88 protein-coding genes and 2 riboswitches are annotated in these 91,517 nt (G+C 47.9%); of the genes, 47 read left to right on the top strand and 41 right to left on the bottom strand.

Translation table 11 applies throughout. From position 1 onward, the window contains the following. Positions 1-48: 48 nt before the first annotated feature. From UF06_RS28175 to UF06_RS08620, 4 genes are all read right to left on the bottom strand, one after another. The gene (locus UF06_RS28175) at positions 49-177 is read right to left on the bottom strand and encodes a hypothetical protein (protein WP_264299421.1); all 129 of its coding nucleotides are present in this window, start codon (positions 175-177) and stop codon (positions 49-51) included. A 95-nt stretch (positions 178-272) separates the two neighbouring features. Then, positions 273-800, bottom strand: a complete 528-nt coding sequence (locus UF06_RS08610; protein ID WP_045570080.1) for a hypothetical protein — start codon at positions 798-800, stop codon at positions 273-275. Positions 801-1,148: 348 nt separating this feature from the next. Beyond that, positions 1,149-1,784: a hypothetical protein gene (locus UF06_RS08615; RefSeq protein ID WP_045570081.1), complete on the bottom strand. Its 636-nt coding sequence runs from the start codon at positions 1,782-1,784 to the stop codon at positions 1,149-1,151. 177 nt (positions 1,785-1,961) lie between these two features. Next, positions 1,962-2,879 carry an alpha/beta hydrolase gene (locus tag UF06_RS08620; protein ID WP_045570082.1) on the bottom strand — a complete coding sequence of 306 codons (918 nt, stop codon included), beginning with the start codon at positions 2,877-2,879 and terminating at the stop codon, positions 1,962-1,964. Between the two features lie 295 nt (positions 2,880-3,174). Here UF06_RS08620 and UF06_RS24080 point away from each other — a divergent pair, with 295 nt between their 5' ends. The 4 genes from UF06_RS24080 (at position 3,175) to UF06_RS08640 (ending at position 5,202) form a co-directional block, all read left to right on the top strand. Beyond that, complete coding sequence (locus UF06_RS24080; RefSeq protein ID WP_082069634.1) at positions 3,175-3,954, top strand: transporter substrate-binding domain-containing protein; 780 nt, start codon at positions 3,175-3,177, stop codon at positions 3,952-3,954. A gap of 287 nt (positions 3,955-4,241) precedes the next feature. After that, entirely contained in the window at positions 4,242-4,454 is a 213-nt protein-coding gene (locus UF06_RS08635) for a cold-shock protein (RefSeq protein WP_039427009.1), read from the top strand. Positions 4,455-4,834: 380 nt separating this feature from the next. Beyond that, positions 4,835-4,984 carry a hypothetical protein gene (locus tag UF06_RS26815; RefSeq protein WP_171816715.1) on the top strand — a complete coding sequence of 50 codons (150 nt, stop codon included), beginning with the start codon at positions 4,835-4,837 and terminating at the stop codon, positions 4,982-4,984. Between the two features lie 14 nt (positions 4,985-4,998). After that, a complete protein-coding gene (locus UF06_RS08640) occupies positions 4,999-5,202 on the top strand; it encodes a hypothetical protein (RefSeq protein ID WP_045570084.1) in 204 nt (67 codons plus the stop codon). Positions 5,203-5,268: 66 nt separating this feature from the next. On the opposite strand, the gene UF06_RS08645 is transcribed toward UF06_RS08640, so the two are convergent. Next, on the bottom strand, positions 5,269-5,982 hold the full coding sequence (locus UF06_RS08645; protein WP_045570085.1) for a helix-turn-helix domain-containing protein: 714 nt from the start codon (positions 5,980-5,982) through the stop codon (positions 5,269-5,271). Positions 5,983-6,031: 49 nt separating this feature from the next. Then, complete coding sequence (locus UF06_RS08650) at positions 6,032-6,493, bottom strand: carboxymuconolactone decarboxylase family protein (protein WP_045570086.1); 462 nt, start codon at positions 6,491-6,493, stop codon at positions 6,032-6,034. A 386-nt stretch (positions 6,494-6,879) separates the two neighbouring features. On the opposite strand from UF06_RS08650, the gene UF06_RS08655 reads away from it, so the two are divergent. Beyond that, positions 6,880-8,448, top strand: coding sequence for a methyl-accepting chemotaxis protein (locus UF06_RS08655; protein ID WP_045570087.1), 1,569 nt, complete (start codon positions 6,880-6,882; stop codon positions 8,446-8,448). Positions 8,449-8,551: 103 nt separating this feature from the next. On the opposite strand, the gene UF06_RS08660 is transcribed toward UF06_RS08655, so the two are convergent. From UF06_RS08660 to UF06_RS08675, 4 genes are all read right to left on the bottom strand, one after another. Continuing rightward, positions 8,552-9,994, bottom strand: a complete 1,443-nt coding sequence (locus UF06_RS08660) for a catalase (protein WP_045570088.1) — start codon at positions 9,992-9,994, stop codon at positions 8,552-8,554. Between the two features lie 100 nt (positions 9,995-10,094). After that, complete coding sequence (locus UF06_RS08665) at positions 10,095-10,337, bottom strand: thioredoxin family protein (RefSeq protein WP_045570089.1); 243 nt, start codon at positions 10,335-10,337, stop codon at positions 10,095-10,097. 310 nt (positions 10,338-10,647) lie between these two features. Next, entirely contained in the window at positions 10,648-11,271 is a 624-nt protein-coding gene (locus tag UF06_RS08670; RefSeq protein ID WP_045570155.1) for a MarR family transcriptional regulator, read from the bottom strand. Positions 11,272-11,279: 8 nt separating this feature from the next. Then, on the bottom strand, positions 11,280-11,687 hold the full coding sequence (locus UF06_RS08675) for a helix-turn-helix domain-containing protein (RefSeq protein WP_045570090.1): 408 nt from the start codon (positions 11,685-11,687) through the stop codon (positions 11,280-11,282). A 92-nt stretch (positions 11,688-11,779) separates the two neighbouring features. Between UF06_RS08675 and UF06_RS08680 the strand changes: the two genes are divergently transcribed. The 5 genes from UF06_RS08680 to UF06_RS08700 all read left to right on the top strand — a co-directional run bounded on the left by UF06_RS08680 (position 11,780) and on the right by UF06_RS08700 (position 15,928). After that, the gene (locus tag UF06_RS08680) at positions 11,780-12,274 is read left to right on the top strand and encodes a DUF2938 domain-containing protein (protein ID WP_045570091.1); all 495 of its coding nucleotides are present in this window, start codon (positions 11,780-11,782) and stop codon (positions 12,272-12,274) included. Between the two features lie 190 nt (positions 12,275-12,464). Beyond that, positions 12,465-13,487 (top strand): tryptophan--tRNA ligase, encoded by a 1,023-nt coding sequence (gene trpS, locus UF06_RS08685; RefSeq protein ID WP_045570092.1) that lies wholly within the window; start codon positions 12,465-12,467, stop codon positions 13,485-13,487. Between the two features lie 259 nt (positions 13,488-13,746). Beyond that, positions 13,747-14,037, top strand: a complete 291-nt coding sequence (locus UF06_RS08690; protein ID WP_045570093.1) for a co-chaperone GroES — start codon at positions 13,747-13,749, stop codon at positions 14,035-14,037. 31 nt (positions 14,038-14,068) lie between these two features. Further along, positions 14,069-15,664 carry a chaperonin GroEL gene (groL, locus tag UF06_RS08695; protein ID WP_045570094.1) on the top strand — a complete coding sequence of 532 codons (1,596 nt, stop codon included), beginning with the start codon at positions 14,069-14,071 and terminating at the stop codon, positions 15,662-15,664. A 72-nt stretch (positions 15,665-15,736) separates the two neighbouring features. After that, a complete protein-coding gene (locus tag UF06_RS08700) occupies positions 15,737-15,928 on the top strand; it encodes a hypothetical protein (protein WP_045570095.1) in 192 nt (63 codons plus the stop codon). A gap of 50 nt (positions 15,929-15,978) precedes the next feature. Here the strand turns inward: UF06_RS08700 and UF06_RS08705 are convergent, their stop codons facing one another. Further along, positions 15,979-16,827, bottom strand: coding sequence for an SIS domain-containing protein (locus UF06_RS08705; protein ID WP_045570096.1), 849 nt, complete (start codon positions 16,825-16,827; stop codon positions 15,979-15,981). Between the two features lie 245 nt (positions 16,828-17,072). Here UF06_RS08705 and murQ point away from each other — a divergent pair, with 245 nt between their 5' ends. The 5 genes from murQ to alr all read left to right on the top strand — a co-directional run bounded on the left by murQ (position 17,073) and on the right by alr (position 24,927). Then, positions 17,073-17,975 (top strand): N-acetylmuramic acid 6-phosphate etherase, encoded by a 903-nt coding sequence (murQ, locus tag UF06_RS08710; RefSeq protein ID WP_045570156.1) that lies wholly within the window; start codon positions 17,073-17,075, stop codon positions 17,973-17,975. A gap of 25 nt (positions 17,976-18,000) precedes the next feature. Then, a complete protein-coding gene (locus tag UF06_RS08715; RefSeq protein ID WP_045570097.1) occupies positions 18,001-18,570 on the top strand; it encodes a PTS transporter subunit EIIB in 570 nt (189 codons plus the stop codon). Between the two features lie 350 nt (positions 18,571-18,920). Beyond that, positions 18,921-21,344 (top strand): M9 family metallopeptidase, encoded by a 2,424-nt coding sequence (locus UF06_RS08720; RefSeq protein WP_045570098.1) that lies wholly within the window; start codon positions 18,921-18,923, stop codon positions 21,342-21,344. A gap of 677 nt (positions 21,345-22,021) precedes the next feature. Then, positions 22,022-23,653, top strand: coding sequence for a methyl-accepting chemotaxis protein (locus tag UF06_RS08725; RefSeq protein ID WP_045570099.1), 1,632 nt, complete (start codon positions 22,022-22,024; stop codon positions 23,651-23,653). Positions 23,654-23,700: 47 nt separating this feature from the next. Next, complete coding sequence (gene alr / locus UF06_RS08730) at positions 23,701-24,927, top strand: alanine racemase (protein ID WP_045570100.1); 1,227 nt, start codon at positions 23,701-23,703, stop codon at positions 24,925-24,927. Positions 24,928-25,013: 86 nt separating this feature from the next. On the opposite strand, the gene UF06_RS08735 is transcribed toward alr, so the two are convergent. Next, on the bottom strand, positions 25,014-25,811 hold the full coding sequence (locus tag UF06_RS08735) for a helix-turn-helix transcriptional regulator (protein ID WP_045570101.1): 798 nt from the start codon (positions 25,809-25,811) through the stop codon (positions 25,014-25,016). Positions 25,812-25,996: 185 nt separating this feature from the next. Next, a complete protein-coding gene (locus UF06_RS08740) occupies positions 25,997-26,470 on the bottom strand; it encodes a Dps family protein (protein ID WP_039442185.1) in 474 nt (157 codons plus the stop codon). A 347-nt stretch (positions 26,471-26,817) separates the two neighbouring features. Here UF06_RS08740 and UF06_RS08745 point away from each other — a divergent pair, with 347 nt between their 5' ends. The 6 genes from UF06_RS08745 to arsB all read left to right on the top strand — a co-directional run bounded on the left by UF06_RS08745 (position 26,818) and on the right by arsB (position 34,585). After that, entirely contained in the window at positions 26,818-27,798 is a 981-nt protein-coding gene (locus UF06_RS08745; RefSeq protein ID WP_045570102.1) for an SLAC1 anion channel family protein, read from the top strand. 32 nt (positions 27,799-27,830) lie between these two features. Then, positions 27,831-28,172 carry a carboxymuconolactone decarboxylase family protein gene (locus tag UF06_RS08750; RefSeq protein ID WP_039442181.1) on the top strand — a complete coding sequence of 114 codons (342 nt, stop codon included), beginning with the start codon at positions 27,831-27,833 and terminating at the stop codon, positions 28,170-28,172. A gap of 284 nt (positions 28,173-28,456) precedes the next feature. After that, positions 28,457-29,713, top strand: coding sequence for an MFP transporter (locus tag UF06_RS08755; RefSeq protein WP_226972796.1), 1,257 nt, complete (start codon positions 28,457-28,459; stop codon positions 29,711-29,713). Further along, positions 29,710-32,820: an efflux RND transporter permease subunit gene (locus tag UF06_RS08760; protein ID WP_045570104.1), complete on the top strand. Its 3,111-nt coding sequence runs from the start codon at positions 29,710-29,712 to the stop codon at positions 32,818-32,820. Before UF06_RS08755 ends, UF06_RS08760 begins: the two co-directional genes overlap by 4 nt. Positions 32,821-33,107: 287 nt before the next feature. Next, complete coding sequence (locus UF06_RS08765) at positions 33,108-33,446, top strand: metalloregulator ArsR/SmtB family transcription factor (RefSeq protein ID WP_045570105.1); 339 nt, start codon at positions 33,108-33,110, stop codon at positions 33,444-33,446. A gap of 44 nt (positions 33,447-33,490) precedes the next feature. Further along, positions 33,491-34,585, top strand: a complete 1,095-nt coding sequence (arsB, locus tag UF06_RS08770; RefSeq protein ID WP_045570106.1) for an ACR3 family arsenite efflux transporter — start codon at positions 33,491-33,493, stop codon at positions 34,583-34,585. 97 nt (positions 34,586-34,682) lie between these two features. Here the strand turns inward: arsB and phoU are convergent, their stop codons facing one another. From phoU to UF06_RS08795, 5 genes are all read right to left on the bottom strand, one after another. Continuing rightward, positions 34,683-35,435 (bottom strand): phosphate signaling complex protein PhoU, encoded by a 753-nt coding sequence (phoU, locus tag UF06_RS08775; RefSeq protein ID WP_045570107.1) that lies wholly within the window; start codon positions 35,433-35,435, stop codon positions 34,683-34,685. 23 nt (positions 35,436-35,458) lie between these two features. Next, complete coding sequence (gene pstB, locus UF06_RS08780) at positions 35,459-36,298, bottom strand: phosphate ABC transporter ATP-binding protein PstB (protein ID WP_045570108.1); 840 nt, start codon at positions 36,296-36,298, stop codon at positions 35,459-35,461. A gap of 5 nt (positions 36,299-36,303) precedes the next feature. Then, the gene (gene pstA, locus UF06_RS08785; protein ID WP_082069642.1) at positions 36,304-37,674 is read right to left on the bottom strand and encodes a phosphate ABC transporter permease PstA; all 1,371 of its coding nucleotides are present in this window, start codon (positions 37,672-37,674) and stop codon (positions 36,304-36,306) included. A gap of 16 nt (positions 37,675-37,690) precedes the next feature. Beyond that, the gene (gene pstC / locus UF06_RS08790; protein WP_045570109.1) at positions 37,691-39,073 is read right to left on the bottom strand and encodes a phosphate ABC transporter permease subunit PstC; all 1,383 of its coding nucleotides are present in this window, start codon (positions 39,071-39,073) and stop codon (positions 37,691-37,693) included. Positions 39,074-39,141: 68 nt separating this feature from the next. Beyond that, on the bottom strand, positions 39,142-40,164 hold the full coding sequence (locus tag UF06_RS08795; RefSeq protein ID WP_045570110.1) for a substrate-binding domain-containing protein: 1,023 nt from the start codon (positions 40,162-40,164) through the stop codon (positions 39,142-39,144). A 326-nt stretch (positions 40,165-40,490) separates the two neighbouring features. Between UF06_RS08795 and UF06_RS08800 the strand changes: the two genes are divergently transcribed. The 5 genes from UF06_RS08800 to arsJ all read left to right on the top strand — a co-directional run bounded on the left by UF06_RS08800 (position 40,491) and on the right by arsJ (position 44,104). Next, positions 40,491-40,868, top strand: coding sequence for a hypothetical protein (locus UF06_RS08800; RefSeq protein WP_045570111.1), 378 nt, complete (start codon positions 40,491-40,493; stop codon positions 40,866-40,868). Between the two features lie 87 nt (positions 40,869-40,955). Then, the gene (locus tag UF06_RS08805) at positions 40,956-41,297 is read left to right on the top strand and encodes a metalloregulator ArsR/SmtB family transcription factor (RefSeq protein WP_045570112.1); all 342 of its coding nucleotides are present in this window, start codon (positions 40,956-40,958) and stop codon (positions 41,295-41,297) included. A 12-nt stretch (positions 41,298-41,309) separates the two neighbouring features. Beyond that, entirely contained in the window at positions 41,310-42,311 is a 1,002-nt protein-coding gene (locus tag UF06_RS08810) for an ArsJ-associated glyceraldehyde-3-phosphate dehydrogenase (protein WP_045570113.1), read from the top strand. Between the two features lie 12 nt (positions 42,312-42,323). Beyond that, positions 42,324-42,830, top strand: coding sequence for a cyclin-dependent kinase inhibitor 3 family protein (locus UF06_RS08815; protein ID WP_045570114.1), 507 nt, complete (start codon positions 42,324-42,326; stop codon positions 42,828-42,830). A gap of 47 nt (positions 42,831-42,877) precedes the next feature. Then, positions 42,878-44,104, top strand: a complete 1,227-nt coding sequence (arsJ, locus tag UF06_RS08820) for an organoarsenical effux MFS transporter ArsJ (protein WP_171816716.1) — start codon at positions 42,878-42,880, stop codon at positions 44,102-44,104. A gap of 227 nt (positions 44,105-44,331) precedes the next feature. On the opposite strand, the gene UF06_RS08825 is transcribed toward arsJ, so the two are convergent. Then, positions 44,332-44,709 carry a hypothetical protein gene (locus UF06_RS08825; RefSeq protein ID WP_226972158.1) on the bottom strand — a complete coding sequence of 126 codons (378 nt, stop codon included), beginning with the start codon at positions 44,707-44,709 and terminating at the stop codon, positions 44,332-44,334. A 455-nt stretch (positions 44,710-45,164) separates the two neighbouring features. On the opposite strand from UF06_RS08825, the gene UF06_RS08830 reads away from it, so the two are divergent. Then, positions 45,165-45,542: a SirB2 family protein gene (locus UF06_RS08830; protein ID WP_226972156.1), complete on the top strand. Its 378-nt coding sequence runs from the start codon at positions 45,165-45,167 to the stop codon at positions 45,540-45,542. A gap of 8 nt (positions 45,543-45,550) precedes the next feature. On the opposite strand, the gene UF06_RS08835 is transcribed toward UF06_RS08830, so the two are convergent. Further along, positions 45,551-46,762: an MFS transporter gene (locus UF06_RS08835; protein ID WP_045570116.1), complete on the bottom strand. Its 1,212-nt coding sequence runs from the start codon at positions 46,760-46,762 to the stop codon at positions 45,551-45,553. Between the two features lie 90 nt (positions 46,763-46,852). Between UF06_RS08835 and UF06_RS08840 the strand changes: the two genes are divergently transcribed. The 6 genes from UF06_RS08840 to UF06_RS08865 all read left to right on the top strand — a co-directional run bounded on the left by UF06_RS08840 (position 46,853) and on the right by UF06_RS08865 (position 53,343). After that, positions 46,853-48,586 (top strand): ABC transporter substrate-binding protein, encoded by a 1,734-nt coding sequence (locus UF06_RS08840; RefSeq protein ID WP_045570117.1) that lies wholly within the window; start codon positions 46,853-46,855, stop codon positions 48,584-48,586. A 113-nt stretch (positions 48,587-48,699) separates the two neighbouring features. Further along, positions 48,700-49,446, top strand: a complete 747-nt coding sequence (gene pnuC / locus UF06_RS08845) for a nicotinamide riboside transporter PnuC (RefSeq protein ID WP_045570118.1) — start codon at positions 48,700-48,702, stop codon at positions 49,444-49,446. Continuing rightward, positions 49,443-50,171, top strand: coding sequence for a nucleoside phosphorylase (locus tag UF06_RS08850; RefSeq protein WP_045570119.1), 729 nt, complete (start codon positions 49,443-49,445; stop codon positions 50,169-50,171). Before pnuC ends, UF06_RS08850 begins: the two co-directional genes overlap by 4 nt. A gap of 155 nt (positions 50,172-50,326) precedes the next feature. Continuing rightward, entirely contained in the window at positions 50,327-51,007 is a 681-nt protein-coding gene (locus UF06_RS08855; RefSeq protein WP_045570120.1) for a Crp/Fnr family transcriptional regulator, read from the top strand. A gap of 300 nt (positions 51,008-51,307) precedes the next feature. Beyond that, positions 51,308-52,270, top strand: a complete 963-nt coding sequence (locus UF06_RS08860; RefSeq protein ID WP_045570121.1) for a DUF1852 domain-containing protein — start codon at positions 51,308-51,310, stop codon at positions 52,268-52,270. A 29-nt stretch (positions 52,271-52,299) separates the two neighbouring features. Beyond that, positions 52,300-53,343, top strand: a complete 1,044-nt coding sequence (locus tag UF06_RS08865; RefSeq protein ID WP_045570122.1) for a methionine synthase — start codon at positions 52,300-52,302, stop codon at positions 53,341-53,343. A gap of 46 nt (positions 53,344-53,389) precedes the next feature. Here the strand turns inward: UF06_RS08865 and UF06_RS08870 are convergent, their stop codons facing one another. Further along, positions 53,390-54,304: a helix-turn-helix domain-containing protein gene (locus UF06_RS08870; RefSeq protein WP_045570123.1), complete on the bottom strand. Its 915-nt coding sequence runs from the start codon at positions 54,302-54,304 to the stop codon at positions 53,390-53,392. Between the two features lie 121 nt (positions 54,305-54,425). Here UF06_RS08870 and UF06_RS08875 point away from each other — a divergent pair, with 121 nt between their 5' ends. Further along, entirely contained in the window at positions 54,426-54,950 is a 525-nt protein-coding gene (locus UF06_RS08875; protein ID WP_045570158.1) for a cysteine hydrolase family protein, read from the top strand. Between the two features lie 127 nt (positions 54,951-55,077). Here the strand turns inward: UF06_RS08875 and UF06_RS08880 are convergent, their stop codons facing one another. Next, positions 55,078-55,983, bottom strand: a complete 906-nt coding sequence (locus tag UF06_RS08880) for a DMT family transporter (protein WP_045570124.1) — start codon at positions 55,981-55,983, stop codon at positions 55,078-55,080. 87 nt (positions 55,984-56,070) lie between these two features. On the opposite strand from UF06_RS08880, the gene UF06_RS08885 reads away from it, so the two are divergent. After that, complete coding sequence (locus UF06_RS08885) at positions 56,071-56,979, top strand: LysR family transcriptional regulator (RefSeq protein WP_045570125.1); 909 nt, start codon at positions 56,071-56,073, stop codon at positions 56,977-56,979. Between the two features lie 63 nt (positions 56,980-57,042). Here the strand turns inward: UF06_RS08885 and UF06_RS08890 are convergent, their stop codons facing one another. Beyond that, positions 57,043-58,347: a dicarboxylate/amino acid:cation symporter gene (locus tag UF06_RS08890; RefSeq protein ID WP_045570126.1), complete on the bottom strand. Its 1,305-nt coding sequence runs from the start codon at positions 58,345-58,347 to the stop codon at positions 57,043-57,045. Between the two features lie 435 nt (positions 58,348-58,782). Continuing rightward, entirely contained in the window at positions 58,783-59,505 is a 723-nt protein-coding gene (nfsA, locus tag UF06_RS08895; protein ID WP_045570127.1) for an oxygen-insensitive NADPH nitroreductase, read from the bottom strand. A 164-nt stretch (positions 59,506-59,669) separates the two neighbouring features. On the opposite strand from nfsA, the gene rlmC reads away from it, so the two are divergent. Together rlmC and UF06_RS08905 are read left to right on the top strand one after the other, a co-directional pair. Beyond that, complete coding sequence (gene rlmC, locus UF06_RS08900; RefSeq protein WP_045570159.1) at positions 59,670-60,803, top strand: 23S rRNA (uracil(747)-C(5))-methyltransferase RlmC; 1,134 nt, start codon at positions 59,670-59,672, stop codon at positions 60,801-60,803. 145 nt (positions 60,804-60,948) lie between these two features. Further along, positions 60,949-61,158: a hypothetical protein gene (locus UF06_RS08905; RefSeq protein WP_039427058.1), complete on the top strand. Its 210-nt coding sequence runs from the start codon at positions 60,949-60,951 to the stop codon at positions 61,156-61,158. Positions 61,159-61,261: 103 nt separating this feature from the next. Here the strand turns inward: UF06_RS08905 and UF06_RS08910 are convergent, their stop codons facing one another. The 3 genes from UF06_RS08910 to UF06_RS08920 form a co-directional block, all read right to left on the bottom strand. Next, a complete protein-coding gene (locus UF06_RS08910; RefSeq protein ID WP_045570128.1) occupies positions 61,262-63,004 on the bottom strand; it encodes a hypothetical protein in 1,743 nt (580 codons plus the stop codon). Positions 63,005-63,329: 325 nt separating this feature from the next. Then, entirely contained in the window at positions 63,330-65,177 is a 1,848-nt protein-coding gene (locus UF06_RS08915; RefSeq protein ID WP_045570129.1) for a M3 family metallopeptidase, read from the bottom strand. Between the two features lie 119 nt (positions 65,178-65,296). Next, positions 65,297-66,748, bottom strand: coding sequence for a PLP-dependent aminotransferase family protein (locus tag UF06_RS08920; protein ID WP_045570130.1), 1,452 nt, complete (start codon positions 66,746-66,748; stop codon positions 65,297-65,299). Between the two features lie 87 nt (positions 66,749-66,835). Here UF06_RS08920 and UF06_RS08925 point away from each other — a divergent pair, with 87 nt between their 5' ends. Both UF06_RS08925 and UF06_RS08930 read left to right on the top strand, forming a co-directional pair. Further along, positions 66,836-67,750, top strand: coding sequence for a DMT family transporter (locus UF06_RS08925; RefSeq protein ID WP_045570131.1), 915 nt, complete (start codon positions 66,836-66,838; stop codon positions 67,748-67,750). A 102-nt stretch (positions 67,751-67,852) separates the two neighbouring features. Next, positions 67,853-68,635: a transporter substrate-binding domain-containing protein gene (locus UF06_RS08930; protein ID WP_045570132.1), complete on the top strand. Its 783-nt coding sequence runs from the start codon at positions 67,853-67,855 to the stop codon at positions 68,633-68,635. 44 nt (positions 68,636-68,679) lie between these two features. Here UF06_RS08930 and UF06_RS08935 read toward each other — a convergent pair whose 3' ends face one another. The 8 genes from UF06_RS08935 to UF06_RS08970 all read right to left on the bottom strand — a co-directional run bounded on the left by UF06_RS08935 (position 68,680) and on the right by UF06_RS08970 (position 80,009). Further along, positions 68,680-70,320: an endonuclease gene (locus UF06_RS08935; protein WP_045570133.1), complete on the bottom strand. Its 1,641-nt coding sequence runs from the start codon at positions 70,318-70,320 to the stop codon at positions 68,680-68,682. Positions 70,321-70,577: 257 nt separating this feature from the next. Then, on the bottom strand, positions 70,578-72,599 hold the full coding sequence (locus tag UF06_RS08940; RefSeq protein WP_045570134.1) for an alpha-amylase family glycosyl hydrolase: 2,022 nt from the start codon (positions 72,597-72,599) through the stop codon (positions 70,578-70,580). A gap of 258 nt (positions 72,600-72,857) precedes the next feature. Further along, on the bottom strand, positions 72,858-74,795 hold the full coding sequence (locus UF06_RS08945) for an LTA synthase family protein (RefSeq protein ID WP_045570135.1): 1,938 nt from the start codon (positions 74,793-74,795) through the stop codon (positions 72,858-72,860). Positions 74,796-74,806: 11 nt separating this feature from the next. Then, positions 74,807-76,456 (bottom strand): phosphoethanolamine--lipid A transferase, encoded by a 1,650-nt coding sequence (locus tag UF06_RS08950; RefSeq protein WP_171816719.1) that lies wholly within the window; start codon positions 76,454-76,456, stop codon positions 74,807-74,809. Between the two features lie 2 nt (positions 76,457-76,458). Beyond that, positions 76,459-76,818, bottom strand: a complete 360-nt coding sequence (locus UF06_RS08955) for a diacylglycerol kinase (RefSeq protein WP_045570136.1) — start codon at positions 76,816-76,818, stop codon at positions 76,459-76,461. 292 nt (positions 76,819-77,110) lie between these two features. After that, the gene (locus UF06_RS08960; protein WP_045570137.1) at positions 77,111-78,418 is read right to left on the bottom strand and encodes an ATP-binding protein; all 1,308 of its coding nucleotides are present in this window, start codon (positions 78,416-78,418) and stop codon (positions 77,111-77,113) included. Between the two features lie 9 nt (positions 78,419-78,427). After that, the gene (locus UF06_RS08965; RefSeq protein WP_045570138.1) at positions 78,428-79,126 is read right to left on the bottom strand and encodes a response regulator; all 699 of its coding nucleotides are present in this window, start codon (positions 79,124-79,126) and stop codon (positions 78,428-78,430) included. A 247-nt stretch (positions 79,127-79,373) separates the two neighbouring features. Next, positions 79,374-80,009 (bottom strand): NAD(P)-dependent oxidoreductase, encoded by a 636-nt coding sequence (locus UF06_RS08970; protein WP_045570139.1) that lies wholly within the window; start codon positions 80,007-80,009, stop codon positions 79,374-79,376. Positions 80,010-80,133: 124 nt separating this feature from the next. Between UF06_RS08970 and UF06_RS08975 the strand changes: the two genes are divergently transcribed. Continuing rightward, a complete protein-coding gene (locus UF06_RS08975) occupies positions 80,134-81,042 on the top strand; it encodes a LysR family transcriptional regulator (RefSeq protein ID WP_045570140.1) in 909 nt (302 codons plus the stop codon). Positions 81,043-81,113: 71 nt separating this feature from the next. On the opposite strand, the gene UF06_RS08980 is transcribed toward UF06_RS08975, so the two are convergent. The 3 genes from UF06_RS08980 to UF06_RS28180 all read right to left on the bottom strand — a co-directional run bounded on the left by UF06_RS08980 (position 81,114) and on the right by UF06_RS28180 (position 82,784). After that, complete coding sequence (locus UF06_RS08980; RefSeq protein WP_039432709.1) at positions 81,114-81,410, bottom strand: isoamylase early set domain-containing protein; 297 nt, start codon at positions 81,408-81,410, stop codon at positions 81,114-81,116. 156 nt (positions 81,411-81,566) lie between these two features. Next, positions 81,567-82,223, bottom strand: coding sequence for a 3,4-dihydroxy-2-butanone-4-phosphate synthase (gene ribB / locus UF06_RS08985; RefSeq protein ID WP_045570141.1), 657 nt, complete (start codon positions 82,221-82,223; stop codon positions 81,567-81,569). Positions 82,224-82,325: 102 nt separating this feature from the next. Continuing rightward, positions 82,326-82,465: riboswitch (FMN riboswitch) on the bottom strand. A gap of 196 nt (positions 82,466-82,661) precedes the next feature. After that, positions 82,662-82,784: a hypothetical protein gene (locus UF06_RS28180; RefSeq protein WP_264299430.1), complete on the bottom strand. Its 123-nt coding sequence runs from the start codon at positions 82,782-82,784 to the stop codon at positions 82,662-82,664. Between the two features lie 30 nt (positions 82,785-82,814). Here UF06_RS28180 and UF06_RS26820 point away from each other — a divergent pair, with 30 nt between their 5' ends. From UF06_RS26820 to UF06_RS09010, 6 genes are all read left to right on the top strand, one after another. After that, complete coding sequence (locus UF06_RS26820; protein WP_171816718.1) at positions 82,815-82,973, top strand: hypothetical protein; 159 nt, start codon at positions 82,815-82,817, stop codon at positions 82,971-82,973. A 57-nt stretch (positions 82,974-83,030) separates the two neighbouring features. Next, entirely contained in the window at positions 83,031-84,779 is a 1,749-nt protein-coding gene (locus UF06_RS08990) for an SgrR family transcriptional regulator (RefSeq protein WP_045570142.1), read from the top strand. Positions 84,780-84,824: 45 nt separating this feature from the next. Further along, the gene (locus tag UF06_RS08995; RefSeq protein ID WP_045570143.1) at positions 84,825-85,364 is read left to right on the top strand and encodes an isochorismatase family protein; all 540 of its coding nucleotides are present in this window, start codon (positions 84,825-84,827) and stop codon (positions 85,362-85,364) included. A gap of 114 nt (positions 85,365-85,478) precedes the next feature. Then, a complete protein-coding gene (locus tag UF06_RS09000) occupies positions 85,479-86,279 on the top strand; it encodes a Cof-type HAD-IIB family hydrolase (protein ID WP_045570144.1) in 801 nt (266 codons plus the stop codon). 222 nt (positions 86,280-86,501) lie between these two features. Next, on the top strand, positions 86,502-86,792 hold the full coding sequence (locus tag UF06_RS09005; RefSeq protein WP_045570145.1) for a hypothetical protein: 291 nt from the start codon (positions 86,502-86,504) through the stop codon (positions 86,790-86,792). Between the two features lie 281 nt (positions 86,793-87,073). Beyond that, entirely contained in the window at positions 87,074-87,517 is a 444-nt protein-coding gene (locus tag UF06_RS09010) for a helix-turn-helix domain-containing protein (RefSeq protein ID WP_039427081.1), read from the top strand. A gap of 363 nt (positions 87,518-87,880) precedes the next feature. Here the strand turns inward: UF06_RS09010 and UF06_RS09015 are convergent, their stop codons facing one another. The 3 genes from UF06_RS09015 to trmY all read right to left on the bottom strand — a co-directional run bounded on the left by UF06_RS09015 (position 87,881) and on the right by trmY (position 90,405). Continuing rightward, the gene (locus UF06_RS09015; protein ID WP_319024120.1) at positions 87,881-88,534 is read right to left on the bottom strand and encodes a phosphatase PAP2 family protein; all 654 of its coding nucleotides are present in this window, start codon (positions 88,532-88,534) and stop codon (positions 87,881-87,883) included. Positions 88,535-88,728: 194 nt separating this feature from the next. Next, positions 88,729-89,568: a bifunctional hydroxymethylpyrimidine kinase/phosphomethylpyrimidine kinase gene (thiD, locus tag UF06_RS09020; RefSeq protein ID WP_045570147.1), complete on the bottom strand. Its 840-nt coding sequence runs from the start codon at positions 89,566-89,568 to the stop codon at positions 88,729-88,731. Positions 89,569-89,663: 95 nt separating this feature from the next. Next, positions 89,664-89,765: riboswitch (TPP riboswitch) on the bottom strand. Positions 89,766-89,802: 37 nt separating this feature from the next. Next, the gene (gene trmY, locus UF06_RS09025; protein WP_045570148.1) at positions 89,803-90,405 is read right to left on the bottom strand and encodes a tRNA (pseudouridine(54)-N(1))-methyltransferase TrmY; all 603 of its coding nucleotides are present in this window, start codon (positions 90,403-90,405) and stop codon (positions 89,803-89,805) included. A gap of 198 nt (positions 90,406-90,603) precedes the next feature. Here trmY and UF06_RS09030 point away from each other — a divergent pair, with 198 nt between their 5' ends. Next, positions 90,604-91,128: a DUF3087 family protein gene (locus UF06_RS09030; RefSeq protein WP_045570149.1), complete on the top strand. Its 525-nt coding sequence runs from the start codon at positions 90,604-90,606 to the stop codon at positions 91,126-91,128. The last annotated feature ends 389 nt before the right edge of the window (positions 91,129-91,517 follow it).

Genomic DNA, 91,517 nt, shown 5'->3' on the forward strand with positions numbered 1-91,517 from the left:
AAGTTTTGGAGCAGAATAAAGGCCGCTGAAAAGGCGGCCTGAATGCGTTTATCGGTGCTTGTTAACTTGCTTGCATAGCCTTTCACTGACAACGCGTGAGAGTTCGGCGAGTTGTTCTAGATCGCTAAAGCCGACATCAGGCTCCTTGAAATAGTTGATGTACTGGTAGCGGTTCATGATCATTTCATCGGCGCCGCGTGTCCATGATTCAACCTATTGTAAGCCGCAAATGCAACGCATCCCGAATCGATTTGCTCCGTTTGCTCGGCATATTACCGATTGCTGCAAGAGAAGAAGCGATCCTCAAACTGATGATTCGCTTCTCGCGTTTTAATCTCGTCTATTGTGCGCAGCACTGGATTGTCACAAACGGCCGATTTGACGAAGCTTTCACATTTTAAGCTTGAGCTACCGCCCACAGGCAAACAGTGCTCGTCGTAATACCAGTTGGTGACGATGCCAGTTGCATCCATCACGGAAGCCGAGGCGAGCTTGGTATCCACGCCAGTGTGCCTGTCGAAACCGTAGAAGGGCGTTGAGCTGTTGAACGATGCCTCAATGCATTGATAGACGTCGGTCACATCCTGATCGAGTTCAGACACACCACAATCGTGATACGAATCCCCGCTTGCCAATGAGTCCAATACGCTTGCTTGAAACGTTTCAAAGGTGATTTTTTTCTCTTCACCGGTGTTTTGATTGGCCTCTTTCTCCTCATTTGAGTTCGCGACACTGCTGTCATTGCAACCCGCTACCACGGCAAAAAGCAGTAGCATCCAACACTTCGTCTTGCTGTTCATCAAATCTCCTTATTTGTCTAACATGCAGTAGCCGCATACCAACGCGGTAACTGTTATTCCAGGCGATGCATAATGTACAATGACTTGCGTAAAATGTTGAGCAACTTATGTCACATAAACTTATGGATTGAGTGCCAATTTGTTTATTCTGCTCACACTATGCAAAGCAAAAGAGGCAAGGGTTTTGTTTTAGTTCTGGCAGGCTTGAGACGGAAAAGCAGGCCGTTAGAAACGTAGCCTGCTGAGATTAACGGTGCTTGTTGACTTACTCATTTACGGCAGTGGATTAAGTAAATCGCATCGCTAGTTTGTCGGTGTAATCAATAGTAGAAAATGGAAGCGAAAATACTATTTAGCGCACTCCGTTTTTTCTATTTCTTCATCGTTGGCTACGTTACATAACATTAACTTGTCACTACTCATCGCTTTAGTAAAATCACTTTTTGTTGGATTACCTTGCAGGACAATACTGGTTAATTTAGCGACTTCGGATTTTGTCAATGTTTCATAATCGATATTATATTGTGCAATAATAGGCTGCTCATTGTTCTTTTGATAACAGAGCTTGTTAATATAATGGTCACCAATATCAACACGGGTCTCATCGTAAAAACCCTCTACTGAGATATCGATAGTACAGACTAATGCACCTTGGGATTTTTCATCATTATCTGGCAAGCGGGGAAGGCTGACAGAAAGATTAAAACTGTTATCCGTACGCTTTAATTGATACGTTTGCATGTTGTGCGACCAGTATCCGGTATACGGCAGATTTGTCTTGTAGCCCCAAATGTCCTCCGAATTAAAGTTGCCAGTGTACGTTAGGTCATTGCATGTATTACGGAAAAAGTGGTAACTGTCGCGATTAACAGAACTATTTTTAACGTGTACTACCTTGGTATCTGCCGCGCAATCCCCACTATTATCACCACCACACCCAGACAATACCGCCAAGGTAGTAAGAATTAACAAGCCATTTTTCATTATTTTTCCTCATTCTGAGATTATAATTTTTTTAAGACTTGCTGATTATTCAAAGTTTATAAAATCATTCTAGGTAAAAAAAGATATTATTGATCTTCGGTCACACTCGGTAGGGGTAATAAATGCAGTTCCGAATTTTACTTACAGAAAAATAACATATTTTAATATCTTGAGTGTTCAATTTTTGATCATGTTGGCAATGCTTCTAATACAACGTTTCGCAGATTCACAGACTCCAGATAACTGATAAAAGCCATGAATGACGCCTAAATAACGTTCACAGTAAGCTTCCACACCTTGCGAAATCAGGGAGCGATACAACTGTTCACCTTCATCTCGCAGAGGATCAAACTCAGCGGTAATAATTAACGTTGGCGGCAATCCGTGAAAATCATTTCTCGCCAGCACATTGAGTTCTGGCTCATTCATGAGTTGTTGAGAATTTTCTGCATAAAGCTGAAAACCAGAAAGCAGCATTGGCGCGGTAATCACAAAATCGGTTCCGTTTTGCAGGTAGCTCTCCGATTTTCCCAAAGGGTCGACCATCGGATAGATCAATATCTGTTTTTTAGGTAGCCACAAATTCTTATTCTTTAAGCGCAGCGTCGTTGTCAATGCCAACTGTCCACCCGCACTGTCGCCGACAAAAACGATCTTATCCGTATTAGCGCCGTATTGATGGCCGTGATCTTTGATGGCTAATGTGGCTTGAAATACGTCGTCGTGAGCGCTCGGATAGGTGTACTCAGGCGCTAATCGGTACTGAATACAAATGACTATCGTGTTGGATAAATAGGCCAACTGCCTTAATTGCGCGTCATGCGTTGCAAAACCGCCACTAATAAAGCAGCCGCCATGAAAATAGATCGTGATTGGCATATCGTTCTGTAGCGTGGGTTTATAAACTTTAATCGGAATGCCACCTAACTCATCAATAAACTCTTCCTCCATTTCAGGGCTGTCACCCGCTAATACTGTGCTGGCTAAATAACCCGAACGGCGTTGTGAAATAGTCTGTTTTGATGGGCAAGGCTTACCGTTAGAAATGAATTCTTCGACGATTTCTCGAATGCCTTTTTCTAAAGTGATATTCATTGTTAGATCTTCAAATTGCGTTTTAAGCCAGAGATAATACGCAAAACCAAAGAGCTGTACATAAAAACAGTATGATTTTGTGATAGCTGTTAGCTACAACGAAAGCTTATTGATTCAGCTATGTTTTAACCCTTTCAAAATCCGCCATATACGGTGCAGCCACTCCTATCGCATGGTCAAAGAACGTTTTTAAAGGTAGGAAAGTGAGCGGCTTGTAGCAAGAGAGTGGATGGCTTATGGATATTCGTACTTTCACCTCCTATGCTTTCTTTACATCAGTGAAGGGGGAGCGCACATGGTTCACTTTATTCGTCGGTTATGCACTTTTGCTTTGATTGTCTTCGTGACCTTGCCTGTTTCAGCTACGACGACTATTCGGTTAACCTATTCAGATCTTGAGGCTTACCCGTTTCTGATGGGCAATGTCTCTGAAGTGGCGAATCCTCCCGGATTGGCTTTGGATGTGCTTGACCATGTTGCATCAAAACTTGATCTGAAAATTGAATATGTTCGACTGCCGGGCAAACGTGCTTTACAAAACATAGATTCTGGTCACGTCGATGGCGGATTTATTTTTTCCTACAACGCGCAGCGTGCACAATATGCGCGTTATCCGATGAACGGCGATCTGCCCGATGGCACAAAGCGCATCGCCACCATTGGGTACTATTTCTACACGCTGGCAGATAAAACGTTGGACTGGGATGGAGAAAAACTTGCCGATACTGAACAACAGATAGGCGCTCACTTGGGGTTTTCTATTGTCAATGAGTTGAAGAAAATGCAGCTCAAAGTACAGGAGGTCAAAACCACAGAACAGCTGTTCCAAATGTTGGAGCTTAAACGCATTTCTGCCATGGCGATTCAAGATACGATGGCCCAGCAGTATATTGCCATTCACAACCTATCAAACGTAAAGCAGGTGGAGCCAGCCATCACGACGAAAGATTACTACTTGGTATTTAGCCACCAGTTTATGGAAGCCAATGCTGAGCTCGCTGAAAAGATATGGCAAGAGATTGAACAAGTCAGAGATGACGTCTACTCAAAGCAGAAAGATAAATATCTTGAATGAGTCAGTCAGCCATAAGGTAGCTGTTCAATGTTTGATTGTGCCATAGGGAATAATCTTAAATCATTGATTGTGTTAACTTTTTAAAATAAATTAAGAAATAGATATCTATTGTACGTACTTAGTGTATAGTAGCGGCAGCTCAAGTAGCGAGCTATTAAAAAGAATATTTAGTTCAAGATCTCCCAGTTTTATTGATTTGATTTGTCATATTCATCCTGCGATACCTTTTTCTTCATTCCTCACTTAGTAGCTTCATTTTTTAAATTCATTAATTTATCGAGATTTATATGTCAAATAATACAACTGGCCTAGTTAAATGGTTTAACGAAACTAAAGGTTTTGGCTTTATCACTCCAGATAACGGCGGTGCTGATCTTTTTGTTCACTTCCGTTCTATCACAAGCAACGGTTTCAAAACTCTAGCTGAAGGTCAAAAAGTATCTTTCAGTATCGAACAAGGCAACAAAGGCCCACAAGCGGCTAACGTTACTGTTCTGTAAGCGCTTTTCGTGAGATCTCGCCTATGCCTAGTTAAGGCGAGATCTTGTTTTCTCATGTGCAGTAAGGAGTTAAATGACTCGAAGAGCTAATCGTAAAACATATTGGTATTACGTTTTGCGTGAGCAACAAATACCAAAAGGACAACAATTCATTGTTCAAAATCAATTATTGCCTACACCACAATAAGACCTCTTGGTCATCCACCATCAATCAGCTAAATAGTGATGCATTAAAGCGTCATATTTTACCCAAAGTCACAACAGATTTTTTTGACTTAGATTTTTCATATTGCGAGTTAACTCATTCAGGCGAAATTAGAGATTCACAGGGCTTGGTCTTGGGAAGCTTTTATATCTCTGACAACCAAGGAGATTGAACGTTGAAGAGTAAAGTAGATCGCTGTAACGCTAAGGCGGATAAAAGTAGAATCAGCATTAAAGATGAAAAGCCTGACAATCTTCATAAAGTAAGAAAAAAAATCGAAGAGATTCTGTTGGAACGCGAAAACAAAAAACTTTGGGAACTATAATTAGGGGAATAGATATGAAAAAACCAGTGAAGAAAACAGCAAAGAAAATGCGTAAAGCGGATTTTGAAGTTCGATTCGCGGTGATGGTTGGAGAATATAACAGTGCGAAAGAAGTACTCGATGCTCTCCCAGAAGGTTCACCTGATTATGTAAAGCAGAAAAAAAAGTGTGACAGTTTGTTTGCCACCGCAGAACGTTTTATCAATACAAATCAATAACCTAGAATTCCCTCTATCAAGCAAGTTCTACCCGATGATTCACCAATGAAGCAAATCGCGCAGCGCTCATAGTTTTCCGGGCGTTATCCGTGCGATTGCGCGAAACTCGCGGGTCATATGAGCTTGATCACTAAAGCCAAACTGTTGTGAAACCTCCACGAGACGGGCGCACTTGTACTGGCGTAAATAGTCGATGGCTTTTTTCACTCTCAAAATGCGCTGATACTGCTTGGGTGTCATGTCCATCCAGTGTTTAAACAGGCGCTCGATTTGCCGCTGACTTAGGGCAATTTGTTCATCTAATTCTCCTAGCGTGATATCGAGCTGAATGCATTCGAGAGCCTGCTCAAGTGAGCTTGGTATGAGATCAGTTCGCTGAACATTGTCGTTAAGCCATGTGTAAAGCGTGTCAATCCGGCTTGCGTTGTCGCTGTGTGATTGCAGTGTGTCGTACAAGTCATACAGTCGAAAGCGCTGATCCTCTGGCCTCTCGAGTAAGGTGAGACGGTCAAAATGCTGACCTAACACGCCATAGCCGATGGCGGGATGAAAGCGGATACCGGCCAGTGTCGCGCCGGGAAAGAGCGTGATCTGCTGTGATTGCTTTTCTACGGGCGAAACGAGCACGCCGTGAGTGAGCGGCTTTTCTCCCAGTGTTACTTCGCCGCCGAGATGGAACACAATGCCGCTGCCTGCATCGGTGTACAGAGGTTTTATGACAGGTTCGCTGTGCAGTTCGCAGACAGAAGCCGACCAAATGCCTTGCACCAATACAGACAACTGCCCCGAGGGTTGGGACAGTTGAAAGTTGAACGCGGACTGGTGAGATTTACTGTGGTTTATAGCTGCCTACCTCGGGTTTAAACACTTTCACAATGCGATTCCAACTATTGATAGCGTTGATGGCGATGGTCAAATCAACCAACGTTTTTTCACCGAACGCGCTGACCACTTTATCATAACACTCAGCGTCGACCTTTTTTCCCGCCGTTAAATGTTCAGCCCACTCTAGTGCGGCGATTTCGCTATCTGTATACAAAGGCATGTCACGCCAAGCGTTTAACCCTAATATACGTTCGACACTTTCGCCAGCCGCCATCGCATCTTTGCTGTGCATATCAATACAGAAAGCGCACTGGTTGATCTGCGATACGCGCAGTTTGACCAGTTCCCAAATTTCTACCGTCACGGTTTCGGAAGCACGAAACTGCTCTCGCAAATAGTTTTCCTGTTCCAGCAGAATCTGCATTCCTTTGGCCGCAAGCCCGAAGTAGTTGGCACGTAAAGTCATTGTATTTCTCCTCTGTGGTTGTGAAATACACAATAAACTTTTCGTGCCGAGCCAGTATTGAATAATTTCGACATGCGACCGATCTTAATTACTCAAAATGCGGCGTTTAGTTGGCAGCCTAGATGCCCCCATTCGGCTTATTGACATTGTTTTATAACAATGAGATCCAAGTCCCTCATTCCACAAGATTGATGTCTAATTTGTAAGGATTTATATGTTAAAATTTAGTGCTTTAACTCAGTTTCTATCAACAATTTGCTGCCGATAGTCGGGATGACTACTTTGCTCTGTTGGTACTGAATTTATCGTCAAGCACGCAATTCTTTTAAATAATGTTGTTTGCCTTGCTATCTCTGCACAGTGAAGTGAGTGAGGCAGGAGGAAATATGAAAAGACTCATCTTAGCGGTTGTGGTGGCCATGTTCGCCTTGGCTGCGATTGCCAGTGCCATCTCGACGTCTTACGTCTCGTATCAAGAGATCAATAACGTCATTTTGATTAACTCGAAAGCGAAAGGGTCACAAATGGCTCTGCACGCTGAGTACATTTTAGAAAACTCCAAGCAGCCGATTGACGATCTGCAAGAGATGGTGACGACGCTCAGCCATCGTGCGGACATCGCTTACGCGATAGTGATCGACAAAAACGTGGCGGCGGTCGCGCACAGTGACAAGCAAAAAATCAATAAAGTCTACAAGGATGAGTACACGGTGCTTGGCGCGACACAAGGTGTGGTGCAGCACTCGAAATGGTATGCCGATGTACAGAAAGTGTGGACCTACGACATCATGTCGCCGATTTATGTTAACGGCAAACTCTATGGAACATTAGACATCGGCGTGCCGATCACCGAAGTCGACTCGGCGGCGATGGGCATCATCGTTACCCAATTGGCGACTACTTGCGGTATGTTCGTGCTGTGTATTGTGGTGTTGGCGGGCTTGATGACCAAACTGTTCCAGCCTCTGACTCGTTTGCAAAGTGCGCTTGAAGATATTTCTCAAGGCGATGGCGACTTAACCATGCGCTTGCCCGTTAAGGGCAATGACGAAATCGCTCATATCTCAACCGCATTCAACACGTTTGTCTCGAAAATCAATGACATTATTCAGCAGGTCGTGCGTACTGGCAGCGAACTCAATCAGTCGGCCAATGTGGTGCGTGAGCAGTCGGTGCGAGCGCTGACTCGCGGCGATCTGCAGAACGAACAGTCCACACTGGTGGTGACATCGATGAATGAGATGGTATCGACCATCAATGAAATTTCCACCAATGCCGCAGGGGCGGCGCAGGCGGCGGGTAATGTAAATAAAGAGACCGCCAACAGCAGTGCGGTTTTGCAGTTTGCCACCGAAACCATCAGCAACTTAACTGATGAAATGAACAACACTGCTAATGTGGTGGTGGCGCTGGCGGATAGAACACAATCTATTGAGTCGATTTTGGATGTGATTCGCGGTATTTCCGAACAAACTAACCTTCTGGCACTTAACGCGGCGATTGAAGCCGCAAGGGCTGGTGAAGCTGGGCGCGGTTTTGCTGTGGTGGCCGATGAAGTGAGAAATCTGGCAACCAAAACAGCGCAATCGACCGGTGAAATCCAGACCATGATTGACCATTTACAAGCCGAAGCGAAAAGTGCGGTGACGGCGATGAACGCCAGCCGTGAACTGACCATCAAAGGTGCAGAAGCCACGCTCGAAGCGCAGCAAGCGATCAGAACCATCGCGTCTCAAGTCTCTTCGATTTTAGATCTCAATACCCAAGTGGCAACCGCCACCGAGCAGCAATCGAGCGTAACGAAAGAGATCAACTTGAATATGGACTCGCTCAATGAGTCAGTGAGAGAGGGGCTGAGCGCTAGCCAACAACTGGAAGACACCAGTAAAACCTTGACTGCGCTTTCGCAAACACTGGATAAGTATGCGGGTTCGTTTAAAGTCGGCAAGGCGTAAGTTGCTCTTTTTGTGGTTGAACTGACCAAAATAAAGCCCTGAGGCGTGAAGTTCAGGGCTTTTTGTTTCATGCCACTTAGCGTTATCACAGCGAGCAGTAAAGTTAAAGTGTCAACCCAAGAGCGTTGGCGACCCCTTCACCATAGCGCAAATCGGCTTGCAGGCAGTTGGCGATGTGCCTACGTTTTATCTCCTCTGGCGCATTGCCCATTGCATCGGCGGTGTTTTGGAACAGTCTTTGTTGCTCATCTTTCTTCATTAAGCGGAACAGATTTCCCACTTGGGAGAAGTAATCGGTGTCCTCTCTGTGATTCCAGTGATCGGCGGCCCCTTCAATCGATAAAGGCGGCTCGCGGAAGTCCGGTTGTTCTTGCCATTGGCCATAACTGTTGGGCTCATAACCAATGGTGGAACCGAAGTTGCCATCAACACGCATTGGTCCATCACGGTGATATCCATGCACCGGACATCGCGGCGCATTGACTGGGATTTGGTGATGATTCACACCGATCCGATAGCGCTGGGTGTCGCCGTAAGAAAAAAGTCGGGCTTGCAGCATACGATCGGGTGAAAAGCTGATGCCCGGTACGACGTTGGCAGGATTCATGGCGGCTTGCTCAACCTCGGCAAAGTAGTTATCTGGGTTGCGGTTGAGTTCCAAAACGCCCACTTCGATCAGTGGGTAGTCTTTGTGCGGCCAGACTTTGGTCAGATCAAACGGGTTGTACGGGACTTGTGCAGCCTCTTTCTCTGGCATGACCTGAATGTATACGGTCCATTTGGGAAAATCGCCATTTTCAATTGATTCATACAGGTCGCGTTGATGGCTTTCGCGATCTTTACTGATGATCGCCTCCGCTTCTTCGTTGGTCAGGTTTTTGATGCCCTGATGGGTACGAAAGTGAAATTTGACCCAAAAACGTTCCATTTGCGCATTGATGAAACTGAAGGTGTGCGATCCAAAACCATGCATATGGCGGTAACTGGCTGGGATGCCTCGGTCAGACATAATGATGGTTACCTGATGCAAGGATTCAGGAAGCAGAGTCCAAAAATCCCAATTGTTCTTTTCCGATCGCATATTGGTTCGCGGATCGCGTTTTACTGCATGATTCAAATCGGGAAACTTCAGTGGATCACGCATGAAAAAGATCGGCGTGTTGTTTCCCACCAAGTCCCAGTTACCTTCCTCGGTGTAGAACTTCACTGCGAAACCGCGAATGTCGCGCTCTGCGTCCGCCGCGCCTCGCTCTCCTGCAACGGTCGAAAAACGCAAAAAGAGGTCGGTTTTTTTACCTACTTGGCTAAATAACTTAGCACGAGTGTAGCGGGTAATGTCTTGGGTGACGGTAAACGTACCATAGGCCCCCGAACCTTTAGCATGCATGCGTCGCTCGGGAATCACTTCTCGGTCAAAGTGAGCGAGTTTTTCAATAAGCCAAATGTCCTGAAGAAGTGCGGGGCCACGGGGGCCAGCGGTCATAATATTCTGGTTGTCTACAACGGGCGCACCCGCAGCTGTAGTGAGTTTGGGGTTCTTTTTCATAATCTACCTTCTCAATTTGATTGAATGAACAAGTGTCTTATTGCTGACTGGTATCGTGGACAATTCGGTGGACCTTTTTCATGCCCACCGATTTTGCTTATTAACCGTTTTTCACTTGTTCAAGTGATGCACCGTAATTGATGTGGAAGACGTTACCGTCGATCACTAAGGCTGGGACCGATTTCACACCCAGTCGTTCGGCTTCGCTAATGCGCCCACTCTCTTTGCCAAAATGAACCACTTCGACGTCGAATTGTTTTGGGTCAAGGGCACTGGCTAACTGCTCTTCAGCGGTGACACAAACAGGGCAGCCTGCGTGGTAAAAAGTTGCTTTTATTGTCATAATTCAGGTCTCTCTACTTTTTGCTTGAGGGATGGGAGTCAGGACGGTCGGCAAACTCACTTGATTCCCACTTTTTTAGCCGTCAGCGAGTTCAGGTCACTGACGACAGAGAAATATCCCGCTAATGTGAGCTGGCTGCTTGTTTGACATTGTCTCTTCAAACGGCCAAGGTCTCTTCAAACGACCGTCTTTTCAAATCAAACGACCATAGAACTTGCGGTGCATCCCTAAGGCAAAACGTTAGGACTCCTAAGCATGTACGTCAAGACAGATGTCTGTCATGAAAACATCAGGGGTGAGTAAACTGCGGCTACGTCTTAAGCTGCTCTGCGAGCTGTGCCTCTTCGTGTTCAGGGCAGTCAAGCCGCAAATGTTGGTCGCCAAAGGGGGCATTGACTAGGTGGCAATAGTGCGGTTGAGAAACACTGTGTTCCTGGTTTTTACCAAAATACTGGCAAGTGACGCACATGCGATTCAACGCAATATCGCCTTGATCTTGGAGCTGTCTGACCATCTTGATGATAAGCCTTAACAGCATCACTTTTTCATTTTCGCTCAGCATTTGGGTGGCACTGCCAAGAAATAGGCTCAGGTTTGCCGACGCGGCCATGGAGCTTCCTGCTTCAGTTAAGGTGATCGATAGGGCGCGTTTATCATCGATTGCAGGCCCTTTTGCTATCAAACCTTTTGTCACTAATGCTGCAACGGCATCGCTCGCCGTCGCTGGGGTAATGGCAAGTTGCTGAGCAATCGCAGACAGACGCAGTGGCACGCTGCGTACCGCAAGCAGCGAGAGAATTTCGGTCTGCGTTGGGGTCAGACCATTGGCCGCAGCATGTTCCCAAGCTTTGCTACGCATTGCGGTGTTGATCTTGGCAAAACCCGTCGAGATACGAGCTTCGATTGGTGAGCTAATTTTGTCGAAGTCATTCATGGCGTTGATCACTTTTTCAGTTCGGGTAAATGACGTTTTACCGATTTCATCAGTTTTTGGAATGAAGGGCAGGTCAAATGAGAAGAGTGAGGGCAGTTTGCGACATGATTTAAACTGTCTCGCACCGCTTTAAGCCGTTTGATCTGTGCATCGATCTCTTGGGCCTGGTTGCTTAGCATTTCGCGATCAATGACCAGCATATCTTGCGATGATGTCGCTAGCATGGCGGCAATGTCGTTGAGTGATAATCCGGCCAACCTTCCCAGAGAAATCAGGTTCAGTTTCTCCAGCACATTGGGAGCGTATTGGCGCCTTAGCCCACTTCGTCCAATCGAAGTAATCAGCCCCAATTGTTCGTAGTAGCGCAGTGTCGAGGCGGGAAGACCAGATAGCTTAGTAACCTCGGCAATATCCATAAAATTGTCCATTGACTTAAAGTGAGCTTCAAGTCGTACCATGCAAGTTGATAAACAACAAGCCAATTTTTAGCCTAAAGAAGGAGAATGGAATGGATACGATGATCGGGCTGCAAGCGATTTTTATTGGTCTTGGAGCAACATTGCTAATGGACGGCTGGTCGTGGATTCAACGCAACGTATTTGGCATCGCCTCGCTCAATTATGCCTTAGTTGCACGCTGGATTCTGTGGATCCCAGAGGGAAAATGGATGCATGACACCATTTTACAAACGCCCAAAGTGGCGGGTGAACAACTACTCGGATGGTTACTGCATTACGCGATTGGCATCGCCTTCGCCTTTCTTCTCATTTGGTGGGCGGGTGAACACTGGCTTGCTGAGCCGTCTTTGGACGAAGCCGTTGTCATTGGCATGGCCACCTTGTGTGTGCCATTTTTGTTGATTCAGCCCTGCTTGGGATTTGGCGTGGCCGCCAGTAAAACGCCAATGCCTTGGCAAGCACGCGTTTTAAGCTTTATCACCCATCTGGTTTATGGCACTGGGCTGTTCATCAGTGCCGAATTACTGCGCTGGATAACGGCGTGACTTGCTGCATCAGCCGATTCTTGTTAGTGTCGTTGGCTATGAATATGATCAATAGCTTAACGTCCGTTTTCTTCTGGTGGCGCTCTCTCTAGAGCGGCGCGGAATGCTTACATTCTTTAGCTGCTGGAAGGTAGCTAAAGATCACTCTCTTTTTATCTCCAGTAGCGTCCTTTTAACTTGGAGATAACCCATGCAATCAACAAAAACTGAAACTCAAAGCGAAATCATTTTAACTGGCGATAGAGCCACTGGGCCGTTGCACCTCGGTCATTATGTCGGCTCGTTGCAACAGCGCGTTGCGCTGCAAAGCATCCATCAGCAGACCATTTTAGTGGCCGATATGCAGGGGCTGACCGATAACGCCCATCAACCGGAGAAGGTGTCGAGCAATATTTTGAATGTGGTCGCCGACTACTTGGCGGTGGGCATTGATCCTCTGCAAACCACCATCTGTTTGCAGTCGCAATTGCCCGCGTTGGCAGAGCTTACCATGTATTACAGCAATCTCGTTTCCATCGCCCGCTTGGAAAGAAACCCGACAGTGAAGAATGAGATCCATAGCAAAGGCTTTGGCCGTTCCATTCCAGCGGGCTTTCTGACCTATCCAATTTCACAGGCGGCTGACATCAGCGCGTTTCGCGCTACGCTGGTTCCAGTGGGAGATGATCAACTGCCCATGCTGGAACAAACCAATGAAATTGTACGCAAGATCAACAGTCTGGCAGGAAGCGACGTGCTGCTTGAGTGTCGTGCGCTGCTGAGCAATGCACCGCGTTTACCCAGCACCGATGGCAAAAACAAGATGTCTAAATCCATGGGTAACGCCATCAATCTTGGCGCCAGTGAGCAAGAGATCCGCGCGGCGGTCAAATCGATGTACACCGATCCTAACCACTTACGCGTTGACGATCCGGGGCAAATCGAAGGCAACGTGGTGTTTACTTATCTGGATGCTTTTCATCCCGATCATGCCTATGTGGCTCAGTTGAAAGAGCAGTATCAGCGCGGTGGTCTGGGCGATGGCACGACCAAGAAAATACTGGAAGAGTGTTTACAAGAGTTGCTCAAACCGATCCGCGAGCGCCGCCAGCGTTACTTGGATGACAAAGCGCAATTGATTGAGATACTGCGCTTGGGCAGCCAGATTGCGCAAGGCAAAACTCAGCAGGTGCTTATCGATGTCCGCGGTGTGTTTGGTTTGAATCTGTTCTGAACTTACGCAAGGCAGAATGACAAACAGTCGCTGATGAATCGTGGCTGTTTTAGCCAAAATCTGCTGAAAATCGGTTTGATCACGCGCTCTTTGGCAAAGATGTTTTATGAATCCGACAAAATTTTTTTATTAAAAAATGGTCTTGAAAGCGATTTTTCCGGCCCTATTTATTGCACTGAAGCGAGATAGCAATGGCTTGCTTCATCAATCTAATCAACTCTGTCTTTTATTTTTTATGCTAAGTAGGAGGCACTAGCAAATGAATATTCGTCCTTTAAATGACAAGCTGATTGTTGAGAGACAAGAGGTGGAAAACAAATCTGAAGGGGGAATCGTTCTCACTGCTCAATCGGTGAAAAAATCAAACCGCGGCAAGGTGATTGCGGTGGGCGCTGGTAAACGTCTGGACAATGGTGAGCGCGCGGCGATGGATGTCAAAGTGGGTGAGAAAATTATTTTCAACGACGGTTATGGCGTGAAAAGCGAAAAAATTGACGGCACAGAGTATCTGATTCTCTCTGAATCAGATGTGTTGGCAATTGTTGAGTAATCATTTTTGAGTCGTTTTTGAGGAGATTACTATGGCTGCAAAAGAGGTTTTATTTGCCAATGATGCGCGTCAAAAAATGCTGAAAGGGGTGAACTTGCTGGCGGACGCTGTCAAGGTAACGCTCGGGCCAAAAGGGCGCAATGTGGTGCTGGATAAATCTTACGGCGCACCCACCATCACCAAAGATGGTGTTTCTGTGGCAAAAGCGATTGAGCTAAAAGACAAATTTGAAAACATGGGCGCGCAGATGGTGAAACAAGTAGCGTCCAAAGCGAACGACGAAGCGGGTGATGGTACTACCACCGCAACGGTGCTGGCACAATCTTTCATCAATGAAGGGCTTAAAGCGGTCGCTTCTGGCATGAACCCGATGGATCTGAAACGCGGTATCGACAAAGCCACCGAGGCAGCGGTAGCGAAATTACGTGAAATGTCGAAACCTTGCAGCGATAAAGAGTCGATCACCCAAGTAGGTAGCATTTCCGCCAACAGCGATCGTGCGATTGGTGAAATCATTGCCGAAGCGATGGAGAAAGTGGGTCGCAACGGTGTGATAAGCGTGGAGGAGGGCCAAGGGCTGGCTAACGAGCTGTCTGTCGTTGAAGGCATGCAGTTTGATCGCGGCTACCTGTCGCCGTACTTCATTACCAACCAAGAAAAAGGCTGTGTTGAGCTCGACAACCCTTACATTCTGCTGGTGGACAAAAAAATCAGCACCATCCGTGAGCTCTTGCCAGTACTGGAAGCCATTGCGCAATCTTCCCGCTCGCTGTTGATCATTGCCGAAGATATCGAAGGCGAAGCGTTGGCGACGCTGGTGGTGAACAATATGCGTGGCATCGTACGTGCGACAGCGGTGAAAGCGCCGGGCTTTGGCGACAATCGCAAAGCGATGATGGAAGACATTGCGGTGCTGACCGCAGGTACACTCATCTCGGAAGAGATTGGTCTAGAGCTTGAAAAAGTGACGCTAGAGCAGTTGGGTAGCGCGAAGAAGGTGACCATCACCAAAGACACCACCACCATTGTGGGCGGTAGTGCGCAGGCGCATGCGATCGAAGATCGCGTGGCGACGCTGCAAAAACAGATCGAGACCACCACGTCATCATACGACAAAGAGAAGCTGCAACAACGTATCGCTAAGCTCTCTGGCGGTATTGCGCTGATCAAGATCGGCGCGGCCACCGAAGTGGAGATGAAAGAGAAGAAAGACAGGGTAGATGACGCGCTGCATGCTACTCGCGCGGCAGTGGAAGAGGGCATTGTTGCTGGTGGTGGCGTGGCGCTGACCAAGATCGCTAAAGAACTGGCGGATCTCAAAGGTGACAACGACGATCAAAACGTCGGTATTCGTGTTGCGCTGCGTGCGATGGAAGAGCCGCTACGTCAAATTGCAATCAACGCGGGTGACGAAGGTTCCGTGGTGGCGAACGCGGTTAAATCGGGCGACGCCGACTACGGTTACAACGCGGCGACGGGAGAATTTGGCAACATGATCGAGATGGGCATTCTGGATCCGGCCAAAGTGACCCGTTCGGCGTTGCAGTTCGCTGCCTCCATCGCCGGGTTGATGATCACGACCGAAGCGATGGTAAGCGATCACGTCGAAGTGGAGAGCGAAAAATAATCGCTTGAGCTCAACATGAAAACCAGACGGGCTCGCGTGAGCCCGTCTGACTAACGATGTGAGGTGAATGTGATGACTCGTTTACCAGCCTTTTCTTTCTCGGTGAGTGAATCTGGCCTGCGTGGCGGCGACAGCCATTGGCCCGATACGCTGAATTTTCCTCAAGTGACGGCCCATCCGATCTTCTCTATCGCCAGCTACCTGCCAAGAGTTTGGCCACGGTTGGTATTTGTGCTGGAACTGCCTGCGACTTCGCAAAAGTAGCCCCCAGTGGTGCACTAAGCCGCATGCGCTTGAAGCCGTTCATGCGGCTATTACCATATCTGGCGAATATCGGAGGAGATGTCGCTGATCATCTGCCTTGCGCTCTCATCGAGAAATTGCACCAGCGAGATAAACAGCAGGTCAGTAATCACGTTTTGCGCGCTGCGTGAGGCAATCGCCGAGCTGCGATGCTCGGTTTCATCGGCGATGGTGTCGAAGGTCATGTCTGCGATTTGGCGCAGTCGGCTTTTTTTCGGTGAGCTGAGCGCGATCACTTTCGCTCCCTGTTCTCTGGCCGCTTCGGCCGCCACCAAGATCTCTTTGCGCTCTCCAGAGAACGAGATGGCAATTTGCACATCTTGTTCGCTCAAGGTGCGCGCCACCGCGATCTGCACATGGCTGTCTTGCTCGGCCAAGGTGGTGATGCCGAGTTTAAGCAGCTTATAACTGAGGTCTTTCGCCGTTAACGCAGAACCCCCAATGCCGACAATCTGCACGCGCCTTGCCTCACTTAACCACTGCACCGCCTGATGGCACGCGTCATAAGAAAGCGCATTAGTGGTTTGGAACATCGCGTCAGTTTTGGCTTTAATCAGCTTTTGCGCAATCACCGCCAGCGGATCATCGGCCAGAATATCGCTGTGCAACGGCGTGGCCTGCATTGCTTGCTTGCGGCCAATTTCTTCCGTCAGAGCGAGCTTAAATGCGCTGTAACCTTTAAAGCCGAGTCGCTGAGTAAACTTGACGATGCTCGATTGGCTCACTTGTGCCTGCTCTGCCAGCTCTTGGCTGGTTAATTGCGCCGCTTTTTCTGCATTTTCTACAATCCAATCGCCAATCAATCGGCCACTTTGTGACAGCTGAGTTCGTCTTGCGACGATTTTATTGATAACAGACATCACTAAACCTCAAAAAGATTAAATAAATTATTCCAAACAAAAAATAAAAACAGAAATCAGCAAACCACTAATTAAAAGCGACTTTTCTTCAAATAACGGTCATTATCACCCTTGAATTAGTCCCATTATTCCAGAGTTCATCTGCCTAAAGAATAACCTTAAGTGTGATTTTTATCACCAAAACCGAATATTTTATTCCATAGAATCGCCCTCAGTTCAAAACCTATTATCGAGAAATGTCCACCATGAAAATTGATTTAAGCCGTTTGGTTACAGAAAGCCGCAACCCAGCCAGTGCAGAGATTGATACCCTGTCCACCGTCGAGATGCTCAGAGTCATCAATCAAGAAGATCAGAAAGTCGCACTGGCGGTGGAAGCGGTTTTGCCGCACATCGCCCAAGCGGTGGATGCCATCACGCATGCGTTTGCCCACGGTGGCCGTTTAATTTACATGGGCGCAGGTACCTCGGGTCGCTTAGGCATTCTTGATGCCAGTGAGTGCCCACCAACTTACGGCACACCGGCAGAGCTCGTGGTTGGCCTGATTGCGGGTGGCCACACCGCCATTCTAAAAGCGGTGGAAAATGCCGAAGACAACCGAGAGCTGGCACAAAACGATCTCAAATCACTCAACCTAACGGCCAACGATGTGGTGGTCGGCATTGCCGCAAGCGGACGCACACCTTATGTCTTGGGCGGTTTGGAATACGCCACCTTGATTGGCGCAACGACGGTGTCGATCGCCTGCAATCCGGTTTGCCCAATGGCCGATGCGGCGCAAATCGCCATTTTGCCCGTGGTGGGCCCAGAAGTGGTAACAGGCTCTTCTCGCATGAAAGCGGGCACGGCGCAAAAACTGGTGCTCAATATGCTGACCTCTGGCGCGATGATCCGCAGTGGCAAAGTTTTTGGTAATTTGATGGTGGATGTGGAAGCAACCAACGCCAAGCTGATCCAACGCCAAACCAACATCGTTGTAGAGGTCACTGGCGTGTGCGCAGAAGAAGCAGAAGAAGCGCTAAAGGCGTGCAATCGCCACTGCAAAACCGCGATTTTAATGATTCTTTCTGGCCTAGACGCCGAGCAAGCCAAAGCCAAATTACAACAGCACAACGGTTTTATCCGCGCTGCGCTAAACGACAAGTAACCGTTGAGGTTTCAAGGAGACCGTTATGGCAAAGATAACCCAAACAATGATCTCGCAGCTGCTGGCTGCGGTGGGTGGCAGCAGTAATGTCAGCAAATGTGGCAACTGCATGACCCGACTTCGCTTAACGCTGGCCAACAATGGCGTAGCGGATCAAGCTGTGATTAAGCAGATCCCCGGCGTCATGGGCGTGGTGGAAAGCGATGAGCAATTTCAGATCATCCTTGGCCCCGGCAAAGCGAAGAAAGACGCGGTGCTGCGCACGCAAGTAAAAGGGGCGATCATCCCGGGCATTCTCGGCATCGGTGAGCCACTGATTTACGGCGTCACCCTGCCACGCGTCAAGCCGTTTGTGACGGCCTGTATTGGTGGCGCGGCGGGCTTCTTCTTCATCGGCTTGGTTTCCTACCTTGGCTTACCTGTCGGCTTGAATACCGTGTTTGGCCCGTCTGGTATCGTGGCGATCCCACTGATGACATCGCACAGCGGCATCTTCGCAGGCATGGCGGTATTTCTGGTTGGCCTGCTCATCTCCTACGTGGTTGGCTTCCTCGCCACTTACTTCTTTGGCAGCAAAGACGTCGATTTAAGCTGATTTATTCTTCCCCATATAGGAATGAACTGGCTGCGCCTTTGAGCACTCAAGGGCGCGCTCCTTATCTCTAAAAACACAAGGTTCAAAACACGTTACCTCAAACTTTTTCCTGCCGAAAAAGCGTGTTGTTGAACCAGGTTTGACTCTGTATATAGGTTATTTCATCCCATTTATTGAAATTTTTATTAACGTTTTCAAAGATTAAATCCATGCCGTTCAATTCTATAAATTAGAAAAATGGATCTATTTTCTGAACTAGCCTCATAAAGTTTATGCGATGAGTTTCATTTTGTGGCGCGCAAGGCCTATAACACGCCCCTCAAATTATTTTCTAATCAATGAGTGTTGTTATGTCTCAGCTTGTTCCGTTCCCTCATCGCCGTTTGGCTCTCGCTTGTTTACTGGCATCGGTCTCTGGTGCTTCTTTTGCGCAAAACTCATGCGATGTTGCCCAATTGCAGCAATCGCCCGATCTTGCCGCCGCCATCTCCAGTGCCGATTACGCCTGTTACAGCGGTTGGTTTTATGCCTCGTCCGACACGTTGGACAACATCTACAGCGAAGCAAGCTTAAGCCGCGTTCAGGTAGCACTACACCAAGCGGTACAAACGTATCAAGGCGAAGCCGAGCAAGCGCGCGCCATTGAAAACTTGGGTGAGTACGTTCGCGCCGCCTACTACGTTCGTTATAACGCAGGGAACGTGGTTGCTTTTTCTGATGCCCTTGGCCAACGATTCGCTCACACAATCAACGCATTTTTAGCCAACCCTCATGCCCTTGAGCAAGGGCGCGAGCAAGTGGGGGCGATGAAAAGTCTCACGCTGATGGTGGACAACATTAAGCAACTGCCGCTGACCATGGACGCCATGATGCTGGCACTGCAACAGTTCAACCCTGAAACAGCAAAAAATACTCAGTGGGTTGATGGCCTCAACAACCTGTTCCGCTCAATGGCGGGCCATATCGCCAACGATGCGTTTTATCGCTACCTTGCCAGCCACACCCAACACATCGATACGTTGGAAAAATTCGCCAATGAAAACGCATGGGCGCAGGGTACCGATGCCGATTTTTTGGTGTTTAACGCACTGCGCGAAACGGGCCGTTTGATCGCCAGCCCAGACAAAGCCACTAAACAAAAAGCCGTACAAGTAATGCAACGAGTGATGGCTCGTTATCCATTAGGTAGCGAACACGATAAGTTGTGGCTCGCAGCGGTGGAAATGCTCAGCTACTTTGCACCAGAAGCTCTAAATGGTTTGGATTTGCCGCAAGCGAAGCGCGATCTCGCCGCTCGTGTATTGCCTAACCGCCACGAATGCCAAGGCCCAGCGATCATCCGTTCACAAGATCTCACTCCAGAGCAAGCCGCCAAAGCGTGTGATGTGTTGGCCGCTAAAGAAGCCGATTTCCACCAAGTGGCGAATACTGGTATGCAGCCGGTGGCGGACGATCACAACCAACGTGTGGAAGTGGCGGTGTTCGCCAGCAAAGACAGCTATGTCGATTACTCCGCGTTTCTGTTTGGCAACACCACTGACAACGGCGGCCAGTACCTTGAAGGCAACCCGGCCGATGAGCACAACACCGCTCGTTTTGTCGCCTATCGCTACGCTAATGGCGAAGAACTCTCGATTCTGAACCTAGAGCACGAATACACCCACTACTTGGACGCGCGCTTTAACCAATATGGCTCGTTTAGCGACAACCTCGCTCACGGCTATGTGGTTTGGTGGCTAGAGGGTTTTGCTGAGTACATGCATTACAAACAGGGCTATCAAGCGGCCATCGAACTGATTGCACAAGGCAAAATGAGCCTCTCGCAAGTGTTTGCCACCAGCTACTCGCACGATACCAATCGCATTTATCGCTGGGGTTATTTGGCGGTGCGCTTCATGTTGGAAAACCACCCGCAAGAGGTTGAGGGGCTATTGGCTCTGTCGCGCTCTGGCCAGTTCAAGCAGTGGGCGCAGCAAGTACAAACCCTTGGCCAACAATACGACGGCGAATTTGCTCGCTGGTTAGATGGCTTAGAGTTGACGCCAGAAAACCCAGACACCGACCCAGATACGCCAACGGAGCCCAACGATGGTGTGACGCAATTGCTGGCCAATCAAATCATTACCCTCAGCGGCGAAGCCTACAGTGAGAAGTTGTTCTACGTGGATGTGCCCGCCAACACCACCCACTTTAGCGTAGCCATTGAGGGCGATGGCGATGCGGATCTCTACATGAGTTACAACCAAGTGGCCCACTATTACGATTTTGAAGTGAGTGAATTTGTCGATGGCAGCAATGAAGAAATTCAGTTTGCCGCCGACGCTTCTGGCTACGTGAAACCGGGCCGCTACTATCTGAGCGTCACTGGTCGTGGTAGCTACCAAGCCGTGAACCTAACCACAACACTGGACACCGCGGCACCCACACCACCAACCCAAGAGCAAGATGACCTTGCGCCAGTGGTGTTGCAATCGGGCCAAGCACAGCATTTGACCGTTCACCAGCAGCGCTACGCCGCGGTGTATGTCCCAGAGGGCGTGAGCGAAGTGCGCATTTGGCTTAGCGATCTCACCCCTTCAGACAACCAAGGCAACGTAAACCTATACGCTAGCCGTGAACATTGGCCAACCCCAGAGCAGCACCAGTTTGCATCTCGCTACGCTGGCAACAACCAATACCTCGCGATTCCTGTTGAGCAAGCGGGCTACCTGCATTTCTCACTCAACGCGCCACAACAAGGCGATGATGTCGAGATGGTGGTTTACTTCCACTGATCATTAGTTGGAAAGACAAATGAAAAACAAACGCCACCGCAAGGTGGCGTTTGAGGTTTTAACTTTGCTGTCAACTCAATCTCTGCCTGAGTTTCTCAATTAGTGAGAGTTGTTCAGTGAGTCCGACGTCAAGATAACTGTCGCTTTTATAATTATTTCAATGTGCTCGTCAAAACGTGTAAGTTTCTTCTTCCTCTCACGTATCTCTCTGGGCCAGCTGCAAATAGGGTAGAGCGGCTCAGCATTGCTTGGGTGAGTGCATCGTTGCCCCTCCCATTGTTTGCCCCAAATCGGTCCTTATTTACACATTAATGCAGCCAACTGTTTACACTGTAAAATCGGTGAGATCAACGATCTGGCACGGAACATCAAGCGGATACAGTTTGAAGGTGATGGCGAAGCGAACTGCCCAAATTAAACGCGCTTCGGTTGGATGAAGTGCACTTTGCTTTCTATGCTTATGTCAATACGTCGAGTTGAAGCGATAGCTGTACGAGAAATCATTCCAATATTAAGTGATAAACACCAAGTTTTATTTAGAGCTCAAAATAAATATCGCCAAATAATAATAAAGATGATAAATTGCGCAAAATTTTGGTAGGAAGTCACACTTTTTAATATATGGATGTAGGTTGCAATAGCAGTCATTGATACCAAGCAAAGAGGGTAACTCATTCATGTTTATTAAAAATCTATCCATCGGCAAGAAAATCGCAGCCGCTTTTTCAATTATAGCCATCATCAATATCGCATTCGGGATATTTTTGTCTACAGAGCTCAAAACGGTTAAGTCTGAGCTATTAAACTACACCGATGACACCCTGCCCGCGATGGAAAAAGTGGATGCGGTACGAGATAAAATCTCTTATTGGCGTCGTACTCAATTTGCTGTGTTAGCGATGCACGACGAAAACCAAATCAAACAGACCATCACACGTAATGAAGGCATCCGTCGAGAGATCGAAACGGAACTCGCCGCGTATGGCAAAAGCGTCTGGCCGGGTGAAGAAGAGCAAACCTACAACCGTTTAATGTCACTTTGGAGTGGTTACCTCAGCACCATGGATAAGTTTAACGACGCATTGCTTGCAGGCGACAAAGAACTCGCTTATCCAATCCTCATCAACTCACTGTCGACCTTTGAATCGATTGAAGCGGAAGTGAACAAGCTGGTCGCGATTCTCAAAGGTGCAATGGACAGCAACAAGACGAAAATTTTGTTGTCTGTTAACGGCCTGAACACCACTGCCGTTATCAGCAATATCGCTATCTTCGCTGTTATGGTGATCATGACACTGCTATTAACTCGTATCATTTGTGGGCCACTGAATATTGTTGTTCGTCAGGCGAACGCTATTGCACGTGGTGACCTGTCGCAAGAGCTCGACCGTAAGGCGATCGGTAACGATGAGTTGGGCGAGCTGGCGGACGCAACTATCAAGATGCAAGACGATCTACGCCAAGTGATCGATAATGTGATTGCCGCTGTAACCCAATTAAGCAGTGCAGTAGAAGAGATGACACAGATTTCTGAAATCTCAGCTTCTGGCATGAAGGATCAACAAACGCAGGTGACATTGGTTGCAACCGCAATGACTGAAATGAAAGCCGCAGTGGCAGACGTTGCACGCAATACCGAAGACTCTGCATCGCAAGCGTACGACGCAAATCGCCGTACGCAAGAAGGCGCGAAAGAGACGCATCAAATGGTGGTGTCAATCGAAGAAGTAGCCGACATCATTGGCAAAGCGGGCGACACGGTGGCCGAGCTTGAAGCGCAATCGAACCAGATCAACGTGGTGGTGGATGTGATTCGTGGTATTGCCGACCAAACCAACCTCTTGGCACTGAACGCAGCGATTGAGGCGGCTCGCGCTGGCGAATCTGGCCGTGGCTTTGCGGTGGTTGCCGATGAAGTGAGAACCTTGGCAGGCCGCACTCAAGATTCAACTGGTGAAATCACCGCAATCATCGAGAAACTGCAGGAATTGGCAAAACAAGCAAAACACGCGACCGAGGAATCAAGATCCAGCATTGATGCTTGTGTTGAGCAAGGCAACAACGCACAAAAGTTAATCGGCTCGATTGAAAAGTCCATCGCCAACATTGCGGACATGGGGGCGCAAATTGCCACCGCATGTGGACAACAAGATTCCGTTGCCGAAGAACTCAGCCGCAATATAGAAAACATCCACATGGCCTCGCAAGAAGTCGCGCAAGGGTCGCAGCAAACCGCGCAAGCGTGCCGTGAATTGACTCAACTTTCCGTCTCGCTGCAAGATGTCATGAGTCGCTTTAAATTGAATTAATACAACCGCCCCAGCCTGAGTGCTGGGGTATTTCTTAGGGAAATAACATGAACTTTAAAAAGACCCTTCTGTCTATTGCCATCGCCAGCGCAAGTCTCACTCCGGCTTTCTCTTACAGCGCACCTCTCTTACTCGATAGTACGGTTCACCAAACCAGCCAAATAGCCGGGGCCAATGCTTGGCTCGAAATCAGCCTCGGCCAATTCAAAAGCAACATTGAACAATTTAAATCGCACATAGCCCCAAAAACTAAAATTTGTGCGGTGATGAAAGCCGACGCTTATGGCAACGGAATTCGTGGTTTGATGCCAACCATTCTTGAACAACAGATTCCCTGCGTGGCGATCGCCAGTAATGCGGAGGCTAAATTAGTTCGAGAAAGTGGCTTCACCGGACAACTGATGCGTGTTCGCTCAGCAAGTTACAGTGAAATTGAGCAAGGTCTGGATCTTCAAATCGAGGAGTTGATCGGCAGCGAGCAACAAGCGCGTGACTTATCGGCGCTGGCCGAAAAGCACAAGCAAACCATCAAGGTTCACCTTGCTCTTAACGACGGTGGCATGGGCCGTAATGGCATTGATATGAGCACCGAACGTGGACAAAAAGAAGCAGTTGCCATTGCAACACACCCTTCGGTTGCCGTGGTCGGTATCATGACCCATTTTCCGAATTACAATGCAGAAGAGGTACGAACAAAGCTAAAAAGCTTTAACCAACATGCACAATGGTTAATGGAAAGTGCAGGGCTAAAACGTGAAGCGATCACCCTACATGTGGCCAATTCCTACACGGCGTTGAATGTCCCTGAAGCCCAGTTGGATATGGTTCGTCCGGGTGGTGTGCTCTATGGCGATCTCCCTACCAACCCTGAGTACCCTTCTATTTTGGCGTTTAAAACCCGCGTTGTTTCACTTCATTCGCTTCCGGCAGGCAGCACGGTGGGTTACGACAGCACGTTTACCACGGAAGATGACGCAGTGATGGCAAACCTCACGGTCGGCTATTCCGATGGCTACCCACGGAAAATGGGCAACAAAGCGCAAGTGCTGATCAACGGCCAACGCGCCAATGTGGTGGGCGTTGCTTCAATGAATACTACGATGGTGGATGTGTCCAAGATCAAAGGCGTGTTGCCCGGCGATGAGGTGACGCTCTTTGGCGCTGAAAAAAACCAGCACATCTCTGTAGGTGAAATGGAAGAAAACGCCGAGGTGATTTTCCCAGAGCTTTATACCATTTGGGGCACCAGCAACCCGCGTTTCTACGTTAAATAGTCAATTCTGTCATTTACGTTTAGCTATCTTTTGTTGCTCGACTTGTCGTCAGTTAAATAACCCACAGCAACGACAGAATAACCACGTTACTTTTGAGCATACTCTTGAGGTGTACAACCAAACATCTCTTTAAAAGAAGAGATAAAACTGCTCACGCTGCTATAGCCTAATTCATGCGCAACCAGTGTTGTCTTAGCACCCTGAGTAATTTTCTCCAGAGAATTCATCAAACGAAAGCGGCTGCGCCATTGACGAAATGTTAGCCCCGTTTCTGCTTTAAACAATCGTTCAATAGTACGAACACTGGCTCCAACCTCTGTTGCTAATTGCTCAAGCAGCAGTGATTGCTCTGGCTGATTCACAATAAGGCTGATCAGGCGTTGCAGACGAGGATCATGCCCGGATGGAATATACAGTTCTAATGCTGGTAAAGATTCAAGCTCATCAAGGGCGACTAAGCCTAGGTGATGGGCTCTTTTTTGGGTGAGCTCCCCGGCATTTTCTGTCAGCCTGAGTATCACTTCTCTCATTAACGAGCTCATTTTTAACATGACGACTTTATCGGAGTTTTGACGTACACAAAACGAGGGGTCAATGTATAAATTACGAGTTTGTGTCGCGGTTTCATTACTTACTTGATGGTAATGACCGCCCGGAATCCATACCGCATGGGTTGTCGGGACCACCCAAACCGCCTTTTCGCTGGTCACTCGTAATATTCCTTTCGCACTCCATAGCAGCTGTCCTCGCGGATGGGCGTGGGGCTCGATAGCTGACTCGGCGACCATGCTGCGGCAATGAGTAAGCACTGGCCGTGTTGGATCCAAAATAAAGGCAACATCGCTGGGTGATAACATTGCTGTGTGAGGAGTTTGTTTTGACATCCGGTCTCATTAAAACGTATCAAAATAGGTATTTTAGGAATGACTCATGAACATTGCTAGAGTCCTGAAGCGTACTCTTTAGCAGTGAACTCTTACGGTGGAAGATAGGTGCTGAAGGCTTTCACTACTACTGCCTATAAAACGGGGCTAACGGCTCGTAAACCCCGTCAGGCGATAAACGTGATCTAGGCAACCAACATCGCTCTTAACATCCATGCTGTTTTTTCGTGAACACGCATACGATCGGAAATCAGTGCTGCTGACGATTCATCATTGGCGTCTTGAGCAATGGTGAGTATCTCACGGCAAGTTCTAATCACCTGTTCGTGGCTTTGCGTAAGAATTTTAACCATCTCCATGGCGGGCGGGATATCTTCCACTTCTTTGATCGAAGTGAGTGCGGCTAGAGATTTATAAGTGCCTGGTGCGACAATATTCAATGAACGAATACGCTCAGCGATGTCATCCACGGCGGTTGCAAGCTCGGTGTAATGTTCTTCAAACATCAGGTGCAGATCGCGGAACTGTCGACCGGTTACGTTCCAGTGAAAGTTGTGAGTTTGCAGATAAAGTGTGTAAGAGTCGGCCAATAAGCGTTTCAAACCTTCAGCAATGGCAATGCGGTCAGCTTCATTAATTCCAATATTGATAGTATCCATATTGACTCCTTGATTTATTAATAACATTCAGTCTCGGCACACAAGTATAGAAAAATCGATCGAGCATCCTTTTTGAATCTACTTATGCAGCAAAGTCCATAGGTAATGACTCTATAATAGTTCATTTGGTAAAAAAACCACTTGTCGTAATAGGAATGTGTTTTGTCATATTTCTGGATAAAAACGTCAGTCGGATAGGCGTATATTAGATTCAACGATAGATCATCGCTGCCACATTCTTCATTGAGAGCAACAAAGCCGGGGTATTCATGTGGTGGTGAATAGATCTTCATCACAATTGGTGTTAGTGCGATATTGCGACAACCTACCGACTGAAAAGGCTTGATATGAAAGACGTCTCTACTAAACAGATATCCTCAATGGAGGAAGAAAGCCGATTGGTACATTTCCCTATCTCCATGTTTTCCATCGTTATGGGGTTGAGCGGCTTATCAATTGCATGGCAAAAAGCGCTTGGGACATCCTTTCCTGTGATAACCACCTTTAGCAGTATTTTGGCAACTACTGTCATGCTGCTGGTGAGCGCACTCTATTTACTAAAAATCACGCGTTATCCAAATGCAGTGATAGCAGAAACAAAGCATCCAATAAAAATTAATTTTTTTGCTGCTTTTTCTATTAGCCTTTTACTTCTCTCAGTCGTTTGGCACAGATTCGAATCGCTCTCCTATGTTTTGTGGGGGCTCGGCGCGGTGGTTCAGTTATCGCTAACCTTGCTGGTTATGCATAGCTGGATACACCATGATCACTATCGGCTAGAGCACGCAAACCCGAGTTGGTTCATCCCTGTTGTTGGCAATATTATTGCTCCAATCACCGGGGCTAAGCTGGGTTTTATCGAAATAAGCTGGTTCTTTTTCGGCGTTGGTATCGTCTTCTGGTTGGTATTATTAACCATCATCATTAACCGTTTAATTTTTCATGAGGCTCTGCCAGCGCGTTTCAAACCTATGCTGTTTATCTTGTTAGCGCCTCCATCGATTGGTTTTGTGTCTTATAGCTCATTGGTTCCAGAGTTGACCGATTTTTCAAGAATACTCATCTCTGTTGCACTATTCACCGCTATTTTGCTGGCGCTCAACATTAATCAGTTTCGAAAAAGTGGCTTTTTTCTCTCTTCATGGGCGTACTCATTTCCGGTGGCGGCTTTTAATGTAGCTCTATTTCGATATGCAGAGTTAACGCTGTCACCCATAGGCTTTTACATTGGCGTTGCCTTATTGGGGGGCCTGACGCTACTCGTTTTGTGGCTGTCGTTTAATACACTCAAAGCAATAAAGGCTGGTGAAATATGCAAGCCGGAATAAACGAAATTTAGGTATATCAGTGAGGAAGAATCATGAACAAAAGTTATAAAGAGATTAATCAGCAACAACGCAAATTAGGGTCGGCTTTTCGGAAAGAGAGCCCTGACACGCTTAATGCTTTCCTAAGCCTTCATAAAGCGGCATTTGCATCAGGTGCAATGGAAACAAAATATAAAGAACTGATTGCGGTGGCTATTGCTATCAATGTCCGTTGTGACGGTTGTATTGGTTCTCACGTTGAAGCCGCTGTTAAAGCAGGCGCTTGCAGAGAGGAGTTGGTTGAGACGATTAATGTGGCTATTTTGATGGGAGGTGGCCCTGCTGTGATTTATGGAACACAAGCGCTGGCTGCGGTGGATGAGTTTTGTGAATAATCCAAAGCAATGGAGTAGATGAATGATAGGAGAAAGGAGAAGATGATCTATCGCCGTTCAATGTAAATATACTGCTTGCAATATCAGAAGAGTCATTAATCGGCGTGGTGAGCTCCCAACTCCATCAAAAATCAAGCCTCTTCAATGATCATGCGCATGGTTGTGTGCTATCTTTTTTAGCAATCTCTAATATAGATAAGATGATTCATACGGAGCATGGCATGGCAAGATTTAAATGGACGCAAAGATCTTTATTTATACCACCGGTCCTTCTCGGTGTTGCAATGCTCCTATTAGCTCCAGCAATGAAAGCAGAACCACCCAAAGCCATTGATAATACGGGGAAAAAGGTGGTTCGGGTACTTAAAGTCACCCCACGAAAGATCCAACCTTCTGCCGTAGGCTATGGCCACACCCAACCCGCCAGAGACTGGCAAGCCCAAGCGGAGTTGGAAGGTGTGGTCGTCTGGGTTGCGGATAACTATCATGATGGCAGCCTTATCAAGCAAGGTAGTGAAATTCTCAGGCTGGATCCCTCATCTTATGAACTCGCTATTGCCCGTTTGCAAGCCGAACTTGAAGTGGCAAAACTGACCGCTCAAACTATTTTGGAAACATTGAATATTGCCGAAAGAGAGTATCAGCTTCAGCAATCAGACTATGATCGTACGGTTCGCCTGAGTAAAACGGGCCATATATCCGAAACAGAGAGAGATAAAGCGGCCAAAGATCTTCTCAACAGCCAGCAACAGTTTCAGGCGCAAAAAAATAATCTGGCGATTAACAAAGCGACACAAAAGGTACTTCTGACGGAACTGGCGATAGCTAAGCGCGATCTTGAACACACCATTATCAAAGCCCCTTTCGATATAAGAGTCACAGACAAAGTAATTGGTCTGGCGGAATACGTTAATAAAGGCGAGCTCATGCTAAAAGCCGATGGGATTGATGCGGTTGAGATCCGTGCCCAGTTCCCACTTGGCAAAATGCGTCCTCTGAGAAGAGCGCAAATGCTAAGTAAAACAAACAGTAATGGCTTTACGGATCTTGAGGCAAGGGTAGAACTGAACGCAGGGGACCACCTTATTTCTTGGGATGCGAACGTCAGCCGTTCCGGCGGACAGGTGGATGCGCAGACACAAAGCCAGAGTATTGTGGTGCAAATTGACAACCCGCTCAAGCAGGCGTCTCCGGGCAAAAGGCCACCACTGATTAGAGACACCTTTGTCAAAGTGACCCTGAAAGCACCAGTGATGAGCGAGCAGATCCTACTGCCCCTAAACGCCATTCATAACGACAAGGTCTACTTGGTGGAAGAGGAGAAACTGAAAATTCAGCCTGTAGAAGTGGATTTTGTTCAGGGTCAGGTTGCCGTTATCAAATCGGGCATCCAGAAGGACGATATTGTTGTTTTAAGCAAGCTTTTCCCAGCCGTTGAAGGAATGTTACTCAAACCGCAACCCGATAAAAATATCGACCCATGGTTGGATAAAGAAAGCGGGTTTAAGTTAGGTAAAGCAAAGAGTGAGGTCAAATTATGATCTCATTTTTTACTCGTCACCCCACTGGCGCGAATGTGCTGATGGTTGCGATATTGTTGCTCGGGGCTTTTGCATTACCTAAATTGCAAAAAGACACCTTCCCTGTCACTCAAACCAAAAACATCGAAATTCGCATTAGTTACCCGGGCGCTTCCCCAGCCGAAGTGGTTGAAGAGATTTGCACCCCGCTGGAGGAGGCTATCGATCTGATCAACGGTGTCAAAGAGTTCACCTGTGATGCCAGAGAGAACATGGCTATTGGTAATGTGGAAATCGATGAGGGTGAAAATACTGACGCGCTCACCTCGGACATTCAGCAGCAAGTCAACGCCATTAGTGACTTCCCCGACAGAGTTGAGCAGATCACGGTCAATAAACTTGATAGGGTAGCGACAGTCGCCAGTGTCGCTATCAGCGGAAATATGTCAGCGAAAGATCTCTACCTCTATGCCCAAGAGGTGAAACGCCGGATGAAATCACACCCTCTCATCGCTCAGGTTTCAGTTGGTGGCTTTTCCGATCAGGAGATTGAAATTCGTGTATCTCAGTGGAAGCTTAAGCAATACGGGCTGAGCATCTCTGACTTATCCAACCTTGTGCAGCAGCAAAGTGTCAGTACCCCTGCCGGCGTATTTACTAACGATCTCGAAGATCTGAGTGTGCGCTTTGATCAAATGAGTAATGACGTCGACGATCTGAAAAAAATCGTCGTGAAATCGAGTGAACATGGTACTCAAGTTCGGCTGGGTGATATTGCTGACATTGAGCAAAAGTTTGCTAATGAAGAGGATAAAATTCTCTTCCAAGGCCAGCGAGCTGCGCTGTTGCAAATATCCAAAAGCGATTCTCAGGACACTCTGAAAGTCAAAGAGGCGATTGTTCATTTGATCGAAAAAGAGCAGATGAGTGCGCCGCAAGGTGTCGAATTGACCATTACTCAGGATGTCAGCGTGAATATTGATGAGAGGCTGAGAATTCTGACCAGCAACGGAGTACAAGGGCTGGCACTGGCATTTCTCATGCTTTGGGCATTCTTTAATATTCGTTTTAGTTTTTGGGTCGCGTTGGGGTTGCCGGTCTCCTTCCTAGGCGCAATCTTTGCCATGTATGTGTTGGGTTATACCCTGAATATGATGACCATGGTGGGGCTTATCGTTGCCATCGGCCTGTTAATGGACGATTCGCTGATCATCGCAGAAAACATCGCCGCCAAAAGGCAAGCGGGTATGCCTGCATTTGCTGCTGCAGTTCAAGGCACCGCACAAGTGTTTCCAGGCGTCATCGCATCCTTTGCCACCACCGTAATGGCCATTGGCCCGCTGATGTTTTTGAGCGGAACCATGGGAGAGGTTCTACGCTACATTCCGATCATCTTGCTAATTACTTTGCTGGTAAGCCTGATTGAAGCTTTTTTCATTCTTCCTGCGCACCTTGCGCACAGCCATCTTGAGTCAAGTTCAAACCCGGTGCGAGAGAGGTTTATCGCCAGTTTTGAAAGGGTAAGAGATAAGTTTTTTGTTCCTCTGTCGCTAAAAGCGATGAATGCACCATACTTGACGCTGGGCGTTCTTACTATGGTCGTGCTGCTCTCAACCGCCACTTTCTCCGCAGGGCTTCTTAAGTTTAAAGCGATGCCATCACTGGAAAGCGATACGCTTCAGGCGCGTGTTCTGCTGCCACAGGGCAGCTTGCTTTCTCAAACCGAAGAGGTGGTTGCTAAGTTATCCCAAGCTCTGGACAAAGTGAATCAAGAATATTCAGGAAAATTCCCCGATTCAGAGCCATTGATGAGAAGCAAAACAATCATGTACAACACCAATATCGATGCTAACGAATCTGGGCCTCATATGGCGACAGTGAGTGCGGATTTACTTCCGGCGCAATTTCGTCAAGAGAGCATCAAATATCTGGTGCAACGCTGGAAGGAGAAAACAGGCCCCACGGCAGATGTTGTGTCACTTAAGTTTACCGATAAGGAAAGGGGCATCGCTGGCAATGGTATTGATATCCGTGTGCAGGGTAGCTCTCTTGAAGAGCTGGACAAGGTCAGTCGTTCTCTTATCAAGTGGCTGAAAGGCTTTGATGGCGTTTTTAATCTTTCCAGTGATCTGCGTTACGGGCGATCTGAAATTCATGTAAAACTCAAAGAGGAAGCTGGCGTGATGGGCGTTAACGCTGCACAGCTCGCCCAGACACTTCGCAGTGCGGTAAAAGGCAGTACCGATCTGACGGTGTTTCAGGGCAGTGAGATTCTGGATATCACGGTGCGCCTTGAGGAGTTTACTCACCAAGCCAGTTTGCAAGAACTCAAGGATCTGATGGTGACCGCGGCAAACGGGACGCTCGTGCCACTGTCTGCTGTTGCTGACTTTGAAGAACAACAAACCTTCTCCAGAATTAACCGAATAAACGGCATCAATACGGTCACGGTACAAGGAAATATCGACACCCGAGTTGCCAACGCCAGGGAAATTATGCAGCAGTTCTATGCGACGTTTGTCCCTAATGCGAAAAGGAATTTTCCGGACGTGAGCTTTGTTTCTCAAGGGCAAGACAAAGAAAGCGCCGATACTGGCGCCTCGTTGCAAACTTTCTTTGCTCTGGGGGTTATCGGGATTTATCTGATCCTGACTTTTCTATTCCAAAGTTACAGCCAACCGATCGCGGTATTGCTCGCCATTCCTATGGGGTGGATAGGTGTTGTTTGGGGCCACTTAGCGATGGGGCTCGATTTGACGATTCCGAGCCTTGTGGGGTTTGCTACCCTTGCTGGTATTGTGGTGAACGACAATATTTTGCTGGTCAACTTTATTAAAGAGAACATCGCCAAAGGTGTCGATTTGCTGGATGCTTGTCGTGACGCTGTTCATGACCGATTCCGCGCTATTTTTATCACTTCGCTCACCACCTTTGCAGGGCTGCTACCCCTGTTAACCGAGAGCAGTACTCAGGCGCAGTTTTTGATCCCGTTGATTGCCAGTATCGCCTTTGGCTTAATATCGGCAACGCTGCTGGCCTCGATTATTGTCCCTTGTGTGTTACTCATTCTCGATGACTTGGGTTTAAGTAAATTGTCAGAACCCAACCTACGGAACGATGCGCTATGAGGTTATTAGGTGGAACAGGCTACGAGCTCTTTTGTGTGATTCATTCAGCAGCAAATAAGGTGGGTGAATCGATACTCGGCCAAAGGTTCTGCTCCATCGGGCACTGTAACAAGCTTTTGCCCCATTCCAATGTTGTATCAATATTAAGCCGCTAATTTCTTATAGGTATCGACTTACTTTTACTAATCTAACTTATCTCTCAGAAGCACAGCTTAATTGAAAAATTGACATATACGGGAAATGAGATATATGATATTTCATATGTTTTATTGCGTTGAATAGTTCCTATGTTTGATCCAATCCTTCTTTACAAAGCACTTTCTGAAGAAACTCGGCTTAAGTCTCTGCTTTTAATGCAGAAGCAAGGAGAGTTGTGTGTCTGCGATCTCATGGAGTCGCTGAATCTCAGTCAACCCAAAGTCTCTCGGCATCTTGCCGAATTACGAAAGCACAGGGTTGTTCTGGATGAACGACGTGGTAAGTGGGTTTACTACCGTATCAACCCCGCGCTAGCTCCTTGGGTCAAGCAAGTGCTGGAGATCACCCTTAAGCATAATTTGACATTTATCGAGCCAGAGTTGCAGTTCATCCAAGGCAAGTCATGTTCGAATGGTGTGAACGAATGATGTTTTATTTCGTGGGTTTATCAATTTAAACTTAAAGAGGCTGTATGAGTAATATCTCAAGCTGTGTCGAAACCAGCGCATCTGAAAAAATGAGTTTTCTTGATCGATACTTAACCGTATGGATTTTTCTTGCAATGGCAGTTGGTGTCGGGATTGGCGTGTTATTTCCTCAAGTCGCTCAGTGGAACGAAAGCCTATCTGTTGGTTCAACCAATATCCCACTTGCGATTGGCTTAATCTTAATGATGTACCCGCCATTGGCGAAAGTGAACTATAGCCTTTTAGGTGAGGTAACTCGTGATAAACGCGCGATAACGCTTTCTTTAGTGATGAACTGGTTCGTGGGACCGATTTTGATGTTCACATTAGCCATCATTTTCTTACGCGATCAACCTGGTTATATGGTAGGACTCATCCTGATCGGCCTTGCTCGATGCATCGCTATGGTGTTGGTTTGGAATGATATCAGCGGCGGAAACAAAGAGTACGGAGCAACCTTAGTTGCCTTAAATAGCGCGTTTCAGATTGTCACGTACAGTTTTATGGCGTGGCTATTTATTACTGTTTTGCCGCCATATTTTGGGCTAGAGAGTTTTGTAGTTGATATTACCATTCTCGATATCGCCGAAAGTGTACTGATTTATTTAGGCATCCCATTTTTAGCTGGCTTTTTGAGCCGCAAATGGTTGGTGGCTGCTAAAGGTGAGCAATGGTACAACGAGGAGTTTATTCCGCGTATTTCACCGATTACGCTGGTGGCACTACTAGCGACGATAGTTTTGATGTTTAGCCTGAAAGGCGAGATGATCATTGAACTGCCGATGGACGTGATACGCGTTGCCATCCCTTTAGTGATTTACTTCTTAGTGATGTTTTTTGTCAGTTTTTTCATTGGTAAAAAACTGGGCATTCCTTACGATCAAAATGCTTCAATTGCCTTCACTTCATCTGGTAACAACTTCGAGCTGGCTATCGCCGTATCAATCGCTGTATTTGGGTTAAATTCTGACCAAGCGTTTGCTGGTGTGATTGGACCTTTGGTAGAAGTGCCTGTCTTAATCGCTTTGGTTAACGTCGCGCTGCGAATGAAAAAGAAATACTATGCCATTCATCCTAGTGATAAACCGCATAATGCTTAAGGTGGAATGGGGGCGTAACGGATTTAAACTCCGGATTGGTTTTCCTAAAAAATCAAAGGCTGCGAATTTGCAGCCTTTTTACCAATGAGCAATATCACTACGAACGGGTTTTCTGACTCGCTAAAAGATCGGCAATCGCTTGATCTTTTTGGTGGCGTACGTCTAAGCCAGTGACAAAATAAATCGTGTACTCACAAACGTTGCGCGCGTGATCACCAATCCGTTCGACCGCTCGACCTATCCACGTGATCTCTAAAATGGTTTGATAGTGAGTGCCTTGCACCAGCATATCTTTATCATTTTGACGCAAAATATCGCCGTAGCTGTTGTCGATTTGTTTATCTAACATTGCTGCTTCTAGCGCATCGTGTGCATTGAGATCGTGAAAAGCGTTCATCGATTTTTGCAGCATATTGATCACGTTCGCGTTAATTGTTTCAAACGCATCTTCTTGTAATTCAATACCATCAAAATAGTCTTTGTCACCCGGATGGTGCTCCTTTAAACGCAACACCGCATGGGCGATCCGTTTAGATTGATCGCCAATTCGTTCAAGATCCATGATCGCTTTCATGATCGAAAACACCGCACGTAAATCGCGGGCTGCGGGTTGGCGTTTGACTAAAATATCAATGCAGCGCTGATCAATGGCCAGTTCTAACAAATTGATATTATGATCGTGTTCAATGACTTGCTTGGCCAGTTCGGTATTGCCTGTCATAAACGCATCAAGTGCGTCCCGCACCTGTGCGATGACTAAATCACCCATATTCACCACGCTATCCACAATAGAACGCATTTCGCTATTGTAGCTATGGGAGGTGTGCCCATCGACACCATGAGTTGTCATAAAGTTCTCCTAAAATACAATCGTTAACCGAAACGGCCAGTAATGTAATCTTCAGTGCGGCTATCACGTGGGTTGGTGAACAACTCACGTGTTTCGCTCAGTTCAACCAAGTTGCCTAAGTGGAAGAAAGCGGTTTTATCGGAAACGCGCGCCGCTTGTTGCATGTTGTGTGTCACCATCGCAATGGTGTAGCTGCCTTTGAGCTCATCAATCAGATCTTCAATGATCGAGGTCGCGATAGGGTCAAGCGCCGAACAAGGTTCATCCATCAAAATCACTTCAGGGTTAACCGCAATCGCACGAGCAATACACAAACGCTGTTGCTGACCACCTGATAAACCGGTGCCTGGTGCTGATAAGCGATCTTTAACTTCTTTCCACAAGCCCGCACGACGTAAACTGGTTTCAACGATTTCGTCTAAATCAGTTTTATTATCCACCAGGCCATGTAATTTAGGGCCATAGGCGATATTGTCATAAATCGATTTTGGAAAAGGATTAGGCTTTTGGAACACCATGCCGACTTGGGCACGTAGCTGCACCACATCCAAACTTGGGTGATAGATGTCTTGCCCATCTAAGGTCACTGAACCTTCAACACGAGCCGTGTCAATGGTGTCATTCATGCGATTTAAACAGCGTAAAAAGGTCGATTTGCCGCAACCAGAAGGGCCAATAAAGGCAACCACTTCATGCTCAATGATATCCATATTGATGCCGTGTAGCGCCTCAGTTTCACCATAAAAAACTTTCACATCACGAGCGGCCATTTTAATCTGTGTGGCTTGAACCGCTTCTTTGGCTGTGCTTTTTACCTGTGGTGTCACAAGCGCGTGTTTGTTCATAATAGCTTCACTTATCATCTTTATTACCACCGAGTTTCAAAGCGTCGACGCAACCAAATCGCCAGCGCATTTAAGCTAATCATTAATGCCAACAATACGGTGATTGCAGCAGAGGTTCTTGCTTCAAAAAAGTTTCGCAGTTCGTTGCCTTGCCAGAGGAATATCTGCACAGGAAGTGCAGTCGATTGATCGAGCGGCGTCGCTGGCACACTCGCGACAAACGAGCTCATGCCGATCAAGAGTAGCGGTGCCGTCTCACCTAATGCTTGCGCGATACCTAAAATGGCCCCAGTCAGGATACCCGGTAGTGCCAAAGGCAATACGTGATGAAATACCGCTTGCGTTTTTGACGCACCGATACCCAGTGCCGCTTGGCGAATCGATGGCGGAATGGCTTTCAACGTTGAACGCGTGGCGATGATGACCGTTGGCAACGTCATAAGCGTTAGCACCAAACCACCGACAAGTGGCGCAGAGAGCGGCAGCTTAAACCACAAGATAAATACTGAAGCGCCTAGTAAACCAAAGACAATCGAAGGAACCGCCGCCAAGTTGTTGATGTTCACTTCAATCAAATCGGTGAACTTATTTTTGGGGGCAAATTCTTCTAGGTAAATCGCGGAAGCGACGCCAATCGGTACAGCCAACACCATAACGATGAGCATCATAAATACCGATCCCATAAACGCCCCAGCAAGGCCAGCAGAAGCCAATGAGCTGCGAGAATCGACGTTCATAAACAACGCAGTGCTGAACTTGTTTTGGATAACGCCACGCTCTGCCAATTCATCAGCCCAAGCGCGAGTACGTGCACTTAACTGCTGACGAGAGTCGGGTAAATCGCGGTCAATGTTGCCTTTTAACCACACATCAACGTTGGCTTCTGCCAGTAAGTCAAGACGCAAGGTTTGGCCGACCAGTGAAGGGTCATTAACGATCATATCGCGTAAAGCAAAGCGTTCACCGCTAGTGATCAGTTTAAGGGCGTCGCGCTGATAACGCGTTACTTCTGGAATTTCATTAGCCAAGCTGTTGACAATAATGCGGTTGAAATTAACCATGCCAACGCTGCTTTGCCATGTCAGCATGCGTTGCTTGAACTGTGCCGGGCTCTCATCAGTTTGTTGGATAGGTTTAGGATCTATTTTCACCACATCCGGGTCAAAATAGACATCCAAGGTCACTGTCGCTTGCCAAAAGGCTGGAATACCTTTGGAAAGGATTGACGTAAATAATATCGCCACAAAACTTAGAGCTAAAACAACCGCACTAATCCCGAAAACTTTAAAGCGTCGTTCACTGTTGTGACGTTTTTTCAGCGAGCGAGCAATGCGCTGCTTGGTTTCGTCACGCCGCGCTAAGATGTCATCCTTTGCAAGGTTAGAAGTACTCATGGTGTTGTCCATAGTGTTAATCATACTGTTCACGGTACTTACGCACGATAGCGAGTGCGATCACATTAAGGCTTAAAGTGATCACAAACAGGGTTAAACCAAGCGCAAACGCCACTAAGGATTGTGGGCTAGCAAAATCGGTATCACCGGTAAGTTGGTTGACGATGGTGACCGTCATGGTTGAGACGGCCTCAAAAGGGTTAGCGGTCAACACTGGGCTATTGCCTGCAGCAAGGACCACAATCATGGTTTCACCTATTGCGCGGCTCGCCGCAAGCAACACTGCGCCTGTGATTCCCGGTAGCGCTGCTGGCAGCACCACTTTACGGATGGTCTCTGATTTCGTTGCACCAAGGCCAAGAGAACCATCTCTCAGTGTTTTGGGCACCTGCGTAAGAATGTCGTCGGATAGCGAGGAAATAAAGGGAATCACCATTAAGCCCATCACAATCCCTGCTGTTAGAGCAGAAGTGGCGCGAATGTCGACATGGAGCCACTGTCCCAATTCATTCAAAAATGGGCCGACGGTGATTAAAGCAAAAAATCCGTAGACGATGGTAGGAATACCCGCGAGCACTTCAATAATCGGTTTGGCTATCGAGCGAACACGACTTGGCGCATATTCAGCCAGATAAATGGCGCACATCAGACCAATAGGAATCGCGACGATTAACGCAATCAAGGCGATTAAAAAGGTGCCTGCCAGTAACGACAACATACCAAAGCCGGTTTGGTTTTCTGTTCCAACGGTTGAAAAACGAGGGTTCCATGTGGTGCCGAAGAAAAATTCACTCGGGCTAACAAAACTAAAGAAGCGTAACGCTTCACCGACCATAGAAAGAACAATGCCGACTGTGGTTAAAATTGCCACGGCAGAACATAGAATCAGCAGTATATGCAGTGCACGCTCGACGGTGTTGCGTGCGCGAAGATCAGGGCGAATTTGTCGAGTGCTAAAAACTAATCCTGCTGCGGCCACCGTTGCCATCAAACCAGTGAGTAATAAATCGCTGCGTTGTTGTAACTGCTTGAAGTAATCTGCGGCGGTAATTTCTTGAGGAGAAAAGCTATCGAGCACAGCGAAGCCGCTGGCGATATTGTGCAGTTTGTTCATCAGTACCTGAGCACTTTCTGCAGCCGTTGGCTGAAGATCCGCAGGAAGGCTATCAATGACCATTTGCTGAATCAAAACGGGCGAAGATAGGCTCCACACAATCCAGATGAGCAATGCAGGAAGCACAGACCACAACAGAGTTAGCATGCCATGATAAACAGGACGAGAGTGTAAACGCTGAGTTCCCGTATTGGTTGATGCTACTTTTTTACTGCGCGTCAGACCCAATTGGTAAGCCAGTGTCATTACCGCCAGTAGCACAACCATCAGCATCAGATTATTCATTATTATTCTTACCTTATTAAAGCGTTAACTTGGGCCGACAAATGCCAACCCAAGCTAATCAGAGAGCCTTAAAGGACTTTACGACTTTTAATATTATTTGATACTTGAGCACGCTCTTTATCATCCATCGGGATAAGGCCAGCCGCTTCAAGTGGGCTGCCTGTTGCTCCCATTTGTTCGCTGACAAAGAATTGTGCGTATTCTAGGATTCCAGGTACGACACCAACATGTGCATTTTTGATGTAGAAAAATAGTGGACGAGAAACTGGATATTGTCCGCTGCCAATCGTTTCTAGGCTTGGGGTTACGCCGTTAACGGTTGCCACTTTCAAGCGGTCACGGTTTTGATCGTAGAAGCTTAGGCCAAATACACCAAGTGCATTTTTCTGAGCATCAAGACGAGCGAGGGTTTCGGTATAGTCGCCAGCGACTTCAACTACGCGGCCATCGGTGCGAATCGCATTACAGAAGTTGCCTTTGGCTTTTTTGTCCATCGCTTTGACTTCGGCAAATTTTTCACAACCTGGGTGAACCACTTTCTCTTCATACACTTCGCGCGTACCGTGGTTAGAGCCTGGGATCACAAGCAGAATTTCTTGATCAGGCAGAGAGGCGTCAATTTGCTTCCAGTTGGTGTAAGGGTTTGACACCATTTTGCCGTTCTGTGGAATTTGTGCTGCACCCGCTTTAAACACATGCTCTGGCTTAAGGGCAAAAGTGCCACTGTCGGTACGAGATGCGAACACGATGCCGTCATAGCCAACTTTAACTTCAATGATTTCTGTCACGCCATTAGCGCGGCAGCTTTCCACTTCAGAAGATTTAATCGCGCGTGATGCGTTTGCGATGTCAATGGTATTGACACCAACACCTTGGCAGAACTGGCGCAGACCGCCACTGGAGCCACCTGAACCGACCACTGGCGTGTTAAATTGTGGGAAGGTTTGGCCGAACTCTTCTGCAACGATAGAAGAAAATGGCAAAACGGTTGAAGAGCCTGCGATTTGAATTGTATCACGTGCCATTGCTGGGGCAGAGATGGCAGTTGCGATGGTTGAAGCAAGCAAAAGCGCATTGCGTCCGAACTTCATAATATTTCCCTCATTAAATTCCATAGACGTAGATTGTTTTGAAGAGCCTTGCGTAAGCGGCTTTGTATTGTTTAACTGAGGTGAAGTTTGAGCAGGTAATGTGACAGTAAAATAGCTTTTATGTTTCAAATTTATGAATGCCAGTTTTGTTTTGCTTTAGTGGGTTTATTTAATTCATATAAATCAATTACTTTAATAGAAAACTCAATGGCTACTGTGCGATTGAACATTCATCGGCGTGAAATGTTTGTGAACTTCGAGGTTTTTTCGATATTTTGCTTCGCGCATTCACTGGATAGAGTCTGTCAGTAAAGGAGGCTAACGATATGATAGATAAAAGAACGGTTCATCTGATCAGCTTTCCTAACTCTGACCTTGCTTGTATCGCCGCTCAGTTGTTACACATACATGCTGGAAGTTTCTATGAAATCACGTTTGAAGCGGTCAACGGCATAGATTGTCCCGAACAGGGCGACCTGGAAAAATTGGGGTATTTTGGCTACCTCTTTATCGATCCGACACAAAAGTTAGAGCCCGCTTACGATTACGTTATCGATATTAACTATGCGATGTACCAGCACAATCGCCGCAGAGAGGCGTATCAAAAACAGGTCTATTGGGAGATTGACTGTAATCAAAATGCCACAAAAGCCATTCAGAATGCGGTCAGCTATTTTACTTCTCGCTTTAACATTGACCTTTAAAGCTGTTGGCTGGTTTGATTCTGATGTTGACAAGAGCCCCGTTTTATACAATATATATGCTTATTCACATATGCAGAGATAAGTGGAATGTTACCTCATCAGTTTTTTAAATTACTTTCAGATGAAACTCGGGTTCGCTGCTTGTTGATGATTGCCCGTGAAGAAAAGCTCTGTGTCGGAGAACTGACAGAATCCCTCAACGAGAGCCAGCCTAAAGTGTCTCGCCATCTTGCATTACTCCGTTCCAGTGGTGTGGTGGTGGATACCCGTCAAGGTCAGTGGGTTTTTTACCGCTTATCGGATCAGCTTCCTGGTTGGATGAAAAAACAGATCCAAGGGTTAGTTGACTCTAACTGCCTAAAAGCAGAGTACCAGCAAGATATTCAACGCTTATCCGAGATGAAATCTCGCCCAGAATGTTGTGTTTAAAGGAAATTAAAGATGTCTATTAAAGTAGGAATTAATGGTTTTGGTCGTATAGGACGTTTAGCGCTGAGAGCGTCGTTTGATTGGCCAGAAATCGAGTTTGTTCAAATTAACGATGTGGCAGGTGATGCGGCAACCTTAGCGCATCTGCTTGAGTTTGACTCAGTGCAAGGTCGCTGGCAGCATGAAGTGAAGAGTGAAAGTAACGCAATTGTCATCAATGGCAAAACCATTGCAACCTCACAAGAAAAAGCCATCGATGCGGTAGATTGGTCAGGCTGTGACGTGGTGATCGAGGCAACGGGCAAACACCGTAAATCCGAGTTCCTGAATCTGTATCTGGAACAAGGCGTTAAGCGTGTTGTGGTTTCCGCGCCAGTGAAAGAAGATGGGATTGCGAACATTGTGGTTGGCGTGAACGATCACATTTTTGACCCAGAAAAACACCAGATTGTGACCGCTGCGTCTTGTACCACCAACTGCATTGCCCCTGTGGTGAAAGTGATCCATGAGAAGTTGGGCATTGAGAAGTCGTCATTTACCACTATCCACGACCTCACTAACACCCAAACGATTTTAGATGCTCCGCATAAAGACCTTCGTCGTGCGCGTGCTTGTGGGATGAGCTTGATCCCAACCACCACAGGCTCTGCGAAAGCGATCATCGAGATTTTCCCAGATCTTAAAGGAAAAATTGATGGCCACGCTGTGCGCGTACCGCTAGCCAATGCCTCATTGACCGATATTATTTTTGATGTTCAACGTGATACCTCAGTAGAAGAAGTCAATGCACTTCTGAAAGAGGCATCAGAAAATGAGCTGAAAGGCATTCTTGGCTTTGAAGAACGCCCGCTTGTTTCTATTGATTACAAAGGCGACCAACGTTCAACGATTGTAGATGCGCTTTCGACCATGGTGGTCGGTAAACGCATGGTGAAAATTTACGCTTGGTATGACAATGAAATGGGCTACGCCACTCGTACCGCAGAGCTGGTTCGTAAAGTCGGCCTAGCATAAGGAAGCAAACAAATGACACATCCTACCTGGGAACTGCCTGTTGAAGACAATGAAGACAATAACGCAGCGTTAGTACTGACGCCTTGTCCTGGCACCAAAGAAGCCTCGCTTACTGACAGCATTGAGCAGCTCAAGTCTCAAGGCGTAACCGTCGTTGTTACCGCACTAAGCACTCACGAAATGCAAGAAAAAGGCGTTGGTGACTTGCCAGACCTTGTTGAGAAAGCAGGCCTGCAATGGTTCCATACACCAATAGAAGATGACTGCGCACCCGATGAATCTTTCCAAGAACGCTGGAAAAAAATCTCCCCTTCTCTACACAAAGCGATAGAAAATGGCGAAAAGATTGCCATGCATTGCATGGGAGGTTCAGGGCGTACTGGTTTACTGGCTGCACATTTACTGCTCGAAAAGGGTTGGGAATTGCAAGAGGTCATCACCCATGTCCAATCACTGCGACCTGGGGCATTTACCAAGGATGTACAAGTCGAGTACATCCATCAATTTGTTAATCAGTAAACACCACAAAGAGCCGCCTTCAGCGGCTCTTTTTTAAGAGAGTGAATATGTTGTCTCAGCTCAACCAAAATGTCCGCCAGTACATGTTGGTCACATTTAACTATTGGAATTTCACCGTCACCGATGGTGCATTACGCATGCTGGTGGTGCTCTATTTCTATGATTTGGGGTATTCAAGCTTAGAGATTGCCTCCCTTTTTCTTTTCTATGAATTTTTTGGCGTTGTCACTAACCTGATTGGTGGCTGGCTTGGCGCTCGGCTTGGCTTAAATCGAACCATGAATATCGGTTTGGCTATGCAAATCATCGCCCTCTCAATGCTGGCCGTTCCCGCAAGTTGGCTCTCTATTCCATGGGTTATGGCGGCGCAAGCCTTGTCAGGTATTGCCAAAGACCTCAACAAGATGAGTGCCAAAAGTTCTATCAAAACGTTAGTCCCAGAGAATGCGCAAGGTGCATTGTATAAGTGGATAGCCATACTCACCGGCTCTAAAAATGCGTTAAAAGGGGCGGGATTCTTTTTAGGCGGTGCACTGCTTTCTCTGATTGGCTTTCAATACGCTGTCGCATCGATGGCAGGTGTGCTTCTGTTGGTCTTTATCGGCAGTGTCATTAGCCTTAAATCGGATTTGGGCAAAGCGAAAAATAAACCTAAGTTCTCTGAGATTTTCTCCAAGTCTAGCAGCGTGAACATTCTATCTGCTGCCCGTATGTTTTTGTTTGGTGCGCGTGACGTTTGGTTTGTGATTGCCCTGCCTATTTATCTCGGGTCTGTGTTTGGGTGGGATCACAGTGCAGTAGGTGGCTTCTTGGCTATTTGGGTTATCGGTTACGGAGTGATTCAAGGAATTGCGCCAAAGATAACCGGCAGTAAATCGGGGCATGCTCCAGATGGTAAAGCCGCCATCGCTTGGGCGTTGTTCCTGTCTGTCGTGACTGGCGTGATTGCTTATAGTGTGCAGCAGCAATGGCACCCAGAGGTGGTTATTGTGGTTGGACTAATGATTTTTGGTGCTGTGTTTGCGGTTAACTCATCACTACACTCGTACTTGATCGTCAGCTATGCCAAAGGCGATGGGGTTTCGTTGGATGTCGGCTTCTACTACATGGCAAACGCAATGGGACGCTTGATCGGCACGGTGCTCTCTGGGTGGGTGTTCCAAATGTGGGGATTCGCCGCCTGTCTATGGGTCTCCTTTGCCTTTTTGACATTAACCACCATCATTTCGTTTTGGTTGCCCATAGGTACAAATCAAAAACTGGCTCAGCAATAAATAAAACTAAGCAGATTTGTTCACCAATGCCAGCAATCGTAGCTGGCATTATTTTTTAACCTTAAGTCATGGAATAAGCGAGATCTGTAAAAAATCTTTAATGAAGTAGTATCAGTTCGTTACGCATACACTTATCTACATTGATTTTAGATCGAGCACATGCTGTTTTATTTCTTCAGAATCGAGATTTTGAAAATCGATGTTTGCAAGAGCTTCAATTCTTCGTTTTAGAGAGGAGTATACTTTATCGCACTGCTTGTTAAATTCGGAGACTGAAGTTTCATCATTAGGCAATGGCTCAAGATCCCAAGCAACCGAATACCTGCTGATAACCAGTTTGGGCAAGTTTCATTATGCATTGTGTCACACACAGTAATTATTAGATCTGGATGGAAGCTCAGCCTTTCTTCCCATGAAGTGCTGTGAAACTCAGAGGCATCAAAACCATGCATATCAAGGTATTGTGCAATACGAGGATTGATCTGACCCTTAGGGTGGCTACCACCACTTGCGATTTGGAAATTTTCAGGCAGGTATTTTTTTGTAATTGCTTCAGCCAAAATGCTTCTGCTTGCATTATGTTTGCACACAAATAATATTTTCATCAATTGCCCTGTGGATGTTTAGGATTACTAAATTCGACATTTATCATGCTTTCATTACAGTTTGTTGACTATTGAAAATAGGCATGAATTAACTCATAGAAATACGCAGAGAAAGCTAGTTGTCTGCACTATCAATCAATATTGCACTCTAAATTTTGCCATACTTTAGGTAATTGATGATTTGCTAAATTAGAACGCCATATAAAACAGTTCTGTCCAAAAACGAGTGAGATCCCGCTCTTCTTACTCGGTCACATCCCTCCACGAGCAACCTAAAACTGCACTCGAGATCGATTGAATCTCACCATGATCTCTGTGGCTAATTTGTAATCAAATTGGCTTTTGGTAAACATCAATAAGTCATTTTAATAACACTTGATTTACATCAAGGTGGCTGACAGAAAGAGTAATTACTTTAAACAACCGTTTAAATGTGCTTCATGTTAAGGATGACTATGTACTTACTACTGCTAAAAGCCCATGTGGGCTTGATTTTACTCAGTTTTTTCAGTTTTGCTCTGCGCACCTACTGGGGATACCGTGGCTCGGCATGGCTGGAGAGTGAGCTGGCATTCAAAGCGCACAAAGTAATTACTCTAACCATGCTGCTGTCGGCGCTAGTGTTGTGTGTAACCATCAATCAGTATCCGTTTACCGATGCGTGGCTGACAGAAAAGTTGTTGCTGTTGGTTGCGTATGTGGCATGTGCCATGTTGGCGTTTAAGCCGAAACTCAACCGCCAACTGCGAACTGTGTTTACCTCCGTCACTTGCATACTGTTCGTGATGATTTTCTACATCGCGAAAACGCATGCGCCGATTGCGTTAAGCTGAGTGCGCCGCTACGCGAGGCTTCTCACTCGGCTCAAGCCAAGAACTAGCGCAGTGAGAAGCTGAACGCAGCAGCACGCAATAAACAGGGCATTCATGCCAACGCTTGCCACTAAGTAACCCGATGCGGCTAGGCCAATTGGCATGAGTAGCTTAAACAGCGAACCAGTAATTCCGGCGACACGGCCTAAATGCGCTTCGGCAAACGCTTCTTGACGATAACTCCAAATGCAAATGCTGCTGTACAAGCCAATGGCGGAGACCCAAGCAAAAGCGATGGCGAGAGAAACGACTCCCGGTGCGATGAGCGGAATAAGAAAACCAAACGACTCGAGACAAATGGAAAGCAGCAGCAATTTTCCCAGCCCGATGCGGCGGCGCACTTTATCGGCACTGAACGAACCTAGTAGACCACCCAAACCAGACGCGGCAATCAGGTAGCTCACTTCTACGGAGTTGAGTGCCAACTGCGCTTTGGCAAAATAGAGCGCTTGGATCCAAAACACCGAGCCTGTGGTGTTGATCACCATCACGGCCAAGGTGATGTACCACATCGCGGTTTCTGCGCGCAGGATCTGCCAGCCCTGGTAAAGTGAACGCCAAACACTTGGGTGTGATTTTACAGGGCTAGAGGTTAATTCGAGTCTTTGCAACTGCCAAAACGCCAATCCCAGCAACAGTGCCACCGCGAGAAATACGTGATGAATGGCGGAAAGCAACATCAATGCGCCCGAAAGCACTGGCCCGACGGTTTCCATAAAACTGTTGAGTGCGCTCATTCTAGCGGTCGCGGTATTTTGCCTCTCCTGCGCCAGCGCATTTTTCATCATCGCAATGCGCGCATTGTGATAGCCGTAGTTACACGCCATCATCACAAACGCGGCGGGAAAAAGCACCCACAGCGGCTCTTCAAGAGTTTCGACCGCCCAGTAAGACGCCAGCACGACGCCTACTTGACCAAGCAACATCGCCTGCGACCAGCGTTTTTTATCTACCCGGTCAACCCAAACGCCAATAAACAGCGCCAGCAGTAAATTGGGTAAGAACTCCACCGCGCGCATCCAGCCCATCATCTGGGAGGATTGGGTTAACTCATAGACCAGCAGCGGCAGGGCCAAATTGTAAATCTGACCGCCGAAAGCGACAAAAAAAGCGCTGGAAAAGAGGATAACAAACGGGCGACTGCGCCAAATAGAAATGTGTGTCTCGGCTAACGTATTCATCAATCTGTCCTTTCTTCCTGAAATGATGGGGTTATTATCGTGAGGAAAAGATGAAGAAAAATAGAAATACAAAAATAGGATTTCACCTTTATGCGTTATTGGCAGGCACTCGCGTTTTGTCGCGATCAATTGGTGCAAGATGAGTGGAGAGCGGTCTCATTAGATCGTTTTAGTGAAGCGTTGGGATGCACTCGGCGCAATGCGCAGTTGGTGATTAAACGGCTGGTGAAAGAGCAGATCCTCGATTGGCAAGCCGGTGTTGGGCGAGGCAATCTGCCGCAAGCTAAGTTGCTGAAAAGGGTCGATGCGCGCCTTAAGCGCCAAGCCGAAAACTACCTAAAAGTGGGGCAGATTGAACCCGCGATTTCGCTGCTGCCTGAGCAAGAGCGTTCGTCGTTTTTAGGTGGCTATCTGGCTCAGTATCAGTCCAAGCCAAGTGACAGCGATATTTTGCAGATCCCCTTTTATCGTGCGACACACGGGCTTGACCCTATTTCTATCAGCCGCCGCACAGAGCATCATATTGCCAGCTATCTCTATGCGAGATTAATCCACTTTGAGCACAAAAGCGCTGAGTTTCGCTGCGATCTCGCCCAGCTTTACCAGCTACGTGGCGATACACTGACGGTGGTGCTGCGCAAACATCTCTATTTTCATGATGGCAGTGAGCTTACCGCGCACAGCGTGAAAGCGCACTTTGAACGTTTAATCGGTTCGCATTCTGGCAGTCGGCCGCTGTTTGATTTTATTGACGAGGTGATCGTCGATGGTGAGCGGCAATTGCGTTTTATCAGTCATCAGATGCCTCGGCTGTTGCCCAAGCTCTTAGCGCACACGGCAATGGGCATAAGCAAGGAGTCGGGGCAAAAACGGTTCGGCGCAGGGCCATTTATGTTAGTTGAACAAAATGAGTGGCGAACTTTGCTCAGTGTGTTTCCGCGCTACCATGGCTATCGCCCGTGGATTGATGGCATTGAAATATGGAATCTTGGCGCCAATGCCAAAGAGTTTACCTTGCACAGCGATGTGGCACATGGGCGTGAGGTGAGGAAATACGGCAGCGAAGGGTTTGTGGCTAAGCGCCAGTGGGAACCGGGTTGTGTTTATGCCATGTTGAATCCTCAGCGCCACTCTTGGATGGCCGTCACTGAACATCGCGCTTGGCTACAAGGGTTGCTGTCAACCATGTTGCCGCCTTCTGATTTGGAGGGGGAAGTTCTCGCCAAAGCCCAAGGAATGATGGGTCAACCAGACCTTTCTCCAGCGAGTGTGGAGCAGCCTCATCCCCTTCTGGCTGGCCTCAATTTAAGCCTGCCTCGGTCACCATTAAATATACTGACCTATCAACTGAGCACTCACATTGCGGTGGCGGAGCAGGTGGCGAGCCAGCTAAGTTCGGTTGGTATTGGTTGCAATATTGAGGTTTTGCCATTTCCCGAGTTCGACAATGAAAAACGACTTGCAGAAGCCGATATCATCATCTCGGGTGAAGTTTTTAGTGATGACAGTGACATGTCGTGGCTTGGCTGGCTGCTCTGTACTTCCTCAGTTAATGCATGCTTAAGCGCTGACAACAAACATTGGTTGAAGCAGCAAGCCGTGGAGATAATGAAGCAAGAAATAGCAGAATGTCGCTTAGCGCGCTTTGATAGTTTAGAGCGCGAGCTGGTGGAACGGGGTTTGTACCAACCGCTCTACCACACCCAGCAGGATCTTAATCTCTCTGAGCATATTGCAGCGCCAGATCTGCTTGCCAATGGTTGGATCGATTTTAGCCAAGTGGTGATCATGCCAAAGCCAGATCATGGAGTGGCCCGTCAGTAATTTAGCCGGAAGTATGATCGCTAACGCCTCAAGGGGGACAAATGTCCTCTCTCAATGATGCCGACAGCCACTAACATCAGCTTATCCAATACGTTTTAACAAAAGGAGCTCATATGGAGCTGTTCTCCCTATTCGATATCAATAATACACTGGTGAATATCCCGATTGGCGACGGTTACGCCATGAGCTGGATTGAAGCCATTGGCACTGTCTTTGGTTTGCTGTGTATCTGGTTTGCTAGTCAAGAAAAAACCATCAATTACCTGTTTGGTTTGATAAACGTGACACTATTTGCAGTGATCTTCTTTCAAATCCAACTCTACGGATTGCTTTTGCTACAACTGTTTTTCTTCTGTGCCAATGTGTATGGCTGGTATGCGTGGACACGACCGAATGCCGAAGGCGATTTGCTGGAAGTCCGTTGGCTCAGCCAGAAAAAAATGATGATCACGGGCGCCATCTGCGTCTGTGCGATTGCGCTTTTGACGGTTTATATTGATCCATTCTTCTACGCCTTGGCCAACATCGCAGTGGATGCTCTGAATCTCTTTGGGGCTGGGTTATCAGAGCCAGCTTTAGAGCCGGATGCGTTTCCGTTCTGGGATTCCACTATGACTGTGCTGTCGATTGTGGCGCAAATCCTTATGACCCGGAAATACGTGGAAAACTGGATTTTGTGGGTCGTGATCAACATCATCAGCGTAGGCATCTATGCCATGCAAGGGGTATACGCGATGTCACTTCAATACGCGATTCTTATGTTTATTGCCGCGAATGGTACGCGGGAATGGGCGCGCACGGCAAAGCGAAATCAAGCTCAACAGCCATCTGACAAACCCGTTGATGAGGCGGTCGCATGAATAAACAGCCCCATCTGTGTGTCGATGAAAGCCAAGTGGCAGCACGCGTGATTGTCTGCGGTGAGCCGAATCGAGCCAATCGTATTGCTGGCTTACTCGATAACGCCGAACTGATAGCGGAAAATCGTGAATACCGCTTATTCAACGGTAAGTACCAAGGACAAGCCATTACCGTGTGCAGCACGGGTATTGGTGCGCCTTCGATGATCATCGCGGTGGAAGAGCTTAAGCAGTGCGGCGCGAAATACATCATTCGTGTTGGTTCGGCAGGTGCGATGCAGCCCAATATTGCTTTAGGTGAGGTGATTGTTGCCGAAGGGGCGGTTCGCGATGAAGGCGGCTCAAAAGCTTATATCCGTGCGGCTTACCCAGCGTATGCGAGTTTTTCGTTACTAAAGGGGCTTGATGGTTATCTGCAAACGCAAGCGGTGCCTTACCATATGGGCGTTGTGCGCTCTCATGACAGTTTCTATACCGATGACGAAGACGCCCTATGCCAATACTGGAATCAGAAGGGTATCTTAGGTGCGGATATGGAAACGTCGGCCTTGTTTACCGTTGGGCGTCTGCGCGGGTTACAGGTTGCTTCGGTACTCAACAACGTGGTTCGATACCAACAAGATGTCAAAGAAGGGGTAAACCAGTACGTGAATGATGATGACGCCATGATGGTAGGTGAAAAGCGCGCATCCCTAGCGGCATTAGAAGCGCTGCTTGCGGTTTAGTGTAGGTAGCCAATCACCCTAAACGACAAAACGGTGTCTTCGGATGCCGTTTTGTCGTTTAGGCTTGTTGTCAGCTCTCATTCTCGTAGACAGATGAGTGACATCATAAGGCTGGAAACGTAGTCTCTTCCACCAGTGCAACACAGAGGTACAAGATGAGAATCAACCCCTACCCAACAGGCCGCTTTGCTGCTTATTTGACAGAGCAAAGCAAAGCGTTTCGCGAGCTGATCTACCGTTGCCAAGTGAGTAGCCACTATGTGGATGCAGGGACGGAAATTCTCCGTCAGGGGGAGAAGCTGGAACAGCTTTTTGTGGTGCCAGTGGGGCGTGTTTCCATGAATATTATCGCGGCAAACGGCCGACGTTTTCAGCTTGGTGAAGCCAATTGCGATGACCATATTTTTGGTGAGATGGAATTTTTTACCCAAACCCCGTGCCAGTGGACGGTGACCGCCGATGAACATTTGCAAGTGGATCTTATATGCATTCACCGCTTGACTCAGGCTCTTGAGCAATACCCTGAAATGATGGTGTTTTTTGCTTCAGCACTGGCAGAAGATTATCAAGATTCAATGGAGATCTACACCAGCCGATTACTGCATCCTATCGCTTACAATATCGCCTTTGACTTACTGCAACAAAAAGAGCGCCCCGTGATGTTGGGTGGGTTTGATAAAGTGAACCAAGAAGCGGAACGATTTGGCACCTCAAGCCGTGTTTATCGCCGAGCGGTAAAAGAGCTAATAGAGAAAGGCCTTGTTCGCAAAGGTGATCATGGCTTAGAGATTATTGACGAAGGGCAGCTCAGGCGTTTTCTTGAGAGCAGTGAATAGGAGGCATCCCAACGAGTAAGTTCACAGACAGCTCTTCACTATCCCCCAGCGGTGTTCATTGCGGCCGATTCTTTGCTCATTCCAATAGACATGAATATTTCTCATGTTCAGCATGAAGTAAAACCATTTCTTTTATTCTGCTTTCACCAGTATAAAAATAGTTAGAGCACAACCTGTAACGATATAAAAAATAGAACGTCATCTCTTTGTTCGAAAAGAAAAAGGACTGTGCAGGTTTGAAAATAAAAAAGGCCACATCGGGAATAAGCCTATTTATACTTTGGAATTGGATAACAGAACATGATTTTTAATATTAAAAGTATCGGGTTTAATGAGAACTATCATCCCGCAGACAATACACGTGTTACGACCAACTTTGCCAATTTAGCACGAGGAGAGTACCGCCAAGAAAATCTGCGTAATGCACTACAAATGATTGACAGTCGATTTAATTCGTTAGCCCATTGGGATAACCCCAAAGGCGATCGCTATTCGGTTGAGTTAGAAATTATTTCTGTTGATCTTGATATTGAAAGTAAAGGTGACAGTTTTCCATCGATTGAAATTCTAAAGACCAATATTGTTGATCATAAAACCAATCAACGTATTGAAGGTATCGTCGGAAATAATTTCTCATCTTACGTGCGAGACTATGATTTTAGTGTGTTGTTATTGGATCATAACAAGCAACAGACTAAGTTTAGTATTCCAGAAAACTTTGGCGACTTGCACGGCAAGCTCTTTAAGTGCTTTGTCCACTCCGATGCTTATAAAAACCGCTTTAAAAAGCGTCCGGTCATCTGCTTAAGTGTATCGGATAATAAAATCTATCACCGCATTGAAAATCAACACCCGGTGTTGGGATATGAATATCAGCCCAATGAATCTTCGTTGACGGAGCAATATTTCAGAAAGATGAGCCTACAAGTGCGTTATTTTATGCCGCCGAATAGTGTTGCACCGTTTGCTTTCTATTTCTTTGGTGATTTGCTCAATGACTACACCAATCTTGAGTTGATTAGCACCATCAGTACTATGGAAACGTTCCAAAAAATCTACCGACCAGAAATTTATAATGCCAACGCGGTAGCAGGAAAAATCTATCAACCCAATTTGAAAAACACCGACCACTCATTAACTCAAATTGTCTATGACCGAGAAGAGCGCAGCCGATTAGCGATTGAACAAGGCAAATTTGCCCAAGAGTATTTCATCAAACCTTACCAAGCTCTCCTAGAGCAGTGGTCTGCGCAATACGCATAATAAATAACAAAATATAAGTGGCCTTTGATATGAAAACATTATTACCAACGTCAACTGCGGGCAGTTTGCCGAAACCTTCTTGGCTAGCAGAACCGGAAAAATTATGGTCTCCATGGAAACTGCAAGGAGAAGAACTCGCCAATGGTAAGCAGGATGCGCTGCGCATTGCACTGCAAGAGCAACAACACGCTGGAATCGATATCGTTAGCGATGGCGAGCAAACTCGACAGCATTTTGTTACAACCTTCATTGAGCACCTGAGCGGCGTTGATTTTGAGAATCGCAAAACGGTGAGGATCCGCAATCGCTATGACGCCAGCGTACCGACAGTATTCGGACCTGTGGCACGTCTCAAACCGGTGTTTGTCGAAGATGCGAAGTTCTTACGCCAGCAAACCACTCAGCCGATTAAATGGGCTTTGCCCGGCCCGATGACCATGATCGATACGCTGTATGATGACTACTATCAAAGCCGGGAAAAACTGGCTTGGGAGTTTGCTAAAATCCTCAATCAAGAAGCGAAAGAGTTAGAAGCGGCAGGGGTGGACATTATCCAGTTTGATGAACCAGCATTTAATGTGTTTTTTGATGAGGTTAACGATTGGGGAATTGCCTGTTTAGAGCGGGCGATTGAGGGGCTGAAATGCGAAACGGCCGTGCATATTTGCTATGGCTATGGAATCAAAGCCAATACCGATTGGAAAAAGACGCTGGGTACAGAGTGGCGACAGTATGAAGAAGTTTTCCCTAAGTTGCAGAAATCGAACATCGATATCATTTCACTCGAATGCCACAACTCGCGTGTGCCGATTGAACTGCTTGAACTGGTGCGCGGGAAAAAAGTGATGGTTGGGGCGATCGATGTGGCAACCGATACGATTGAAAGTGCTGAAGAGGTCGCGCAGACGCTACGCCAAGCGTTGCAGTTTGTCGATGCCGACAAACTGTACCCATGTACTAACTGTGGTATGGCGCCTTTGTCTCGCGAGGTTGCCAGAGGCAAGCTCAATGCGTTACGCGCCGGTGCTGAAATTGTGCGACAAGAGCTGCTGAAAGAGCATCCTTGCTTGTAGTTGACAACAACATTTCCCCCTAAAAAGCGGCATCACGCCGCTTTCACTACATAAATCGGTGACGAAACGCCTTTGGGGTGAGGCCCATGGTTTTGATAAACACCTTGCGGCATGCACTGGTGTCTTCGTAGCCGACTTGTCGAGCAATGACCTCAAACGAGAGTTGTGAGCTTTCCAGCAGATCGCACGCTTTTTGTATTCTCAGGCGCTGCAAATAGTGGTTTGGATTGTAACCTGTCGCCTTGAGAAACCGCCTTTGCATGGTTCGCTCAGTGAGATGAAATTGCGCGGCGATGGCTTGAATGCTCAAAGGTTGGCCGTATTCCAGATTCATCATCTGCTGAATCGCCACGACAACCTGATCACCATGCAGGAGAGACGGAGTAAACTGCTGATAATAGCGCTGTTCCCTTAGCGCAGTGTCAACCACCAACTGTTTTCCAAGCTGACGCATCACCTTCACGGAAGTGTATTTGGTTACTAGCTCAAAACCGAGATCCAGCCAAGACATCATGCCGCCAGCGGTTATTACATCACCATGATCGACCAATATTTGGCTGATATCTAAAGGAATATCAGGGTATTTCAATTGGAAGAGATCCGACAGACCCCAGTGCGTGGTCACCGTTCTGCCAGCCAAAATCTGGGTTGCCGCCAGTACGAAGGAGCCAGCACAAGCTGATGCCAATACCGCTCCTTGGTTATGCTGTGCTTTGAGCCAATCAATCAGCGTCGTTTCTGGGTTGAGATAGAAATCACTTTGTGTGCTTGGTGGCAGCAGGACGACATTAAAACGACTTGGTTGCTGAGTGGTTCCATCCACAATGACAGGAAGAAACTCGACTTCAATCCCCGATTGGTCGCAAATTCGGTTGGCCATGAGAAACAGCTCTTGCAAGCCATAAATGGCGGATTTTAAAGCATGCGGATAGTGGCAGATGGCGATGGCAATTTGTTTCATTGTGTTTATCAGAGAATTGTCGTTTTTAACCCTTTTTATGTCATTAAAGACGCTGATGCAAGGGCGAAGAATCGACGACAATGTGTATCTCATTGCCACAACGCATCATTTGGAGACGCTAATGACCAAGAAAGCACTGCTTGTCATCGACCTACAGAATGACTATTTCCCTCACGGAAAGTACCCACTTTGGAACACTGAGCAGACGTTAAATCAGGTGAAAACAGCGATAGCAAGGGCGAAAGCGCAGAACATCGAGGTGATTCATGTTCAGCATATTGCTGACCCGGAGAAAGGGATCGCGCCGTTTTTTAATCAAGGTACGCAAGGAAGTGATATTCATGCTGAGATCCTCGCCGCCGCGCCAGAAGCAGCAGTGGTAACTAAACGCTTTGCTGACAGTTTCGAACAAACGAATCTCGATGAACTGCTGAAAAAGCAGGGTATTAGTGAGCTTTTGCTTTGCGGAATGATGACGCAAAACTGCGTCACCCACACTGCCATATCGAAAGCGGCGGAGAAATACAACGTTGCCATTTTGGCGGACTGCTGCACCACGGTGGACGAAATGATCCACAACATCGCGCTCAACGCCGTTTCGCTGCGCGTGCCTCTGGTGACGATGGCTCAAGTGTTGCCTGCATGATTGTTGCTCTAAGTCGTCTGTTGCTGCTTTTTGCTATCAGATGAGCTTCGACATGTGACCATTTAAAAAGCGAGTAGCCACTCGCTTTTTACCTTCCAGCTGCTTCTTTAAACCAAAGGACAACTCATTAATTTTCCCGCATCGATGTTGTTATCACACTCAGCAAAATCAATCCGCCACCGAGAAATTGCAGCGCGGTGAGAGATTCTTGTAACCACACCATGGCGAAGAGAGCGCCAAACAGCGGTTCACTCCCCATCAAAAGGGCGACGCGAGTGGGAGAAGTTTTGCGCACCGCGTAGTTTTGTACAAAAAAGGCAAACAAAGTACAAAACAGCACTAAATAGCTAAGGGTGAGCCAGAATTCCAATTCGGTCGGTAAGGTTATCGCCGAGGTCGGCAGATAGAAAATGGCGGCGAGTATGGCGCAGATCGCGACAACTAAGGATTGCAACGCGGTGAGTGTGGTGGTGGTGAGCTGCTTGCCTTCTGTAAAGCGTTTGGTACTGGTCACCATCAAGGCGCGCAGGGAAGCCGCAGCGAGAATCAAGTAGTCTCCAGTGTTTAACGTAAGGTTAAGCTCTCTATTGCTGGTCAGTAATAGCACCCCCACAACACTGCACAAGGTCAACCCGAGCAGAGTCGAACTAATGCGCTTGTTGTTGATGGTGAGTTCGGCAAAGGCGGTCATAATGACGCTCAAACTGATCAAAAAGGCCGCGTTAGAAGCAGAGGTTTGTGATACGCCAAGGACTTCACAAAGAAAAATGGCCGCAAGAATGAACCCTGTTGGCAAGGCGCTCAACCAATCTTGATTCAGCCCGCGGCGGAAATCTCGTATCGCTAAGGGGAGCAAGCAGAGAAAAGTCATTGAGAAGCGAATCGCGATAAACAGCAGTACGCTGGTAAAAACAAGCGCGCTTTTGGTCAACCCATAACTGGTTCCCCAAAACAATGCGACCAGCAGTAGCAGGCATTCGGTAAGAGGAAGTTTGGTCGATGGTTTAGGTAGCGAACTCGCGGCACTGGTCATGGTTTTCTCCTGATAAATTGACCCGTTCAGTATCCATAAGTAACTTATGTGAAACAATGCACTGCCAATGCAAAGGATAATTGCGTAATGGATACAAATAGACTGATTTCACTGCTGTCTGAAATGGCAGTATTCGCCAGTGTGGTTGAAGCGGGCGGTTTCTCCGCCGCAGCGCAGAAACTCGGTGTGGCGCCTTCATCGATTAGTCGTTCGGTGACGCGTTTGGAAAACGCATTGCAAGAGAAGTTACTTGAGCGAACCACGCGGCAAATGCGTTTGACTGCCTGTGGTCAGCAAGTCTATCTGCTCTGCAGCGACATGATGAGCGCCGCCAAACTGGCGGTGTCAGCGGCACAAAGCGAGAAAGATCAAGTGTCGGGCATGTTGCGTATCGCCGCGCCGAAAGCCTTGTCGCGTCAAGTGTTAACGCCAGTATTACTGAACTTCATTGAGGACTATCCAAAAGTTTCACTGCAATTGAAAGTCGCCGATCACTATATCGATCCAATCGGCGATGAAGTGGATGTGATCATCCACATCACCGAGCAACCAGTCCAAGGGTTGGTGGCACGTTCGCTAGGGCAGTGCCGTTTGCTGCTTTGCGCTAGCCCGGAATATCTGCAGCGCCATGGTACAGTCACCACGCCGCAAGAACTGAGCGAGCGTAACTGTCTCTGTTTGGGGGAGAATCCGCGAGATCGAGTGTGGGATTTTTATCAAGCAGAACAAAAAGTATCGGTGAATGTGCGAGGATCACTGACAGTGAATCACAGTGAAATTCGCCGTGAAGCGGTGCTGAGTGGATTTGGAATTTCGCTGTTTCCGCAGTTTGTGGTTCGTGAGGATCTGGCCTCAGGACAACTGGTGCCGGTGCTGGCGGATTGGCAGCTTGGCGGAAGATACCAAGGGACGATTTGGGCGCAATACGCGCAATCAAAGTACATTCCAAACCAGATCAAAGCCTTGGTTGACTATTTACAGCAACGTCTGAAGTGAGTGCCTAGAGAGGAAAAAAAGAAACCTCCGCCAAGGGCAGAGGTTTCGATGCAAAGAGAGAAATTATGCGTCAGCGCGTTTTAAATGCACTTCTTCTTCTTTCTCGCCCGCTTTGGGATCGGCAAAACGTTCAATGTCCAGCGCACCTTCTGATTTCGCCACAATCACTGAGACACACGCGTCACCGGTGATGTTTACGGCGGTGCGGATCATATCCAGCAGACGGTCGACACCCATGATCAGCGCGATGCCTTCCAGCGGCAAGCCAACTTGGTTCAACACCATCGCCAGCATCACAAGACCAACACCCGGAACGCCAGCGGTACCGATAGAGGCCAAAGTGGCGGTCAGGATAACCATCAGATAGTCACCCATGCTGAGATCGATGTTAAACGCCTGAGCAATAAACGCGGTCGCCACACCTTGCATGATCGCAGTACCGTCCATGTTGACTGTTGCGCCAAGCGGAACCGTGAATGAGGCAATTTTATTGTCCACGCCAAGACGGTTTTTCACTGTTTCCATGGTGGCAGGGATGGTGGCGTTAGACGATGCGGTTGAAAACGCAAACATGATGGCATCTTCCATTTTCTTTAAGAAAGTCAATGGGCTTAGTCCGGTAAAGCCTTTGAGCATCAAGCTGTAAGTGACCAAACCGTGGATGAGCAGCGTTGCGGTCAAGACTAGGAAGTATTCTCCTAGATTTATGATTGCGCCCAAACCTAGACCAGTGAAGAGTTTCGCCATCAGGAAGAACACGCCGTATGGAGCTAGGTTCATCAGCAGCGCGACCAGCTTCATGATCACTTCGTTTAAATCAGAGAAGATTGCCGCAATGCGCTCACCCGGTTTACCCGCAGCACTGATGGCAATACCAAACAGCAGCGCAAAGACGATGACCTGAAGCGTTTTGCCTTCGGCCATGGCACTGATTGGGTTGGTTGGGAACATATCAATGATCACTTGACCCAATGACGGTGCTTCAGCCGATTTAAACGAGCTGGCTGCCGTTAGATCGGCACCTGCACCAGGTTGGAACAAGTTGCCCATGGTCAAGGCGAGTGTGATCGCGACGGCCGTGGTGGTGATGTAAAACGCGAGGGTTTTTCCGCCCATACGACCTAATGTTGAAAGGTCTTTCAATGAGCTGGTACCACAAACGAGAGAAACAAAAATGAGTGGTACAACGAGCATTTTCAGGCTGGCAATAAAGATCTTGCCGCCCACTTCAAATAGTCCATTAACTATATATGCATCGACAAATCCATTGTCAGCAAATAGCGCGCGAATCGCGAATCCAGTCAAGATACCCGCAATCATGCCAAGAATTACACGGCCGGTTAGCGACATCGGTTTCTTGGTATTCATATGAACACTCCTTATAGTTATGCACCTTGAGTTCATTTCAAGGTGAGCAGCAGGGTAGCAGCGTCCGTTAAAAATAAAAAAGTAAATTGACCAATTGGATTAATAGATGTGATCCATCTCACCAAGGTTTTATAGGCATTCACAATGTGATAACAAAGATTGTCAGAATATTTATCTGCTAAATCATAGGATTTATCTTTTTTATCGCTCGATATACAAATGGTGAAATTCTTACCAGATGATAATCACTATGCATATCAGGCTTGCTTTTGCATAACTAATCGAAGTTTATGCACTATCAGAGAGGGGAGAGTAGCCCAGAGCCGTAGTCAGGTAACCAGTGACAAGCGGGTTATAGCGAGAGAATGCAAAATAAACGGCAGAGGGGGGGCGCTCTGCCGTGAAGAAAACGTCTTAATGCGATTGGCGACAGGACTAGCGCTTTGTCAGCCCCTTGCTGTGTAGGTAAGGCAAAATATGTGAGCGTGATTCGCCAGCCAATTTGCTGGTCACTTGCTCAGACCACGTCACCTGTTTCTGGTTGGATGAGCGTTTGCCGTAGTACTCCAGCATGGTTTGATCGTACTGCTCAACTTGTGCGCGATCCAATGGTTGATAGTGATTTTCATGCAACACCACCGACAGAGGCAAGCGCGGCTTAATTTCAGGCGTTTGATCGGGATGGCCCAAGCACATACCAAACAACACAGCGCAATGCTGAGGAAGCTGCAACAACTGGTCAACTTCTGCCGCGCGGTTACGCAGTCCACCGATATATACCCCGCCAAGCCCCATCGACTCGGCCGCGAGCAGACAGTTTTGCGCCATGATCCCCGCGTCGATGGCCCCAATTAGTGTCAGTTCTGTGAAGTCGGCTTGCACCTCTGGGTTGAGCTCGGCATGGCGTTGATAGTCGATACAGAACACCAAAAACTCGGCGGCACTTTGCACGTAGGCTTGCTGCCCGGCCAGCTCGGCCAAGGTGGCTCGTTTGTCGTTGTCAGTCACGCGGATCACCGACACCACTTGCAATAAGCTGGAAGAAGAAGCAGCAAGCCCTGCGCGCAGAATCGCCTCGAGCTGCTCTGAGCTGATCGGCTGTTGGGTAAATTTACGGATGGAACGATGCGCGAGCATGGTTTCGATAACGTTATTCATAGCAGAGTCCTTCGCGTCAAACATTGGCAGACTTTATCCCGATTTTCCGGGGATGTCGAACTGCTATCGATAAGCATAATTTGTCGTTAAGAGTAGTAATCGGAATGGTAAAGTGTGCTGGGCAGACTAGACTTGCGTTTTCTTTTTTCCAGTTCTCTATTGCCATGCCGTGTGAATTTTTCCAGCAGAAGCGCTGCACTTCCTGCACGTACATCGAGATGCCTTATCTGGCACAAATCGAAATGAAAGAAGCCCATTTGCGCCAGCTCTTTCCTCAGGTGTCCACTTCGGCGTGGCTTGCGCCTGTGCAAAGCCAGCCCACCCAATGCCGCAACAAAGCGAAAATGGTCGTGCTGGGCGCTGCGCATCAGCCGATTTTGGGCATCGAGAGCGTGCAAGATGGTTCGCCAGTGTCTCTCACCACTTGTCCACTTTATCAGGACGTGATGCGCGATCTGCTGAGCTATTTGCAGAACTGGATCCGTATCGCGGGTATTCCTCCCTACAATAAAGTGAAGAAAAAAGGCGAACTGAAGTTTATTTTGCTCACGCAAAGCCAAAAACGTGGCGAGTTCATGTTGCGTTTCGTGCTGCGTAGCGAAAATGCGCTGCAACGCATTCGAGACAATTTGCCCCGCTTACAGCAAGACTTTCCAGCGATTCGCGTGATTACCGCCAACATCCAACCGGTACACATGGCGCGGCTAGAGGGAGAGCAAGAGATTTTCCTCTCAGACGCGCAATATCTGTTGGAGGAGTTTAACGGCGTGCCAATGGTGATTAAGCCCAAAAGTTTTTTTCAAACCAACCCCGATGTCGCGGCAAAACTGTATGCGACGGCGCGAGACTGGGTCGCAGAGATCCAACCGCAAACCATGTGGGATCTGTTTTGTGGCGTAGGCGGTTTTGCCCTGCACTGCGCTCAACATGCGCAAGCGGTCGTGGGTATTGAAATAGAAGAAGAGGCGATCAACAGCGCCAAACTGTCCGCCAGCCAGCTAGGTATTGAGAACTTGAGCTTTGCAGCATTAGATTCTGGCGAATACTCGCGCTCGCAAACGCAATCACCGGATCTGATCTTGGTCAACCCGCCTAGGCGCGGGCTTGGCAAAGCACTGACTGATCAGTTGGAATGCTTGGCAGCTAAGCACCTCATTTATTCGAGTTGTAACCCGAATACTCTGCAAGCAGATTTAGCACACTTGGCCAGCTATCAAGTGGTTCGCGCCCAATGGTTTGATATGTTCCCTCATACCGATCACGCTGAAGTGATGATGTTACTTAAGCGCAACGACTGAGATTGGTGTTGAGCGCATTGAGCGCCTCTGTTTTTATTCCTCAATAGAGTTGTAAAGGAACGGTTTGTTATAACAGCTTGGTATTATCACTCTTTTTAATGGCAAAACTATAATTAACAGCGAAAGTGAGGAAGAGGAGAGAGCCATGAAAGTGGTTGTTGAGTTCCTGGAATCAGGACGCTTTAGAGATAACTTTTGGGACGGAGAATTCAGAGTGGAGAGAGGCGAACACCGTGCAGTTAGCCCTTCTCTCGCGGCTCAGTTGATCCACAACAGACAAGCATCCTTGTATCGATTTGACGATTCGGACCATGCTGCCGACATCAACCCGGCAGATGGAGCGCCGATGAAATAGGGAAAGTAAGCCAGACTGTGAGCGACCGATTCAGGTCGCTTTTCTTTTGCAAGACCATAAAAAATGGGCACTTTCGTGCCCAGCAAAAAGTATCCTGCAGAGATTATTGGCTCGCTTGCTCTTTGGCCACTTTCATCTCGTTGAGATCATTGTGATAACCAAAACCGAAGACCACACCGTGTTGATCCACATCCAGCGTCACCGTGGTAGCGGACTCGCTATAAAAAGCGTCTACCACCTCTTGAGGCAGTTCTTCGCCGCTCATTTGCATGCCGAGATCAATCAGCTCTAACAAGCGAGGTGAATCCATGAAAAACTTCATCAAGCCGTTGGCATTGAGTGCTTGTGGCATAATCTCTCCACTGGCCGAGGTTGCTTTTTCACCGGAATACAGTGTGAAGTGTTTGTCGTTAAGACGCGCAAACAGCGGATTCTCTAACCCTGTTTGATCTTGCAGCAGTTCAGTGAGATCCACAGGCTGATCATTGGCAGGAATGTCAATGCCTGCAAGCTCAGGGATGAACATTTGCGCGCTTTGTACCAGCATCTTCGGATCGCTGGCCGACATACTGAGGATGAAGTCCAGTTTATCGAGCGTCGGGCCATACTCACCTTCAAAGTTTGCCTTGAGGTCGTACAGACTAAAGCTCACCCCTTTTAGACCATTGACCATGCCCGACGCCATGCTCATCATCGCTGCTGGATTTTGTGTACCGAGCCCGTTTTGGAATTCACTCAGTAGCTCACAAGAGTACGTTGGTGTGCGTAGATCTTGCCAGATTTCTCCCACAGCAGGAGCCAGTTTCGCCATTTCCAGACCAAAACCTAAACTGAAGATGCTGGCATCGTCCGCTTTGAGGCTCGGTAGGAAACCACGAATGGTGTTCAATGCATTCAAAATGGTCTTGTTGTTGCTTTCGACGATCACGTCGCCATTTAAGACTGCTTTACCTTCTTGGTACTTAAACTGACCCGTCGCGACGGTACGTGGCCAGTTGCTGCCGATGGTGGCGAGCTCTTGCTGACATGCAGGCGTTTGTAGCAAGGCAAACACTTCTTCATCTTGAGGCTGTTTGATGACATTCAGTTGCTTAGCGATGCGATTGCCCTCTTTCGTGGTCAACCCTTTGATCAACGCTTGATGATCAAAGTACGCGTAGCTATTGTTCTCTTTGCCATATTTGGCCTGAAGCGCGCTGAGTATATCCGTGTCAGCTAAGGAGCGCGTTGGTTTCTCTTGACCTAGTGCCATTTTCAGCGGGCTTTCGTTGCCCAACTCAGGACTATCGAGCGTAATCGTCAGCACGTTGCTTTCAGTGGCGATAATCAAATCGAGACCAATGCCAAACTCTTGTTTGTCAGCGACGGCATATCGACGGAAATCGACGCTCCCCAGTTTTTCTGCTTTGTGTGTCGCGCCCGTTTCCTGCTCTTTTTGGTCGATGGTGTGCCAAAATGCAGCCGGATCTTGCAGCGTGAGCTTGTACACAGGGATTAAACCTATGGTGTAAAACAAGGGGTTAATTTTTTCTGCTGTACCAAGGTACTTTTTGAGCGCTTCAGGGGAAGAGGCGCTTTGCGCATAACCATCAAATAAAGCAATGAGAAAATGTTGCTCTGGGGTGAGGTCGCCATCAAACTCATCGGCCAGTTGCTGTTGACCGAAGCTGGCCGATTTTAGATAAGCATAGTGGTCAAACGCTTCGGTTTGCACCGAAACGATGGCTGATTCTGCTGGAATTAAAGAGAGCAAATCATTGGTTTCTTGGGTCAGAACGCCGCTTTGGTAAACATAAGCGCCAATCGCTGCAGCCGATACCGCTGAAGCAAGTAGTAGTTTTTTCACAGCCAACTCCGTTGTTTATAGAAGCTTCTTCCACTGATGTTGTGTGATTCGAAAAGAAGAAGACAAAGTAGTAAAAAGTGCACATCATGCCGCATGTTATGCGACAAAACTAAGCCGCATTATACTAAATAATGACGCCTGTAGCATATAGAAATAGCTTTCTTTATCAATCAGTTATTTATAAGTATTTGTTATGTATTTCAATTTTGCAGCGAGTTTTATTGGGTACGAAATGAGGTAAAAGTGAAGCGCAGAGAGCGAAGAGAAAACAACAAAAAAGGGCTGGAGTGATCCAGCCCTTGAGCAATATGCCTTGACGGCAAGATTAACGGCCGTAAGTGGTTTCGATGTAGCGCTCAAATTGCTCGCACATATCGACATCACTTAACTCGTTGCTCGCCAGAACCTTCGCGCCATCGACCACAGTGATGCGGGCATTGAGAGACGCTGGCTGTGGACGTGTGCGCTCACCCAGCGCCGCAATTTTCTTCAGCTGCTGTTGCCACGCTTGTTCACTGGAAAGGTTGCATGCATCGGCGAGGTACTTGGCGTTAAAGCCCTCGCCAGTGAGGCTTTTGATCGAATCCGAGTGAGAAACGCTGTTGCCTGCATGCCAGTAATGTTTTGCCAACAAGGGACCGATCTCTGGGTTGTCAGTCAAGTAACCAAACTTTTCGGTGAAGTAAGCGCGAGTTTGATATACCGCCATGTGCGCTAACAGATAACCTTGATAAGCGCAGGACGCTTCATCCGACAGCAGGTGAGGGATCGCCATCAGCGGCCTTGGGCTGCACGCCAGCCCTAAAATCTTCTGCTCGGTATCGCGCGCCAACTGAGTGACCACTTCTGGCGTCAGTTGGGTTTCCTCCAGTTCATACAAGGCACGTTCAAAGTACGGCACAACTAAGATGCTGCGCTCTTCGTAGGCTTTAAATGGCTGACGGCTGTTGATCATCGCTTGAATCACTTCATCCGGTACCGGATTGCCATTGGCATCGAGCGCGTACAATTTTAGCCAATCGGCATCGTTGAGTAAGCTGTCGCAGAACATGGATTGTGTTTCTGCATACGCCATTGAGGTTGGCGCGAACTCTTGCGAGAAGCATGGCGCGTTCATCTTCACGTTGGCAAAGTGTGCGGCGTGGCCACCCTCATGGAATAAGGTGTTAATGCCATCGTAACCACTGCCGACTTGATCCGGTTTGGCATTCGAAGTGAAGTTGACTTTAGCCGCGATCCATTCGCCTTGATCGTAAAATGACGGGATTGGCCCGTGGCAGAAACCATTCGGGTATTTGCCTTTGCGATCCAACAAATCGAGAGTTAACTCGGCCGCGGAGTAGTCGATGTTCAATCGGCCAAACGATTCGACCCAGCGGCGCAGCGATTTAGAAAAAGGCACGTACGGATCGAGATCGCGCATCGCATCGCCTGCAAATGAGAAGATGAAGTTGTGCCCGTGTAGAGCTGCTGATCCTTTTTCTTGCGCCAGTTGCTGCAAACTATTTTGATGCGATTGGCGAGTACGTTGCTCGAAATCATCCAAAATGGCGAACAGTGCTTGTGTGGTCATGTGCTCGGTTTTAACCACCGAATAGTCAAAGAAATTTCGGTAGCCCATCGAACGAGCAAAGGCATTGCGTTTTTTGACCAGCTCTAAGAAACCCTTTTGTAGCAGCCACTGTTCGAGATTGAGCAGGGCTTGGTGGGCCGATTGACGCACCGTTTCCTGATCGCTATTGCGAATCGCTGCGCCAAGTACCGGCAGACTGCCTTCGACTTCTTGACCCTGCTCGTTGGTGTAGGTCATGACGTGGTTCTGTTTTTTCTCAAACAGCTCTGCTTCGAAACGGATCAGCTCGGCTTTTTGCTCGCGAGCGGTGTCAGCTTCAATTGCATGCGATTCAAACATGTTCAGCCAGCCTTGTAGCCCCTGTTTGGTCGCACTTTTTTCTTGTTGGTCAGTGATCTGCTCAGCCGCTTGAAGTTGTTGTTTGATCTCAGTGATCTTGTCGGCTTGGGCTAAAAAGTTGGTCCATTGTGTCTGTGCTTGGGTTGATCCTTGGTGATCATCGCTGATGCCCATGTAGGTTTCCCAGAAGAAATCTTCTTTGCTGCGATGAATGGTCAGATATTGGTGATTGAGTTGATTTAGGTAGGAAGTCGCAGTCATTTTTGTCCTTGAAAATGGTTGCTTTGAAGAAGCGCCATTATGACATGGCGCACGAATCGGCCCTAAAGTGCCACAAGTTTCATTTTGCCGCAATTTGTAAACTGCAATGTACCCTTAGTTTACAGCGGGTCTTTGGGGATCTGTTTAGCAATCAGCTTGGCGAGTAAATCGATCGCCGCTTGCCAATTTTTATCTTGATTAAAGGTCGCGACACAAAAGCGCACACAGTGCCGGTATTGCTGCTGGGTGCCAAACACCGTGCCGGGCAGCAAGCTGATGCCCTGTTGTTTGCATTGTTGATAAAGCTGATAGCTGTCAGACCCTTGCGGTAGGATCAACCACAGCAGAAAGGAACCTTGCGCTGGGTGAAGAGTAAACCGGCCCAGCATGCTGGGACACTGGTTTAAGGCCTTGCTAAGCATCTGGCAGAACAGTTTGCTGTTGTGTTGATAGATCCGCCGCATGCGCGCGGTGTGCGAGCGATAACGGCCAGAAGTAAGAAAGCTCGCCACGGCGGTTTGCATCAGATTCAGGCTGCCCATGCTATCGCACAGCAGATGTTTTTCAATCGCTTGGCGATAGCGCCCAGACAATACCCAGCCAATACGCAAACGTGAGTCCAAGGTTTTCGACAGCGAGTTGACGTAAATCACCCGATCTTGGCTATCCAGTGACTTGAGCGTTGGCTGCGGGGCTTCGAAGCTCAGCGCGCCGAACACGTCGTCTTCAATAATGGGTATGTCGGCTGAAATCGTCAGCAATTGCTGCCTTTTCTCCAGCGTCATGGTTGCGCCAGTCGGATTGGTGAAATTGGGCGTGACTAAAATCACCTTGATCGGCCATTGGCTCAGTGCCAGAGCGAGCGCATCAATCTCCATTCCGCTTCTCGGACAACTGGGGATTTCAAGCACTTTGAGACCTAACGATTCCAGCAGCAGCAAGGTGCCGAAATAACAAGGCGATTCCACGGCGACGATATCGCCGGGCTTGGTGGTGGCACGCAGTGCGAGACTGATGGCTTGTTGTGCGCCATGGGTGACAATTAGATCATCGACGGAGGCGGGCACGCCCAGATCCGCCGTTAACTTTGCCAGTTGTTTAATCAGCAGTTTATCGCCTGGCGGCAATTGGTAGTGGCTGGGGAAGTGGTTTTGCATCCGGCTATGGCGTCCGATTTCGGCGTAGAGGCTTTTGATCGCGGGCGCTTCGATATTGGGGTGCGCGGAGCCTGTCGGCAGCCGCTCCCGTTGTTCGGGGTAGCTGAGGATCTCTCGGCACACCGAAAGCAGATCCACGTCGGCAGGAGCGCAGCATGTTTGTGTTCGCTCATTTTGTTGCTCTTTGACGCGAAACCCGGAGCGATGTTGCGCATAGACCAGCCCTTGTGCTTCCAGCTCCTGATAGGCGCGGATCACGGTATTCTTACTTACACCAAGCGTTTGTTGCAGCTCGCGTATCGACGGAAGTCGGTCTTCTGCTTGATACTGCCCGGTGGCGATTCGCTGCTTAAGATGCTGCTCGACCTGCAAATATTTATTTTCGTTCATACTGCTTTGAGAAACTGTACCCATAAAAATGGCCTTGTCTGTCTCTTATCTCTTTATCTGTACCCGACTAAAGTAACCCAAAATAGTAAAACAAGACGAGAGAAAGTAACCATGTTGCTGAGATTGATCCCATTTATGTTTGTGGTGTTGTGGGCCTCTGGCTTTGTTGGCGCGAGATTGGGCTTGCAGTACGCAGAGCCAGCAACGCTACTGTCGATTCGTATGGCGGCCAACGTCGTGCTGTTTTTGCTGCTGGTGGCACTGCTTCGGCGCAGAATGCCCACCGGAGCGGGGCTTTGGCATTCTTGTGTGGTTGGCATCTTGATCCACGGTTTCTATCTTGGTGGCACCTATCTGGCGATTTCGTTGGGTATGCCAGCTGGGTTGAGTTCGCTTTTGGTGGGCATTCAGCCGATTTTGACGGCGGTAATACTGCTGTTAACCCTGCAAGAGCGCTTTCGCAGCTCTCAATGGTTGGGGTTAGTACTCGGCTTTATGGCTATCAGTTTGGTGTTGTCGGGCAAAATGGACTGGCAATCGGAGCAATATAAATGGCAAGCGGTGACGCTGTGTTTGATGTCATTGGTGGGCATTACCCTCGGCACCTTATACCAAAAGCGCTTTTGCCATGGGGTGGATATGATTGGCGGTGCGACGGTGCAGTATATGGCGGCGATGCTGCTATTTTTGCCTTACGCGCTGCGTTTTGAAACGATGCAGGTGCAGTGGACTGGCGAGTTTATTTTCGCCCTCATTTGGCTGGTGGTGGTGCTCTCTTGCGTGGCGATTTTGCTTTTACTTTATATGGTGAGAAATGGTGCGGCGTCGAGTGTGGCGTCGGTGTTTTACCTTGTGCCACCGATGACGGCGTTGCAAGCGTGGCTGATGTTCGGTGAATCGTTTGATATCAATGGTGTCGCTGGTTTTGTTTTGGCCGCAGTGGCGGTGTTCTTGGTGGTACGCAAGCCTAAAATAGCGCCGTTAGACGAAACCGCCCTCGTGGCTGCCTCTACCGTGAAATCGTGACGGCAAACTGAGGCGTTATTGATTTAGCGAATGCCGCTGATAGACGTTGCTGGGATCTTAACCTATTTTTTAGGTAGCTTTCGGCAAAAAAACAGGTGGAATATGGGCGTCTTACATCGCGGCTTTTGTCTTTTAGGAATTGTCCTCACGGCATTCGCCTCCGCATCTTCTTTTGCTCAGGTCACCTCGCTTGAGGATCTTGCTTTCTATTCAGAAGTCTACCCGCCGGCGAACTTCATTAAAGATGATGTTCCTGCTGGCTACTCGGTCGACATTCTTATTGAAGCGGCAAAATTACAAGGTGTGCAGATCACCCCTCAGCAGATAGTCATTCAGCCTTGGGCTCGCTCTTATCGAGCGACCTTGACCAACAATGATGCGGTGCTATTTTCTACCACGCGCACCGAGCATCGTGAGTCGCTTTTTAAGTGGGTAGGGCCAATTAGCGATATTAAAGCGGTGGTGTTGGCTCGAGTCGATTCCGGTATTGTCATCAAGGACCCGATTGACATGGCGAACTATCGCATCGGCGTGATTCGAGACGATGTCGGGGAACAAATGTTGCTGGAGCTGGGCGTGCCGCGTGAAGCGATGCAAGAAGCAAATTACGTCACCCAATTGGCTGAGCAATTGATGAAAAAGCGCATTGATCTGCTTGCTTACGATGAAAATGCGGCACTCTGGTGGACTGGCCAAGCCGGGCTCGATCCCAAGATGTTTAAGGTGGTTTACATCCTTAAAAAAGGTGAACTCTACTTTGCTTTTAATAAGCATGTGCCTCAGAAGGTCGTAGAACAATTGCAGATGGGGATTGATCGGTTGAAAAGCGAGAAAAATGCCGAGGGTATTTCTTTACATCAAGCGATTATGAATCGCTATCGCTAAGCATCTTCCCCATGCAAGTGGCCTGTATGGGGAAGACTGTCCGATTAGTTGCCCCAAATTGCGCTGACAAACTCCGGATGATCGATAAATGGATTGCGGTTGCCTTGAAACTCAAACACCGCTTGGTTGCGCTCTCTCTCCTTTTGACTCACCGGATCCGCACTATGCCAACGTTTGAGCATATTCAGTATCCAAGGTTCAAATACGGTGCTGTTGGTGCCGTCAAGAATTGCGTCGGAGTTGCTGGTATTGCCTTCCCAATTGGCGATGGCATTTTCGTAGCGGGTTGCCATGTAGAAGTAAGCGCGAGCAAAATCCCCTTTGAACTCGTCAATGGGCTCAAATACGGTGCCGTTGTAGCCTAACGTCGCTGAAGCCGTGCCCAGTTTCGATCCATTGCCGGATACATAACTGGCGCTACCCACTTCACCAAATGGCCAATTGCTGCGCTTGGCATTGACATAACCGTCGGTGGCGAAAATGTGGTGACCATCGGAGTTCATTGGCTCAATGGTGCCGCCAAACCAGCTTTTCGGGAAAGAGTGCTCACGGTTGTAGCAATCGCCTTCTTTGCTGTACTGGCCGCACTGGTCCGTCACTTTAGTAAACTGAGCTCCGTCAGCACCCGCAGGTTTTTCCGAGTACATATCAAGGATGGAACCGTCCTGCTCATAGTAGAGATCCAAATCGGCGACTTTCGCTAGGTTCCAAATTGCGTTGTAGCCTTGGCTGTTGTGATTGGTGATGATGTTGTAGAGCGCGGTTTTCAGTGCAAAGCCGGTTTTGCCCTCAGCGGCTTTGTAATATTCGCCGAGCACCGGTGGCTCAGTAGGATCCGTTGGATCCGTTGGCGTACTGCTGCCTAAAGTAAAGGTGGTTGCTTGACTTTTGCCAAACTCAGCGCCAGAGGCAAGCGTGGCGCCGTTGGCGACAAGGCTGTAAGAGCCATTCCCAACGCTGCAGCAGATGCCGTCTCCGTAGGTATCATTGATTTCAAACGTATATTCGCCATCGGCGAGGCACATTTCCACTGTGTTGCTGGAGGAATTGTCATAGCCAGAACCAGAAAACAAGCTGCTACCTGATTTGTCTTTGAGCAACCAACTGGTTTCACTAGCGTATTGGTCGGTGATTAAGGTCAGAGTCGCGGTAGTATTGGCGCAACTGGTTGGTTCTGTCGGAGTGGTGGCGGTCTCTGTCGGCTGAAAATTGTCGATATAAACGGTTTCAGAGCCGTCAAAACCCGTCATGTCATAAAAACGCAGACCGACAGCAATCTCTTTGCTCGCTGTCGCGGTGTAAGCAAAGGTGAGATCTTGCCATTGGTTCACGAGGCCGTTATTGGAATAGCCCTGATAGCCGTCCACGATCAAGCGTGCTTTTACTTTGCCTTCAGTGTGATAAAGCGACACGGAAAACTGGTAAGTTTTGCCCTGTTCCACCTGCACAAGCTGAGTGAAATCGGTCTCTGATTGGGTTCCAGTATTGACTGCAATGGCTGCAGCGAGCTTTCCGCTTTTAAACACTGAATTGCTTTGGCTCAGCGCAATACCGGAATCAATGGTTGTCCATCCGTTTGGTGTGTTGTTGGTCCAACTTTCAAAGTCACCATTGGTGACTTGTGCGTACGCTGCGCTGGTGGAGAGCAGAGTCAGTGCACTTAGAGTCATTATTCTATTTAGCATATAACCTTCTGTTTAATGATATAAAAATCAATTAAGGATAAAGTTTCATCGCAACAGGAAAGTTAACAAAGGTCGCAATTTGGCATTACAAAACCATTACTTTCATGAATATGTTTGAATTTGGTCACGAAATAAACAGGAAGCCGATTTCGTTAATCAGAGGGGGTGAAAGGTTAGCCAAATATAAAAAAGGGATGCTGATAACAGCATCCCAAACTAGCAGGGTGAGACACCCAGCTTATGTCGCTGAGCTGGCGTTACTCAGCACATTTGGACGCCATTACTTTGAGTGGCGTACCTTGTTGGTCAAATTGCAAACTCCAAACGTAGCGGCCCTCCGCCATGATGGTCACCGCGGTATCTTTACCATAGCCGCCTTTAATCAATGGGTTATCTTGGCCTAATTTCAGACTCAGCCCTTTGGCGGTGAACTGAGGAGTCCAGGTTTTAGCGGCATACTGCATACGGTAGCTGCCCGGTTTTTCGTTGGTCACCACTTGGTAAACGCCGTCGCCTTTGTACTCAAACTGGCGATGATCTTGGTGCTGCCAAGCCGAATCGCTGAAATCGCCAACCACGTAGAGTTTTTTGCGGATAGGTCCACTCTCATCGAGCGTTGGGTTATTGCACTGCGCCATGAAGCCTTCACCGATGCCACTGGCCATCGCCGCTTTGGCAACTTTAGGGCCAACTGCCGAAGGTTGATTGATCTTGAGGAAGCGTGCTTCAAGTGGGTTGAGCGAGACCAGATATTGCCCGTCGATCAGTTTGATCTCCTCACCGGTCAACAGATCGGTCAAGCTGCCCGTTGATCCCACTTTTTCATCGCTCAGTTGCAAATATTGCAGCCCTTTGCCGAGATTCGCCACGTAGAGAATTGATTCGTCAGCCGTGCTTTTATGATCCGCGTAGACTTTGTTGTCAGCCAGAACATTGACCCGCTTGCCTTTGGCAAGGGCCGGATGGTTGCTACGCAGCGTCATTAGTTTTTGCACGTACTGTTTGAGGTCTTGCTCGTTGGCATTCAACGTCGCCGTTACGCCTTCCACTTTGCCGCTGGAGCGAGCAACGTGATCGTCACATAAGCCTTTAACCGCGCAATCTTGTTCTACTTTTGCGGCGAAATTATCGACCTGATCGCCAATCTCATCGCCGTAGTAGAGGGTGATTGGCCCAGTGTAAGCCGCTTGGAAAGCGAAGACCGCTTTGTGGCGCAGCCAGTATTCAGCATCTTGTGGCTCGGCGATGTTGCCGCGCTGCAAGAGATCGCCAAAGCGGACTAAGTCATGGTTGCCGATCATCAGGTTCGGCTGAGCATGGCTTGGATAAAGCGCATGTAAGTCCATACCTTCTGCCAGCCATTCGCCCGATTTACCGCCTACGCCCGCCTCATTCACCGCAAAGGTTTCGACTAGGCGATAGCGTACCGGGAAGTCAAAAGCGGAGCAGAGTGCGGGATTTTCTCCGCTACCATAGCCAGTTTCGGTGATGCGGTTTTCACCCGCCCAAATCTCGGCCACCATGTAGCCCAGTGGGTTGACGTTTTCCCCTTTGTTATTGGTGTAAGTGACACTTTTTGAGGCATCATCTACGGCTTTGCGGATCTCCACCCAGGCCTCTGTCGGCACTTGGTACGCTTGGTCTAGGCGCCAACCGTCAATCTTGAGTTCTTTGACCCAAAATTGTGCTACTTCCTGATAGAACGCGAGGCTTTCAGGGTAGTCTACTGGGTTGTTGCCTCCAGCCGGAAGCTTGCCTGTCGGTGAGGCGACCACGTTGCCTTTGTGGTGACCAAACACGCCATCAAAGAAGACGTATAAGCCGCGTGCGTGGGCTTCTTCGACCAATCGGCGTGCGTCGTCCATGGTGCCAAAACGTGGGTCTATTTCAAAATAGTTGGTGGCAAAATAACCGGTGGCGTCAAGGCGATCTGCCCAGTGATCTTGCCCCGCTTTTGGTACGGAGTTAAAGATTGGTGTGAGCCAAATGCCGTTCATCCCCAACGATTGGATGTAATCAAGCGAGTCAATGATGCCCTGAATATCGCCCATATGGTGGCTGGTGCCGTAGCCAGTGCCGTGGCCAATTTGCTCGTTGCCGTTGACAAAGCTCTCCACCATGACTTGGTAGATACGCAGATCGTCCGCTTTATCCGTCGCGGCGACATCGCATTGGTAGGCGTTGGTGCTGGGCAGTTTCTCGACATTGGAGGATGAGTTACAACCGGCCAGCAAGGGGGTGGCAACCGCCAATGAAAGTGTGGTGAGTACCTGTTTCACGTTAATTTCCTTATTAGAGTTTTGCGCAAATTATTGATGAAGAATTCATCAATAAAATCAGCCTTTTTACTCAGTCAGCAGGGAGGAGGAGGGAGGATGAGAGATCGTAATCACAGCCACTTAGCGATTTATCCCTACCGAGATTGTGGCGGATCACAGATTGTTGAGTAAAAAGTAAAAACGCCATCGAAAGTCGATGGCGTTTTTGTGAGGGTGAGCAAATTTGTTTTTTCAGGCTGTCAGATGACGGGTTGGGCGTTAGTGAGCGGCGTCAGCGCTGTACCAATTATATTTGTACGCCATCGAACCTAACAAAGCATGAGCTTTGGCTCGTTCAATATCCTCTGGGGTAGCGTCTTTGGGCGTGAGCGTTTTATCGGCAAAGTTGTATTGGTAAGTCGACACTTTTTCGCCCGGTGAGAACACCACCAAACTATCACGAGTGAGATAGCCAAAGTTTTTATCAAACTGCATCATGGCTCGTTCATCTTCACGCGCGAGAGGCTTAGTTAAATCTCGACCGATCATCGGTGTCGTCGCATCCACTCCAATCAAAGAGAGTAAGGTTGGTGGCATATCTAAGTTATTCGCCAAGCGATCGTCTTCTCTCGGAGCTATGTCTTTACCCAGAATCAACGCCGGGATATGGAAATGCTCCACGGGAACGAGCTGTGAACCGTACACGCGTGCATCGTGATCGGCGATGATGATGAACACGGTGTTATCCCAGTAGTCTGATTTTTTCGCTTTATCGAAGAAAGTGCCGAGTGCGTAATCTGAGTATTTCACCGTATTGTTGCGCGTATTGAACTGGGCATCATACGGCTCAATCTTACCAGCGGGATACTCAAACGGGCTGTGGTTGCTCGAGGTAAAGACTAAGCTGAAGAAAGGTTTACCTTGTTGATTGAGCCGAGTGAACTCTTGATCCGCTTTGGTGTAGAGATCTTCATCACTCACCCCCCAAGAGCCTTTGAACTCAGGGTTATCATATTGAGGCTCATCGACAATCTGTTCAAAGCCATTGCCGAGGAAAAAGCTTTTCATGTTATCGAAGTGCGCTTCGCCACCGTAAATGAATTGGGTGTGATATCCCTGCTTTTGCAGTAAATCCGCGATGGTGAAAAAGCCAGTTTGGCTTTTGCTCAGTTTGACCACAGCGCGTGATGGTGTCGGTGGGAAACCCGTGGTTACCGCCTCAATGCCCCGAACAGAACGCGTTCCTGTTGCGTACATTTGAGTAAAGCTCCAGCCTTCTTTAAGCAGCTGATCCAAATTTGGCGTCAGCGGCAAGCCGCCCAATCCACCAACAAAACGTGAACCTAAGCTCTCTTGCAATAAGATCACAAGGTTTTTCTTTGTGCCCTGATGTGTGGCAGGGTTAAAGTTTAGCGTTGGTAAGCTGCCAGGCAGATAGTTCTCTTTGGCGGAAGATTGTTTCACCAAGTCAATAACGCGATCGGTATCCATCTTGCCATAAAATTGCGCCGCGCTTCGCTCGGATTTCATATTGTTGACAGCAAAAAAGACCGAGTAAGCTGAGTTCAGCACAAGATCATTGACCAATGGATCGCTGGAGAATGCCACCATCGCCGGGTTGAGCGGTCGATGGCCTAGTGATGAACGTGCGCCGAGCACTCCAAGAATGACAACAGCGACCGCCAATACGGGACGCCAGCGCCACTTGACTTGCTGAGTTTGCGCCGTGACTTTCCCGCTCCATTTCCAGCCAAACCACAAGGTCGCGACAGAGCCGATCAAACCGATAAACAGCTCCAGTTTGTAACCCGACCAGAGCATGCTGAACACTTCTTTGGGGTAAATCAGGTATTCAACAAACAAACGGTTTGGCCGCAGATCGTATTCCATGATGAAAGGCGGTGTGGCGAGCTCCATGTAAACAAGTATCCACAAACCGGCCACCAACCAAAGACGCAGCAGTGTTCGCCAAATCTTACCGAAGATGCCTTGCACGGGAAAAAGCGCAGCCAGCAGTGCTGGCAGGATAAATAGCCAACTGAGCGTGGCAATATCGACCCGAATACCTTGCACGATGAGATTGAGCCAACCTTCAGCGGCACTCACTCGGTCTGCTTGCCAAACGGCAAGCAGCACTCTAGATGTGGAGAGAATGCCCAAAGCAACGGCGCTAAACGCCAAAATAGGATGTAATGGGCCCAAATTCAGTTTGCGCATGGATGATTTCCTTATGAACGGCACGCAGAGAAGAGATCAAGCCGAGAGTTATACTCTTCAGTTTGGACGTCCATTATCCCAGTCAATGAATGGAAAATATAGTCATGTGAATAGGTATCTGTTTGTTGAGCCGCGGCTTTTAGGCAGCTTTCGTTCACATTTTTGGTTTTTTTAAAACCTGAAGACATCCAGAGCATCAATGGCACTTTAGTTTGGTACTCTGGCGCTAAGCTGTACGGCATGCCGTGTAGGAAGAGCCCATTTTCCCCAAGCGATTCGCCGTGATCCGAAACATAAATCAGCGCGGTATTAAATTGCTCTTCGAGGCTTTGCAATTTCTCAATCGTCTGAGCAATCACATAGTCGGAGTAGCGAATTGTGTTGTCGTAGCTGTTAGTGATCTGCTCTACGCTGCAGTTTTCGATATCAGCGCGAGGGCAGTCGGGCATGAACACTGCGTGTTCTTTGGGGTAACGTTGGAAGTAGGTCGGGCCATGGCTACCGATAAGGTGCAGCGCAATCATACGGTTGCCTTGCATGCTGGCGACTTCTTGATCAAAGTTTTCCAGCAACGCCATATCAAAGCAGGTACTGCCATTACACATGGCATCTTTGCGCGAACGATCAACCGTCATGGAAGGAATGTTTCGTGCAACGCCTTTGTCACCGCCATCGTTTTCTTTCCACAATAGAGAAACACCAGCACGATTTAAAATATCCAGCACATTGTCTTGATTATCTGCCACGGAACGTTCGAAATTTGCACGAGTTAGGTTGGAGAATAGACAAGGAACAGAGACGGCTGTTGCCGTACCGCAAGAACTGACATCTTGGAATGAGATGACATCAAACTGGCTGGTATAAGGATTGGTTGCACGCTCATAACCATTTAATTGGTAGTTTTGCGAGCGAGCCGTCTCGCCCATCACAAACACCAGCAACGTGGGCTTGGTTTGTGCTTGGGCAAGCGCTTGATCAGACTGTTTCGCATCTAAGCCCTGCTCTTTATAAGGCTGTGGCGTGGTGAAATAGGTATCCCGCACATACTTAGTTGCACTGTAAACATACTGCGTCGGGATGATCATTTTTTTCAGGTAGCTGTTATTGCGACCGACCGAGGCGTAATCCTGATAGTAGAGTCCAGCGATAACGGCAATCACCGCCAAAGAGGCCAGAATGCCGATCAATTTGTGCAGCACCATTTTCGGCAAGGAGCCATCAAGCGATAGCTTTATGCGACACACCCACAGGGCTGGCAAAATGCCCATGAATAGGCTCCAGAGAAGCGAGTAACGACTGAGGTAAGAACCCGCTTCGCTGCTGTCGGTCTCGAAGATATTGGCAATCATGCTGTAATCAAACAAGGTGCCGTAGTTGTACCCTGCGTAGCTCACCATGCTCGATACAATCAGCAACAGGACAAAAAGCGGCTTACTCAGCCAAGGCCAACTCAATAGGTTGAAGATCAGATTGAGCGCCGCCAGAAAGAACAATGGAATGGAAATGGCAAAGCCAATTTTAACCGTGTCCAGCTTAGTGAAAATAGATAACAACTCTTTATAAACCGGTAGGTTAACCACCAGTGTAAAATAGAGCGCCATCAAAAAAGTGAAGGAGAGATAGGAGAATTCGCCTTTTGTGGCGGTTTTAATTCTGTTCAACATCATGCCAGTAATACCGAAGACCAAACAAACAGTGTCAGAGCCAGCGCAACAAAAACCGCCGCCGAGCCGATGTCTTTGGCTCGTCCACTTAGTTCATGATGCTCGCTACCAATACGGTCAACCACTGCCTCTACAGCAGAGTTCAGCAGTTCAACAATCACCACCAGCAGGAGACTGGAAATAAGCAAAATGCGTTCGACATGAGTCACTGGTAAGAGAAAGGCCACGATGGAAAGGAGCGTGGTCAAAATCATCTCTTGTCTAAATGCGGCTTCGTGCAACCAAGCGGCTTTAAGCCCTTGAATGGAGTAACCGCTTGCATCAACGATACGGCGAATGCCAGTTTTTCCTGGTTTCAAAACAATATTCCTGCTTTGTAGTGTGTGATTAGCATGGCGCTGCTTTCTTAAGATTGGCTTAGCAATCGGCGCGCTCGTGGGGGAGCGGGGAGCAATAACACACGGCGTCACAAGACGCCGCATTATATATTGCCAAGTAGGAAAACAGGGCCGGACAGTCCGACATTAATGATGTGATAGCGAGATAGCTGCTAACATTGTCATCAATAAGGGATGCAAATGTACAGTGTTTTATATTCTGAGTCCGTCAGACTCTGTAATGAAATGTAAGACGTAAGCGATATGGTTATAATTAGTGCAATTTATTTTGCGTGACCGCGTTGTGACGTACGCGCACGATAAAACAAGCACCACCATAAAGGCTGTGAGCGACATCAACACTGCCTTGATGAACAGTGGTGATCTGTTTGACAATCGCTAACCCAAGGCCATAACCGCTGGTCGACTTGTTGCGTGATTTGTCCACGCTGTAAAAGGCATCAAATAAGTAGGGCCAGTCTTTTTCGCTGATGCCGGGGCCATCATCGTGAACTTCGACCGTCAGCTGATCTTCGTCTGTGAAGATGGTCAAGACGATGCGTGATTTGGCGTAGCGCATGGCGTTACGAACCAAGTTATCCAGTGCTCGTTTGACAAGGTGGGGATCGATGTGTACCGATGAAAGGGGTGTTTGCAACTCGATGCCTACCGAATGAGACGTTTCGCTCTGCCATCTTTGCTGCAAAGTGGTAAACCAAGATGAAAGAATAATGGATTGAGTTTGAATATTGGCCTGAGGGCGCTCCATTTTGGCGTAGTAGAGCATTTCCTCTACCATGTGTTCCATTTCATCAATATCTTCCACCATGCTCGATACGGATTTGCGCTGGGTTTGACTCAGTTCAGAGTCCGCTAAGAGATCGGCTTGCCATTGCAAACGGAAGATGGGGGTGCGCAGTTCATGAGCCACCGCGTTGGTCAGCATGCGATTGCTGGTGATCAAATTGGCAATTTTATCGGCCATGATGTTAAAGCTTTTGTTGAGGCTTCCGACCGAATAACGGCTGGTGGTTTTGGCGCGTACTGAAAGGTCGCCGGAGGCAAAAGCTAAGGTGACTCGTTCCAATTCGCGCACGCGGCGGCTCAAAAACCAGATCAGTAACACGCAGTAGAGCGCAAACCCCAGCATAAAGAAAACCCAAATGAGGTTGTCTGCAAAATCAATGGCTTGTCTAAGTGGAGAGTGAATATCCTCGGTCAGATGATAGACCATGGAGGTATCGTCAAAACGCAACCATAGGTTGCGATCGTGATCAAAGTAGACTTGCAAGGCGCTATCGGCAAAGGCGTTGTCCACTTCAGCGGGCAGTGCCATAGGATCAAACAGAGTCAGCACAGTGCGTGTTGATGCCGCGTATTGACGGATCTGTTGCGTTACGTACAAATCGCCTTTTTCCTCAAAGGCGGGTTCGAGCAACTGATGAAACGCCTCTGCCTGATACTGTTCGAGGATCTGGTCGTAGTCCGTATTCCAATGATAAACCACGGTTTCATAGCCCCACAGCGTGGCAAAAAACAGAATAACTAAGCCACAGAATGCTTCGAGGTAGAGGCGTTTCATGTTGAATCGTTACTCCCACACATCCGGCATAAACATATAGCCTTTACTTCGTACGGTGAGGATCTTTCTCGCTGGAGTGGTGTCGTCGAGCTTCTTACGCAGTGTGACAATGCGATTGTCTATGGTTCTATCGACGCCGTCGTATTCGATACCGCGTAAGTTTTTGGTCAGCCATTCTCGGGAGAGCACTTGCTCTGCGGACCTGGCTAATAGCCAAAGTAAGTCAAACTCACCGTCGGTCAGGCTGACGACACGCTCGGCAATCTGACACTCTTTGCGAATTCGGTTGAGTTTGAGTACGCCAAATTGGCAGTGGTTGCTCTCTTCATGGACCGTAACATCTGGGCGGCGGAGCAGCATTCTGATCCGGGCTAATAATACGCGCGGTTTAATCGGTTTATTGACATAATCATCGGCGCCCATTTCCAGTGCCGCGACGTGGTCAAAATCGTCATCACTGGCGGTAAGCATGAGAATTTTGCCAAAGTAGCTATCACGAATTTGTCGGCAGACGCTTAAACCGTCTTGGCCTGGCAGCATAAGATCGAGCAAAACGATGCACGGTTTTTCTTGCAAAATCAGCGATGGGGCATCCAAGCCATTATCGGTCGTGATCACGGTAAATCCTTGTGACTGAAAATAGTCACCCAACATTTGTTGTAACTTGATGTCGTCTTCAACAATGATCAACTTAGGGTTTTCTGCCATGGTCTATTTCTATGCTTTGTATTTGTTATGATTTGTGGTCTTCGCCTCTCAGGGCGATGTGAAATTACACCTTTCACCGCGTTGTTTCAAATAGTTCGGTTTATTTAGTGGTCAGTCCTGAGCTGTGTATCAATAATGAAAAAGTTTGGTTGAATCTGTGAAAATTATAGCAAAAAGCCATGCAACGGCATGGCTTTGGTCAGTTTTATCAATGTGATAAGCGAAGCGTTTGTGCTGAGGTTCGCGCTTAATAGGCAACAGAAATACGTTGCTTAGCGTGTTTCGCTGTCTCCAGCTCATCCAGCATGGCGCTGGCGAAGTCCGCAACAGAAATCTTGCTGTGGCCTTGTGCATCGGTCAGCAATTGGTCGCCGCCGACTCGGAACTGGCCCACTTTTTCGCCCGGGAAGATTTCAGCCGCTGGGCTAACAAAAGTCCAATTGAGCGGTGAGTCACTGTTGCGAAACACTTGCAATGCTTGCGACTGGGCTAATGCTTCATCTTTATACTCCGCTGGAAAATCGGGTACAGTGACCAGTTGAACGCCAGGGGCAACTTCCAGTGACCCTGCGCCGCCGACCCACAGTAGGCGCTTTACACCTGCGTTTGGCAGTTGTTCCAGCAGTTTTGCTGCCGAGCGTTCAACCATATCGTGGTTGCCTGCCGCGCGACCGCCAATGGAGGCGATAACGGTGTCTACCCCTTGTAGTGCTTGCGCGAAATCTTGCTCTGTGAGCACATCCAACTGGCGCACTTCAACGTCTTGGCGTTCGATGGCGCTTGGATTGCGCACCAGTGCGATGACTTGATGACCACGAGTTACTGCTTCTTCTACGATTTGGCTACCAATCCAGCCAGATGCACCTAATACCGCTACTTTCATTTCAATCTCCTGTGATTTATCACGTTTTTCTCGACAACCATTGCAGTCTACTGGCTAATGATTTGATGATAAATGCTAGCGATTGATATAGATTGTATCTCCATTTCGATCTAATGGGTGATGTATGGATAAGTTGGAAGCGATAAAGAGCTTTATTGAGGTGGCGAATTGCCGCAGTTTTACCCAAGCGGCGGAAGCGCTCAATCTCAGCCGATTACAGGTGTCGCGGCATATTCAAGAGATGGAAGCGTGGTTGCAGCAGCGTCTTTTGCACCGCACAACCAGAAAAGTCAGCCTGACCGACGCCGGCGAACAGGCTTATGTGCGCTGCCAACGCATTCTCGATGAGGCTGCGGCGTTGCAAGTGGAAGCGTTGAGTCGATCTCAGGCGCTAGGCGGTTTGATCCGCGTGTCAGCGCCGATCGGTTTTTCCCAGCATTTATTGATTGATGCAGTGTGTGCGTTCACCCAGCTTCATCCGCAAGTGACGGTGGACATTCTCGCCTCGGATAAGTTTTCCCAGTTGGTGGATGAACGAGTTGATGTGGCGCTGCGCTATACCAACCAGCCTGACGAGAGTTTAATTGCGAGAAAACTGATGGCGATCGAGACAGTGATTTGCGCCTCGGAGGAATATTTACAACGCCACTCGCCAATAGAACAGCCTCAAGATCTGCGCCAGCACAACTGTTTGGTGCATCTGAGTTCGGTGCTGTGGCGTTTTGTTGCGGATAACCAAGTGACGGAAGTGGAAGTGAAAGGCAGCATTCGCGCCAACGATATGGGCACTTTGCTTGGTGCGGCGAAGGCAGGGCATGGGATTGTTCGCTTGCCCTGCGATCTGGCCAATCCGCTACTGCAACAGGGGAAGCTACAGGTGGTGCTGCGAGATTATCACGTGCCTGGCTCATCGCTGTGGGCGGTCTACCTTTCTCGCAGCTATCAGACGCCAGTCGTCAGACAGTTTATCGATTTTATCGCTCAACGCTGGGGAGAAGATGCACAACGATGGCAAGTGCCGAGTGCGTGCTAAAGACACGGCGAAGAGAGCAGAAATGGCGGGCAATAAAAAAGGCGCGATGTGCGCCTTTACGTGTGTGCTGTTTACTCGCTGGTTAAAACTAAGCTGTTATCACTACCAAAACCGTTGGCGACATAACCATCGGCTTGAGGATCGTTTTCCCATTTGTCTTCGTTAAACAGATAGCGGAACTCGATTTTTTGTTCCTTGGGCAAACGAGTTTTGAACTTAAATTGGCCGCTTTTCTTCACCAACGTCATTGGTTCAGGTTGCCAATTATTGAAATCCCCGGCCACCTGCGCGCTTTCCCAGTGTTCCTGTTCGACTTCAAAAGTCACCTCGACTTCATCTTTTGTCTTGAAAAAGCGTTTCTTTAACATAGCAATATCCTTTTATCTCACAACAACCGCACACCAAAAAAGGTGCTTCAAAAATAACCTGGGTATAAGTATTACTACTGTTTCATAGGCTTTGCAAGTCACTGGCAGCACCATGGTGCTGATGTCGGGCTTTTCCTCTGTGACATTTCAAGCGGCTTACGCCAGTTTAAGATCGTACTGCTTACGGTAGCTAACCATATCTTCAATCGTCAGTATCGGCATATCGTGCAGTTTGCCAAAGGCGATGATCTCTGGCGTTTTCGCCATACTGCCATCGGGGTTGGTTAACTCGCACAGCACACCAGCAGGAGATAACCCCGCCATTTGCATCAGATCCACCGTACCTTCCGTGTGTCCGCGACGCGCAAGCACGCCGCCAGGGCGAGCACGCAGAGGAAAAACGTGCCCAGGACGAGCTAAATCGTCAGCCTTTGCCTGTGGATTGGCCGCGGTTTTAATCGTCGTGACACGATCTTGTGCGGAAACGCCGGTTGTGACGCCGTGTTTGGCTTCAATCGAGACGGTAAACGCAGTTTGATTGGCGCTGTTGTTGTTGACCACCATAGGTGGCAGTTCCAGCTTATTGGCTTGCTCGTCGGTCAAACATAGACAGACGATGCCACTGCATTCACGGATCATCAGCGCCATCTGTTCTGTGGTCAGATGATCGACGGAATAGATAATGTCGCCTTCATTTTCGCGATCTTCATCGTCTAAAAGCAGCACGCCACGGCCTTGTTGTAACGCAAAGAGCGCCGTTTCAACACGCGTGATAGCATCGCCAAATTCGGCAAGTAGTGATGACTGATTCATGGTTAACTCCTAATAATCACCAGAATCAGGGCTGTATGAGGGGGGAACGAGCTAAGCTCAATCCAAAACGAAATGCACCAGAACGTGAGTGTTCTGGTGTGGTTTCATTCTCTCTCATCCGGACTCTAACCGTCGGCTCTGGCCTCTCACCAGATCTGCTGACCTCGACGAATCGAGCGCTCGCGGGCTCACCTAAAAGGTATACCGCCGGTGGGGAATTTCGCCCCGCCCTGAGAATAAAAAGTTTAACGTTTGCTTAATTGCTCGGGCATGTTACTCGCTTCGCCAAGCGATTGGAAGGTGAATAAAACCGTTTGGCGGAACTTTGTCCGCCGCCCGGGATGCTTAGTCAAAGCGGCACTTACCCAGTTATTGGTGGGGGACCAGCAACGCTGGTTCGTTAGGAGCACAAATGGAAAGTGCCGCTTTGGCTCAGGATCACAGCCAATCGAGTAAAATGAGTAGAGCCTGACGCTCTAGTGGGTTGCGAGTAATCCTAAGTCGATTGGCATAGTAGCTAAGCATGACACGTTTGGTGTTGTGATTTGAGTTACTGTTCATAGTAGGCTCCTTGTGGTGCGGGAAAAGGTAGTGGACTTGCTGCCTAGCTATACTCCGACAAAATCGGGAATAGAAAAACTGAGTAAGTTTTTCCGTTTTGTTCCGGATAAACAGAATGAAGGGCAAAAAGCGCTGAGATTAGGAGTGAAAGTGGCAAAACGAGGAACAATCAAAGTGATTTTTTTCTGATTTTTTCTCTCCCGGTTTGCGCGATACTAGTGGCTTCTCATTTAGCGAGGCTCACTTTTGTCAGAACTCAATCTTCTTCGTTACTACGTGCGTTTGCAGCCTTTGGGAGTGGGCGTCGCGGTCAAAACCACGCTACAGGAGGTGGCCGATCTACTCTTTACCACGCCGAGACACGCACGCAGCTTGTTAACACAAATGCAGCAGGCGGGTTGGCTACAGTGGCAACCCAAGTCTGGGCGCAACCAGCGATCGCAATTGATGTTGAATATTGAGCTGGCCTCATTGAAAGAGCAACTGGCCACAACGCGCATCCGGGCGGGAAAATATGAAAAAGCGCTGGCCATTTTGGACCAAGATCAAAATGCTTTCGGTCGCCTGCTGAAAAACACCTCGGGCGCATCGCTGCGCGCTGGGCGTTTGCACATCCAACTCACCTACAAGCGGCCATTTGAACAAATTCTGCCGCACCACTTGCAGCGCAGTAGTGAACGTTTTTTGATCCGTCAGCTCTACTGTTGCTTGCTCTCTTGCGATAAAGATGGCCAGTTGCACCCGGAGTTAGCCCATCATTGGCGCACTGAAGACGATGATCGCAAGTGGACGTTTTATCTCAGACCGGGGCTGACGTTTCACAACGGCGCGGCGATTGACGCCAGCACGATTGTCAGTTTGTTTGCCAAACTCTCGAGCTTGGATTTGTATCGCAAAGAGTTGGCTCATCTCGATAACATCGTCGACGAGTCGCCACTCAAAGTGGTGTTCACCTTAAAACAGTCGGATCGCGGATTTGCAGGCCTGATTGCTGGCGTTCGTTACGCTATTCAGCCGGTTAGCCAAGTTAATGCAACGCAAAGTCCGTTGGTGATTGGTAGCGGCCCGTTTGAACTGGTGGAACACTGTGAGGCGCAGTTTAAGTTGCGTGCGTTTGAAAACTACTTTGCTTGTCGTGCGATTACCGATCAAGTCACTATCTGGCTGATTGATGAGCAGACAGCGGCGCGCAAACAGATCGAGACCAACCAGCCTGAGGCGAGCCATGAGCCTTGTGACCATTATGTCAACTCTCGAAAATCTGCACAGGAATCTCACCCGCAGCAGCAGAGCCGAGTAGAGGATGGTTGTTTGCTTTTGATGTATAACCAAACTGGGCGCAACGCTTTTAGTCCAGCGCAGCGTCGTTACCTCAGTGCTCTATTGACACCGCAGCGGGTGCAAAGCGAGATTGCGAAAATGAACGGCTCGTTTGGTTCAGTGACGGCGCACAATCTGCTGCCGCAGTGGCAAGCTGTCGTGCGGCCAAAAGCGGAAAAAGTGAAGCTACCAAAGCACATCGACCTTGCGATTTACAACTACAAAGTTTTGTCGCATTGCGCGCGCGCCATACAGAGTCTATTTGCCGAACAAGGATGCCGAGTGACGATCCAAACATACTCCTATCGCGGACTGGATCAAAAAGCCAGAGAAGGTGAGCTCAGCGAAGCGCTGATTTTGACCAACATCAGCCTAGACGATAACCGCCATGCTTCCGCCTTTTGTAATCTCTTCAGCAATCCCATCTTGCATGCCTGTATTGGTGAGACGGCAAGTGAATGGCTGGATCAACAACTTATCGCCCTTCGCGCTGAAGTGCCCCTAGTTGATTATCTCGACAAGCTTGAACCGATTGCTTCGGCATTGATCAATGAGTATTGGATCTCGCCGCTGTTCCACCACTTGCAGACATTGCGTTTTCATGGCGTACTGCAAGACGTCGAGCTAACCAATTGGGGGTGGCCAGACATTCGTAATGTTTGGGCAGCAGAATAAGACTATATTAAAGAGGTTGATCATCCAGCCCAAAAGGAAAAGCAGATGTTAGAGAGTAACAACACCGGACTCATCGTTGTTGATGTCCAAGGAAAACTGGCGCAGATGGTGGATGGCAGTGAGCAGATGATCGCCAATATCGTCAAGCTGATTGAAGGCGCGAAAGCGCTGGATCTGCCCATCATCTGGCTTGAACAGATCCCCGATAATTTAGGTCAGACAGTCGAGCCGATCGCGCATGCACTGACGGGATTTGTCCCGTTTCACAAACACACCTTTTCTGGGTGCCGCACCGAGTCTGTTACAGAAGCTATCCGCGCATGTCAGGTGGAACAATGGCTTCTCTGCGGCATTGAAGCGCACATCTGTGTCTACCAAACGGCCATGGATCTGAAACGCATGGGTTTTGAGCCTCAGGTGGTCAGTGATTGTGTCTCCTCGCGTGATGCGGCCAACAAAGAACTGGCACTGAAAAAGCTCTGCGCCAGCGGTGTTGGCTTGACGGGGCTGGAAATGTGCCTGTTTGAATTGATGGAGGACGCCAAACATCCCGCGTTCAAAGCGCTACTGCCACTTTTTAAGTAATGCTGTCGGCACGTTAAGCAAAGTGCCGATCGTCAACCCTTATCGCTGTACAAGCGAGACTTTTTCTGCTCAGATTGGGCCCACTTTGCTTTGTTATTTTTAGGTAATTTCTGTATGTCGTTATCCGATCTTAAATTTATTGCTGCCGATATGGACGGTACGTTGCTGGACGAAAACAGCCAACTTAACCCGGCGTTTTTCCCGATGTTTGAACAGTTGCAAGCCAGAGGCATTCTGTTTGCTGCAGCGTCTGGGCGTCAATACTACAGCTTGATCAAAACCTTTGAACCCGTCAAAGAACGTATGCTCTTTATTGCGGAGAACGGCACTTTGGTGATGCACAAAGGGGAAGAACTCTATAGTTGCACCATCGCCAAGGAGCAGATTGACGCTATCGTCACCGCCGCTCGCTCGATAGAAGGTGCGCATATCGTGTTGTGCGGTAAGCAATCCGCGTACATCGAAACGCAAGATGCACAAGCGTTGGCGGAGTTTGCCAAATATTACCACCGCTGCGCCTACGTGACGGATCTCTTGGCGGTGGAAGATGACTTCATTAAGGTGGCGATCTGCCATTTTGGTGGCGCAGAAGCCTTAGTCAACCCAAGGATGAAAGCCTTGTTCGGTGAGACTCATCAAGTGGTCGTCAGCGCTAAAATTTGGCTTGATGTGATGAATGCTCAGGCATCAAAAGGCGCTGCCATTAAACATTTGCAGCAAACGCTCGGTTTTAGCTTCGAGCAAACGATGAGTTTTGGCGACTATCTCAATGACACGGAGATGCTCAACGAAAGTTTCTATTCTTACGCGATGGAAAACGCCCATGAACAGATCAAACAGATTGCGCGATTTCGTGCGCCGAGTAATCGCGAAGCGGGTGTATTTCAAGTGATCACACAACAAGTTTTAAGCTAAATTCCTCTGCCAGAAATACCAATCTCCCAATCAACATAGCAGGCATGTCGGTACATAACGTTGTCAGCCTGCTTGCACAAAACATGCTGACTTGCTGCTGCGCGCGCGACCATTGCGTCATCCTTTAACAGAGATCAATCTTCACATCAGTTTAACTTCGAGTCCGATTCTTCTGTCCTAAACTGAACTTGGTCTGTTAATGGGCAGGTTCAGGAGGAGATCATGCTTACCGTTCAACGTCATTACACCGTTTCAGGAAAGCCCAGCTTACATGCCTGTGTTGAAGTAAACCCCACAGGAACAGTCGAAATCGAAGTTTTGGAGTTGTACCAACACCACAGCAGCAGTTTCGACAATCTCTCTTTCAAGGTAAATCCACAGGGTGTCAGTGTTGTCTACTGTCATCAAGCGTCACCTTGGCAACTCTTGCTCAATAGCCAAGATGCCCAGGAGTTACGTAGCCTAATCCAAGAGGCGGAAGAGGAATATGAAATCCTGATGCGCGATTTGTAGTTTGCCTCAGGATAAATGGATTTTGCACAGGAGGAGGCTGTTCGTTCTCTTGTGCAATTTTGCTTATACTCTTGCCAAAATAAAGGATAGAATCCTTTAAATTCACTCTCTCTAAATGTTCAAATTATGATATTTTATCCAAAAGTTAGGCTCGTATAATGATACATTTCGCATGTTTATTGTGCGTCATACGTATTGTTGATAAAAATAATAGCGGATTTTTCGTAAGCCGTTGTTTGTATATTTAGTTGGGCGAGACAGCCGAGTAGTAGGAGGGCGTTATGCCAAGAGTGAGTCGTGCGGTGGCACAGCAAACACGACAAAACATTATCGATACTTCATTTAAAATCCTCCTGCTGGAAGGTTATGAAAACCTGACGTTTACCCATATCGCAGAGAAAACGGGTATCAGTCGTTCCGGGGTGAATGGCCACTTCAAAAGAAAAGAAGATCTCTTGGAAGAGCTGAAACCAAAGGCCGTTGAGCTGGTGATTCAGTCGCTGGAGTTCTCTTCTCCAGAGGATTTTTATCGCTCTTGGGTGAAGGCGGTGAGAGAAGACAGAATGTTTCGCAATCTTATCCAAAACGTTGGAGAGATCATTTGTACAGAAAAAGGCCGAACCCGACTTACACGTTTAATTCAAGGTGACGCAGAAGAGGTCGAAAGAGTGGTTTACATGGCAATTGGCTATGCCGTGGTCAATATTTCCTGCTCAATTTGTTGATTGAATAGAAGCTCATATCCTAGTACCGCTGGAAAAGAAAAAGTGCGAATTAATAGTCATAAATCCATCAACAAATAACGGATGGTACGTTTTATTTCTTTCATTTCCTTTGACTCACGTTATAATGGCGCCGTCTAAGTGAGTTGGTCCTCACAGACAACACTTTCTATGCTTTGGTTGTATAACCAGCTTAGCTTAAATGGCTTTTGGTCGTTTGGTTGTCCTACTTTTGCCAAACGACCTTCTTTTTAGCTTTATTTTGAACGCCATTCATTTGCCCCTTCCGCTTAAGATGACATTGAAAATAGAACGCCTTCACCAATGGAAGGCGTGACGGTATCTGCCTCGCACCTTATTGTTTCGCTAACCGCGTTTCCATTGGCTGACAATAGGTAAATGATTGGGCAGTAGGGTAAACACGATTGCCACAAAAGCCCAAGAACCGAACAGGTCTAATGGGCGATGCATCCCCAACCACAATCGGCTATAGGCAACGCTGCTCGCCCATACCAGTAACAATATTAACGCGCCGTATCGCTTTGCAGATAAAAAGGCTGCCCCAAAGAAAGCAACGCAAATCGCCGCGAAGAGGGTATGTCCGGAAGGAAAAGAATAGTCCTTCTCACCTTGCCAATGTTGGCTTCGCCACGGGCTGACATTCTGTGATACGGCTGAAATGGCCTGCACTTTTTCCGCTTCATCCAGACGATAAAAATCTGCAGGAGAGTCAATGATCTGCTCAGCGGCCAGCAACTCGCTATAAGGACGAGGGCTCTCCGTTGCCAGCTTTAAGCCGCTTTTACTTGCAAAACCTATGATGAGTAACAGGCCAAGCTGCAAAAATTTCTGTAATACGCCTCGCCTAAATGTGCGAATTGAGAGCGCCCAAATGCACAGAATGATCAGCGTGATGAAAAAGCCCTGAATGCCCGCTGAGTAAGTTAAAAGTGTCAATAGGCGTCCTTCAAACGAGGCGACCGGAGAAAAGAGAGAGGCAGGGTAGTAAAGCCAAGTGATGACGCCAAGGCAAAGTGCGTAGCAAAAAAGGGTGATAAGCCCAGCCAGTTTGAAATTGAGTGCACGGTCCACGAACAGTTTCCGCCGTTAATAAAAAGCGGCATTGTATGCCAAGGCAAGCAGCAGAAATATCAGGGCAAAGTTAATTTGCGTGCTCACTCTGTTACCAGCTAACCGTTCGGCGAAAGTTTGTGTCAGCGCACGTGCATATGTCCCGCAAAGAAATGGTTCACTGGCCCTCTTCCTTGGCCGACAGATAACTCGTCGGCATGACTAATGGCCTGAGAGATGTACTGTTTGGCGAGAAAAACCGCTTTGTGCATCCGGTGGCCTTGCGCTAAATAAGAGGCAATAGCCGAAGAGAGGGTACAACCCGTACCGTGTGTGTTGCGTGTCGGGTGACGCGTCGAACGGATTAGTTCTGCCATATCGCCTTCAATCAGCAGATCGCTGCTGTATTCTTCCTGCTCCAAATGGCCCCCCTTAAGCAACACGGCTTTAGCGTGTAGAATACGTAACTCATCAAGTGTCTGCATTAAGCCGTTTTCGTTTTCGGGTTGAGGCTGTTGGGTTAAAGCGGCATATTCGGGAAGGTTCGGTGTAATGATACTGGCCAGAGGGATTAAGCTTTCCTTGAGCGTGTTGATGGCTTCCGGTGCAAGAAGCAGATCGCCACTGGTAGAGACCATTACGGGGTCCAACACAACAAACGGTGGACGATATTGGCGAATTTTGCTGGCGACAAGACGGATAATGTCGGCGTCTGCCAACATACCAATTTTTACCGCTCTGACGTTTAAATCGCTGAACACCGCATCCAACTGGGATGCAATATGCTCAAGTGGGATGGGCAGAACGGCGAATACCCCTTGAGTATTTTGCGAGGTAATAGCCGTAATCACAGAGCAGGCGTAACTGCCAGTGGCGGAGATGGTCTTAATATCAGCTTGAATGCCCGCGCCGCCTCCGCTGTCTGAGCCAGCGATAGTGAGAACAATAGGGATGTGAGATTGAGAGTCTTGTGAGAATAGCATCTTGCTTCCTATGACAAGACGTACAGGAACTGCGTATTCAACAAGCTGCCGCCGTGCGATTGGGGGAAACTTTTGTCCTTAACCACAACAAACGGGTGAACACGCATATAGTTCCCTACGTCAGTATTAACTGCATCAGGTTCAACGGGTCTCGCTTTGCGATCTCAGCCTAACTAAAGGCTCCCCGACTATATCTGCGACATCATAGCAGCAAAAAGGCCTGCTGCAAGTCACTCACAATGACTCGCGTAGATCCAACTCGTTCTGGATCAAGGTGACACACTGGGAAGCAAACAGCATCTTAGGGCCAAGACTGATTTTTTGCGTACCTAAGCGTTTTAAGCTGTTGAAAGTCTTCTTCGGCATCGGAATGTGATCGGTGAGCAAAAAGCAGGGATTTGGCGCAAAATCAATGTCGCGAACAAATTCGCCCTTTTTGTCCAACATATAAAGCTGGTGGTTTTCCGCAAGCTCTTGAATAAGGCGCTCAAAACTGATGGTTCGAACCGTCACACCTGGTTCCACATTGCGGCACTCTTCTTTGGCCATTCCTTGAGAAGCGTCTAATGAGCGAGCAACCACATTCAGTAAAGTGGCTTCATTAAAACCGTTGATATTAGTGACATCATTTGACTGAATCGTGATGGTTCGAGAATAGTCCTGGGTACTCTCTAGCACTAAATACACCGTCACATCCTCACGGTGCGATTGAGCAACAAACATGGTGTTCATCAAAGTATGTGCCAAAATTTCAGTGTGCGCTTCCTGACCAACGCCTTCCAGTAAGGCTTTACTGTTAGTTGGGGCGGCACGGGCGCGTAAAACAAAAGAGCGCATAAAGGAAACCTCGAATGAGCAGTAAATTGAATGGGCGGAGTATATACCCAAGTCAGACTGAGGCGCGAGCCCAAACAAAAAGCCTCTATAAAAGAAGAAATGGACAAAGTGCGAATTTGATTACAAAACCTTGATTGAGTTAGCGGGTGTGATCGAGCAGCATAGGGGCCTTGTCTTACTGCTTTAATAGAATGAAACATGAAAATTGAATCTATCAACAAACCGCTCTACCGCAGAAAAGCTAATATCGTCATTGTTGGCTTTGTGGTGCTTTTCGCACTCTCGTCACTGGCATTCGGTAGCTTACTGATTGCATTGTTTGGTAACCAGACAGTCGTCGAACAAGAGTCGACGGGCAATTTCCACTGGAACTTGATCGGTGTCCTTCTCGCACTTTTGACCTCGGTATCGTTACTCAATCAAGTGAAAGGACATCTTTTCTTCAAAGAAGTCGTTTACGTTTGGCAAATGAAACAATTGCACAATCGCATTTTCCGTAAGCTGAAACAGATAACGTCGGCAGCAGAGCAAGAAGATCTGCAAGCATATACGATTTTAAAATTCTATTATCAAAGCCAAAAACAGATCTTTGAGTTAGACAACAATACGCTGACTTTGGACAGCGTCATGCGTGAGCTAGAGAAAATAGAAGATTGGGAGCGAAAACAGGGTGTGAGGATCAAGACTGGCGAGATAGACGAGGCGTGGTTAAACCAGTTTTAATCTACAGATAGCTACTTATTATTAACAACTGCGTATGCAAAACGAGCAGTTGGGTGAGATTTGTTCATCTAAACCAATTTTTGAAGGTTTTTGCAAAAAATGGGTTGCCAAGAAAATTTCTCTGCCTATAATGCGCATCCACTGACACGGCAGACGCCACAAGGCTTCAGCAGTGCAGTAAGAGGGTAAAGCTTCTAAAAAAAGAAATTTGAAAAAGTGTTTGACTCTTCAAGTTAACTCGCTAGAATGCACCTCCGCTTCGAGAGAAAAGCTTCTCAAAAAGCAAGCTCTTTAACAATATAAACCTATCAATCTGTGTGGGCACTCGTTGATGATAATCCAAAAGATTTATCAATGAACTGAGTGACCAATTTGATACTTCGGTATCA

Origin of the sequence: Vibrio sp. S234-5, from assembly GCF_000960595.1 — a bacterium.
In the GTDB taxonomy this organism is placed as follows: domain Bacteria; phylum Pseudomonadota; class Gammaproteobacteria; order Enterobacterales; family Vibrionaceae; genus Vibrio.

Bases quoted from the DNA above. Each gene is read 5' to 3' on its own strand.
- UF06_RS28175 (WP_264299421.1), bottom strand. From the start codon at position 177: ATGAACCGCTACCAGTACATCAACTATTTCAAGGAGCCTGATGTCGGC.
- UF06_RS08610 (WP_045570080.1), bottom strand. From the start codon at position 800: ATGAACAGCAAGACGAAGTGTTGGATGCTACTGCTTTTTGCCGTGGTA.
- UF06_RS08615 (WP_045570081.1), bottom strand. From the start codon at position 1,784: ATGAAAAATGGCTTGTTAATTCTTACTACCTTGGCGGTATTGTCTGGG.
- UF06_RS08620 (WP_045570082.1), bottom strand. From the start codon at position 2,879: ATGAATATCACTTTAGAAAAAGGCATTCGAGAAATCGTCGAAGAATTC.
- UF06_RS24080 (WP_082069634.1), top strand. From the start codon at position 3,175: ATGGTTCACTTTATTCGTCGGTTATGCACTTTTGCTTTGATTGTCTTC.
- UF06_RS08635 (WP_039427009.1), top strand. From the start codon at position 4,242: ATGTCAAATAATACAACTGGCCTAGTTAAATGGTTTAACGAAACTAAA.
- UF06_RS08640 (WP_045570084.1), top strand. From the start codon at position 4,999: ATGAAAAAACCAGTGAAGAAAACAGCAAAGAAAATGCGTAAAGCGGAT.
- UF06_RS08650 (WP_045570086.1), bottom strand. From the start codon at position 6,493: ATGACTTTACGTGCCAACTACTTCGGGCTTGCGGCCAAAGGAATGCAG.
- UF06_RS08655 (WP_045570087.1), top strand. From the start codon at position 6,880: ATGAAAAGACTCATCTTAGCGGTTGTGGTGGCCATGTTCGCCTTGGCT.
- UF06_RS08660 (WP_045570088.1), bottom strand. From the start codon at position 9,994: ATGAAAAAGAACCCCAAACTCACTACAGCTGCGGGTGCGCCCGTTGTA.
- UF06_RS08665 (WP_045570089.1), bottom strand. From the start codon at position 10,337: ATGACAATAAAAGCAACTTTTTACCACGCAGGCTGCCCTGTTTGTGTC.
- UF06_RS08670 (WP_045570155.1), bottom strand. From the start codon at position 11,271: ATGAATGACTTCGACAAAATTAGCTCACCAATCGAAGCTCGTATCTCG.
- UF06_RS08675 (WP_045570090.1), bottom strand. From the start codon at position 11,687: ATGGATATTGCCGAGGTTACTAAGCTATCTGGTCTTCCCGCCTCGACA.
- UF06_RS08680 (WP_045570091.1), top strand. From the start codon at position 11,780: ATGGATACGATGATCGGGCTGCAAGCGATTTTTATTGGTCTTGGAGCA.
- trpS (WP_045570092.1), top strand. From the start codon at position 12,465: ATGCAATCAACAAAAACTGAAACTCAAAGCGAAATCATTTTAACTGGC.
- UF06_RS08690 (WP_045570093.1), top strand. From the start codon at position 13,747: ATGAATATTCGTCCTTTAAATGACAAGCTGATTGTTGAGAGACAAGAG.
- groL (WP_045570094.1), top strand. From the start codon at position 14,069: ATGGCTGCAAAAGAGGTTTTATTTGCCAATGATGCGCGTCAAAAAATG.
- UF06_RS08700 (WP_045570095.1), top strand. From the start codon at position 15,737: ATGACTCGTTTACCAGCCTTTTCTTTCTCGGTGAGTGAATCTGGCCTG.
- UF06_RS08705 (WP_045570096.1), bottom strand. From the start codon at position 16,827: ATGTCTGTTATCAATAAAATCGTCGCAAGACGAACTCAGCTGTCACAA.
- murQ (WP_045570156.1), top strand. From the start codon at position 17,073: ATGAAAATTGATTTAAGCCGTTTGGTTACAGAAAGCCGCAACCCAGCC.
- UF06_RS08715 (WP_045570097.1), top strand. From the start codon at position 18,001: ATGGCAAAGATAACCCAAACAATGATCTCGCAGCTGCTGGCTGCGGTG.
- UF06_RS08720 (WP_045570098.1), top strand. From the start codon at position 18,921: ATGTCTCAGCTTGTTCCGTTCCCTCATCGCCGTTTGGCTCTCGCTTGT.
- UF06_RS08725 (WP_045570099.1), top strand. From the start codon at position 22,022: ATGTTTATTAAAAATCTATCCATCGGCAAGAAAATCGCAGCCGCTTTT.
- alr (WP_045570100.1), top strand. From the start codon at position 23,701: ATGAACTTTAAAAAGACCCTTCTGTCTATTGCCATCGCCAGCGCAAGT.
- UF06_RS08735 (WP_045570101.1), bottom strand. From the start codon at position 25,811: ATGTCAAAACAAACTCCTCACACAGCAATGTTATCACCCAGCGATGTT.
- UF06_RS08740 (WP_039442185.1), bottom strand. From the start codon at position 26,470: ATGGATACTATCAATATTGGAATTAATGAAGCTGACCGCATTGCCATT.
- UF06_RS08745 (WP_045570102.1), top strand. From the start codon at position 26,818: ATGAAAGACGTCTCTACTAAACAGATATCCTCAATGGAGGAAGAAAGC.
- UF06_RS08750 (WP_039442181.1), top strand. From the start codon at position 27,831: ATGAACAAAAGTTATAAAGAGATTAATCAGCAACAACGCAAATTAGGG.
- UF06_RS08755 (WP_226972796.1), top strand. From the start codon at position 28,457: ATGCTCCTATTAGCTCCAGCAATGAAAGCAGAACCACCCAAAGCCATT.
- UF06_RS08760 (WP_045570104.1), top strand. From the start codon at position 29,710: ATGATCTCATTTTTTACTCGTCACCCCACTGGCGCGAATGTGCTGATG.
- UF06_RS08765 (WP_045570105.1), top strand. From the start codon at position 33,108: ATGTTTGATCCAATCCTTCTTTACAAAGCACTTTCTGAAGAAACTCGG.
- arsB (WP_045570106.1), top strand. From the start codon at position 33,491: ATGAGTAATATCTCAAGCTGTGTCGAAACCAGCGCATCTGAAAAAATG.
- phoU (WP_045570107.1), bottom strand. From the start codon at position 35,435: ATGACAACTCATGGTGTCGATGGGCACACCTCCCATAGCTACAATAGC.
- pstB (WP_045570108.1), bottom strand. From the start codon at position 36,298: ATGATAAGTGAAGCTATTATGAACAAACACGCGCTTGTGACACCACAG.
- pstA (WP_082069642.1), bottom strand. From the start codon at position 37,674: ATGAGTACTTCTAACCTTGCAAAGGATGACATCTTAGCGCGGCGTGAC.
- pstC (WP_045570109.1), bottom strand. From the start codon at position 39,073: ATGAATAATCTGATGCTGATGGTTGTGCTACTGGCGGTAATGACACTG.
- UF06_RS08795 (WP_045570110.1), bottom strand. From the start codon at position 40,164: ATGAAGTTCGGACGCAATGCGCTTTTGCTTGCTTCAACCATCGCAACT.
- UF06_RS08800 (WP_045570111.1), top strand. From the start codon at position 40,491: ATGATAGATAAAAGAACGGTTCATCTGATCAGCTTTCCTAACTCTGAC.
- UF06_RS08805 (WP_045570112.1), top strand. From the start codon at position 40,956: ATGTTACCTCATCAGTTTTTTAAATTACTTTCAGATGAAACTCGGGTT.
- UF06_RS08810 (WP_045570113.1), top strand. From the start codon at position 41,310: ATGTCTATTAAAGTAGGAATTAATGGTTTTGGTCGTATAGGACGTTTA.
- UF06_RS08815 (WP_045570114.1), top strand. From the start codon at position 42,324: ATGACACATCCTACCTGGGAACTGCCTGTTGAAGACAATGAAGACAAT.
- arsJ (WP_171816716.1), top strand. From the start codon at position 42,878: ATGTTGTCTCAGCTCAACCAAAATGTCCGCCAGTACATGTTGGTCACA.
- UF06_RS08825 (WP_226972158.1), bottom strand. From the start codon at position 44,709: ATGAAAATATTATTTGTGTGCAAACATAATGCAAGCAGAAGCATTTTG.
- UF06_RS08830 (WP_226972156.1), top strand. From the start codon at position 45,165: ATGTACTTACTACTGCTAAAAGCCCATGTGGGCTTGATTTTACTCAGT.
- UF06_RS08835 (WP_045570116.1), bottom strand. From the start codon at position 46,762: ATGAATACGTTAGCCGAGACACACATTTCTATTTGGCGCAGTCGCCCG.
- UF06_RS08840 (WP_045570117.1), top strand. From the start codon at position 46,853: ATGCGTTATTGGCAGGCACTCGCGTTTTGTCGCGATCAATTGGTGCAA.
- pnuC (WP_045570118.1), top strand. From the start codon at position 48,700: ATGGAGCTGTTCTCCCTATTCGATATCAATAATACACTGGTGAATATC.
- UF06_RS08850 (WP_045570119.1), top strand. From the start codon at position 49,443: ATGAATAAACAGCCCCATCTGTGTGTCGATGAAAGCCAAGTGGCAGCA.
- UF06_RS08855 (WP_045570120.1), top strand. From the start codon at position 50,327: ATGAGAATCAACCCCTACCCAACAGGCCGCTTTGCTGCTTATTTGACA.
- UF06_RS08860 (WP_045570121.1), top strand. From the start codon at position 51,308: ATGATTTTTAATATTAAAAGTATCGGGTTTAATGAGAACTATCATCCC.
- UF06_RS08865 (WP_045570122.1), top strand. From the start codon at position 52,300: ATGAAAACATTATTACCAACGTCAACTGCGGGCAGTTTGCCGAAACCT.
- UF06_RS08870 (WP_045570123.1), bottom strand. From the start codon at position 54,304: ATGAAACAAATTGCCATCGCCATCTGCCACTATCCGCATGCTTTAAAA.
- UF06_RS08875 (WP_045570158.1), top strand. From the start codon at position 54,426: ATGACCAAGAAAGCACTGCTTGTCATCGACCTACAGAATGACTATTTC.
- UF06_RS08880 (WP_045570124.1), bottom strand. From the start codon at position 55,983: ATGACCAGTGCCGCGAGTTCGCTACCTAAACCATCGACCAAACTTCCT.
- UF06_RS08885 (WP_045570125.1), top strand. From the start codon at position 56,071: ATGGATACAAATAGACTGATTTCACTGCTGTCTGAAATGGCAGTATTC.
- UF06_RS08890 (WP_045570126.1), bottom strand. From the start codon at position 58,347: ATGAATACCAAGAAACCGATGTCGCTAACCGGCCGTGTAATTCTTGGC.
- nfsA (WP_045570127.1), bottom strand. From the start codon at position 59,505: ATGAATAACGTTATCGAAACCATGCTCGCGCATCGTTCCATCCGTAAA.
- rlmC (WP_045570159.1), top strand. From the start codon at position 59,670: ATGCCGTGTGAATTTTTCCAGCAGAAGCGCTGCACTTCCTGCACGTAC.
- UF06_RS08905 (WP_039427058.1), top strand. From the start codon at position 60,949: ATGAAAGTGGTTGTTGAGTTCCTGGAATCAGGACGCTTTAGAGATAAC.
- UF06_RS08915 (WP_045570129.1), bottom strand. From the start codon at position 65,177: ATGACTGCGACTTCCTACCTAAATCAACTCAATCACCAATATCTGACC.
- UF06_RS08920 (WP_045570130.1), bottom strand. From the start codon at position 66,748: ATGGGTACAGTTTCTCAAAGCAGTATGAACGAAAATAAATATTTGCAG.
- UF06_RS08925 (WP_045570131.1), top strand. From the start codon at position 66,836: ATGTTGCTGAGATTGATCCCATTTATGTTTGTGGTGTTGTGGGCCTCT.
- UF06_RS08930 (WP_045570132.1), top strand. From the start codon at position 67,853: ATGGGCGTCTTACATCGCGGCTTTTGTCTTTTAGGAATTGTCCTCACG.
- UF06_RS08935 (WP_045570133.1), bottom strand. From the start codon at position 70,320: ATGCTAAATAGAATAATGACTCTAAGTGCACTGACTCTGCTCTCCACC.
- UF06_RS08945 (WP_045570135.1), bottom strand. From the start codon at position 74,795: ATGCGCAAACTGAATTTGGGCCCATTACATCCTATTTTGGCGTTTAGC.
- UF06_RS08960 (WP_045570137.1), bottom strand. From the start codon at position 78,418: ATGAAACGCCTCTACCTCGAAGCATTCTGTGGCTTAGTTATTCTGTTT.
- UF06_RS08965 (WP_045570138.1), bottom strand. From the start codon at position 79,126: ATGGCAGAAAACCCTAAGTTGATCATTGTTGAAGACGACATCAAGTTA.
- UF06_RS08970 (WP_045570139.1), bottom strand. From the start codon at position 80,009: ATGAAAGTAGCGGTATTAGGTGCATCTGGCTGGATTGGTAGCCAAATC.
- UF06_RS08975 (WP_045570140.1), top strand. From the start codon at position 80,134: ATGGATAAGTTGGAAGCGATAAAGAGCTTTATTGAGGTGGCGAATTGC.
- UF06_RS08980 (WP_039432709.1), bottom strand. From the start codon at position 81,410: ATGTTAAAGAAACGCTTTTTCAAGACAAAAGATGAAGTCGAGGTGACT.
- ribB (WP_045570141.1), bottom strand. From the start codon at position 82,223: ATGAATCAGTCATCACTACTTGCCGAATTTGGCGATGCTATCACGCGT.
- UF06_RS28180 (WP_264299430.1), bottom strand. From the start codon at position 82,784: ATGAACAGTAACTCAAATCACAACACCAAACGTGTCATGCTTAGCTAC.
- UF06_RS08995 (WP_045570143.1), top strand. From the start codon at position 84,825: ATGTTAGAGAGTAACAACACCGGACTCATCGTTGTTGATGTCCAAGGA.
- UF06_RS09000 (WP_045570144.1), top strand. From the start codon at position 85,479: ATGTCGTTATCCGATCTTAAATTTATTGCTGCCGATATGGACGGTACG.
- UF06_RS09005 (WP_045570145.1), top strand. From the start codon at position 86,502: ATGCTTACCGTTCAACGTCATTACACCGTTTCAGGAAAGCCCAGCTTA.
- UF06_RS09010 (WP_039427081.1), top strand. From the start codon at position 87,074: ATGCCAAGAGTGAGTCGTGCGGTGGCACAGCAAACACGACAAAACATT.
- thiD (WP_045570147.1), bottom strand. From the start codon at position 89,568: ATGCTATTCTCACAAGACTCTCAATCTCACATCCCTATTGTTCTCACT.
- trmY (WP_045570148.1), bottom strand. From the start codon at position 90,405: ATGCGCTCTTTTGTTTTACGCGCCCGTGCCGCCCCAACTAACAGTAAA.
- UF06_RS09030 (WP_045570149.1), top strand. From the start codon at position 90,604: ATGAAAATTGAATCTATCAACAAACCGCTCTACCGCAGAAAAGCTAAT.